The sequence below is a fragment of the Aquibacillus halophilus genome (assembly GCF_009649745.1).
GTDB lineage: Bacteria > Bacillota > Bacilli > Bacillales > Amphibacillaceae > Aquibacillus > Aquibacillus halophilus.
On record NZ_WJNG01000007.1, the window covers coordinates 173,015 to 288,357 of the forward strand.

At 35.6% G+C, this 115,343-nt stretch carries 121 protein-coding genes, 1 other RNA gene, 1 riboswitch and 3 other annotated features (2 of these 126 running past the window's edge); of the genes, 101 read left to right on the forward strand and 21 right to left on the reverse strand.

The features are described from left to right. From GH741_RS09730 to pheA, 26 genes are all read left to right on the forward strand, one after another. A protein-coding gene (locus GH741_RS09730) for a GspE/PulE family protein (RefSeq protein ID WP_153736608.1) crosses the window boundary here: on the forward strand, positions 1-577 show its 3' portion. Its footprint begins 1,058 nt before the window's first position; only the last 577 of its 1,635 coding nucleotides appear in the window; its start codon lies beyond the left edge, outside the window; its stop codon occupies positions 575-577. 12 nt (positions 578-589) lie between these two features. After that, entirely contained in the window at positions 590-1,624 is a 1,035-nt protein-coding gene (locus GH741_RS09735; protein WP_153736609.1) for a type IV pilus twitching motility protein PilT, read from the forward strand. 4 nt (positions 1,625-1,628) lie between these two features. Further along, the gene (locus GH741_RS09740) at positions 1,629-2,831 is read left to right on the forward strand and encodes a type II secretion system F family protein (RefSeq protein WP_153736610.1); all 1,203 of its coding nucleotides are present in this window, start codon (positions 1,629-1,631) and stop codon (positions 2,829-2,831) included. 113 nt (positions 2,832-2,944) lie between these two features. Next, positions 2,945-3,028: riboswitch (cyclic di-GMP riboswitch) on the forward strand. Positions 3,029-3,093: 65 nt separating this feature from the next. Beyond that, positions 3,094-3,441 carry a competence type IV pilus major pilin ComGC gene (locus GH741_RS09745; protein ID WP_153736611.1) on the forward strand — a complete coding sequence of 116 codons (348 nt, stop codon included), beginning with the start codon at positions 3,094-3,096 and terminating at the stop codon, positions 3,439-3,441. Between the two features lie 93 nt (positions 3,442-3,534). After that, a complete protein-coding gene (locus GH741_RS09750; protein ID WP_153736612.1) occupies positions 3,535-4,290 on the forward strand; it encodes a prepilin peptidase in 756 nt (251 codons plus the stop codon). Between the two features lie 15 nt (positions 4,291-4,305). Continuing rightward, positions 4,306-5,271 carry a type IV pilus biogenesis protein PilM gene (gene pilM / locus GH741_RS09755; RefSeq protein WP_153736613.1) on the forward strand — a complete coding sequence of 322 codons (966 nt, stop codon included), beginning with the start codon at positions 4,306-4,308 and terminating at the stop codon, positions 5,269-5,271. An 18-nt stretch (positions 5,272-5,289) separates the two neighbouring features. Next, positions 5,290-5,823, forward strand: a complete 534-nt coding sequence (locus tag GH741_RS09760) for a PilN domain-containing protein (protein ID WP_153736614.1) — start codon at positions 5,290-5,292, stop codon at positions 5,821-5,823. Next, a complete protein-coding gene (locus GH741_RS09765) occupies positions 5,820-6,458 on the forward strand; it encodes a hypothetical protein (RefSeq protein WP_153736615.1) in 639 nt (212 codons plus the stop codon). The genes GH741_RS09760 and GH741_RS09765 overlap by 4 nt, the downstream gene beginning before the upstream one ends. Before the next feature lie 174 nt (positions 6,459-6,632). Beyond that, positions 6,633-7,601, forward strand: a complete 969-nt coding sequence (locus tag GH741_RS09770; RefSeq protein WP_153736616.1) for a hypothetical protein — start codon at positions 6,633-6,635, stop codon at positions 7,599-7,601. A 184-nt stretch (positions 7,602-7,785) separates the two neighbouring features. Next, a complete protein-coding gene (locus GH741_RS09775; protein ID WP_338079336.1) occupies positions 7,786-8,385 on the forward strand; it encodes a Maf family protein in 600 nt (199 codons plus the stop codon). 3 nt (positions 8,386-8,388) lie between these two features. Further along, positions 8,389-9,078 carry a RadC family protein gene (radC, locus tag GH741_RS09780; protein WP_153736618.1) on the forward strand — a complete coding sequence of 230 codons (690 nt, stop codon included), beginning with the start codon at positions 8,389-8,391 and terminating at the stop codon, positions 9,076-9,078. Between the two features lie 231 nt (positions 9,079-9,309). Then, complete coding sequence (locus tag GH741_RS09785; protein WP_153736619.1) at positions 9,310-10,350, forward strand: rod shape-determining protein; 1,041 nt, start codon at positions 9,310-9,312, stop codon at positions 10,348-10,350. Positions 10,351-10,363: 13 nt separating this feature from the next. Continuing rightward, on the forward strand, positions 10,364-11,239 hold the full coding sequence (gene mreC, locus GH741_RS09790; protein WP_153736620.1) for a rod shape-determining protein MreC: 876 nt from the start codon (positions 10,364-10,366) through the stop codon (positions 11,237-11,239). Next, positions 11,239-11,772, forward strand: coding sequence for a rod shape-determining protein MreD (mreD, locus tag GH741_RS09795; RefSeq protein ID WP_153736621.1), 534 nt, complete (start codon positions 11,239-11,241; stop codon positions 11,770-11,772). The genes mreC and mreD overlap by 1 nt, the downstream gene beginning before the upstream one ends. 100 nt (positions 11,773-11,872) lie before the next feature. Continuing rightward, a complete protein-coding gene (minC, locus tag GH741_RS09800; RefSeq protein WP_338079338.1) occupies positions 11,873-12,559 on the forward strand; it encodes a septum site-determining protein MinC in 687 nt (228 codons plus the stop codon). After that, positions 12,552-13,349, forward strand: a complete 798-nt coding sequence (gene minD / locus GH741_RS09805; protein ID WP_153736622.1) for a septum site-determining protein MinD — start codon at positions 12,552-12,554, stop codon at positions 13,347-13,349. Before minC ends, minD begins: the two co-directional genes overlap by 8 nt. A 188-nt stretch (positions 13,350-13,537) precedes the next feature. Then, the gene (locus GH741_RS09810; protein WP_153736623.1) at positions 13,538-14,305 is read left to right on the forward strand and encodes a M23 family metallopeptidase; all 768 of its coding nucleotides are present in this window, start codon (positions 13,538-13,540) and stop codon (positions 14,303-14,305) included. Beyond that, positions 14,289-15,161, forward strand: a complete 873-nt coding sequence (locus GH741_RS09815) for a M50 family metallopeptidase (RefSeq protein ID WP_240795456.1) — start codon at positions 14,289-14,291, stop codon at positions 15,159-15,161. The genes GH741_RS09810 and GH741_RS09815 overlap by 17 nt, the downstream gene beginning before the upstream one ends. A 21-nt stretch (positions 15,162-15,182) precedes the next feature. Continuing rightward, on the forward strand, positions 15,183-16,646 hold the full coding sequence (locus GH741_RS09820) for an Rne/Rng family ribonuclease (protein ID WP_153736624.1): 1,464 nt from the start codon (positions 15,183-15,185) through the stop codon (positions 16,644-16,646). Between the two features lie 36 nt (positions 16,647-16,682). Further along, positions 16,683-16,757: a sequence feature (ribosomal protein L21 leader region), on the forward strand. A gap of 14 nt (positions 16,758-16,771) precedes the next feature. Beyond that, positions 16,772-17,080: a 50S ribosomal protein L21 gene (rplU, locus tag GH741_RS09825; RefSeq protein ID WP_153736625.1), complete on the forward strand. Its 309-nt coding sequence runs from the start codon at positions 16,772-16,774 to the stop codon at positions 17,078-17,080. A gap of 13 nt (positions 17,081-17,093) precedes the next feature. Next, positions 17,094-17,423: a ribosomal-processing cysteine protease Prp gene (locus GH741_RS09830; protein WP_153736626.1), complete on the forward strand. Its 330-nt coding sequence runs from the start codon at positions 17,094-17,096 to the stop codon at positions 17,421-17,423. Positions 17,424-17,437: 14 nt separating this feature from the next. Then, positions 17,438-17,728, forward strand: a complete 291-nt coding sequence (rpmA, locus tag GH741_RS09835) for a 50S ribosomal protein L27 (protein ID WP_153736627.1) — start codon at positions 17,438-17,440, stop codon at positions 17,726-17,728. 174 nt (positions 17,729-17,902) lie between these two features. Further along, the gene (locus GH741_RS09840; protein WP_170287600.1) at positions 17,903-18,442 is read left to right on the forward strand and encodes a Spo0B domain-containing protein; all 540 of its coding nucleotides are present in this window, start codon (positions 17,903-17,905) and stop codon (positions 18,440-18,442) included. A 14-nt stretch (positions 18,443-18,456) separates the two neighbouring features. Beyond that, complete coding sequence (gene obgE, locus GH741_RS09845; RefSeq protein WP_338079339.1) at positions 18,457-19,737, forward strand: GTPase ObgE; 1,281 nt, start codon at positions 18,457-18,459, stop codon at positions 19,735-19,737. A 39-nt stretch (positions 19,738-19,776) separates the two neighbouring features. Further along, complete coding sequence (locus GH741_RS09850) at positions 19,777-20,226, forward strand: ACT domain-containing protein (RefSeq protein WP_153736629.1); 450 nt, start codon at positions 19,777-19,779, stop codon at positions 20,224-20,226. Between the two features lie 15 nt (positions 20,227-20,241). Beyond that, positions 20,242-21,120 (forward strand): prephenate dehydratase, encoded by an 879-nt coding sequence (gene pheA, locus GH741_RS09855; RefSeq protein ID WP_338079340.1) that lies wholly within the window; start codon positions 20,242-20,244, stop codon positions 21,118-21,120. A 40-nt stretch (positions 21,121-21,160) separates the two neighbouring features. Here pheA and GH741_RS09860 read toward each other — a convergent pair whose 3' ends face one another. Then, entirely contained in the window at positions 21,161-21,700 is a 540-nt protein-coding gene (locus GH741_RS09860; protein WP_153736630.1) for a transcription repressor NadR, read from the reverse strand. Positions 21,701-21,718: 18 nt separating this feature from the next. Further along, positions 21,719-22,831: an IscS subfamily cysteine desulfurase gene (locus tag GH741_RS09865; RefSeq protein ID WP_153736631.1), complete on the reverse strand. Its 1,113-nt coding sequence runs from the start codon at positions 22,829-22,831 to the stop codon at positions 21,719-21,721. Between the two features lie 130 nt (positions 22,832-22,961). On the opposite strand from GH741_RS09865, the gene nadB reads away from it, so the two are divergent. The 14 genes from nadB (at position 22,962) to yajC (ending at position 35,747) form a co-directional block, all read left to right on the forward strand. Further along, complete coding sequence (nadB, locus tag GH741_RS09870; RefSeq protein ID WP_420809395.1) at positions 22,962-24,551, forward strand: L-aspartate oxidase; 1,590 nt, start codon at positions 22,962-22,964, stop codon at positions 24,549-24,551. Next, positions 24,548-25,408, forward strand: a complete 861-nt coding sequence (gene nadC / locus GH741_RS09875) for a carboxylating nicotinate-nucleotide diphosphorylase (RefSeq protein ID WP_153736633.1) — start codon at positions 24,548-24,550, stop codon at positions 25,406-25,408. Before nadB ends, nadC begins: the two co-directional genes overlap by 4 nt. Continuing rightward, entirely contained in the window at positions 25,405-26,511 is a 1,107-nt protein-coding gene (nadA, locus tag GH741_RS09880) for a quinolinate synthase NadA (protein WP_153736634.1), read from the forward strand. The genes nadC and nadA overlap by 4 nt, the downstream gene beginning before the upstream one ends. Positions 26,512-26,798: 287 nt before the next feature. Further along, positions 26,799-28,082, forward strand: coding sequence for a SafA/ExsA family spore coat assembly protein (gene safA / locus GH741_RS09885; RefSeq protein ID WP_153736635.1), 1,284 nt, complete (start codon positions 26,799-26,801; stop codon positions 28,080-28,082). Beyond that, positions 28,075-29,037 carry a phosphotransferase gene (locus tag GH741_RS22295; RefSeq protein ID WP_170287601.1) on the forward strand — a complete coding sequence of 321 codons (963 nt, stop codon included), beginning with the start codon at positions 28,075-28,077 and terminating at the stop codon, positions 29,035-29,037. Before safA ends, GH741_RS22295 begins: the two co-directional genes overlap by 8 nt. Before the next feature lie 32 nt (positions 29,038-29,069). Then, positions 29,070-29,819 (forward strand): NAD(+) synthase, encoded by a 750-nt coding sequence (gene nadE, locus GH741_RS09895; RefSeq protein WP_153736637.1) that lies wholly within the window; start codon positions 29,070-29,072, stop codon positions 29,817-29,819. Positions 29,820-29,914: 95 nt separating this feature from the next. Beyond that, a complete protein-coding gene (locus GH741_RS09900) occupies positions 29,915-30,508 on the forward strand; it encodes a YhcN/YlaJ family sporulation lipoprotein (protein ID WP_153736638.1) in 594 nt (197 codons plus the stop codon). A 211-nt stretch (positions 30,509-30,719) separates the two neighbouring features. Further along, positions 30,720-31,265, forward strand: a complete 546-nt coding sequence (locus GH741_RS09905) for a BofC C-terminal domain-containing protein (protein WP_170287602.1) — start codon at positions 30,720-30,722, stop codon at positions 31,263-31,265. A gap of 142 nt (positions 31,266-31,407) precedes the next feature. Continuing rightward, on the forward strand, positions 31,408-32,022 hold the full coding sequence (gene ruvA, locus GH741_RS09910; RefSeq protein ID WP_153736640.1) for a Holliday junction branch migration protein RuvA: 615 nt from the start codon (positions 31,408-31,410) through the stop codon (positions 32,020-32,022). Positions 32,023-32,042: 20 nt separating this feature from the next. Further along, a complete protein-coding gene (gene ruvB / locus GH741_RS09915; RefSeq protein ID WP_338079341.1) occupies positions 32,043-33,044 on the forward strand; it encodes a Holliday junction branch migration DNA helicase RuvB in 1,002 nt (333 codons plus the stop codon). 5 nt (positions 33,045-33,049) lie between these two features. After that, positions 33,050-33,241: a DUF2905 domain-containing protein gene (locus tag GH741_RS09920; protein ID WP_170287603.1), complete on the forward strand. Its 192-nt coding sequence runs from the start codon at positions 33,050-33,052 to the stop codon at positions 33,239-33,241. A gap of 20 nt (positions 33,242-33,261) precedes the next feature. Further along, positions 33,262-34,290, forward strand: coding sequence for a tRNA preQ1(34) S-adenosylmethionine ribosyltransferase-isomerase QueA (queA, locus tag GH741_RS09925; RefSeq protein WP_153736642.1), 1,029 nt, complete (start codon positions 33,262-33,264; stop codon positions 34,288-34,290). Positions 34,291-34,328: 38 nt separating this feature from the next. Then, entirely contained in the window at positions 34,329-35,468 is a 1,140-nt protein-coding gene (gene tgt, locus GH741_RS09930; RefSeq protein ID WP_153736643.1) for a tRNA guanosine(34) transglycosylase Tgt, read from the forward strand. Between the two features lie 15 nt (positions 35,469-35,483). Then, a complete protein-coding gene (gene yajC / locus GH741_RS09935) occupies positions 35,484-35,747 on the forward strand; it encodes a preprotein translocase subunit YajC (RefSeq protein WP_153736644.1) in 264 nt (87 codons plus the stop codon). A gap of 91 nt (positions 35,748-35,838) precedes the next feature. Here yajC and GH741_RS09940 read toward each other — a convergent pair whose 3' ends face one another. Then, entirely contained in the window at positions 35,839-36,219 is a 381-nt protein-coding gene (locus tag GH741_RS09940; protein ID WP_153736645.1) for a TIGR04086 family membrane protein, read from the reverse strand. Positions 36,220-36,560: 341 nt separating this feature from the next. Between GH741_RS09940 and GH741_RS09945 the strand changes: the two genes are divergently transcribed. Both GH741_RS09945 and GH741_RS09950 read left to right on the forward strand, forming a co-directional pair. Continuing rightward, complete coding sequence (locus GH741_RS09945; protein ID WP_153736646.1) at positions 36,561-37,859, forward strand: ArsB/NhaD family transporter; 1,299 nt, start codon at positions 36,561-36,563, stop codon at positions 37,857-37,859. A 73-nt stretch (positions 37,860-37,932) separates the two neighbouring features. Further along, positions 37,933-38,601: a DUF421 domain-containing protein gene (locus GH741_RS09950; RefSeq protein WP_240795458.1), complete on the forward strand. Its 669-nt coding sequence runs from the start codon at positions 37,933-37,935 to the stop codon at positions 38,599-38,601. A 187-nt stretch (positions 38,602-38,788) separates the two neighbouring features. Here GH741_RS09950 and spoVB read toward each other — a convergent pair whose 3' ends face one another. Next, positions 38,789-40,339, reverse strand: coding sequence for a stage V sporulation protein B (gene spoVB / locus GH741_RS09955; RefSeq protein WP_153736647.1), 1,551 nt, complete (start codon positions 40,337-40,339; stop codon positions 38,789-38,791). A gap of 125 nt (positions 40,340-40,464) precedes the next feature. Here spoVB and GH741_RS09960 point away from each other — a divergent pair, with 125 nt between their 5' ends. From GH741_RS09960 to dtd, 7 genes are all read left to right on the forward strand, one after another. Beyond that, positions 40,465-40,755 (forward strand): post-transcriptional regulator, encoded by a 291-nt coding sequence (locus GH741_RS09960; RefSeq protein ID WP_153736648.1) that lies wholly within the window; start codon positions 40,465-40,467, stop codon positions 40,753-40,755. Positions 40,756-40,985: 230 nt separating this feature from the next. After that, on the forward strand, positions 40,986-43,244 hold the full coding sequence (gene secDF / locus GH741_RS09965; protein ID WP_153736649.1) for a protein translocase subunit SecDF: 2,259 nt from the start codon (positions 40,986-40,988) through the stop codon (positions 43,242-43,244). A 445-nt stretch (positions 43,245-43,689) separates the two neighbouring features. Further along, positions 43,690-44,025, forward strand: a complete 336-nt coding sequence (locus GH741_RS09970) for a LapA family protein (RefSeq protein ID WP_153736650.1) — start codon at positions 43,690-43,692, stop codon at positions 44,023-44,025. 66 nt (positions 44,026-44,091) lie between these two features. Further along, positions 44,092-46,443 carry a single-stranded-DNA-specific exonuclease RecJ gene (gene recJ / locus GH741_RS09975; protein ID WP_153736651.1) on the forward strand — a complete coding sequence of 784 codons (2,352 nt, stop codon included), beginning with the start codon at positions 44,092-44,094 and terminating at the stop codon, positions 46,441-46,443. Continuing rightward, on the forward strand, positions 46,433-46,945 hold the full coding sequence (locus GH741_RS09980; protein WP_153736652.1) for an adenine phosphoribosyltransferase: 513 nt from the start codon (positions 46,433-46,435) through the stop codon (positions 46,943-46,945). The genes recJ and GH741_RS09980 overlap by 11 nt, the downstream gene beginning before the upstream one ends. A 250-nt stretch (positions 46,946-47,195) precedes the next feature. Beyond that, positions 47,196-49,403: a RelA/SpoT family protein gene (locus GH741_RS09985; protein WP_153736653.1), complete on the forward strand. Its 2,208-nt coding sequence runs from the start codon at positions 47,196-47,198 to the stop codon at positions 49,401-49,403. Positions 49,404-49,416: 13 nt separating this feature from the next. Then, positions 49,417-49,863, forward strand: coding sequence for a D-aminoacyl-tRNA deacylase (gene dtd, locus GH741_RS09990; protein ID WP_153736654.1), 447 nt, complete (start codon positions 49,417-49,419; stop codon positions 49,861-49,863). 65 nt (positions 49,864-49,928) lie between these two features. Here dtd and GH741_RS09995 read toward each other — a convergent pair whose 3' ends face one another. Further along, the gene (locus tag GH741_RS09995; RefSeq protein ID WP_170287604.1) at positions 49,929-50,990 is read right to left on the reverse strand and encodes an N-acetylmuramoyl-L-alanine amidase family protein; all 1,062 of its coding nucleotides are present in this window, start codon (positions 50,988-50,990) and stop codon (positions 49,929-49,931) included. Positions 50,991-51,197: 207 nt separating this feature from the next. On the opposite strand from GH741_RS09995, the gene GH741_RS21605 reads away from it, so the two are divergent. From GH741_RS21605 to ssrS, 4 genes are all read left to right on the forward strand, one after another. Beyond that, positions 51,198-51,371 (forward strand): hypothetical protein, encoded by a 174-nt coding sequence (locus GH741_RS21605; protein ID WP_170287605.1) that lies wholly within the window; start codon positions 51,198-51,200, stop codon positions 51,369-51,371. A gap of 79 nt (positions 51,372-51,450) precedes the next feature. Next, positions 51,451-51,667 (forward strand) — a binding site (T-box leader). A gap of 179 nt (positions 51,668-51,846) precedes the next feature. Next, positions 51,847-53,127: a histidine--tRNA ligase gene (hisS, locus tag GH741_RS10000; RefSeq protein ID WP_153736656.1), complete on the forward strand. Its 1,281-nt coding sequence runs from the start codon at positions 51,847-51,849 to the stop codon at positions 53,125-53,127. A 1-nt stretch (position 53,128) separates the two neighbouring features. Beyond that, positions 53,129-54,898 carry an aspartate--tRNA ligase gene (gene aspS, locus GH741_RS10005; RefSeq protein WP_153736657.1) on the forward strand — a complete coding sequence of 590 codons (1,770 nt, stop codon included), beginning with the start codon at positions 53,129-53,131 and terminating at the stop codon, positions 54,896-54,898. Positions 54,899-55,031: 133 nt separating this feature from the next. After that, positions 55,032-55,220: non-coding RNA, 6S RNA (gene ssrS, locus GH741_RS10010), on the forward strand. A gap of 80 nt (positions 55,221-55,300) precedes the next feature. On the opposite strand, the gene GH741_RS10015 is transcribed toward ssrS, so the two are convergent. Then, positions 55,301-55,981, reverse strand: a complete 681-nt coding sequence (locus GH741_RS10015) for an RsfA family transcriptional regulator (RefSeq protein ID WP_153736658.1) — start codon at positions 55,979-55,981, stop codon at positions 55,301-55,303. 404 nt (positions 55,982-56,385) lie between these two features. After that, positions 56,386-57,675 (reverse strand): replication-associated recombination protein A, encoded by a 1,290-nt coding sequence (locus GH741_RS10020; protein WP_153736659.1) that lies wholly within the window; start codon positions 57,673-57,675, stop codon positions 56,386-56,388. A 284-nt stretch (positions 57,676-57,959) separates the two neighbouring features. Here GH741_RS10020 and GH741_RS10025 point away from each other — a divergent pair, with 284 nt between their 5' ends. From GH741_RS10025 to GH741_RS10110, 18 genes are all read left to right on the forward strand, one after another. Next, complete coding sequence (locus tag GH741_RS10025; protein ID WP_240795459.1) at positions 57,960-58,622, forward strand: YczE/YyaS/YitT family protein; 663 nt, start codon at positions 57,960-57,962, stop codon at positions 58,620-58,622. Further along, entirely contained in the window at positions 58,606-59,025 is a 420-nt protein-coding gene (gene cymR, locus GH741_RS10030; RefSeq protein ID WP_153736660.1) for a cysteine metabolism transcriptional regulator CymR, read from the forward strand. Before GH741_RS10025 ends, cymR begins: the two co-directional genes overlap by 17 nt. A 14-nt stretch (positions 59,026-59,039) precedes the next feature. Continuing rightward, a complete protein-coding gene (locus GH741_RS10035) occupies positions 59,040-60,185 on the forward strand; it encodes a cysteine desulfurase family protein (protein WP_153736661.1) in 1,146 nt (381 codons plus the stop codon). A 35-nt stretch (positions 60,186-60,220) separates the two neighbouring features. Continuing rightward, complete coding sequence (gene mnmA / locus GH741_RS10040; RefSeq protein WP_153736662.1) at positions 60,221-61,333, forward strand: tRNA 2-thiouridine(34) synthase MnmA; 1,113 nt, start codon at positions 60,221-60,223, stop codon at positions 61,331-61,333. A gap of 132 nt (positions 61,334-61,465) precedes the next feature. Further along, a complete protein-coding gene (locus GH741_RS10045) occupies positions 61,466-62,128 on the forward strand; it encodes a tetratricopeptide repeat protein (RefSeq protein ID WP_153736663.1) in 663 nt (220 codons plus the stop codon). A gap of 15 nt (positions 62,129-62,143) precedes the next feature. Continuing rightward, positions 62,144-64,456 (forward strand): SF1B family DNA helicase RecD2, encoded by a 2,313-nt coding sequence (recD2, locus tag GH741_RS10050; protein WP_153736664.1) that lies wholly within the window; start codon positions 62,144-62,146, stop codon positions 64,454-64,456. A 110-nt stretch (positions 64,457-64,566) separates the two neighbouring features. Further along, complete coding sequence (locus GH741_RS10055) at positions 64,567-64,755, forward strand: hypothetical protein (RefSeq protein WP_153736665.1); 189 nt, start codon at positions 64,567-64,569, stop codon at positions 64,753-64,755. A 22-nt stretch (positions 64,756-64,777) separates the two neighbouring features. Next, positions 64,778-64,927 carry a YrzQ family protein gene (locus GH741_RS10060; protein ID WP_153736666.1) on the forward strand — a complete coding sequence of 50 codons (150 nt, stop codon included), beginning with the start codon at positions 64,778-64,780 and terminating at the stop codon, positions 64,925-64,927. Positions 64,928-65,103: 176 nt separating this feature from the next. After that, the gene (locus GH741_RS10065; RefSeq protein WP_153736667.1) at positions 65,104-66,171 is read left to right on the forward strand and encodes an AI-2E family transporter; all 1,068 of its coding nucleotides are present in this window, start codon (positions 65,104-65,106) and stop codon (positions 66,169-66,171) included. A 39-nt stretch (positions 66,172-66,210) separates the two neighbouring features. After that, positions 66,211-66,418: a binding site (T-box leader), on the forward strand. A gap of 98 nt (positions 66,419-66,516) precedes the next feature. Next, complete coding sequence (gene alaS / locus GH741_RS10070) at positions 66,517-69,153, forward strand: alanine--tRNA ligase (protein WP_153736668.1); 2,637 nt, start codon at positions 66,517-66,519, stop codon at positions 69,151-69,153. Positions 69,154-69,247: 94 nt separating this feature from the next. Next, positions 69,248-69,514, forward strand: coding sequence for an IreB family regulatory phosphoprotein (locus GH741_RS10075; protein WP_153736669.1), 267 nt, complete (start codon positions 69,248-69,250; stop codon positions 69,512-69,514). Between the two features lie 2 nt (positions 69,515-69,516). Further along, positions 69,517-69,933, forward strand: coding sequence for a Holliday junction resolvase RuvX (ruvX, locus tag GH741_RS10080; protein ID WP_153736670.1), 417 nt, complete (start codon positions 69,517-69,519; stop codon positions 69,931-69,933). A 14-nt stretch (positions 69,934-69,947) separates the two neighbouring features. Further along, a complete protein-coding gene (locus GH741_RS10085; protein ID WP_153736671.1) occupies positions 69,948-70,229 on the forward strand; it encodes a DUF1292 domain-containing protein in 282 nt (93 codons plus the stop codon). Positions 70,230-70,461: 232 nt separating this feature from the next. After that, positions 70,462-71,607 carry an endolytic transglycosylase MltG gene (mltG, locus tag GH741_RS10090; protein WP_153736672.1) on the forward strand — a complete coding sequence of 382 codons (1,146 nt, stop codon included), beginning with the start codon at positions 70,462-70,464 and terminating at the stop codon, positions 71,605-71,607. Between the two features lie 119 nt (positions 71,608-71,726). Beyond that, complete coding sequence (locus tag GH741_RS10095; RefSeq protein WP_170287606.1) at positions 71,727-72,362, forward strand: O-methyltransferase; 636 nt, start codon at positions 71,727-71,729, stop codon at positions 72,360-72,362. 255 nt (positions 72,363-72,617) lie between these two features. Further along, positions 72,618-73,250 (forward strand): uridine kinase, encoded by a 633-nt coding sequence (gene udk / locus GH741_RS10100; RefSeq protein WP_153736673.1) that lies wholly within the window; start codon positions 72,618-72,620, stop codon positions 73,248-73,250. 161 nt (positions 73,251-73,411) lie between these two features. Further along, positions 73,412-73,888, forward strand: coding sequence for a transcription elongation factor GreA (gene greA / locus GH741_RS10105; RefSeq protein ID WP_153736674.1), 477 nt, complete (start codon positions 73,412-73,414; stop codon positions 73,886-73,888). A gap of 717 nt (positions 73,889-74,605) precedes the next feature. Then, positions 74,606-76,366 (forward strand): penicillin-binding transpeptidase domain-containing protein, encoded by a 1,761-nt coding sequence (locus tag GH741_RS10110; RefSeq protein WP_153736675.1) that lies wholly within the window; start codon positions 74,606-74,608, stop codon positions 76,364-76,366. 78 nt (positions 76,367-76,444) lie between these two features. Here GH741_RS10110 and GH741_RS10115 read toward each other — a convergent pair whose 3' ends face one another. After that, entirely contained in the window at positions 76,445-76,693 is a 249-nt protein-coding gene (locus GH741_RS10115; RefSeq protein WP_153736676.1) for a KTSC domain-containing protein, read from the reverse strand. Positions 76,694-76,898: 205 nt separating this feature from the next. On the opposite strand from GH741_RS10115, the gene GH741_RS10120 reads away from it, so the two are divergent. The 3 genes from GH741_RS10120 (at position 76,899) to GH741_RS10130 (ending at position 78,687) form a co-directional block, all read left to right on the forward strand. Further along, positions 76,899-77,618: a YrrS family protein gene (locus GH741_RS10120; RefSeq protein WP_153736677.1), complete on the forward strand. Its 720-nt coding sequence runs from the start codon at positions 76,899-76,901 to the stop codon at positions 77,616-77,618. Positions 77,619-77,665: 47 nt separating this feature from the next. After that, positions 77,666-78,358: a 5'-methylthioadenosine/S-adenosylhomocysteine nucleosidase gene (mtnN, locus tag GH741_RS10125; protein WP_153736678.1), complete on the forward strand. Its 693-nt coding sequence runs from the start codon at positions 77,666-77,668 to the stop codon at positions 78,356-78,358. 89 nt (positions 78,359-78,447) lie between these two features. Continuing rightward, positions 78,448-78,687 carry a YrhC family protein gene (locus GH741_RS10130; protein ID WP_153736679.1) on the forward strand — a complete coding sequence of 80 codons (240 nt, stop codon included), beginning with the start codon at positions 78,448-78,450 and terminating at the stop codon, positions 78,685-78,687. A gap of 101 nt (positions 78,688-78,788) precedes the next feature. On the opposite strand, the gene GH741_RS10135 is transcribed toward GH741_RS10130, so the two are convergent. The 9 genes from GH741_RS10135 to sda all read right to left on the reverse strand — a co-directional run bounded on the left by GH741_RS10135 (position 78,789) and on the right by sda (position 86,024). After that, positions 78,789-79,034, reverse strand: a complete 246-nt coding sequence (locus tag GH741_RS10135) for a hypothetical protein (protein WP_240795460.1) — start codon at positions 79,032-79,034, stop codon at positions 78,789-78,791. A gap of 81 nt (positions 79,035-79,115) precedes the next feature. Beyond that, complete coding sequence (sigK, locus tag GH741_RS10140; protein ID WP_205677323.1) at positions 79,116-79,823, reverse strand: RNA polymerase sporulation sigma factor SigK; 708 nt, start codon at positions 79,821-79,823, stop codon at positions 79,116-79,118. 446 nt (positions 79,824-80,269) lie between these two features. Beyond that, on the reverse strand, positions 80,270-80,647 hold the full coding sequence (mnhG, locus tag GH741_RS10145) for a monovalent cation/H(+) antiporter subunit G (RefSeq protein WP_420809394.1): 378 nt from the start codon (positions 80,645-80,647) through the stop codon (positions 80,270-80,272). Beyond that, complete coding sequence (locus tag GH741_RS10150) at positions 80,628-80,939, reverse strand: Na(+)/H(+) antiporter subunit F1 (protein ID WP_153736681.1); 312 nt, start codon at positions 80,937-80,939, stop codon at positions 80,628-80,630. The genes mnhG and GH741_RS10150 overlap by 20 nt, the downstream gene beginning before the upstream one ends. Next, on the reverse strand, positions 80,936-81,412 hold the full coding sequence (locus GH741_RS10155; RefSeq protein WP_153736682.1) for a Na+/H+ antiporter subunit E: 477 nt from the start codon (positions 81,410-81,412) through the stop codon (positions 80,936-80,938). The genes GH741_RS10150 and GH741_RS10155 overlap by 4 nt, the downstream gene beginning before the upstream one ends. Before the next feature lie 4 nt (positions 81,413-81,416). Then, entirely contained in the window at positions 81,417-82,898 is a 1,482-nt protein-coding gene (locus GH741_RS10160; protein ID WP_153736683.1) for a Na+/H+ antiporter subunit D, read from the reverse strand. Then, positions 82,891-83,229 (reverse strand): Na(+)/H(+) antiporter subunit C, encoded by a 339-nt coding sequence (locus tag GH741_RS10165; protein ID WP_153736684.1) that lies wholly within the window; start codon positions 83,227-83,229, stop codon positions 82,891-82,893. Before GH741_RS10165 ends, GH741_RS10160 begins: the two co-directional genes overlap by 8 nt. Beyond that, positions 83,230-85,563 (reverse strand): Na+/H+ antiporter subunit A, encoded by a 2,334-nt coding sequence (locus GH741_RS10170; RefSeq protein ID WP_153736685.1) that lies wholly within the window; start codon positions 85,561-85,563, stop codon positions 83,230-83,232. 326 nt (positions 85,564-85,889) lie between these two features. Then, positions 85,890-86,024, reverse strand: a complete 135-nt coding sequence (sda, locus tag GH741_RS10175; RefSeq protein WP_153736686.1) for a sporulation histidine kinase inhibitor Sda — start codon at positions 86,022-86,024, stop codon at positions 85,890-85,892. A 381-nt stretch (positions 86,025-86,405) separates the two neighbouring features. Here sda and GH741_RS10180 point away from each other — a divergent pair, with 381 nt between their 5' ends. Genes GH741_RS10180 through GH741_RS10215 form a run of 8 tightly spaced genes read left to right on the forward strand, consistent with a single transcriptional unit; the run spans position 86,406 to position 91,474 of the window. Beyond that, positions 86,406-86,921: a YqeG family HAD IIIA-type phosphatase gene (locus tag GH741_RS10180; RefSeq protein ID WP_153736687.1), complete on the forward strand. Its 516-nt coding sequence runs from the start codon at positions 86,406-86,408 to the stop codon at positions 86,919-86,921. A 2-nt stretch (positions 86,922-86,923) separates the two neighbouring features. Continuing rightward, entirely contained in the window at positions 86,924-88,027 is a 1,104-nt protein-coding gene (gene yqeH, locus GH741_RS10185; protein WP_153736688.1) for a ribosome biogenesis GTPase YqeH, read from the forward strand. Between the two features lie 13 nt (positions 88,028-88,040). After that, positions 88,041-88,883, forward strand: a complete 843-nt coding sequence (aroE, locus tag GH741_RS10190) for a shikimate dehydrogenase (protein WP_153736689.1) — start codon at positions 88,041-88,043, stop codon at positions 88,881-88,883. A 1-nt stretch (position 88,884) separates the two neighbouring features. Then, positions 88,885-89,175, forward strand: coding sequence for a ribosome assembly RNA-binding protein YhbY (gene yhbY, locus GH741_RS10195; protein WP_153736842.1), 291 nt, complete (start codon positions 88,885-88,887; stop codon positions 89,173-89,175). A gap of 46 nt (positions 89,176-89,221) precedes the next feature. After that, positions 89,222-89,791: a nicotinate-nucleotide adenylyltransferase gene (locus tag GH741_RS10200; RefSeq protein ID WP_153736690.1), complete on the forward strand. Its 570-nt coding sequence runs from the start codon at positions 89,222-89,224 to the stop codon at positions 89,789-89,791. Next, positions 89,778-90,347, forward strand: a complete 570-nt coding sequence (yqeK, locus tag GH741_RS10205; protein WP_153736691.1) for a bis(5'-nucleosyl)-tetraphosphatase (symmetrical) YqeK — start codon at positions 89,778-89,780, stop codon at positions 90,345-90,347. Before GH741_RS10200 ends, yqeK begins: the two co-directional genes overlap by 14 nt. Positions 90,348-90,364: 17 nt before the next feature. Next, entirely contained in the window at positions 90,365-90,724 is a 360-nt protein-coding gene (gene rsfS, locus GH741_RS10210; protein WP_153736692.1) for a ribosome silencing factor, read from the forward strand. A 3-nt stretch (positions 90,725-90,727) separates the two neighbouring features. After that, on the forward strand, positions 90,728-91,474 hold the full coding sequence (locus GH741_RS10215; RefSeq protein ID WP_153736693.1) for a class I SAM-dependent DNA methyltransferase: 747 nt from the start codon (positions 90,728-90,730) through the stop codon (positions 91,472-91,474). A 163-nt stretch (positions 91,475-91,637) separates the two neighbouring features. Here GH741_RS10215 and comER read toward each other — a convergent pair whose 3' ends face one another. Continuing rightward, positions 91,638-92,462 carry a late competence protein ComER gene (gene comER, locus GH741_RS10220; RefSeq protein ID WP_153736694.1) on the reverse strand — a complete coding sequence of 275 codons (825 nt, stop codon included), beginning with the start codon at positions 92,460-92,462 and terminating at the stop codon, positions 91,638-91,640. A gap of 83 nt (positions 92,463-92,545) precedes the next feature. Between comER and GH741_RS10225 the strand changes: the two genes are divergently transcribed. From GH741_RS10225 to GH741_RS10235, 3 genes are all read left to right on the forward strand, one after another. Continuing rightward, positions 92,546-93,160 (forward strand): helix-hairpin-helix domain-containing protein, encoded by a 615-nt coding sequence (locus GH741_RS10225; protein WP_153736695.1) that lies wholly within the window; start codon positions 92,546-92,548, stop codon positions 93,158-93,160. A 79-nt stretch (positions 93,161-93,239) separates the two neighbouring features. Then, positions 93,240-93,800 carry a ComE operon protein 2 gene (locus tag GH741_RS10230; RefSeq protein WP_153736696.1) on the forward strand — a complete coding sequence of 187 codons (561 nt, stop codon included), beginning with the start codon at positions 93,240-93,242 and terminating at the stop codon, positions 93,798-93,800. A 34-nt stretch (positions 93,801-93,834) separates the two neighbouring features. After that, a complete protein-coding gene (locus GH741_RS10235; RefSeq protein ID WP_170287607.1) occupies positions 93,835-96,126 on the forward strand; it encodes a DNA internalization-related competence protein ComEC/Rec2 in 2,292 nt (763 codons plus the stop codon). Between the two features lie 84 nt (positions 96,127-96,210). Here GH741_RS10235 and GH741_RS10240 read toward each other — a convergent pair whose 3' ends face one another. After that, the gene (locus GH741_RS10240; RefSeq protein WP_153736698.1) at positions 96,211-96,345 is read right to left on the reverse strand and encodes a YqzM family protein; all 135 of its coding nucleotides are present in this window, start codon (positions 96,343-96,345) and stop codon (positions 96,211-96,213) included. A 349-nt stretch (positions 96,346-96,694) separates the two neighbouring features. Here GH741_RS10240 and holA point away from each other — a divergent pair, with 349 nt between their 5' ends. After that, positions 96,695-97,756, forward strand: coding sequence for a DNA polymerase III subunit delta (gene holA, locus GH741_RS10245; RefSeq protein ID WP_153736699.1), 1,062 nt, complete (start codon positions 96,695-96,697; stop codon positions 97,754-97,756). A 149-nt stretch (positions 97,757-97,905) separates the two neighbouring features. Here holA and rpsT read toward each other — a convergent pair whose 3' ends face one another. Next, positions 97,906-98,172 carry a 30S ribosomal protein S20 gene (gene rpsT / locus GH741_RS10250; RefSeq protein ID WP_153736700.1) on the reverse strand — a complete coding sequence of 89 codons (267 nt, stop codon included), beginning with the start codon at positions 98,170-98,172 and terminating at the stop codon, positions 97,906-97,908. Positions 98,173-98,439: 267 nt separating this feature from the next. Between rpsT and gpr the strand changes: the two genes are divergently transcribed. From gpr to deoC, 13 genes are all read left to right on the forward strand, one after another. After that, entirely contained in the window at positions 98,440-99,537 is a 1,098-nt protein-coding gene (gene gpr, locus GH741_RS10255; protein WP_153736701.1) for a GPR endopeptidase, read from the forward strand. A 683-nt stretch (positions 99,538-100,220) separates the two neighbouring features. Then, entirely contained in the window at positions 100,221-101,402 is a 1,182-nt protein-coding gene (gene spoIIP / locus GH741_RS10260) for a stage II sporulation protein P (protein ID WP_153736702.1), read from the forward strand. Positions 101,403-101,415: 13 nt separating this feature from the next. After that, the gene (locus GH741_RS10265) at positions 101,416-101,754 is read left to right on the forward strand and encodes a DUF3679 domain-containing protein (RefSeq protein ID WP_170287608.1); all 339 of its coding nucleotides are present in this window, start codon (positions 101,416-101,418) and stop codon (positions 101,752-101,754) included. Positions 101,755-101,963: 209 nt separating this feature from the next. Next, positions 101,964-103,781 (forward strand): translation elongation factor 4, encoded by a 1,818-nt coding sequence (gene lepA, locus GH741_RS10270; RefSeq protein WP_338079346.1) that lies wholly within the window; start codon positions 101,964-101,966, stop codon positions 103,779-103,781. A gap of 80 nt (positions 103,782-103,861) precedes the next feature. Next, positions 103,862-105,019 carry a radical SAM family heme chaperone HemW gene (gene hemW, locus GH741_RS10275; protein ID WP_153736704.1) on the forward strand — a complete coding sequence of 386 codons (1,158 nt, stop codon included), beginning with the start codon at positions 103,862-103,864 and terminating at the stop codon, positions 105,017-105,019. 77 nt (positions 105,020-105,096) lie between these two features. After that, the gene (hrcA, locus tag GH741_RS10280) at positions 105,097-106,119 is read left to right on the forward strand and encodes a heat-inducible transcriptional repressor HrcA (protein WP_153736705.1); all 1,023 of its coding nucleotides are present in this window, start codon (positions 105,097-105,099) and stop codon (positions 106,117-106,119) included. A gap of 193 nt (positions 106,120-106,312) precedes the next feature. Beyond that, positions 106,313-106,864 carry a nucleotide exchange factor GrpE gene (grpE, locus tag GH741_RS10285; RefSeq protein WP_338079347.1) on the forward strand — a complete coding sequence of 184 codons (552 nt, stop codon included), beginning with the start codon at positions 106,313-106,315 and terminating at the stop codon, positions 106,862-106,864. Positions 106,865-106,895: 31 nt separating this feature from the next. Then, the gene (gene dnaK / locus GH741_RS10290; RefSeq protein ID WP_153736706.1) at positions 106,896-108,734 is read left to right on the forward strand and encodes a molecular chaperone DnaK; all 1,839 of its coding nucleotides are present in this window, start codon (positions 106,896-106,898) and stop codon (positions 108,732-108,734) included. Positions 108,735-108,916: 182 nt separating this feature from the next. Then, on the forward strand, positions 108,917-110,035 hold the full coding sequence (gene dnaJ / locus GH741_RS10295) for a molecular chaperone DnaJ (protein WP_338079348.1): 1,119 nt from the start codon (positions 108,917-108,919) through the stop codon (positions 110,033-110,035). A gap of 82 nt (positions 110,036-110,117) precedes the next feature. Continuing rightward, entirely contained in the window at positions 110,118-111,056 is a 939-nt protein-coding gene (gene prmA / locus GH741_RS10300; RefSeq protein ID WP_153736707.1) for a 50S ribosomal protein L11 methyltransferase, read from the forward strand. Positions 111,057-111,074: 18 nt separating this feature from the next. Continuing rightward, complete coding sequence (locus GH741_RS10305; protein ID WP_338079349.1) at positions 111,075-111,830, forward strand: 16S rRNA (uracil(1498)-N(3))-methyltransferase; 756 nt, start codon at positions 111,075-111,077, stop codon at positions 111,828-111,830. Between the two features lie 5 nt (positions 111,831-111,835). Continuing rightward, positions 111,836-113,188 carry a tRNA (N(6)-L-threonylcarbamoyladenosine(37)-C(2))-methylthiotransferase MtaB gene (gene mtaB, locus GH741_RS10310; protein ID WP_153736708.1) on the forward strand — a complete coding sequence of 451 codons (1,353 nt, stop codon included), beginning with the start codon at positions 111,836-111,838 and terminating at the stop codon, positions 113,186-113,188. Between the two features lie 110 nt (positions 113,189-113,298). Beyond that, positions 113,299-113,970 carry a deoxyribose-phosphate aldolase gene (gene deoC, locus GH741_RS10315; RefSeq protein ID WP_153736709.1) on the forward strand — a complete coding sequence of 224 codons (672 nt, stop codon included), beginning with the start codon at positions 113,299-113,301 and terminating at the stop codon, positions 113,968-113,970. A 41-nt stretch (positions 113,971-114,011) separates the two neighbouring features. Here the strand turns inward: deoC and GH741_RS10320 are convergent, their stop codons facing one another. Continuing rightward, on the reverse strand, positions 114,012-114,935 hold the full coding sequence (locus tag GH741_RS10320; protein ID WP_170287609.1) for a Na/Pi symporter: 924 nt from the start codon (positions 114,933-114,935) through the stop codon (positions 114,012-114,014). 206 nt (positions 114,936-115,141) lie between these two features. Here GH741_RS10320 and rpsU point away from each other — a divergent pair, with 206 nt between their 5' ends. Both rpsU and GH741_RS10330 read left to right on the forward strand, forming a co-directional pair. Then, the gene (gene rpsU, locus GH741_RS10325) at positions 115,142-115,315 is read left to right on the forward strand and encodes a 30S ribosomal protein S21 (RefSeq protein ID WP_153736711.1); all 174 of its coding nucleotides are present in this window, start codon (positions 115,142-115,144) and stop codon (positions 115,313-115,315) included. A gap of 21 nt (positions 115,316-115,336) precedes the next feature. Continuing rightward, positions 115,337-115,343: the start of a GatB/YqeY domain-containing protein gene (locus GH741_RS10330; RefSeq protein WP_153736712.1), read on the forward strand. 440 nt of this gene lie beyond the right edge of the window; the window shows 7 of its 447 coding nt (coding positions 1-7); its start codon is at positions 115,337-115,339; its stop codon lies off the right edge, out of view.

Below are 115,343 nucleotides of genomic sequence, written 5' to 3' on the forward strand. Positions count from 1 at the left end.
TAATTTTGCTACAGGGTTACGTTCAATCTTGAGACAAGATCCGAATATTATCATGGTGGGGGAAATACGTGATAGAGAGACCGCTGAAATTGCTATTCGTTCTGCATTAACTGGACACATGGTCTTTAGTACTCTCCACACGAATAGTGCAGTAGCTGCAATTCCAAGATTATTTGACATGGATATTGAACCTTATTTAGTAGTTTCCTCATTGTCGGCGATTATGGCCCAACGATTAGTTAAAAAAGTATGTAAGGATTGTAAAATGACTCGTCAGGCCAGTGAAATGGAAAAGGTTCTGTTCAGAAAACGTGGGATTGAAATTAACGAGGTAACTGAAGGACAAGGGTGTAATAGCTGTAAAGGCACTGGCTATAAAGGGCGAATGGCTATTCATGAATTGCTAATTATTAATGATTCGATCCGTCATATGATGATGAATAATAGTACTATTACTGACATTAAGAAATACATTCAGGAAAATGGCATGAAATTTTTAGTTGATGACGGACTAATTAAGGTAAAAAAAGGTTATACAACGATAGAAGAAGTACTACGAGTAGCAACGGAAGACTAGGAGGGGAATGATATGAATCGATTGGAGTCATTATTACGAGTAGCATTTGAACGAAATGCATCTGACATCCATCTAACTGTAGGCGCTCCTCCAGTTTTTCGTATCCATGGAGACTTAGTGAAATATGGAGAGGAAAAATTAGAACCGTCTGATACAGAAGAAATGGCAAAAGGTTTATTGACGGAGAAGATGTGGAATCAGTTTAATGAAAAACGAGAATTAGATTTGTCCCATGGCGTAACTGGTGTTTCACGGTTTAGGATGAACATTTTTTATCAACGTAACTGTATCTCTCTTGCCATTAGGGTAGTTCCAACTAGTATTCCAAGTCTAGATGAATTGAATTTACCTGAAGTATTAAAAGAAATTGCTGCAAAAACGCAAGGGTTGGTATTAGTAACTGGACCAACTGGTAGTGGTAAAAGTACTACGCTTGCGGCAATGATTGACTTTATGAATAAGACAATGAACAAGCATATTATTACGTTGGAGGACCCAATTGAGTATTTACATTCCCATCGTAAATGTATTATTGATCAACGTGAAGTAGGTTTTGATACCGGCAATTTCCAAAATGGATTACGTGCTTGTTTACGACAAGATCCGGATGTTATTTTAGTCGGTGAGATGAGAGACTTGGAAACTATTTCAACAGCAATCACAGCCGCAGAAACTGGACATCTCGTACTAGGCACTTTGCATACAACCAGTGCATCAGCAACAATGGACCGAATCATTGATGTCTTTCCTTCTGATCAAAAAGGACAAATTAGGGTACAATTAGCCAACGTATTAGAAGCAATCGTTTCTCAACGTTTATTTCAAACGTCTAACAAACAAGGAAGAATTGCGGCCACAGAGATTTTAATTAACACACCGGCTGTTAAGAACCTAATTCGAAGTGAGAAAATGCATCAAATTCCAAATACAATGCAAACATCTCGTGATCAGGGGATGCACATGATGATAATGGAAATTAAAAAGCTGGTAAGCCAAGGCAAAATTTCCGAAGAACAAGCTCTCCCTTATCTAAAGGAAAGAGGGTGAGTAGATGGGGTACTTTCGTTATAAAGGAAGAACTAGCCTAGGTAAAGCAAAAAAAGGGAAGGTTAGTGCTGAAACTAAAAATGAAGCAGTAATACTACTTAAACAAGATGGGGTTACTGTCTTTGATATTCAAGAGCTTAATCCGATATTGTATAAGGATATTCATATTGGTAAAGCGATTTCAAATCGTGATTTTGTCATTTTTTTGAGACAGTTTGCAACCTTGATAAATGCTGGAATTACACTAGTTGAAGCAACTAGTATATTGGAGGACCAAACGTCTAATAAATTATTAAAGCAAGCATTAGCCAAAGTGCAGGATTCTTTAGAAGAAGGGATAGCTTTATCAGAAGCACTAGCTGAGTTTCCTAAGCTTTTCCCAGAATTACTTATTAGTATGATTCATGCTGGCGAGGTTAGTGGTAACCTAGATGGAATCTTGGAAAACATGGCTGGTTATTATGAAAAACAATATCAATTAAAACAAAAGATTATTACAGCGCTAACTTATCCTATCGTTGTTGGCATCATAGCTATTTTTATCACAATCTTTTTGCTAGCTTTCATCGTTCCAATATTTACTGATATGTTTATTTCATTCGACCAAGAAATTCCTGCATACACGGCATTTGTTGTACAAATTAGTGAAATAGTCCAAGCTTTCTGGTGGGGTATCTTTCTAGTTGTCGTTCTACTAGGAGTTCTTTATAAGTACTTGCAACAGAAACCTGGATTCGCTTATACGTTTGATATGGCCAAGCTTAGAATTCCTGTATTTGGTAGCTTTATTCAAAAATCATTATTAGCAAGGTTAACTCAGACATTAAGCTCACTCCTTAATAGTTCTGTACCAATACTCCAGGCTGTTGAAATTACTGAACGAGTAATCCAAAATCGTGTAATAAAAGATGTATTGAGAAAAAGTCACTCAGCCTTAGAAGAAGGGGAATCCATGGCCAGTCCGATGAAGCAGCATTGGGTATTCCCTAAACTGGTTACACAAATGATTGCAGTTGGTGAAAAAACAGGTTCACTGGATGCGATGCTGAAGAAAGTAGCGGATTTTTATGAACAAGAGCTAGATGAAGCATCTGATAAACTGAAGTCTTTAATAGAACCAATTATGATTGTTTTTCTAGCATCAATAGTAGGTGCGATTGTGATGGCAATTGTCATTCCGATGTTCTCTTTATTCGAAAACATTTAACAAAAAGTTACAATCGATATTAGTAGAAAGGTTATAGACATCGTACTCAGTTATAGTATAATGGACATAGTTATAACTGAATGAGAGAACATTGAGAGAACAAAATCAGACATAGATAATCAGGATGCTATGATTGACCATCTATATATGGGCACTTGGATGGTCAGGAGCTATTAGTGCAACCGACTGGCATCATGAAGAACCGCGGTCATGTTGGTAGTCATTTTTTGTTTTATTATTTTAAAAAAGGGGAGAAATTTTAATGATGAAAAAGATGTTTAAGAAGTTAAATAATGCTAAAGGTTTCACACTTGTTGAATTACTAGCAGTTATTGTTATATTGGGGATTATTGTTGCGATTGCTGTTCCTGCTATTGGGAACATTATTGATAATTCTAGAGAAGATGCAACTTTGGCTGAGCGGGATATGATAATTCAAGCTGGAAAATTAGCTTATGCTGCTGGTGAGTTTGAGGCTTCTATAACTGTTAAAGAGTTGGTCGATGATGGATATCTTGAAGATGACGATTCTATTACAAAGCTTTATGATAAAAAAGTAACATATAGTTCTGGTACTTTCACAACTGATGTTCCAATTCCAGGATCATGATGATATTCTAAATCCTGCTCAACACCAGAATAATTTTAAATTAAAGAGATCCCTCACCGAGGGGTCTCTATACATATATAGGAGAAAATGCCAATGCAATTATTTTACCTCTCATATTTCTTTATCATAGGATTAGTCTTTGGTTCTTTTTTTAATGTGGTAGGGTTGCGTGTTCCAGAAAAAAAGTTATTCCAGTCACAACGCTCGTACTGCCCTCATTGTAATCATACGTTATCATGGTATGAACTCATCCCAGTTTTCTCCTTCATAATTCAACAAGGTAGTTGCCGGCAGTGTAAGCGAAAAATATCAATCATTTATCCTTTAGTAGAACTATTTACTGCAATCATGTTTGCTTATAGCTTCTATATATTTGGTTTTCAGTTAGAACTTATCACTTCATTACTACTTGTTTCCTTGCTAGCAATTATCATAGTTACCGATCTTAAGTACATGCTAATACCTGACCGCATTTTGTTGTTTTTCTTTCCTTTCTTTGTGATTATGCGTCTATTCGTACCACTGGAACATTGGTGGTCTCCTTTCCTAGGAGCGCTTGTTGGCTACGGAGTGTTAGCAGTTATCATCATTGTTAGTCGGGGCGGTATGGGTGGAGGAGATATGAAACTGTTCGCGTTATTGGGTATCGTTTTAGGTTACAAAGAAATCCTATTAGCCTTTTTCTTATCAACTCTGTATGGTTCTATTATTAGTATTGCTTTATTAGCCTTGAAGGTAGTGGAACGAAAGAAACCAATTCCATTTGGTCCTTTCATTGTTTTGGGAAGTCTCACTAGTTATTTTTATGGAGATTTTCTAATTAGATGGTACTTAACAACTTTCTTATAAAAAGTAGGTGACAGCATGGTATTTAAATTTAAAAAACAGGTAAATCTCATTATAAAAGATCGACTTCTTCGCTATATTGTCTCTACTAACTCAACGATAGAGAGTATTGTGGACTCTGGAGAGATTATATTGGAGCCAGGTTTATTAGAGGATGGCAAGCTGATTAACGATAAATCGCTTCAGGTCGTGTTAGAACAGTTAGTTAAGAACAAAAAATGGAATAACCTTCCATTGTCTTTTTGTGTTCCAGATTCTTCAGTTACAATTCGAGAACAGTTAGTTCCAAAAGGATTAACAAAGGAAGAGATAAAAAGCTACATTAATATGGAGCTCGAAGAAAGTATTCGATTGCCTTTTATAGATCCAATCATTGATTTTGTAATTATTGGCGAAGAAAAAGACCAAGCGAAAATTCTTTTATTTGCGTATCCAAAGCAAAGAGTAAATGAATTTTTACAGATATTCCAAAAAAGTGGATTAAAGCCAAAAGTCGCCGATTTATCATCTTTGTCCATTTACCGTCTCTATTATCAGTTAGATTTACCAGAGGACAATGAACATCTTCTTCTTGTTCAATGGGGTAAGGACGCATCTGTTCTTACAGCCTTTAATCAAAACAAGCCGGTTTTCACTAGGTACATTAAATCAACACTAGATCGAAATTCATGGTCCTGGAGTACGGCTGACAATGATCTATTATGGACCGGTGATGATGAAGAAATAAGTCAATTGATTGAAGATCAATTAGTTACAATTGATCGTTTTATGGAGTTCTATCAGTATTCAGTGATGGACGGAAATGAGGAAATTTCAAAAATACTGCTTACGGGAGACTTTCCAAACCTTGAGCAGATTGAACTTTTACTCAAGGACCGTTTTATCGTCACGATAGATTCAATGAAAAAAATGGAAGACAAATTAAAACATCCAGCTAAATATGCTGATGCGATTGGATTGGCTGTTAAATCAAAAAACAAGTAAGCAAAGGGGGACATTTGGATGGTAGAAATAAATTTTATTGAGAAAAAGAAAATTAATATTGTTCCTTTTATCATTGCAGCTGTGTTTACCCTTTTGCTTGCTGCATCTGTCTATCTCTTATCTTGGCAACATACAACCCAGCAACAACAGTTGCAATCAATCCAACAACAATTAGACAATAATTTAGCCAAACAAGAGGAATTGACTAGTTTACTAAATTTGCATGAACAAAGGACTACGCTAGAGCAACAAATAACTAGTGTAGAAGCAGAAATATTTCCGACACTCCCCTTATTAGACAGCCTTGTAGGTTTGTTACCTGAAAACACCTATTTTAGCAACTACTCCTTTTCGATTGATAGCGGTTTAATGATAGACATCCGTACCGACGATATAGATCAGGTAGCAGCTTACAGTAATCTCCTTGAACAGCAAAGTTTTATCGAAAATATAATCTTATCAACTGTTTCTAGGAATGAACCTGATAATTATATTGCTTCCTTTCAATTGCAGATCAATCAAGATGCATGGAAAGAGGAGGTAAACCGATGATCGCAAAATGGAGTCGTATTCATATTATCATTCTTATCCTTTCTATTCTCGCGGCTATTTCCGTTTACTTTGCAGGTTATTATCATTACGTCATACCGGTAACAAATCAAATTGAGGACTCAAGTGAACTACTGACTATTCAGGAGAACACATTAGCAAATACATCTCCTCAAGAGGAAGCTGGTGATTCTAGTCTTTCAACAGAATCACAACGAAAGTTACCAGTTGCCAAAGACAATGATCGACTATTAATTACGTTAAACGATATAGCTTCTAATTCTAATAGTGTCATTACAGAGATATCGATAACCGAAGCAGCAGTGGGAAATGTCGAAAATACAGAAAATACGGATCAACTGTTAACTAGTCTAGCAGGACTTACTACCATTAATTATCAATTGCAGGTTTCAGTTGCAAATTATCAAGAAATGTACAGTTTTTTACAACAATTAACAGATACGGATCGTTTGCTTAACATTGATCAGCTAATATTTGGAGCGGCAGGAGAAGGGAATTTGGATTTTTCTGTTACATTGTCTACCTTTTACAGTCCTTCCCTTTTGAATTTACAAGTTGAAGCACCAACCTATGATTTTCAACCATCAGCAGAAAAAACAACACCTTTCCCAGAGTGAAAGAGTGTTGTTTTTTTGTGCGATTTTTGTAATAGTATCCCCTATTAAACAAATATTCTTGTTCGTCCGTTTTTTTTGTAGAAATGTTGTTTATTGCTTATGACAAAACTCGTCTTACTTTTCAATACTAGTGTGATAGAGTGTAACAAACTCTACTAGAAGCGAGGGAATCATGTGGACAAGCGTAAACCAATTTCAGTCCGAATGAACGGAAAAGAGACATCGATAAAAACAAATAGTAATGATGATAATCCATGGTCGTCTTCCCACCGAGAACAAGCAGCTGCAGCAGCAGACAAAGATTTCAACCCAGACGATTTAATAGAATTTGAAAAAGCAAGTCGAACCAATGATGATCCAGAAGATGATTGGTACCAATTAAAAAAAACCAATAAACGGTCAGTTCCACCAATGTTTAAAATGTTTTTGTTGGCTGCTATTTCAGCCATTCTAGTCGGAGTAACGTTAGGGTTCATCATGCTACGGATGTTTGCAGGCATTGACAGTAATGGTGTGGATCAAGCGAATACTATTCAGACTATGCCTCCTGGAAATACCAATACTAATGAAAATGGAACCGTAGTTTCTCCGCCAAGTTCTGCGGGAAATGAATCGCTAACAATTGAAAGTTTAAACGCCTTTGTCATTCAAGCTGGTGTTTTCTCAACACAAGAAAAGGCGGAAGAATGGCAACAAAATTATCAGGCTGTTGGGTACCCAACGATGACATGGGAACGTGATGGACAATTCCATGTATTTGCAGGGCTTAGTGGAACGAAGGATGGTACAGATGAGTCAGAATCATTGATGATTGATCAAGGGTTAGAACCCTATTCAGGTAAGCCATGGTCCACAGAAGAGATGACGGTAGAAGTTGCTAGCGATGAAAAAGAGTGGATCCAGGGGTTTGCAGAATTATGGAAAGATGCTTTAACAGCACCAAGTAGCGATAGCTTAGGTGGTAGCAGACAAGACTGGGAACAATGGTTATCTAATTACCCTGAACAAAGTTCCGAGCAAGTTGCAGCCCTTTATCAATCAGGTCAGCAATTTGTAGAAAGCCTTAGCCAGGAAAAAGAAAGTCTTCAATTACAAGTTGATTTATTAACTTTATGGAAACATTACTTTAATATAGGGAAATAATAAAGTAGGATATTATCCTGCTTTTTATTTTTGATTGCTATACCCATTTCTAATTTACAAAAAGTACTAATAGTAAATACAAAAGTCGATAGCCATTAGCATAGAGTTTTAGTTTTTTGTATGTTTGTTAAAACTTACAAAGGTAGATACAATAAGGACAAGATCTAGGGAAGGATTGATTATTGTGAATGAGTTAGTGCTAGCATCTGGATCACCACGACGACAAGAGTTATTAAAACAGATGGGGATTTCTTATTCAGTAAGGATTACTGGGTTAGATGAATCCAAAATAACAAATTCTGATCCAAAGAAATTAGTTGAGGAGCTAGCTCGTTTGAAAGGAGAAAATATTTCTCTTCAAGAAGGGCAAGTGGTTCTAAGTGCGGATACAGTTGTAAGTTATAAAGACCAGATTCTAACTAAACCAACTAATGCTAAAGAAGCACTTACTATGTTAAGCAATCTAAATGGGAATACACATGTTGTTTATACTGGTGTGATGATTCGTTCGAAGAGCCAAGCAAGTCTATTCTCAGTTGCAACAGAAGTTGAATTCTGGGACATGTCTAATGTGGATTTAAAAGACTATGTTGATTCAGGTGAATGGAAAGATAAAGCAGGTGGATATGGTATCCAATCAATTGGTGCTTTCTTGGTTAGGGAAATACGTGGTGATTATTATAATGTTGTGGGACTACCATTATCACTTGTACTCAGACAACTTAAAGAGTTTTCAATTTACCCCTCCTTCCCTAAGGAAAAGGTATCTGAGGAGGAAAAATGACAAATGGCAAAAGATAGTATGACAATGAAAGATATACCCAGACAAGACCGTCCCCGGGAACGGCTTTTGGAACATGGGGCTAGTAATTTGTCTAATCAGGAACTCTTATCCATTATACTTGGTACGGGGTCTAAAGAAGAATCAGTTAGCCTTTTGTCTCAGAGAATATTAATGCATTTTGAAGGGTTAAATTTACTTCGTGATTCAACTATTGAAGAATTAACTGCCATCAAGGGAATAGGAACAGTTAAAGGTGTATTAATTTTAGCTGCAATTGAATTAGGTAAACGAATGCATAAATACAAACCTCAAGAAAGGTATGTGATAAGGAGTCCCGAAGATGGGGCAGATTATGTAATGGAAGAGATGAGAAATTTAAAACAAGAACACTTTGTATGTTTGTTCCTTAATACAAAGAATCAAATCGTTCACAGACAAACTATATTTATTGGTAGTTTGAACGCCTCGATTGTTCACCCTAGAGAAGTATTTCGAGAAGCAGTTAAACGGTCTGCAGCCTCCATTATTTGTGCACACAATCACCCTTCAGGAGATCCCTCTCCCTCTCAAGAAGATATCCACGTCACGAAACGCTTATCTGAGTGCGGTAAAATAATAGGAATTGAACTTTTAGATCATTTAGTTATAGGTGATCATAAATTCGTTTCACTAAAAGAAAAAGGATACTTATAATACTATCTATTTTTTTGTTTTTCTCGTATAATTAAATCAGAATGTTTCAGCGCCATTACAGGAATGCTCTTGTAATTGGCGCTTCTTGACATTATGATAATAATCGTAATTCCAATCATTCAAGGAAGTAGTAATCCTGTGGGATTTATTGCTTGTTATGAATGGCTTCGATATAGTAAAACGTACATATAATCTAAAACACAGGATGGTTTTTTGGAAAGGGAGATTTCGTTGGGTAGATTTAGTTTATCGCAAGATTTAGGAATAGATTTAGGTACCGCAAATACCCTCGTGTTTGTTAAGGGGAAGGGCATTGTCGTTCGCGAACCATCAGTTGTGGCAAAAAACTTGAATACAGGGGAAATCCAAGCAGTAGGTAGGGACGCTAGAAATATGATTGGGCGTACACCTGGAAATATTTCTGTAATTCGACCAATGAAAGATGGCGTGATTGCTGATTATGATACAACTGCAGTAATGATGAAATATTATATAAAACAAGCTCAGAAGAATCGGTCTTCTTTTGCCAGAAAACCAAACGTAATGGTATGTGTTCCTTCAGGCATTACAATGGTAGAAGAGCGTGCAGTCATCGATGCGACCAAGCAAGCTGGAGCTAAAGATGCCTTTCCAATTGCTGAGCCGTTTGCAGCGGCCATAGGAGCCGGGTTACCTGTTTGGGAACCAACAGGTAGTATGATTGTTGATATCGGTGGTGGAACTACAGAAGTAGCCATTATATCTCTAGGTGGAATTGTTTCGAGTCGATCAATTCGTATAGCTGGGGATAATATGGATGAATCAATTATTCAATATGTCCGTAAGAATTATAATCTTATGATTGGCGAAAGAACAGCTGAATCAATTAAAATGGACATTGGCTCAGCTGGGAACCTAATAGACAACGAAGAGTTGGACATACGTGGTAGGGATCTCTTAACAGGTTTACCAAAGACAATTACTATTACCGCAGAAGAGGTTGCTCTATCTTTAAAGGATACGGTTTCTGCTATTATTGAAGCAGTTAAAAATACTTTAGAAAAAACACCTCCAGAACTCGCTGCTGATATAATGGACAGAGGGATTGTATTGTCTGGTGGTGGAGCTTTACTAAAAAATCTAGATCAAGTAATCAGTGATGAAACTAAAATGCCTGTATTTGTGGCTGATGAACCGCTTGATAGTGTCGCGATTGGTACTGGAAAGTCTTTAGAGTATATTCACCATTTTAGATCTCATCCAAATGTGTCCTCGCGTTCCAGATTGGAATAAGTAGGTGTGATTAATGTCTTTTTTTCATAAAAAACGTCTTTTTGTCATTTTAGTAGGTTTTATAATACTTGTTGGTTTAATCGGATTTTCTATACGCGATCGCGAGGAGCTTTCGCTAGTAGAAGAGTTCTTACATGATACAGTAGGATGGTTTCAAAGTATTGTCCATAAACCTGTTGATTTTACAACAAGTCTTATTACTAATATAGAGGGTATGAAAAACGTATATGATGAGAACCAAGTGTTAAAGTCTAGATTAAGTCAATCTAAGAACTTATTGTATGAAGTACAAGAGTTAAAACAGGAAAATCAAGAGCTGAGAAGTGTCTTAGGTAAAACTGAGTCAATTACTGATTATCAACCAATACAAGCATCAGTTATTGCCAGAAGTCCAGAGGCATCATCTCACCAGGTTAAACTAAATAAGGGTAAACAAAACGGTGTCCGAACCAATATGGCTGTTATTACTGGTGAAGGAATGATTGGAAAGGTGCAGTCTGCCTCTCAATTTACCTCAACGGTATTACTTTTAAGTGGATTTGATAGGTCCAATCGGATATCTGTCAATATAGCTGCTGATAACGAAGAGGAAGTTACCGGGTTTATTGTTGGATTTGATCCCGAATCTGAATTTTTATTATTAGAGCTAAACGCGTATGAGGTAGAGCTTAATGGGGAAGAATTAGTCGTTTCCTCAGGAATGGGTGGGGTATTCCCAGGAGACTTAGAAATAGGTACAATAGAAGAAGTTACACCTGACAAATATGGTTTAACTCAAATTGCATATGTTAAGCCTGCAGCAGACTTGTCTAACATGGACCATGTGATTGTTGTTAATCGTTTAGCAGCGCAGCCAGAAGAAGACACTTCTGAAGAGGAGGAGGAGTAATGCAGAAGTTCTACCTTCCTCTTTTCCTTTTAGCTTTAGTCGTGCTAGAGGGGGTTGCGCTAGATTTTATACCCAATATTTCGGTGTTGGACGACTTGCTTGTTATTCCACACTGGCTATTAGTATTTCTAGTTATGGTTGCTGTTTTTTATGACCAAGAAAATACTTATTTTTCAATAGTTAATGCTATCCTCTTTGGTTTACTAATAGATGTTGTTTATACATCAGTTATTGGCGTATACATGTTTGTATATGCTTTAACAATATATTTAATCCATGGGTTATCAAAGTTATTACATACAAACTATTTTGTAGTCTTATTAATGACCATTATAGCTGTCGGTATTGCAGATATAGGTATATATTTTATTTATTTCTTTATAGGGACAATGGATATATTCTGGGAGGAATATATGATGACCCGACTGATTCCTACTATCCTAGCTAATATATTATTTTTCTTAATATGCTATCCTATAGTAAAAAGAAAACTTGTAAAATGGTCAATAGTACAATTTGATCGTAAAAAATAGTATAAAGTGAGTGTTTGAAAAGTGATGGTGTTAATCTACACCCACCATTTTTGGAAATATCTCCAACATATTTAAAATAAATTTTTGGGGTGAATTTATCGTGATAGGCAACAAGCAACTGATAACGATAAAAGGTACTAGGGATGGTCTTACATTATTTATTGATGATTCTTGTTCGTTTGCTGATGTAATGCAAGAGTTAGAACAGGTCCTCTCAACAAATTATGTGGACAAGGATGAGCCGATGATTACTGTCACTATACACCTTGGTAATCGTTATTTACATAAACAGCAGGAAGAAAAACTTCGAGAAGTAATTAGAAGTAAAAATAAATTGGTAGTTCACTCGATAGAATCAAATGTTATTTTAAAAAAGCAAGCGTTAGAATGGAAAGAAGATAGTGAGATTAAGTCTATCACTAAAATCGTCCGATCTGGTCAAGTACTAGAGGTTAAAGGGGATCTATTATTAATTGGTGATGTGAACCCTGGTGGAAAAATAGTTGCAAGTGGTAATATTTTTGTATTAGGAAGTCTTCGTGGCATAGCGCACGCAGGTGCATATGGAAATAGAGATGCTGTCATTACTGCATCTTATATGAAGCCTAGTCAGCTGAGGATTGCAGATTACATTAGTCGCTCTCCAGATTATGAATCTGATGGTGTATATATGGAGTGTGGATTAATTGACGAGAGCAAAGAAAAAATAGTTATCGACCGACTTCAAGTTCTTTCGCAAAAACGGCCGGATTTAAACGGGTTTGAAAGGAGAATTTTAAATGGGTGAAGCAATAGTTATTACGTCTGGAAAGGGTGGAGTTGGTAAAACAACTACAACCGCAAATTTAGGTACAGCATTAGCATTGATGGAAAAGAAAGTTTGCCTAATCGATACAGATATTGGTTTGAGGAACCTGGATGTGGTGATGGGCCTAGAGAACCGGATTATATATGATATCGTAGACGTTATGAAAAAACGCTGTAAATTAAACCAAGCATTGATCAAAGATAAACGATTTGATTGTTTATTCTTATTACCAGCTGCACAAACAAGCGATAAGTCCGAGATAACACCACAGGGAATGGAAGAAATTGTCGCAGAGTTAAAGCAAGACTATGACTATATCTTAATTGATTGTCCTGCCGGGATCGAACAAGGATATAAAAATGCAGTGGCTGGTGCAGACAAGGCTATAGTTGTTGTTACCCCTGAGAAATCTAGTGTTCGTGATGCTGATAGAATTATAGGATTACTAGAGAAAGAGGATATTGAACCTCCTCATTTAGTAGTAAATCGAATTCGTAATCATATGGTAAAAAACGGAGATATGCTGGATGTGGATGAAATCGTACAAATTCTATCGATTGAACTATTGGGTATTGTTGCGGACGATGATGATGTAATTAAGGCATCAAATCACGGAGAGCCTGTTGCTTTCCATCCAAATACAAGGGCGTCAATTGCTTATCGTAACATTGCTAGAAGAATTTTAGGAGAGTCTGTTCCTCTTATGTCTCTAGAGGATCAAAATGGAGTTTTTACCAAGGTGAAAAAGTTCTTTGGTATGAGATCGTAGTGAGAATAAATTATTCAAATCCCTTAACACAACGTTAAGGGATTTTTATTTTTGCCGGTTTAACTCAATAGAACAATTATTTTAAGTGTTCGTTTTAAGTTCATGAGCTATTTCTGTTTGATAATCGCATATATGCTTGTCGTTCTTCATAGACTTGTACAAATATGACATGAAGGAAAGTGAGTGCTATGAATAAAGATATTAAGCAGGTTCGAAAAAGTATTTCTAAACGAAAAAGGGATAAAACTGGTATAAGTAATTCTAAAATCAATAGAAATTTTTCAACGGCTACTTTTCCTCATGATGAAGAAAAACATGGTTATGCACCATTCTCACCGATAACTGATTCTAGTAAAAGCGTGAAGGATACATTTGTTGCGTCATTAATGATGAAAAGTATCCTGGCTGCGGTGATGTTCTTTGGTGTTGCACTTTTTGTAGGCAATGACATCGATTGGCTTCAGCAACCTAAAGAGTGGACAAGTATGGCTTTGACTGAGGAGTTTCCTTTTGCTTCTGTTAACCATTGGTACCAAGAAAAATTCGGATATCCTTTAGCTTTAACTCCAAGTCAAGAGGACCAAGTAAATCAACAAGGACAAGCCCTACCAGTGAATGGGACAGTAAGTCAATCGTTTAAAACAAACGGGCGGGGAATTTTGATTCAAACAAAAGAGACATCCAAAGTAGTTGCCATAGATAAAGGAACAGTAATTTTTGCAGGGAATGATACAAAAACGAATAAAACTGTAATTGTACAGCATCGAGACGGAAGCAATACGATATACGGAAATCTATCATCTATAGATGTTTATCAGTATCAGTTTATAGCAAGTAATGAAGTGATAGGTGAATTTATACCAACAGAAACAAATTCAAATGTATATTTTGCCATTGAAAAAAATAATCAATTTTTGGATCCAGTTAAGGTGATAGAAGTTGACGAACGTCCTTAAATTTTTACCTCCCATCCACATCCATCCAATTCTATGGTTCTTTATCGGTGTTTCTCTACTGACGGGAACCTTTATGGAAATAAGTGTGATCTTCGCGATAGTAATTATTCACGAATTTGGTCATTACACAATGGCAAAAATTTTTCAATGGCGCATTAGAAGGATAAGTCTGTGGGTGTTTGGAGGGGTTATGGAAACCGATGAGCATGGAAGTAAGCCGATACGTGAAGAGTTGCTGATTGCCTTAGCAGGCCCTATTCAGCATGTTTTAATTTATTTAGTCTTAATAGGCTGCTCAAATTTTTCATTATTACCTGCGTCAGTAATCCTATTGGCATTTCAATACAATACAACTATTCTATCATTTAACATGTTACCAATTTGGCCTTTAGATGGTGGGAAAATTTTATTCCTGATGTATTCATCAATATTCCCATACAAAAAGGCACATGAATGGATGATTATAAGCTCAATCGGTTGTTCAGTTATTGCTGCTTTAGTATTCTTACTTTTCTATCCCTTTACGTTGAGTACAATTCTACTGGTTACTTTTATATTATGGGAAAATCGTCTAGAATGGAAACAAAGATATTTTGTATTTCTACGTTTTTTACTAACAAGGCATACAGACAATGTTAAGAAAACTAAAGTTCGCCCGATTTTTGTTGGGGCTGATGCCCCACTAATGAATGTATTCTCTTATTTTAGACGAAATTATCGACATGATATCTATATTTTCGATAGTAAGGAAAGTGAAGCTGCTACTATTGATGAACAGGAGTGCCTGAACGCTTATTTTAAGTTTAAGCAATATCAAGCAACTTCAGGAGAAATCGTAGCAATACGGGATTCGTGATTGAGAAATGAGGACAAATAAATGGTATCAATTTACATACAATCAGCAACTACAGAACAAATAGGAATCGTTAAAGAAAAAAATAGAGTGACAGAGCTAATTGTTAACCGACCTACACAGACTAATCAGGTCGGAAATATCTATATCGGTCGGGTCATCACTATTGAAAAAGGATTGCAAGCAGCATTTATCGATATTGGAGATGATAAGCATGGATTCTTGCAACGAAAAGAATTGCCAGAGGCTAGAAAAGATAATAAAAAGGGTATTGAATCAGTTATAACAGAAGGGCAAAGCATACTTGTCCAAGTTCAAAAAGAAGCTTACGGTAACAAAGGTGCTCGTTTAACAACCAATCTTACTGTACCTGGCATTAATATTGTTTATTTACCTCATGGAAACTATATTGCCGTTTCTAAAAAACTGTCCGATAAATTGCGAGTGGATTTAAGAAAGGAAATTGATTCTATAAGACAAGGGGAAGAAGGAGCAATAATCCGTACGTCCGCAAAGGATTGTTCGATTGATATTACCCTTAACGAATATACCCAATTGAGGGATAAGTGGCGCTTACTTGAGATACAAAGTCGTAAGTGTACTGTTCCATCGTGTGTATATACTGATAAAACTGTCCCAGATCGATTAATTCGACAGTTTTCCCCAAGTGAAATTAAAGAAATCTATCTAGATAGTTCAGATGAAGCTAGGCGGATTAGAAGTGAATATCCCAGTTTACAGGAATCTATTCACTGGGAAAAGAATATAGAAGACAGTCTACCGTTCAGTGTCAAGCAATTAATGGAACAGGCAGTCAATCCATTAGTACAAACAAATACAGGCGTAGAATTAATTATTGAACAAACGGAAGCAATGACTGTAATAGATGTTAATACCGCCGGTTTTACTGGGAAGACAAGCAAAAGTCAAACGATAGTCCAAGCGAATATTGACGCTGCGATTGAGGTTGCCAAGCAAATCCGTTTTAGAAATCTATCAGGTATTATCATCATTGACTTTATTGATATGAATAACAATTCTAGCGAAGAAAAAGTAGTACAAGCCTTTAAAAAGGAACTCGCAAAGGATTCTGTTCGAACGGAAATTTATGGGTTTACTAAATTAGGTTTGCTAGAAATGACAAGAAAACGTGAATCACAGACGCTTCCTTATCTATTATTAGATAACAACCAGATGAAGAGAAGAGATTTTTCATCGATTACTTATGCTTATATGCTTGAACGAGAGTTATTTCAATATCAAACGAGCCAATATGAGGCACTTTATATTGAAATATCCCCTGCTGTATATAAATCTTTCCAAAATGAAATTAATCTAGCAAAATTGAAAGAGAGTATTCTTAAAGAAGTTTTTATAAAAATAACGAGATCTGTAGCCTCATATGTGATAAAATTAACTGGTTCGCAAGAATTAGTTACTAGTCATTTTTCTCGAAATAACAATGATAGTATTGACAAACTTTTTTAAAGTATGGTAACATTATTCTGTTATTCATCGTAGCACCCGATGCTACAACCGCGCAGAACAGGTTATTAAAAGCTAGTGATTAGCACCTGTATGGCGAGTCTTAGTCCTAGAGGAGGTGCAAGAGTATGTACGCTATTATTGAAACTGGTGGGAAACAAGTGAAAGTAGAAGAGGGTCAAGCTCTCTATGTTGAGAAACTAGAAGGTGAAACTGGTTCTGCTGTAACTTTTGACAAGGTTCTTATGCTTGGTGGCGACAATGTAAAAGTTGGAGCTCCATATGTTGATGGTGCTACTGTAACGGCTAAAGTTGAAAAACAAGGTCGTAAGAAGAAAATCGCTGTCATCAAATTCAAAGCAAAGAAAAACTATCATCGTAAACAAGGTCACCGTCAGCCATATACGAAAGTTATCATTGAGAAAATCAATGCATAAGGTTTTGTTGTAAATGATTAAGGTGATTATAATTCGCAATAATGACAGTATTAATGCTTTTGAGCTGAGTGGCCATGCAGAGAGTGGTCCGGTCGGACAAGATTTAGTTTGTGCTGGCGTATCAGCAGTTTCCTTTGGAGCTGTGAATGCAGTGATTAAGCTTTGTGAGATTGAACCTATCATTGATCAAGGAGGCGAAGGTGGTTACTTGCGTGTAGAGCTCCCAGCTAAGCTGGATGAGGATACGCGTTCTAAAGCCGAATGGCTGTTAGAAGGGATGCTAGTATCTCTTGAAACCATCGAGCTAGACTATGGTCAATATATATCCATCTCTGAAAAATAAGGGGGTGCAAACCAATGTTACGTCTAAATTTACAGTTTTTCGCTACTAAGAAAGGTCAAGGTAGTACTAGAAACGGTCGTGATTCAGAATCGAAACGCCTTGGCGCAAAACGCGCTGATGGACAATTTGTAACTGGTGGATCTATTCTTTACCGTCAACGCGGTACAAAAATTTACCCAGGTGCAAACGTAGGCCGTGGAGGAGATGACACACTATTTGCTAAAATGGATGGTGTTGTTAAATTTGAGCGTTACGGACGCGATCGCAAAAAAGTGAGCGTGTATCCAGTAGCTCAAGAAGCTTAATAGTAAATAAGGGGGATTCTAGCCTTTTGGTTAGAGTCCTTTTTTATTAGTAATGATAAAAAAGGACCAATATTTTGTGATTCTGGTAAAATAATAGGTTAAGTGAGCATCCTTTGTTTTTCTAATCGTCATTTTTTTGCTATAATTTTCATAATGCTTAGGGGGCGAGAACAAATGATGAAAGAAGAGGAGACAGTTAACCTTTTACGTTATTATCGTCATGATTGGATGAATACCGTTCAACTATTGATGGGATACACATCATTGGGCAAAATGGACAAGGTTCAAGAAAAATTAAAAGAAAGCGTCGATATTGCTGAACAAGAACGTAAATTAGTTAATTTGGATATTCCAAAGACGGCAATATGGGTGATAAGTTTTAATTGGAGGTTTGACAATTTTCGTATAGACTATAAGGTTGAGATTGATAATAAGAACCTAAGTAATTTTGATGAAAAGCTTCATCAACAATTAGAAGAAATAACTGAATTACTTACAACTTATGCAACCAAAATGGAGATGTATTCTGGAACGCTTTTGTTTCACTACGGAAGTGATGCGAAAATAGAACTAGAACTATCAATAACTGGAGCTTTCAAAGATATCGAAAAGCTAAACGAACAATTGGTAAAAAAACAAGATTTACATAAAGTAGTTATTGAGTCACTAACTAATAATCAATATAAATGTACATTAAAAATGGAGTGCAACTAGAGAGGTGATCTACTGTGTTTGTTGATCAGGTTAAAGTATATGTAAAAGCAGGCGATGGCGGTAATGGACTTGTTGCCTATCGCAGAGAAAAGTATGTACCAAATGGTGGTCCTGCTGGTGGTGATGGAGGTCATGGTGGTGACGTTATCTTTGAGGTTGATGAAGGCTTAAACACACTTATGGATTTCCGTTATCAGAAACATTTCAAAGCCCCACGCGGAGAGAATGGTATGAGTAAAGGTCAGCATGGAAAAAACTCTGAACCTTTAATTTTACCTGTACCTCCCGGTACTACTGTTAGAGATGATGATACCGGTGAAGTAATTGCTGATTTAATTGAGCATGGACAACGGTCAACCATTGTTAATGGTGGTAGAGGTGGTAGAGGAAATATCCGTTTTGCAACACCACGGAATCCAGCTCCGGATATTGCGGAAAAAGGTGAACCTGGAAGAGAAAGATACATTCAGATTGAATTAAAACTGATTGCCGATGCTGGCTTAGTTGGTTTTCCGAGTGTTGGGAAATCCACCCTACTTTCAGTTGTAAGTGCTGCTAAACCTAAAATTGCTGATTATCATTTTACAACACTTGCACCTAATTTAGGTGTTGTTGAAACGGAAGACCAACGCAGTTTTGTTTTGGCTGATTTACCGGGTTTGATTGAGGGAGCACATGAAGGTGTTGGGCTGGGACACCAATTTCTACGACATGTAGAGCGTACGCGTATTATTGTTCATGTAATAGACATGGCTGCAACAGAGGGTCGTGATCCGTACGATGATTATCTTACGATTAATAACGAATTAAAAGAATACGATTTACAGCTCGAGCATAGGCCTCAAATAATTGTCGCAAATAAGATGGATATGCCTGAAGCGGAGGAACTGCTTGAGCAGTTTAGAAATAAACTAAAAGATAAGTATCCAGTCTATCCGATATCAACAATTAAGCGTGAGGGTATAAGAGAACTTTTGTTTGCAGTAGCTAATATGTTAGAAGAAATTCCTAAAGATACAAAACCGTTAGAGGAAAAAGATGAACGGGTAATGTATCGACACCAAGAAGCTGAAAAGCCATTTACAATTACAAGAGATCCAGACGGTGCCTATGTACTATCCGGACAGGCGGTTGAAAAGCTATTCAAAATGACAGACTTTAATACAGATGAATCTGTACAACGTTTTGCAAGGCAATTACGAGGTATGGGTGTTGATGAGGCACTAAGAGCAAAGGGTGCTAAACATCAAGATACAGTAAGGCTGTTGGAATATGAATTTGAATTTTTTGAATAATTCCGAGATACGTAGGGTGATGTAAAAGGGGAATGTAAGATGGTCGAAAAAGATGAAAAGTTTTACTTAGTAAGAAGTGACATACTACCTGAATCTATGCAGAAAACAATTGAGGCGAAAGAGTTAATTGAAAGAGGGAAGGTTGACTCCGTTTTTGAAGCTGTAAAGAAGGTAGATTTATCACGGAGTGCTTTTTATAAGTATAAAGATGCGGTATTTCCATTCCAAGCGATGGTAAAGGAACGGATGATTACATTATTTTTCCATTTGGAAGATAGGACTGGAACGCTATCTAATTTGTTATCAACGGTTGCACAAGCTGGTGGAAATATCTTAACAATTCATCAAACAATACCATTACAGGGCAAGGCTAATGTGACAATTTCATTAAACACCTCTGGTATGTTCATCAACATTGAGGAATTAATATATCAATTAAAACGTTTGGACTTTGTAGATAAAGTAGAAATATTAAGTTCAGGTGCATAGACAGGGGGAAGCATTGTGACTAATAAGATTGGATATTTGGGACCAAGGGGTACTTTTACAAAAGTTGCTGTAGATGCAATTTTTAATGGTGAAAACAAACAAAGTTATACAACGATTCCAGAATGTATAGATGCCGTAGAACAGGGAGAGGTAAAGTTTAGCGTTGTACCTCTAGAAAATGCAATTGAAGGCTCAGTTAATTTAACAATTGATTATTTAATTCAAAAGAAACTTTTAAAAATTATTAGTGAGATAGTAGTTCCAATACGACAGCACTTAATGGTTCATCCTCTCAATCAGTCTAATTGGAAAGAAATTAACTTTGTTTATTCTCACTCACATGCTATTGCCCAGTGTCACCACTTTTTACATTCGGAAATGCAAGAAGTGAGAGCTGAATACATGACCTCTACTGGAGCTGCTGCAAAGTTTGTTAGTGATAATCCTGAGCTTAAAATAGGTGCGATTGCTAACCAACTTGCTGCTGAAGAATATGGCCTTTCTATCGTACAAAAAGACATTCACGATTTTACAAATAACCACACGCGATTTGTTGTTTTACATAAAGACAACTATGAGCTAGAATCAAAAAAGATGGAGATAAAAGGACATAAAACAACGTTAATTGTTTCATTAGGTTCTGATCAGGCTGGTGCACTTCACCAAGTACTATCGGTATTTGCATGGAGACGGCTAAATCTTTCCAAAATAGAATCCAGACCTATGAAAACAGGATTAGGTAACTATTTTTTCCTCATTGACGTAGAAGAAAAGATGGATGATGTTCATATTCCGAATGCGATTGCAGAATTGGAGTCGTTAGGCTGTAAGGTAAATGTATTAGGGAGTTATCCTTACTACACCTACAATGGTTTGTCAGTAAATCACAACTAACAAGAAATCACCAACTATATTATAGCTGGTGATTTTTTCGTTATGATTGGATAATAAATCCTGCTCTATCTAAAGAATGGTAAGCTAGCTGTAGTTTTTCTTCTGAATCTGCTTCGAGTGTATGAAGATGAATCCCATCAGTTAATTGAAGTAAATATGGTGCATTTGTTTCTTCTACTTTCTTAAGGAATTGGTCGACTTCATTTCGGTTGCTAACCATAATAGATGCAACTAGATCACCGTAAACAGGATGCTCAATAAAAACATCTTTTACAGTAACACCATGGTCAACAATTAACCGAAGTTCTTCCCGTGTTTGTTCAGGTGTATGTTTACATGCGACAATCTGACTGAATCTTTGTTTTTGGTGGTTTTGCTGCAAATACATATACCCTTGACTAGTAGCTATGATTGGTACTTTCTTTGCCTTCAATAAAGAGATATCCTGAACAATTACTTGCCGGCTGACACTTGCTTCATCTGCTAGCTCTCCACCAGTTATCGGCTCGTTTCTTTCTTTTAATAATTGCAGGATTAATTCTCTTCTGTTTTCACCTAGTATTTTTTTTTTATCAGTCATTTCTTTATCCTCCAATTATTAATAATTGTTTATTATTTTCTCACACAATGTAACTACTTCTTCTATATCCACATTGCTTGTATATTTACCTAAAGATAAACGGATGAATTGTTTTGCTTCTGCCTCGCTTTTACCTATTGCAAGAACTGCTTTTGTTGGTTGCTGATGGCCTACACTACAAGCACTACCAGTAGATACAGCAATACCGGCACGATTGAATTCTAGCATCGCATAGTCCCCTTGTACGTTATCCAAGAGTATCCCAATAATATGCGGGAGATTTAGATGATCATTAGTTATAATTTCCATTCTTAATTTTCTTTTTTTGACTGATGTAAGAAACTGCTGTCTTAATTTTAATAAACGGAACGACTCTTTGTCTATATCTTTATATGCATCTTGTGCAGCGGTAACAAAGGCTGCAATTCCTGGCACATTTGCTGTTCCAGGTTGACCACTTGATTTTGCTGAATTTCCTTTTAGAGAAGGGTTAACATAGATTGCACCCACTCCTTTAGGACCATAAATTTTATGACTTGAAATTGAAAGGCTATCTAACTGAGCTTGTTGGACGTTAATCGGTAATTTCCCAAATGTTTGCACGCAATCACTATGAAATAATATACCGTGTTGATTTAATAGTTTACCGATTTTCTCGATTGGTTGGACGACACCAATTTCTGAGTTTGCATGCTGAATGGAGGCCAATATCGTTGTGCTGCTGATTGCTTTAATCAAATCATCTACATTAATTTCACCTTGTTTGTTAGGGGATAGGTAGGTGATGTGGTACCCTTTATTTTCTTCTAGATATTTAAAATAGTTTAAGAGTGAAGAATGCTCCATTTCCGTTGTAATAATATGGTTTCCTATTCCTTTGTATGAATTAATTAGTGTTTCGATTGCTAGAACATTAGATTCTGTTCCCCCACCTGTAAAAAGAAGTCCCTTTTCATTAGCATGGATTAGATCAGCAAGTTCGGAGCGACAATGTGCTAAAAGGTTTTTGGCAGAAGTACCAATATCATGTAAACTACTGGAATTGCCAAAAAAATTTTTGGAAACTTCATTATATACATTAAGAGCGTTATCGCTTATAGGCGTTGTAGCGGCATAGTCTAAATAGATCATAAATATTATGTTCCTTTCTTTATAACTAGATGATTGCTTACTAAATTTTATGTATCTATCATACCATTTTTAAAAAAGTCTTGTCATCTAAATATATATGTGTAAATATAGGTGTAAAGACACATTGGATGTGATTAAAATAAATTCTGTAGATATTATCATCATAGGCAGTGGTTTAGCTGCTTTGTCTCTTGCTGATCGACTAAGTGAGCATAAGAATGTGATTGTTTTAACAAAAACCAAAAAGAACAATAGCAATTCTGTCCGGGCCCAAGGAGGTGTGGCTGCCTCCATATCTGAATCAGACAATTGGAAAAGTCATTATCTCGATACAATGATTGCTGGCTGTAACTATAATAATCCTGCCGCAGTAGAGTTATTAGTGAAACAGGGACCTGAGTATCTAACGAAATGGATAGAACAAGGTTTATCTTTTGATAGAGATCACTTAGGTAAGTTAACGCTAGGAAAAGAAGGAGCCCATATGCACCGCCGTATTATACATGCTGGTGGGGACGCAACAGGTAAAGTTATAATGGATTTCTTAATAAATAGATTGCGAGATAAAGTCAAGATTGTTGAAGATGAAACAGTGCTGGATTTAATAGTTGAGGCTAACTGTTGCCAAGGAGTGGTAACTAGCAATATTTATAACGATTTGTCTATCTATTATGCTAATCATGTAGTTTTGGCAACAGGTGGCTGTGGTGGATTATATAATGTTACCTCAAATGATGAAACGGTAACAGGAGATGGGATTGCATTGGCCTATCGTGCTGGTGCTCAGTTGACTGATCTTGAATTTATTCAGTTTCACCCAACGATGCTATATACACACGGGAAAAGTCATGGATTAGTTTCAGAAGCTGTCCGAGGTGAAGGTGCCATCTTAGTTACTGAGAAAGGCAGACCAGTAATGAAAGGTGTTCATCCACTAGAAGATTTGGCTCCCAGAGACATAGTAGCTCGGACAATTCAGGCCCAAATAAATAAAGGAAATAGGGTCTATCTAGATATATCAATGATTAATAATTTCAAAGAAAAATTTCCTACAATTACTTCCATATGTGAACAAGCTAACGTGTCAATTAATAATAAATTATTACCAGTAGCACCAGGAGCGCATTTTTCAATGGGAGGAGTAGTGACTGATTTAACAGGTATAACAACTGTAATAGGACTTTATGCAATTGGTGAAGTTGCTTGTACTGGAGTTCATGGTGCAAATAGATTAGCTAGCAACTCATTATTAGAGGGAATTGTATATTCTAATCAGTTGGCTGACCATTTATTAGCTATTAAGGAAAACCAAATAACTAGTATAGAATACAAAAACCCAGTAAATCAATTCGAGCAATTAAACGAAACCAACTTGCCTACAAAGCAGGAAATCACCCAGATGATGACAGCTCATGCTGGAATCGAACGAACACAACACGGCTTAACATACGCCCGAAAATGGATTGAGCAGTTCGGTGTACATCATAATCATTCACAATTTGATTTAAGGATAGTTAGTAAAGAAGATTTTGGTAAAATTAACATGCTCACTACTTGTTGGTTAATCATTATGTCGGCTTTGGAACGCACTGAAAGTAGAGGTGCCCATTATCGAAAGGATTATCCGTTAGTCGTCAAGAAGTGGGACAATAAGCGAATTATTCGTCAAAAATTAGAATTCATAAATAACCAAAAGATTATGTTTGGAGTGGGGAAATGAATCAGCTAAAGATGAGAAAGATGATTGAACAATTTCTCTTAGAAGATATTGGGGAAAGAGATATAACTAGTCAAGCAATCTTCCCTCAAAATCAAGAGGGGATTGGGGTTTTTATTGCTAAAGACGAGGGAGTTCTTTCTGGTGTTCAAGTAATAATTGAAACATACCATCTACTCAATCCTCGGATAAAAGTACAATTGTTAAAGCAAGACGGAGACCGTTTGACAAAAGGCGTTGAAATAGCAATGGTAAGTGGGCAGGTTCGAGATCTATTAACAGGAGAGCGTGTCATTTTAAACTTGATACAACGAATGAGTGGGATTACTACTTTAACTGAACGTGCTATTAGGACCTTAAACAGCGACTATACAAAAGTTTGTGATACCAGAAAAACAACACCAGGGCTCAGAATGTTCGAAAAATATGCAGTAACTTGCGGTGGAGGTTTTAATCACAGGTTTGGTTTGTATGATGGAGTTATGATAAAGGATAACCATATTGCTTTTTGTGGATCAATTTCTAAAGCTGTTGAAAAAGTGCGAAATAGTCTAGGTCATATGGTTAAGGTTGAAGTTGAAACAGAGAATCAAGAACAGGTACTAGAAGCAGTTCAAGCAAATGCTGATGTTATTATGCTAGATAATTGTAGTCCGGAAGAAGTTAAAAAATTAGTTGCTTTGATACCAAAATCGATCATTACAGAAGCATCTGGAAACATTAATTTAGAAAATATAAAGGATTACGGTGAAAGCGGAGTAGAATATATATCACTTGGTTTGTTAACTCATTCAGTTAAATCCTTAGATATAAGTTTTGATGTTCAACATGTTGAGTTATCACAAGGAGGGGAAAAATGAGTATTTTAGAAACCTTAAAAACTAACCACAACCAAATGCCCGAAAAATATAAAAAAATTCCAACCGAAGAGATGGAAAATCGGGTTAGACAAATTAAAGAAAAGTTTGGTAGCAGACTGTTTATACCAGGGCACCATTATCAAAAGGATGAAGTAATTCAATTTGCTGACGCGGCTGGAGACTCTTTACAACTAGCACAGATTTCCGCGGAGAATACAGAATGTGAGTATATCGTGTTTTGTGGGGTCCATTTTATGGCAGAAACTGCTGATATTCTAACCACAGATAAGCAGAAAGTTATTTTGCCAGATATGCGGGCTGGTTGCTCGATGGCAGATATGGCAGATATCGATCAAACAGAACGAAGCTGGCAAGTGTTTCAAGAAACGTTTGGTGACACGGTCATTCCACTAACATATGTTAATTCTACTGCAGCTATTAAAGCGTTTGTTGGAAAAAATGGGGGAGCAACAGTAACATCTTCTAACGCAAAGGAAATGTTAGAATGGGCCTTTACTCAAAAAGAAAGAATACTATTTTTGCCTGATCAACACCTTGGTCGAAATACTGCATTTGATTTAGGAGTACCCCTTGAACAAATGGCAGTATGGAATCCACATACCGACAGTTTTGAATTCGAAGGAAAAATAGATGACATAAGAGTAATCCTTTGGAAAGGTCACTGTTCGGTGCATGAGAACTTCACTGTTGCTAATGTTGAACAAATAAGATTAGACGAACCAGATATGAATATACTTGTTCATCCTGAATGTAGCAGAGAAGTTGTGGCACTATCTGATTTTGCAGGCTCCACAAAATATATTATTGATATGATCGAAAGTGCATCAATAGGAAGTAAATGGGCAATAGGAACAGAAATGAATTTAGTGAAACGATTAATTGATAATCATCCAGACAAACATATTGTATCCTTAAATCCTTACATGTGTCCTTGCTTAACAATGAATCGCATAAATTTGCCACATCTATTGTGGACTTTAGAAGAATTGGATAGTAATCATGTGATTAATCAAATAACTGTGGATAGAACAATCACAAGGCTAGCAACTTTAGCGCTTGAAAGAATGCTTCAGAAATCTTAAAAATAACCCCTTAATACTAAATGGCACCGATGTTGTTAGACAGAATCTAACGATATCAGTGCCATTGATGCTATAAGGGTTTCTTTTTGTTGAGTTTAAACGATCTAAAAATTAAAATAACTAACCTTTTCCTTAAACTTAACCATTGTTTTATTTGAGAAATTAGTCTAAAAAAACAGCTTATCCTACAAATATTTAATCAACTTTTTGGGTTATTCGCATATGTTGATAGTGAATTGTTATGTTATTGGCCTAAATGCAATTAAATATAGAAGGGAGTTTCAGTGGTGAAAATTCATGTTGTACAACGAGGCGAGACTTTATGGGAAATTTCTCAAAAATACGGTGTAGATTTTGAGGAATTAAAGGCAATGAACACTCACTTATCTAATCCAGACATGATTATGCCTGGTATGAAAATTAAAGTACCAACAACTTCTAAACAAGTTAAAAAAGAAAAACCATTAAACAATGAAATGAAAAAGTACCCAGGTAAAGAGAAAGAGGAGAAAAAAAACGTACCATTAAAAGACTCAGCGGAAAAGAAAAAACTACCATTAAATGAAAAAGAAGAAAAGAAGAAAGTACCGATGATGGGTAAGGAGGAAAGCAAGAAACAGCCTACAAAGCAAACATACAAGGATACATCAAAAAAATCGCTACCAGTTATAAAAGAAGATGACCATAAAAAATCAAAGAAAGAGGAGTTTGCAATGAAGCAAGCAGGTATTCCAAATCTGCCTAAAATGGAAAAAGACATGTGGAAAGCAAAAGCCAATACTGATCTACCCCATGTTCCAAAATATGATAAACCTAAAAATAATGATCAACAACCAATGCATCAACCGCAAGCACCAACAAATTATCCTAATCAACAGATTCATCATCAGCCAATGCAACAACCAATGTATCAGCCAATGTCACAACCACCAGTAATGCCGATGAATTACTACCAACCAATGCCGCATTGTTTACCGATGAATCCTGTTCCTTATCCTGCTCAGCAAATGCCTCTAGGCGCGCCAAGTCATCCTATGGTTGAAAACTTCGTGGGCGATAATAATATGCATAGTTATCCAAATGTAGAGGCACCTTACCATAATCATAATCATAACTTGCCCTATAATGAGGAACCAATGGAATCCTCATCAAGCAGTATGGAAATGCCACAAATGCCTCAGCACCTACCTGGTGTTTATCAAAATGATATAAGTAATCAACACCCTGCTTATGGGCAAGGGTTTTTACCAAATCAACAGATGTATCCAAGTGTTCAGCCAGAGATGAGTCAATTTCCTAATCATAATCAACCAATACAGCCCGTTCCATACAATCAACCATATTCCAATTACCCTCAACAACCAATGGGTTATCAATCTCCATATGGGGATACTGGTTATAATCAGCAACCATATTATCCTCAAGCGCATGGTTCAATGCTGCCAAATGGCCCAGGGTATCCTAATCCACATTCGGGTGGGTATGGTTACCCACAACCCAATACTGGAGCACCGCAGTTTGATTTGCCATATAATCCAGGGTATCGCCAAGATGAGGATGAAAGTGAATAGAAAACAGTTCAGAGACGATTCCAATAAGAATCGTCTCTGCTCCTTTTTGTATAACCAAGGAGGGCTAACCGTAAATAAACTTAGTCCAATTAAGGACAATGTGTTTTACCTTAAAAGTGATAATGATGAATATATTTTAAAAAATAATAAGTTTAGCAGTTCGATTGAACAACAGTGGAATTTCTTTGAAAAGCTTACGTTTAATCAAAGTAATAAATTCACTTGTTTTCCAAATGGCTCACAAATAATTGAAGGATTTGGGGTTTTTTGGACACTATCTCCATATATTAGCGGCCAGTCACTTCAATATAGACTTCATAGTGATCGTGAGGATGCCCTAATTACATTAAGAAAATTCCATAAGGAAGCTACTGATATTAAGATTGAAAATCCTAAAATTAAGACCCCAATCTACGTCAAATGGTACAATCGATTAGAAAAGCTACATCAAACAAGACATATTATGGAGCAGTTTGGCTTTTTGTATTTATATGAGGATATTTTGCGAACAACAAAAAGCAGATTGAAAGTTCTAGCTAATTTAGATTGGCACAGTATAGAAAAAAAGTCTGTAGTTAATTGGACATGGACTCATGGTGATGTAGCTTCCCACAATTTTTTAAGAGATAATAGTAATATTGTTCATTTAATTGATTTTGATTTGTTATCAATGTCTCCTCAGATATATGACCATATTCAACTAGGGCAACGTTTTCTTCCATATGTCAATTGGAGTCTTGATCGATTGTTGTCATACTCTGTTTATGATGAACAGTTAGACTTTAGTCTATGGTTGTATGGAATTACTGTTCCCTCAGATATTATTAGAGAGTGGTGGCACTTTACGTCTAGAAATCATTCAAATAATAAGTTTATTTGGTATTTAAACCGATTGTCTGAGGATTGGAAACATCGTGTGCAATTTGTAGAAGAGGTAGACATTATGCTAAGATAAATTATTATTGTTGGAAAGGGGTTAATTTGCTAATGCAGGAAAAAGTTGACAATCTTGTAGCATGGTTACAGCAACAAATTGAAGAAACAGGAGTAAAGGGGTTATTAGTTGGTGTAAGTGGAGGGATAGATTCTGCTGTAGTTGCGAACTTAATTCAACGTGCAGCACCTGAAAATTCATTAGGAGTAATTATGCCTTGTAAGAGTAACCCACAGGACATGGAGCATGCAAAAAAAGTAATTGACCGCTGTGGTATTAACTCAATAACAGTTGATTTAACCGAAACACATGATGTAATGTTCTCTACTATTCAAAAGCAATTAACGGATCAAAAACACATAAATCCAGATCAACAACAATTAGCTGATGCGAATTTACGCGCTCGACTTCGAATGAGTACACTATATGCTCTCGCAGCTAACTATCAATACTTGGTTGTTGGTACGGACAATGCTGCTGAGTGGTACACTGGATATTTCACTAAATTTGGTGATGGTGGTGTGGATTTAGTTCCTCTTGTCCATCAATCAAAGGGTGATGTGAAAGAGATGGCAAAATATCTGGATGTACCTGGGGAAATTGTCAATAAGCAGCCAAGTGCTGGTCTCTGGGAAGGACAAACAGACGAAACTGAAATGGGAACAAGCTATGCAATTATTGATCAATTTTTAAAAGGGGAAGAAATTCCTCAGAAAGATAAAGAAATTATCGAAAGAATGCATAAAAGAACTGCTCACAAACGTGAGATGGCCAAAGGACCTGAAAATTTTAAGATTTTATAACTAGGGCCATTATAAATTTTAATTTTCATTCGCATTTCCGATGGTATAAAAAAACCTTCCTTACTCATTCTAAGTAGTAAGGGAGGTTTTTTTAAATGAAAAATATCTTTAAGTATCCTTTTCCTTTGATGTTGCTGTTTGGTTTACTTGTTGGCTGTGCTGAAAATGATGAAGCCTCTGAGTCTGGTCAAAATGTAAATAATAATCATCACCCAATGACATACATTACTGAATCTGAGCATGAAGAACAAATCACCAATAATCTAACTAATAATCGTAATAATAACAAAGAAGATGTTGAAGAACGATATCTAGACGGCTTTCAATCCGATTTAGAACAGACGGATGGCCAAAATGGTTCCTACACCCAAAGTTTCTTCAATCAGGATTCAGAAACAATTTCAAAGGTGGTAAATGAACTTGAAGAGGTTCGCATGTCACAAACTATTGTAACGGATAAACAAATTATCATCTCAGCCATGTTAATGCAAGAACATTATGATGAAGATACAGAACACATAGTTAATAAAATAAGTAATCGTGCGAGCCAAACCATTCCAAATAAAGAAGTGATTGTATATACTGATGCAATCTATTGGAATAAAATGAGAGATTTAAACTCAAAAATTAAGTTCGATGACAATCCAGATCAAACACAGTATCATTTAGACAACTTTTTTAATAAATAATAACTAATTTAGGTCCTTTGTGTTAATAAACCAAGGGACCTATTTTAATTTTGTAAATTTTTATAAAACTAAAACAAACCATAGTAGAAACTATGGATAGAACTTCTATATTTGGACATACTTTAAGTAGAAGTTTTTCTAAAGAAACTTAAATCTTATCATTATATTGAGAATTTAAGTTTATCTAATATAAATCATGAGGTGAATGTTAATGAAACGACACTTGATTCTTCTGATTATGTCTTTAGCTATCGTATTTGGTGGATTGGGAATATCCAGTTTAGTTCTAGCAGATAACAAGGATGAAGGTCAAAGTGATCAGGAAGAAAATGTTCTACGTGAACCATTAGAAATGGAAGTTACATTACAGAGGCATTATATTGATGGTAAGTTTGAAGAGAATACACATACAGAAACCATTGGAGCAATGGAAGACTTTTGGTCTTATTATCATGGTTGGCAAGTAATTGACCAAAAAGAGGGAAAGATTGTGTTTAGAAAAGAAATACCTGATATTTCTCCATATCTGAAGGAAAAAGGGTATTTTGGCCTAAAAAATGATATATTAACCATTTTCAATGGAAGACCAACTCACGAACAAGTGATTCAATCCTTTTACCAGATTGACACAAGTGAATTAGAAAGTTATCAAGCAAAACAGTTACAGGACGGCATTAAAATTGAAACGAAAGAAGTCTATCAATATGTGTTAGAAGCCTTTAGGGATATGACACCATCTCGTTCTGTTAGCAACTAGTAATAATAATCAGAGCCTTAACCAGTTATGGTAGGCTCTTTTTATGTTTTTAAAAGAAAAATTAAGCTTTAAAAAGTTATACGAACATACGCTTGTATGGTAAAATAGAGTAGGTTTATATTGTTTATGAGGAGAATAGAAAATGATTGCATACATAAAAGGTAATTTAGCTGTAATAAACGAGCATGCTGTTATTGTAGAAGCAAATGGGGTTGGCTATGAGATCTTCTGTGCTAATCCATTTGTGTTTCAAGATCAAATAGGTGAACAAGTTCAAATCTATACCTACCATTATGTTCGTGAAGATACTCAGGTATTATATGGTTTTAAAAAAACTGAAAATAAGCTTTTGTTCTCAAAATTGTTGAATGTTTCAGGAATAGGTCCAAAAGGAGCTTTAGCTATTCTTGCCACGACAGGAGTTAATGATTTTGTCGTTGCAATTGAAGAAGAAGATGAGAAATTTCTTACTAGCTTTCCAGGTGTAGGTAAGAAAACGGCTCGTCAGATGATCCTTGACTTAAAGGGTAAACTGCCGTTCGAATTTGATATTGCTAGTGGGGATCGAACAAGTACTAATGGAACAACACATTCCCCTGAAAAAATAAAAGCAATTGATGATGCAATTGAAGCAATGAAATCCCTTGGTTATTCAGACAGGGAAATTAGAGATATAACTCCAATGCTGAAAAAAGAAGAACATGACAATACGGATGAGTTGATACGAAAAGGGTTAGCGTTAATGATGCAAAAATGAAAAGTGGGAGGTGATCCGCAGTGGAGGATCGAATGATATCAAGTGAAATCCAAGAGGTAGATACATCTATCGAACTCAGTTTACGCCCAACTACTCTGAAGCAATACATTGGGCAACACAAGGCGAAAAACAATCTTAGTATATTTATCGAAGCAGCAAAATTAAGAGATGAACCACTAGACCATGTGCTGCTTTATGGTCCTCCTGGTCTTGGGAAAACTACCTTAGCATCAATAATTGCAAATGAAATGGGGGTACAATTCCGAACTACATCAGGGCCAGCGATTGAACGAGCAGGAGATTTAGCGGCTATATTGTCTTCCTTAGAAGCAGGTGATGTGTTGTTTATTGATGAGATACATCGGTTGCCTCGTGCTGTAGAGGAAATATTGTATCCTGCGATGGAAGATTTTTGCTTAGACATTGTCATTGGATCTGGATCAAGTGCAAGGTCAGTTCGTTTGGAATTACCTCCATTTACTCTAGTTGGAGCTACAACTAGAGCAGGACTATTATCGGCTCCCCTCCGGGATCGGTTTGGAGTGTTAAGTAGACTAGAATTTTATGAAACAAAAGACTTATGCTCAATTGTTGAAAGAACATCTGAAATATTTGATGTCATTATAAAAAAAGATGCTGCAACGGAGATTGCAAGGAGATCCAGAGGAACGCCTAGAATCGCTAATCGCCTTCTCAAACGTGTTCGGGATATATCTCAAGTAAAAGGAGAACCAGAAGTTAATCTGGAGACAACACAACATGCTTTAGAGATGCTACAAGTAGATCCAGCAGGGTTAGACCATATTGACCATAAACTATTATTAGGTATCATGGACGGGTTCAATGGTGGTCCTGTAGGCCTTGATACGATTGCTGCGACGATTGGTGAGGAATCACAAACTATTGAAGATGTATATGAGCCTTTTCTTTTGCAAAAGGGTTTTATTCAGCGTACTCCAAGAGGTAGGCTGGTAACACATAAAGCATATGAACACTTCAACCGGGAGGTGCCTGAGGCTTGACCGGAATGGGTAAAGTATTTATTGTTATAGGAGTCATTTTTATTATTATTGGCCTTATTTGGGGAATATTTGGTAAGCTACCAGGTGATATTAGTTTTAGAAAGGGAAACGTATCGTTCCATTTCCCTATTATGACTTCGATTATTGTTAGTATTATTTTAACCGTCATTTTTTATGTAATTGGCAAGTTTCGCTAATTATAAGTTAGGAGAAAGATATGAATATAAACGATTTTGATTTTGAACTTCCTGAAGAATTAATAGCTCAAACACCCTTGGCAGATCGAACTTCCTCACGCCTGTTGGTAATGGATCGTAAAAGTAAAACAATTGAGCATAGAATATTTTCTGATATTACTAGTTATCTGCATCCCGGAGACTGTCTAGTGTTGAATGATACAAGAGTCCTACCTGCTAGGCTATATGGAAGTAAACAGGATACTGGTGCAAAGATAGAAGTGTTACTCTTACATCAGCAAGAGGCGGATCAATGGGAAGTACTAGTCAAGCCAGCTAAAAAGATAAAAGAAGGAAGCGTAATTTCTTTTGGGGAAAATAAACTAGTTGCAACCTGTATAGACGTGAAAGAACACGGTGGTCGAATTTTAAAATTTGATTACCAAGGCATTTTCTTAGAAGTGTTAAATGATCTTGGTGAAATGCCGTTACCGCCTTACATTAAAGAACAATTACCTGATAAAGAACGCTATCAGACAGTTTATGCCAAGGAAGAAGGATCTGCAGCAGCTCCCACTGCTGGCTTACATTTTACAAAAGAATTACTAGAATCCATTAGAAACATGGGGGTTGAAATAGCTTTCATTACTCTACATGTCGGACTAGGTACGTTTAGACCAGTAAGTGTTGATTCTATTGATGACCATGACATGCACTCAGAGTTTTATCATATGTCACAAGAAACAGCTGAACAATTAGACCGAATAAGAAAAAATAAAGGTCGAATTATTTCTGTTGGCACAACCTCAACACGAACATTAGAGACCATTGCTCGAGATAATGATGGCAACTTCACAGAAGCAAGTGGATGGACAGATATTTTCATTTATCCACCATACACATTTAAGGCTATCGATGGGTTAATAACGAACTTTCATCTACCAAAATCCACGCTCATCATGTTAGTTAGTGCATTAGCTGGACAATCATTCGTACTAGATGCATATCATGAAGCAATTAATCAAAGGTATCGTTTTTTTAGTTTTGGCGATGCTATGTTAATTATTTAAAAAAATTCGATTATCGAAACAGAAAGGGTATTTTATATATGTCAGCAATCACCTATGAGTTGATTAAAACATGTAAACAAACAGGCGCTCGTCTTGGAAAAGTTACTACACCACATGGTACATTTGAGACGCCAATATTTATGCCTGTTGGTACACTTGCTACAGTAAAGACAATGAGCCCTGAGGACCTTAAAGAAATGGGTGCGGATATTATTCTCTCAAATACTTATCACTTATGGCTGAGGCCAGGAGAAGATATTGTTGAAGAAGCTGGTGGTCTGCACAAATTTATGAATTGGGATGGGTCAATTCTAACTGATTCAGGAGGCTTTCAGGTTTTTAGTTTAAGTGATTTGAGAGAGATAGAGGAATCAGGCGTTCATTTTAGAAATCATATTAGTGGAGAAAAATTATTTCTGTCGCCTGAAAAAGCAATGCGTATTCAGAACTCACTTGGTTCTGACATTATGATGGCATTTGACGAGTGTCCCCCATATCCAGCTGAACATAAATATATGAAAGATTCAGTAGAAAGGACTAGTAGATGGGCTGAGCGCTGTTTAGAGGCTCATGGCAGACCAGATGCACAAGGGTTATTTGGTATTGTTCAAGGAGGCGAATATGAGGATTTACGTCGACTAAGTGCTCAAGATCTAACATCGATGGATTTCGCCGGATATGCTATCGGGGGCCTTTCTGTTGGGGAGCCAAAAGACGTGATGAATAAAGTTCTAGATTTTACAACCCCATTACTTCCTAACGACAAAGCTAGATACTTGATGGGTGTAGGCTCGCCGGATTCACTAATTGATGGTGCAATTAGAGGGATTGATATGTTTGACTGCGTACTACCAACGAGGATTGCTCGCAATGGAACATGTATGACTTCCAACGGTCGACTAGTAGTTAGAAACGCAAAATATGCTCGTGATTTTACTCCAATAGATCCTAATTGTGATTGTCATGTGTGCCGAAATTATACTAGAGCGTATATAAGACACTTAATTAAATGTAGTGAAACATTTGGTTTTAGACTTACTACTTATCATAATCTCTATTTTCTGTTAAAATTAATGAGGCAAGTCCGCAAAGCGATAAAAGAAGATCGTCTTGGCGATTTCAGAGAAGAATTCTTTGAACAATATGGTTTTAATAAACCAGATGCTAAAAACTTTTAGAGGGAGGGATATGACTTGGAAACATTAGTTAGTTTAGCACCCATTATTTTGATGTTCGTAATTTTCTATTTCCTATTAATTCGTCCGCAACAAAAGAAGCAAAAAGCTGTAAGACAAATGCAAGCGGATTTAAAAAAGGGAGATAAGATTGTAACTATCGGTGGTATGCATGCAACGATTCATGCTATTGATGAGGATACTGTTGTTGTTATAGTTGAAGGCAGCACAAAACTTACATTTGATCGTTCAGCTGTAAGAGAAGTAACAAATCAAGACTAATCTATATAAATCAACAAAAAAGACTGACTTTTAGTAAAGTTAGTCTTTTTTGTTGATTTATTATTTTTCTGTAACGTCCCAACATTTCTTTTTAGGATTCTGGATTTGAACTTAGGTTGACACCAAGAATTCCTCCTAGCAATGCTGCAATTAGAAATCCACCATGGTGAATAAACTGACTTGCAGTAAATCCTGAACTATAACCTAAATATTGGTAAAGTACAATAAATAATGTAAAACCAAGACCTGTCAATGCCCCCAAAACCAAGCCGTTTTCTCGACCTTTCAAACCAGCTATTAAGCCCCCAGAAAATAAAGCAATCAAACTAATTATTAATGTAGCCCAAGTTAATGTTGAAGATCCTAGTGTGGTGAATTTCAAGAGTAAAGATAAAATCAGACTTGCAAAAAACATAATACTTAAAACAGCTATCCATCCATACAGAAGTGCAGTAAATTTTGATTTTGTCATAAAAACCCCTCCTGTGTTTGTCCATTTGTATCCATTTTATTCTGATCTTTTTGAAATAGAATAAAATATTTTAAATTGAATTGAATACATTTATAGAAATGGAAATTTTTTTTGCAAATGTAACGAGCAAATATAAGGTTGAGATTACTATAACTATCATCAAACTTTTCTTTGATTCACTGACAGCACTCAACTGGAAAAAGTTGGGGTATCTTTTTAAATAAGATAGAGGTAGTTCGGGTGAGTAAAATCTCGATATCCATTTAACAAGAGTCAGTGGGGATGCACTAGTTTTTTTCGACTGAAAGTTCACTTTATATTGCTAGAAAAGGGGACAAGGTATGTCTGCTACAATTGCCATTGCTATATTTATAATCAGCTACATATTTATTATATCTGAAAGAGTGAATCAGGCTTTAGTTGCCCTTTCCGGTGGCGTTCTTTTATTATTAACTGGTGTGTATAAGTGGAACGATGCATTTACAAATTATATAGATTGGAATACCGTAGCATTGTTGTTTGCTATGATGGTACTAGTTTCAATTACTAAGAAAACGGGGCTATTTGAATATATAGCTATTACCTTTGCACAAAAGGTTAAAGGTAAGCCGGTACCACTTTTAATTGGTACTGCAATATTAACTGCAATCGGATCCGCACTACTAGATAACGTAACAACTGTTCTATTATTCGTTCCTATTATTTTGACGTTAACGAAATTGTTACAGCTACCTTCTTTTCCGTATTTATTAACGATTATATTTAGCTCTAACATTGGTGGAACAGCTACTCTTATTGGTGATCCACCTAACATCATGATTGGCCAAGCAGTAGAACACTTAACTTTTTTATCATTCATTACTAATCTAGGACCAATAGTATTAATTATTTTTATAGTTATGTTGACTATAGTCGTTTGGCTATTTAGGGGTAAATTAACAAATAACCAACAATTCTCCGATCAGTTGATGAAGATGGAGGGATCAATTTATTTAAAGAAGACACCAATGTTATATCAATCTGTAACGGTACTATCTCTAACAATAACCGGATTTCTATTACACCCTATTGTTCATATTGAATTAACAACTGTTGCAGTGTGTGGGGCAATATTGCTGTTACTGCTAACTGAAAAGGAAATCAGTACGGAAAAAATTTTTCAAGAAGTAGAATGGGTTACTCTATTCTTTTTTATTGGTCTGTTTATGCTCGTTGGAGGATTACAAGAAGTTGGTGCTATTGATGAATTAGCCAAAGGGATTATGTGGTTAACCCAAGGCGATCTACCATATACTGCTTTACTAATTTTGTGGACGTCTGGTATCTTCTCACAAATTATTAATAATATTCCATTTGTGGCGGCAATGATTCCAGTAATTAATGAATTTCAATCTTACGGAATGGCTAACCTTGATCCATTGTGGTGGTCATTAGCCTTAGGAGCCTGTTTAGGAGGAAATGGTACATTGATAGGTGCATCCGCCAATGTCGTTGTAGCTGGTCTAGCTGAGGCCGAAGATGAACGAATATCGTTTTCACTATTTTTAATTTATGGAATACCACTAGTGCTAATTTCTCTATTGATCTCGTCTATCTACGTCTATTTACGTTACTTACTTCCATTCCAACAAATGCTTTGAAAACCCAAGCATATCTCCGATTCCTTTGGAGACAATAAAAATAATTATTGGGCTTTAAGGGAAGTGACTTATATTGGGAGAAGAGTGGGGAATAATTATCCTCAGAACATTTCTTACTTATTTCTTTATTGTATTTTTATTTCGATTGATGGGAAAAAGAGAAGTAGGAGAACTTAGTATTTTAGATGTTGTAGTTTTTCTAATGCTAGCAGAAATGGCAGTTACATCCATTGAAGATCCTGATACGAATCTATTTAAAACGTTAGTGCCAATGACTGTATTATTAATAATACAAAAAGTAATTGCTCGAATTTCATTAAAAAGCTCAAGGTTCAGACATTGGTTTGAAGGGAAACCATCAGTAATTATATCTCGTGGGAAGTTAGACGAACATGAGATGAAAAAGCAAGGGTACAATTTTGATGACTTAATGCAGCAACTTAGAGGAAATGGAACCAAAAGTGTTCAAGATGTAGAGTTTGCTATTTTAGAGACATCCGGTAAATTGTCTGTTTTTGAAAAATCATCTGAAGAAAATCCTATTTCTCCAGATGGATATGTATTACCACTTATTGTAGATGGCACTGTCCAAAAAAAAGCTTTAGAAAAAATAAATAAAAATGAAAAGTGGTTAAAAGAACAGCTGGAAAATAAAGGATACAATTCTATGGAAGCTATTTCCTTTTGTACACTGGATGGTAAAGATAAGTGGTTTATAGATATGAAAAACGAAAAGAGTTAGTATATTGTCATATTTTATGTTAATGCCATTTAGAGTTCTATAACAAGTGCAGCCCTATATTGTAAAGAGGAATAGCCCTGTGTATAGGGACTATTCCTCTTTGGCATAGACTAAATGTTTTCTTCCGTGTATCTTATCTAATAATCAGGATCAAAGTTTTTTATCAAATGTTGATTTTTTCTTTCACTTATAAAAACCGGTTGAATCCTGGTAACTGTTGAAGTTCATCTCTTGTGATGAATCTAAACAAAAACAGAAGGATAATATAGATAACACTCAAGCATAGTAAGAGTAGGGCGAATAATGAAAGTTGTGTTTCATAACCAGGGAAAAATAATTTTAATTCATTCCCAGTCCACCAAGTGGCAACAAGTAATGAAACCATTTTTACTAAGTCCATCCATGGAATACGGAAAGATATTACTTTAATTAGGGTTGCTAAATGGAGAACTGTTCCAAGGACAACGCCTATTGACATTGCAATGGCAGCTCCCATTATTCCAAATTGGTCATTGGTAGCTAGTACCATTAATATCACGAACTTTACTCCTGTACTAATGATACTATTCCACATGGCAGCTTTAGCGTAATCCATTGCTTGAAGGGCAGCGCTTAATGGATACTGAACATATAAAAGCAAGAAAAACGGTGCCATTAACACTAAAAAGCGGCTAGCGTTGCTACTGCCATACATGTAGTGAAGGATAGGTTCTGAATATAAGGATAAAACAATTGTTGCAATAGCCCCGGAGGCAAAGGAGATTCTTATAGCTTGATGGATTCGGTAGTGAATCAATCGTTTATTATTTCTGGCATCTGCTTCACTAATATTAGGTACAAGCGCAACAGCAAGAGAGTGTGTAATAAACGTTGGTAAAAATAATAGTGGAAATACATAGCCTGCTAACTCTCCATATTGTTTTGTCGCTTCAGCGGTTTGCACACCAGCAATCGCAAGACTTTGAGCTACTAAGATCGGTTCAAGAAAGTTAGAAAATGAACCTACTAGTCTACTACCGGTATTTGGTAGAGCAATGGACATTAATTCTTTTAATGTTTGTTTCCCTGAGAGAAGGTAATTGAAAAATTTGCTTCTCATTTTTATTCGTTTCTTAAGCTTAAACATATGTAGCATAAAGAATAGGGAGCAGAGTTCACCAATAATAACTGAAATCATAGCCCCTGCTGCTGCAAACTCAATACCATATGGAAGAAACAGTTTAACTAAAAGAGCCACACATGAAATTCTGACAACCTGTTCAATAACTTGAGCATAGCTTTGTGGTTTCATATTTTGTCTACCTTGGAAGTAACCTCTTATTACTGATGATATTGCACTAATTATGACCATTGGGGTAATTGCTATTAATGGATAAAGAGTCCGTTCATCGGTTAAGAAGTTATTAGCAACAATAGGTGCAATGGCTATTAAGCCTATAGTAAAGAAAATACTTAGGGTACCAGTTATTGTTAATGATATGATCAAGATTCTTTTAATCTTACGAATATCTCCGTGAGCCTCTGCCTCAGCAACTCGTTTTGAAATCGCTATAGGTAGTCCAAATTGTGATAATGTGTAAACTAGAAATAGGGTAGGTAAGGCCATCATGTATAATCCGATACCTTCTTCTCCCATCAACCTGGCAACAACGATTCTATTAATAAATCCAAGAAATCGTGTAATCATACTTGCTACAATTAGTATTAGTGCCCCTTTTATAAAAGTTTGCTTGGTCATATTGAACGACCTGCCTTCTCAAAAATTTAAAAATCATATACAATGATGTATATGCAGAAGGATTGGCCAAGCATGACAGGCATTCGAAAAATCTTAAATATGATTGTTTAATAGGGGGCATTTTAATGGAGAAAATATTACATGTAAGTCAATGGAAAGAAATGCTTAAGCCTGTTCTAGAAACTAAGGTTACTGATCTTAAATTAATGGGTTATTCACGAACTACATCAGAGGATGTCTGGAATTGCTTAACAAAAAAAGTATGGAAAGGTGATCCTGAAAAACGACTCTATGAAGTAGTAGAAGATATTTTTCATTTAAGTTCCAATATTTATATGAGTTATTTAACTGTCCAATCGTATCAAAACAACGATTTATTTGCTTCTATTGCAGCTTTAACTAGTTCAGAGGAGTAATTGTTTCCAAGAAAGTTTGATTGACAACAGTAGTTTTTAATCTCTATACTATTTGTGTTCAGACTTGTTAAATTTACTTAATATTACTCGATCTACATAGGACCTATGCTTTGGCTTTTACTAATAGAGAGGTTTTTGAATTAATCCTTTACTATTTAATAATATGCTATTTGTTTTATGCTATTACATATCGTTGTATGAATAGATAGAGTAGAGGAGGCCACAACAATATGGTTAAAAGAGGCAGAATCGTTGCCTTTTTTCTAATCGTACTAGTGTTTGCAGCTACGATTGGGACAACGATTACAGGTATAACAAAAGATATGAAGCTTGGGCTTGATCTTCAAGGCGGGTTTGAGATTCTATATGAGGTCACAACGATTGATGAAGACCAGGAAGTAACAATGAGAGTTCTAGAAGCTACTACTGAAGCACTAAGAGAACGTGTCGATGTGTTAGGTGTTAGTGAACCTAACTTTAGTATCGAGGGAGAAGATCGGATTCGAGTCCAGCTTGCTGGCATTGACGATCAGACAGAAGCACGTGAACTAATGGCTACTTCAGCACGGATATCTTTTCGTGATGTTAATGATGTAGAATACTTGGACGGTACAGACATTGAAGAAGGTTCTGCTAGACAGGACTTTGATCCCAATAATAATCAACCGATTGTTACATTGCAATTAAATGATCCTTCTAAATTTGGAGAAGTAACGGAAGAAATATCTCAAATGGAGCCACCAAATAATAGACTAGTCATTTGGATGGATTATGAAGAAGGTGATTCTTATCAGGAAGAAAGGTTAAAAGAAGATCCTAAATTCATTTCAGATCCAGCTGTTTGGGAAAGGTTAACACAACCTAGTGTAATGATTTCGGGAAACTTTACCGTTGATTCAGCTAAGAGGTTAGCTGACATCTTGAATGCTGGTTCGTTAGAGGTTAATCTTGAAGAACTTTATTCCACATCTGTTGGGGCTCAATTTGGCCTACAAGCCATGGATAAAACAATCTTTGCAGGTGCTCTAGGTGTAGCACTAATTTTCATTTTTATGATAGCTTATTATCGTTTTCCAGGTCTAATCGCAACGATAACGTTAAGTATTTACATCTACTTAATATTGCTCGTATTTGAATTAATGAATGGTGTTCTGACCTTACCTGGTATTGCAGCATTAATATTAGGCGTTGGTATGGCAGTTGACGCTAATATTATAACCTATGAGCGGATTAAAGAAGAATTGAAAGAAGGCAAGACAATCACAGCTGCCTTTAAATCAGGGAATAGTAATTCTCTTTCAACTATTTTTGATGCAAATATTACAACCTTAATCGCAGCAACAGTCTTGTTTATCTTTGGTACAAGTTCAGTAAAAGGTTTTGCGACACTGTTAATTGTGAGTATTATACTAAGCTTTGTCACAGCAGTATTTGGTTCAAGATTATTTCTTGGCCTATGGGTGAAGAGTAAGTTTTTAAATAAACGCCCAGGCTGGTTTGGTGTTAAGCAAAAGGATATTAAGGATATCTCTGATGAATCCGAAATTGAACCAAAAGTATTTGGACGCCAGTTTGATTTCGTTAGTAATCGCAAAAAGTTTTTTGCAATTTCAATCCTTTTAGTGTCTATTGGTATTATCTGCTTAAGTGTATTCCGCTTGAATTTAGGGATTGATTTTGAAAGTGGTTCCCGAGTGGAAATAAATACAGAAGTAGCTAATGTAACAAAGGAAGAAATTAATGAAGGGTTTGAGGATTTACAATTAACTCCAGAGAATACCGTAATTTCTGGAGATGATAGTGAAATAGGTGTAGTGCGTTTTGATGAGGATTTAGGTCCTGACACAATTGGTGAAATTAAAGAATATTTTACTGCCAAATATGGTAGTGAACCAAACGTAAGCACAGTTTCACCAGTGGTTGGGCAAGAGCTAGCTAAGAATGCCGTACTTGCCGTCCTTTACGCTTCGATAGGTATAATTATCTATGTCACATTACGATTTGAATTCTATTTTGCATTAACTGCAATTATTGCCTTGTTGCATGATGCATTCTTTATTCTGGCGCTATTTAGCATAACAAGATTAGAGTTTGATATAACAATCATTGCAGCAATTTTAACGATTGTCGGTTATTCAATAAATGATACAATTGTTACTTTTGACCGGGTTAGAGAAAATTTAAAACGGAAGAAGCGAGTTAAGTCCTTTGCTGAACTGGCAGTTATTATAAATAAAAGCTTAATGCAAACCTTGGCTAGAAGTATTAATACAGTCATAACAGTTGTATTTGCTGCAACCATGTTGCTTTTATTTGGTGCTACTTCAATCACCAATTTCGCTTTTGCTTTGGTAGTAGGACTTATAGCAGGAACGTATTCGTCTCTATTTATTGCCTCACAAATTTGGTTAATATGGCGTGGAAAGAATTTGAAGGAAAAGCCGATTGTTTATTTAGAAAAGCAACGTAACGATGGTCCACAAGTATAAAAAGAAAGAGACTCCTTGCATTGCAAGGAGTCTCTTTTTGATTGCTTTCTAAAGATTGTGGTTGACTAAAATCTATAAACTGCGAATCGCAGTCCCAACAAAGGTCTTCATGCGACGAGTAATCGCAGGAGCAGCTGAAAATCCCACAGGACTTGAATTATCTTCCTGAATCAACACCGCACGCAGAAAAAGTGGTTTCCTTTTTCAAGGAAGTGGGTTTCTTCCGAGGAAGTTGAAGCGTTGCCCGCGGAAAGCGACTGCCCGAAGCGCAAATCAACTAGTAGCTACGCTAAGACGCTTTTTTCATCAAATGTGAAGATTGAAAGAATTAGTTTGTTTGTTAGGAATGAGATAAGGGAATGGTATTATAGAACTCATAAATCGACAGGATACAATCAATAAATTATAATTAAAAATAATGTAAACGATAAAGGAGGATTTATTAATGAAAGGTCAAACGTATATAATTTTAGCATTAGTTTTTGCAGTAATAGTAGCTATCTTTGCTGTAATTAATGTTGATCCAGTTGAAGTGAACTATTTATTTGGAACCGGCGAAGCTCCTTTAATATTGGTTATTTTAGTATCCGTCCTAATGGGTGGAATTATAACAGCTGCAGTCGGGGTTGTCCGTTTGCTTAAGCTACAAAAAGAAATTAGAGTACTTAATCAAGAGAAAAAGGAATTGGAAGAAAAAATTGGAAGTGCTGATCAACAAAAGGAGACAGATGATGAAAAGCCTTTAACAGCAAGTCAACTAGGACAAAATTCAAGTGAATGACAAAATTAATAACTGTTTGCTACCCCTGATACACTCTTGTATAATAAGTGAGTCAGGGGTGAATTTATGATACCAAGTAAAGCGAAATGGAAATTTACATATTCGAATGATGATCTTCCGCATTTTGATCATCAACTTTCCATATCATCACTAACGGAACGACTTTTAGTACAACGTGGTATTAGTACAAATGAAGAAGCACAAAGATTTCTAACACCTGAGCTAACCCACCTCCTTAATCCTATGTTATTGAAAGATATGGATAAGGCAGTTGCTAGAGTGAAACAAGCAATTGTAAAAGGTGAAAGTATTTTAGTTTTTGGTGATTATGATGCTGATGGTGTGAGTTCAACTACTTTAATGGTAGAGGCATTACAAGAACTTGGTGCCATTTGTGATTATTATATTCCAAATCGTTTTACTGAGGGATACGGTCCTAATGAGGATGCATTTAAAGCAGCACATAAACAGGGGTACACCGTAATTATTACTGTTGACACAGGTATAGCTGCAGTTCATGAAGCAGAAGTAGCAAAGCAATTAGGTATTGATCTAATTATTACTGATCATCATGAAGAACAGGAAGTACTTCCAAATGCATTTGCAATAATTCATCCAAAGTGTTCACCCGAATACAGCTTTAAGGAACTTGCAGGAGTTGGGGTAGCTTTTAAATTTGCACAAGCATTGTTAGGCTACTTTCCAAATCAGTTTCTAGACTTAGTTGTGATTGGCACAATAGCTGATTTGGTTCCGTTGGTTAATGAAAATAGAGTGCTGGCACATTTCGGGTTAAAAGCTATAACTAGTACAAAGCGACCTGGTTTAGTAGCATTGAAAAATAATTGTAATATAGAAGGAGCAGTTACAGAGGAAAATATTGGTTTTTTAATTGGACCTAGAATAAATGCTGTAGGACGACTACAAGATGCTAATGCTGCAGTTGATTTGCTACTAACTAAAGATATGGTACAAGCAGATGAATTGGCTCAGTTTATTGACCAACTAAATCAAGAGCGTCAAAAAATAGTTACTGAGATTTCGAAAGAAGCTGAGGAACTAGTAGAAGCAGATTCAACGGGTATGAATGAGAAAGTTATTATTGTTGCTAAAGAAGGATGGAACGAAGGCGTGTTAGGGATTGTAGCGTCTAAGTTAGTTCGAATATATGATCGCCCAGCAATTGTGCTGTCGATTAATAAAGAAAAAAAGACAGCTAAGGGTTCCGCTAGAAGTATTGCAGCTTTTGATTTGTTTTCAAATTGTATGCAAATTAGGAAAGACTTCATAAATTTTGGTGGACATGCTCAGGCAGCCGGGATGACACTTGCTGAGGAAAACATTTCCGTTATACGTAAAAAGCTAAACCAACTGGCATCAGAACAGTTGTCTGCAGATGATTTTAAACAATTACTGACAATAGATCATACAGTCGAAATAAAGGATTTAGATGTTTCATTAATCGTTGAGCTAAATAAGCTTGCACCTTTTGGAATGGGCAATCCTAAACCGTTATTTCATGTTCGTGCGGTTCCAACTGAGCTTCGTCAAATAGGAAATCAAAAAAACCATTTAAAAATGTCTATAGAACAAGCAGAAGCCAAATTAGACAGTATTGGCTTCGGAATGGGTGATATGTATTCAAAAATATCACCAAATGCCGAAATGGATTTAATTGGTGAACTTGAAATTAATGAATGGAATGGCAAGCGAAAAGTCCAACTTTTACTAAAAGATTTGGCTATTACAGAGTGGCAATTATTTGATTATAGGGGTTCAAAACACTGGAGAAAGCAGTTAATCCCGCTATTAGGCGAGCAAAGTGCAGCAGTAACCTTTCAAACTATTGATGGTACCGGTTCACTTCCTCCGGAAATAAATCATGTACAGATAGACGAAAACTGGGAAGTTGACTATGAATTAACTATGGTTGAGGATTTAATTTTACTAGATTTACCTAATTCACTGGAACAGCTAGCTCAGGTTATAAAGGCAATTAATCCTAGTAGAATCTATGCCTGTTATCTTGTTCACGAAGGTCATTATTTTAATTCTATACCAAATCGAGAAGACTTTAAATGGTTTTATGCTATGTTACTAAAGCATAAAGAATTTAACATCTCAGTCGATACACCAAAGCTGTCAAAACATAAAAGCTGGAAGCCAGAAAAGATTAGGTTTATAACTCAAGTGTTTTTTGAACTTGAATTTGTTAAAATAGAAAATGGTATACTAAAGCCTCATTCACAACCGTCAAAAAAAGATTTGACGGAGGCACCTATATATCAACAAAAATTAAATCAATTAGAAATAGAAACTACTCTTTATTACTCAAACTATAAGGAATTAAAGAAATGGTTTACAAGTGAAATGAATGAGGTTGTTTCGCCTAAGGAGGAAGTTACTCATGGATTATAAGAAATATATAACTGTTGTTGAAGATTGGCCTAAGAAAGGTGTTAGGTTTAAAGACATTACGACATTAATGGACAATGGTACGGCATATAAGGCAGCTGTAGATGAAATAGTGAAATACTCTGAAGATCTTAATATTGATATTGTAGTTGGCCCTGAAGCAAGAGGTTTTATCGTGGGTTGTCCAGTAGCTTATGCATTAGCAATTGGATTTGCTCCGGTAAGAAAAGAAGGCAAACTTCCCCGAGAAGTAATAAAGGTTAACTACGGTTTGGAATATGGTGAAAATGTATTAACTCTCCATAAAGATGCAATTAAACCTGGACAACGTGTTCTTATTACTGATGATTTATTAGCAACAGGCGGAACAATTGAAGCGACTATTAAGCTTGTAGAAGAGCTAGGTGGGGTTGTTGCGGGTTGTGCTTTCTTGATTGAATTAACATATTTAAATGGACGAGACAAATTAGAAGGTTATGATGTATTAACTTTAATGAAATACTAATTTAAAGGAGTGCTCCTTGAGAGTACTCCTTGTTTTCCTAATATATTCACAAGTTTTTTCTATAAGGTCAATTTATATTTGATATTAAATTTCCTTTTAAAAAGTATAGAGAATGCATTTGTATCTAATGTACTAAAAGGAATCCAAGAAAAAGGAATAGTTTTTACTATTCAAACTAGTTAATTACTCTTATAATGATAAAAACTGACCATTTCTAAATGAGCAGAGTAAAAAGGACAAAGGTGATAAAATGTCGAAGGATAATATTTTGTCAGCTGAAGACGTTATTAAGCAGGCTGCTCAATATCTTTCTGAAAAAGATACTGACTTTATTAGTCGTGCTTATAAATTTGCTGAAGAAGCACATCAAGGTCAATTCCGTAAATCTGGAGAGCCTTATATTATACACCCTATCCAAGTTGCAGGGATATTAGTTCATTTAGAATTAGACCCAGAAACTATAGCTGGTGGTTTTTTGCATGATGTGGTGGAAGATACTGATGTCACCGTCAAACAGTTGGAAGAGGAGTTCAATAGCGAGGTTGCTTTGTTAGTTGATGGTGTATCTAAGCTTGGTAAGATAAAGTATAAATCGAAAGAAGCACAGCAAGCTGAGAATCATCGGAAAATGTTTGTTGCAATGGCGAAGGATATTCGTGTTATTTTGATAAAATTAGCGGACAGGCTACACAATATGCGGACACTTAAGCACTTACCACCAGAGAAGCAACGAAGAATTTCTAATGAAACATTAGAAATTTTCTCACCACTCGCACATAGATTGGGAATTTCGACAATTAAATGGGAGTTAGAGGATACGGCTCTAAGGTATTTAAATCCACAGCAGTACTATCGGATAGTCCATTTAATGAAACAAAAGAGAGAAGAAAGAGAACACTATATTGAAGAAGTAATGCAGGAAGTACAAAATCAATTAGAAGATGTGAACATAAAAGCTGAATTTTCCGGCAGACCAAAACATCTATATAGTATATATCGAAAAATGGTTCTTCAAAACAAACAGTTTAATGAAATTTACGACTTATTGGCAGTTAGAATCATAGTGAAAAGTATTAAAGACTGTTATGCAGTTCTAGGAATTATCCATACGTGCTGGAAGCCAATGCCAGGTAGGTTTAAAGACTATATCGCTATGCCTAAACCCAATCTCTATCAATCCTTGCATACGACTGTTATTGGACCAAAAGGGGCACCCTTAGAGGTTCAAATACGAACGACTGATATGCATGAAATTGCTGAATTTGGAATCGCTGCACATTGGGCATATAAAGAAGGTAAGAGAATTGATCAACAAAAAACCAATTCAGATGAAAAATTAACTTGGTTCAGGGAAATTCTCGAATGGCAGCAAGAAACTCATGATGCTGAGGAATTTATGGAATCCTTAAAAGTGGATTTATTCTCGGATATGGTTTATGTCTTTACACCTAAAGGTGATGTGATTGAATTACCTGCTGGTTCTGTACCACTCGATTTCGCGTATAAAATCCATACAGAAATAGGGAATCAAACAATCGGTGCGAGAATTAATGGGAAAATGGAGTCATTAGATTATAACTTGAAAAATGGTGACATTATTGAAGTTATGACCTCAAAGCATTCGTATGGCCCGTCACAAGATTGGCTGAAGATAACACAAACATCACAAGCCAAAAATAAGATTAAACAGTTTTTCAAAAAACAACGACGAGATGAAAATGTTGCAAAAGGTAAGGAATTAGTTGAAAAAGAAATTAAGATATCTGGATATGATCCAAAAGAAGTTCTTACTTCTTCAAATATTAAGCTGGTTGCGGAAAAGTTTAATTTTTCTAATGAAGAGGACATGTATGCAGCTGTTGGGTATCAAGGAATTACTGCAGCTCAGATTGTAACAAGATTGACAGAAAAACTTCGGAAGTTAAATAAACAAGACCAAGATCTCGAACAGACTTTAGAAGGCGTAAAGAGCACTAATCTTAAAGCCCCTTCATCACATAGGAAGGATTCTGGTGTAAGAGTAGAAGGAATTGACAATTTACTCGTGAGATTATCAAAATGTTGTAATCCTGTTCCTGGTGATGAAATTGTTGGTTATATTACTAAGGGCAGGGGAGTCTCCGTTCACCGGGAAGACTGTTCAAATATCAATACTGAAGAAGCACAAGACAGAATTCTACATGTCGAATGGGAAAACTCAGATACTCAAACAAAACAATATCACGTTGACCTAGAAATTTCAGGTTTTGATCGCCGTGGTCTATTAAATGATGTCTTGCAGGCTGTTAACGAAACAAAAACTAACATCATTGCTGTAAACGGTAAGTCAGACCGCAATAAAATGGCCTTAATCCATCTTACTATTCTTATTCACAACACTAGTAATTTACGTAAAATTGTTGATCGTTTAAAACAAATTAAAGATGTATACACAGTAAAAAGAATGTTGAATAGTTAGGAGTATTTTAGCTATGAAAGTAGTAATCCAAAGAGCCGAAAACGCTAATGTTACAGTGAATAAAGAAATAATTGGTCAAATTGATTATGGACTAGTAGTACTTGTCGGTATTACCCATGGTGATACGGAAGAAGATGCTAAATATTTAGTAAATAAAATTATTAATTTAAGAATATTTGAGGACGATGCAAATAAAATGAACTTATCTCTTAAAGAGATCGGTGGCAGTATTTTATCAATTTCACAATTTACTCTTTATGGTGATACACGTAAAGGAAGAAGACCGAATTTTATGTCTGCTGCTAGACCTGAACAGGCAAACAGATTGTACGAACAGTTTAATTCATATATATCTGCAGAGGGTATTCCATTAGAAACTGGAATATTTGGAGGAATGATGAATGTACAATTGACAAATGTTGGACCTGTTACATTAATAATAGATAGTGCAGAAAAATAACGAAACAAACAAAGCCCCCTTGTAAGTGACGAGGAGGCTTTGTTTGTTTATCTAACCATCTTGGTTTAATAGGAAAAAAATTCATTTAATCCATTGATAATACCTTTTGAAATCTTCTCTTGAAATACACTAGATTGAATGTTCTGTTCTTCAGAAATATTTGATATAAATCCTAACTCTAGTAAAACAGAAGGCCGATGACTTTCTCTTGTTACTTGAAAACTTTCTTGATGAATCCCACGATCATCCATTGTCGTTGCTTTAAGTAATTCTTCTTGGATGGTCGTTGCGAGAATACTATCTCTCTCAGAATAATAATAAGTGCTTGCCCCTTTAGCAGATGGGAATTGAGGTGTGCTATTATAATGGATACTCAAAAATACATCCGCATTCATGGCGTTGGCCAAACTAGCTCGTCCACTTAAAGATAAGTAATTATCATGGGATCTAGTAAGAATCACATTTGCACCTAATATTTCTAAGTAATACTTAAGTTTCTGTGCTGTTATTATTGTATATTCTTTTTCGAAGTTTCCACTTGCACCAATAGCTCCAACATCTCTTCCGCCGTGTCCAGCGTCAATTACAATAGTTTTATCTTTCACAGAAGGTGCCCCATTAGTTAATGAACCATCAGTACCTACTGACCAATCGGGGATATAGGCCCTTTCTTCGTTCCATTGAACCTCATACCAACCTCCAACGTGGTCAAACACCTCCAATGTAGTACCCTGATTTACGTTCCCAATTATTTCGTAGTCAGTTGAAGGGCCTTCTCGTAAGGTCGTTTTATCGTGAATAATTGTCACGGATTGGTTACTGATAATATTTTTATCTTCACCTTGCTCCACGGTCTCAGTACCTTGGATAGAAATAAATTCTTTTGTTATCCATCCAGTTCCCTGCTCCAATTGTATCTCAATCCAGCCATTTTGTTCTCGGATGATTTCATAAGTTTCTTCCTCGTGTACTTGCATAATAGTGTCAAAATCAGTCCCTGGACCATTTCTAACATTTAAATTATTAACATTAATCAACGCTTCACTCGCATAAACAATCGATGAAATGGACAAGATTATCAATATACTAGTTATTAGAGTAAGTACGTACTTTTTACTTGTCAACATTATATTCCCCCACAAAATTTTAACCAAGTATCGTCTCATAACCAAAAGGCAGGAGATAAACACTTTGATGATTATTTTCAATCTATAGTTTGGCTATTTCTTATTAAATTAAAGATGTAGTAATTGTTCGAAAATTAAAATGGACTTAACCCTTCTTATATTAATAAAAAATATGTACAAAAGTCAAAGAGAAAAGGAGAATGTTTTTTGCGATTAAATAATAAGCAAGCGAGTACTCATACAATGAAAGATATATACGGGGTGAATTTACACAAGTTCATGGAAATCGAAGGTAACTCTAATAGTATCGAGATTGCTGAAGAATTTGGTGTGTCTTTAAGGGAAGTGAAAAAATTAAAAGAAAAGCTGAATCGTTCTTGACAAGTTCTGCAGCAAACATTATGATTATAAACAATTCTAAAAAAAGAATTATTGGTTCTAAACATATATCAATTATAAATAAAAGCTAATGATGGAAAAAGTAATTAAGGTTCATATGGAAAAGAGAGAGAATACCTTGGGCTGTGAGTATTCTTGCATAAAGACTTAATGAAAGACATTCCGTAGGTTCTGTATTGAAATTAGTAAGTACAGACGTTTTGCAGGCGTTAACTGTCCAAGGTGGAAGCTTATGGCTTTAACTAGGGTGGCAACGCGGGTAAACTCTCGTCCCTTATTCAAGGGACGAGAGTTTATTTTTTTTTGTATTTAAATAACCACTGTAATTTTTTTGTAGCATCGGTTTTAGAAAAACTAGATTTCGATTTGTTAAATTTCCCGACCAAAACAGTGGTTATCTATACATATATAGAAATTGTAAACCATTTTATATTCAACTTAAATAGGAGGGGTAGCTATGAATATGCAAGCACCAAGGGGTACGCAAGATTTATTACCTGGAACTACCGAAAGTTGGCAATATGTTGAGAGAAAATTAAATGATATCTGTCATCGTTTTAATTATAAAGAAATCAGAACACCAATATTTGAACATACCGAACTTTTTCAAAGAGGTGTTGGTGATACAACAGATATCGTTCAAAGAGAAATGTACACGTTTAAAGATCGTGGCGATAGAAATCTAACACTTAGACCTGAAGGAACAGCTTCAGTTGTACGTGCTTTTGTTCAAAACAAACTTTTCGGGCTACCTAACCAACCAACAAAGGTTTTCTATTTTGGTCCTATGTTTCGCTATGAAAGACCACAACAAGGCAGAATGCGACAGTTTGTCCAATTTGGAGTTGAAGCCCTTGGAAGTGCAGATCCTGCGATTGATGCTGAGGTTATCTCACTAGCAATGAGTTGCTATCAAGAATTAGGTCTACGCTCTTTAAAATTAGTAATTAATAGTCTAGGTGATACAGAAAGTCGCGAAAATCATCGAAAGGCCTTGATTAACCATTTTGAGCCACATAAAGATGAGCTTTGTTCAGATTGTCAGGTCCGACTTGATAAGAACCCACTCAGGATTCTTGATTGTAAAAAGGATCGTGATCATCCTGCAATGCAATCAGCTCCATCGATTTTAGATTATTTGAATGAGGACTCAGGTCAGTATTTTAACAAGGTGAGACACTACTTAGATGAAATGGGAATTAACTATATTGTTGATAAAAACCTTGTTCGTGGTCTAGATTACTATAACCATACTGCTTTTGAAATCATGAGTGATGCAGAAGGCTTTGGGGCTATCACAACTCTTTCTGGAGGTGGTCGTTACAACGGTCTTGTGGAAGACTTAGGAGGCCCTGAGACACCTGGAATTGGATTTGCCCTTAGTGTTGAACGTTTACTAATGGCACTAGAAGCAGAAGGAATTAATCTGCCAACAGAAGATGTTGTGGATTGCTATATTATCGCCTTAGGAGAGGAATCAGTCACTGAAGCTGTCCGTCTTACTTATAAACTTAGAAAAGCTGGGTTACAGGTTGATAAAGATTACCAAGATAAAAAGTTCAAAGCTCAATTTAAGACTGCTGATCGGCTAAATACTAAATATGTGATTGTACTTGGAGAAAATGAGTTAGAAAAAAATGTTGTTAATGTTAAGGACATGCACTCAGGGGAGCAACAAGAAGTTGGGATAAATGAATTAGAGAATTATTTGTTAAATGAACTACAGGGAGGGAAATAGTATGCCAAACGAAAGATATCTGGCTGGAACACTAAGGGAGCAACACGTGAAACAAACAGTTAATCTTAAAGGGTGGGTTCAAAAGAGACGTGACTTGGGTGGTTTAATTTTTGTTGACTTAAGAGACCGTTCTGGACTTGTGCAAATTGTTTTTAATCCTACTATTTCTGAAACAGCATTAGCAACGGCTGAAAAAATAAGAAGTGAATTTGTTATTGAGGTTACTGGAGAAGTTGTAAATAGAGACAAGTCTACAATGAATCCTAAGATGGAAACTGGAAACATTGAAGTAGTTGTTGAAGAAATTACAATTATAAATCAAGCTAAGAATCCTCCTTTTCAAATTCAGGATGATTCAGATGTTGCTGAAGATTTACGACTAAAATACCGTTATTTAGATTTGCGTCGTGAGCCTATGCAAGAGACATTTAAATTAAGACATAAAGCGACCCAATCAATTAGAAGCTTTTTGAATGCTGAAGAGTACTTGGAAATGGAAACACCAATGTTAACGAAAAGCACACCAGAAGGGGCTCGAGATTACTTAGTACCAAGCCGAGTTCATCCTGGACACTTCTATGCATTACCACAGTCACCTCAGTTGTTTAAGCAACTATTAATGGTAAGTGGTTTTGAAAGGTATTTTCAATTCGCGCGTTGTTTCCGTGATGAAGATTTACGAGCTGACCGTCAACCGGAGTTTACTCAGATTGATATTGAAACATCATTTATGACGAGTGATGATATTATGGCTATGACTGAACGAATGATGAAAAAAGTAATGAAAGATGTTAAGGGACTGGATATAGAAACACCGTTTAAGCGGATGGGATATGATGAGGCATTGGAGCGGTACGGTTCTGACAAACCTGATACTAGATTTGGAATGGAACTTGTTAGTGTATCTGAAATAGTCGAAAATTCAGGATTTAAAGTGTTCAGTGGTGCTGTGTCGAATGGTGGTAAAGTAAGTGCTATTAATGTTAAAGGTGAAGCAACTAACTTCTCTAGAAAAGATATTGATCACCTGACAGACTTTGTTAAGATATATGGAGCGAAGGGTTTAGCTTGGCTTAAAATGGAGCAGAACGAGTTGAAAGGACCCATTTCAAAATTCTTATCTGATCAAGAAGTAGAAGCATTGAAGTCAACACTACAGGTTGAAGAAGGAGATCTCTTACTATTTGTAGCTGATAAGACAAGTGTGGTGTACGACAGCTTAGGTGCATTGAGAACTAATCTAGGTAAAAAGTTACAATTGATTGATGAATCAATCTTTAATTTTCTTTGGGTAACAGATTGGCCTTTATTGGAATATGATGAGGAACTTGGTCGATATTTTGCAGCCCACCATCCATTTACGATGCCAGCTACAGAAGATATAGATAAATTAACATCAAATCCGGGTGAAGTGAAGGCACAAGCTTACGACCTCGTCTTAAACGGCTATGAATTGGGTGGAGGTTCACTCCGTATATACCAAAGAGAGATGCAAAATAAAATGTTTGAAGTTCTAGGATTTACAGAAGAGGACGCACAAGAGCAGTTTGGTTTCCTTCTTGAAGCATTAGAATATGGTGCACCACCCCATGGGGGAATTGCACTTGGTTTTGATCGTTTTATTATGCTACTAGCAGGTAAAACAAATTTACGTGACACCATTCTTTTTCCTAAAACAGCCTCAGCATCATGTTTACTTACAGAGGCACCTGGTGGTGTGAGTACAAACCAATTAGATGAATTACATCTTGCTCATAAAGAGAAAAAGTAAAACACCTGTCGTGTAATTGTAAAAAATGTTACAGAATAGACATATGGATAGCTCTTGAAAAGCAAAAAAAAATGTGCTATTCTTTTTATACAAACAATAGAAATTGCTTACAATTTATTAATAATTTTTAGTATCAATCCTGATGTGTACGTCCCATTATTGACGTTTTGACCGAACATCAATAAATATGGGAGCCTCCGTTTTCAATTGGCGTGCAAGCCTCATTATTATAATTGAGGAAGCATAATACTTGAAACAAGGCACCCACCTGCTAAGAGCGGGATCAAAACTCATTCGAAATGACGGCACAATTGGGATTGATACAATACATAGTTTTAAAGCCTTAAGAGCTATTCTCTTAAGGCTTTTGTTTGTTCAATAGGAATAGTAATCTGTGTAAGTTTACTTTGCGACTTGTTCTAAGTTACCGTTTTTCTCCATCCTAAAAGCTGGAGTTGATGTGCTATTATCATCGTCAAAAACAACCATTTTTCTTGCACGATCCATAATTTGTATTAGGACTTGATAGTCTTCTTGAATCGTATTAAGTTGTTCATGTAATTGAACCATTTTCTTTTCTGTTGCGTTCTTTTCTTGAAGAAGCATTTCATTTTCCTTTTGTAACTTTTGAATACTATTCTTCGATCGATTAGATTCGTAGTAATCTCTCTTTAATGTTTCTAAATAGTCTATGACATTATCTAAATTTAATGTGCTAGGTGTATTTGTCATGGTAGGGATATTTGTTTCCACTGAAAAATCTTCCATTTCAACCTGTTCTTCCATGTTTTCCATATTCATATTGGAAATAACGTTATTACGTGGAATGGTACTTTGCTGCCTAGCTAATGCTCTCTTCTTTTCTTTGCGTTGTCTTTTCGCAATAGAAACCGCCTGATCATACCTTTGTCTTACTTCTGCATTCCAGCGAAAACCACATGCTGCTGAGGTTCTGTTTAATTTATCTCCTACTTCTTCAAATGCATTTAGTTGCGTACTTCCTTCTCTTATGTGACGTAAAACTGTTTCCGCCAATAATAGGTCATCTTCATGGGACCATGCGTCCTGTCTAACTTTTACCAAGAAACTCCACTCCTTTATTTTGTTTACTTTTACATCTAAATTCTTTTGTTGATACTATTAAAATTTATGAGTTTTGAATTGTGATAGTATCAAAATAAACTAGTGCCTTTATCATTAGGAATTTCAGCGATTTACTTTAGATAAGGACTCTAGAAAGTAATTTCCTTAACGATATCCTAGTTTTTCTATTGTTTCATAGAGCTAGTTTGATATAGTTGTCTTTAGTTTGACCGAAATAAAAGATATTTATACGCAACTTATAAATCTTCTCTATTTTTATAATAACCAATGAACTAGTTAGGTATTCTAGTTATTTAAACAAATGAATAAACGTTTTGATGGTGGAACAAATAACGTAAAAAAAATAGGTAGTCAATATTACCTTGACTACCTATTGGTATCCCCTATTTTGTTTTCTTTTTAAATTCTTCAAGTTTCTTATAGATATCAGACATTCGTTTTTCCTCACCTGATTCAACTGGTTTATAATATTTTCGTCCAACTAGGTTTTCTGGTAGATAGTTTTGATTTACCCATCCGCCAAAAGTACCGATTGGGTAGTCATGAGGGTATTTATATCCTTTATGGCCTAGTTCCGTTGCTCCAAAATAATGCGTATCTCTTAGGTGGAGTGGAATGTCTCCTACCTTTCCTTTTCTAATATCACTGATTGCTAAATCTAAGCCTTTATAAGCTGAGTTTGATTTCGATGATAAGCACATTTCAACTACAACAACGGATAATGGTATCCTAGCCTCAGGCATTCCTAATCTTTCACTAGCTTCAACAGCAGCCAGTACATGTCCACCTATAGCTTTATTTGATAATCCAATATCTTCGTAGGCTATTACTAATAACCTTCTATTTACGGCAGTTAGGTCCCCACTCTCTAGTAAATGTGCTAAATAGTATAAAGCAGCATCAACGTCACTTCCACGTATACTTTTTTGCAGACTAGATAATAGATTATAAAAATTAGAACCTTTTTTATCTCCAAATACGCCGACCTTATCAATGAATTCTTCAACAGTTTTTTCTTCCAAAATTATTTCATTGTCAGTTTTAACTGAAGCATATACAACAGATTCTAGAACATTTAATGCTTTTCTAGCATCACCATTTGTTCCAGTAGAAATCATATCAATTATCTCTTCAGTGTATTTAACAGACAAAGAGCCTAATCCTCTTTCCTTATCAGAAAGCGCTCTATACAGTAAATTCTTTATGTGATCAGGTTCGAGCCTATGTAATTGTTTTATTTGCCCACATCTACTCCTAATAGCCGGATTGACATCATGATATGGATTTTCTGTTGTTGCACCAATTAATATAATTAGTCCTCTTTCAACATGTGGTAATAAATAATCTTGCTGTGCTTTATTAAATCGATGGATTTCATCTAGAAACAAGATTGTATTACCTTCCATCTTTGCTTTTTCAATTACAATTTCGACATCTTTTTTACCAGCAGTTGTTGCATTTAAAGAAGAGAATGGGAATTTAACAGTCCCAGCTATCGCATTTGCTATAGCCGTTTTGCCTATTCCGGGTTCCCCGTATAATAGCATGGAAGGAACATAACCATTTTTAATCATTTGGTAGAGTTTGGTTTCTTTTCCAATTATATCTTCTTGTCCCACAATGTCCTCAATTGTTTTTGGTCGCATTCTGTATGCCAACGGTTCTTTATTCAAGATTTACCCCTCCAAACTATATAAAAATTTATATTATTTTCCTTTTGACCTATAAATAGAAGTTTTACTAGTTATAATTGTACCCAACAAACAAAGTTTATCATTAAAAAGCATTCAACGGCACTGATAGTGTTTCCTAATGGTAACTCATAACGAACAACAGAGTTTCGAAAATGCATGGAACAGGTTATTCATGCTATAATAGCCTTTGTCAAAGACTAGGGAATCATAGCTAATTATGATAGATTGTTTGTTTTTACTTATTATAAATGAGGGAACGGAAATTGAAAATTAGATATAGAACAAAAAGGGAACTTTTCATACGTTGGTCATTTTTCATGCTTGGGCTGATTGTTTTAGCTTTAGGCATTTCGTTGACTATTAAAGCAAAAGATTTAGGAATCAGTCCTTGGGACGTTTTGCACTACCGATTATTTGTCCAGTTTGGACTTACGATTGGTACATGGTCAATAATTGCCGGGTTCACAATAGTATTAATCACTGCTTGTGTAACAAAGTCCTATCCGAAAATGGGGACATATATCAATATGTTATTAGTTGGACTTTTTATAGATTTTTTTAATTGGCTTATTCCAGATGTTCATCTAATGTGGTTGGAAATAATAATATTAGCTTTTGGAATTGTTATTACAGCTATCGGCATAGGCTTGTACGTTGCTCCTGATTTTGGAGCAGGACCAAGAGATAGTGTCATGCTAAGTCTTAGTAAAAAAATGGGTTGGAAAGTTTCACGGGTTCGTAATGGAATTGAACTTATTGTCCTTGCGTTAGGATGGTTACTTGGAGGGCCTGTCGGGATAGGGACGATTATCATCGTTTTATTTATAGGCACTGTGATAGGGTACTCCATACCAATTTCAAAAAGTTTATTAGATTTTACTTTAGAGAGAATAAGGAGAGGTGAAAGTTATGAAAATCTCAACTAAAGGGAGATACGGGTTAACGATCATGATTGAATTGGCTAAAAATGATGGTAATGGACCAGTTTCTTTAAAAACAATTGCACAAGATAATGATCTATCGGAACACTACTTGGAACAATTAGTTGGTCCGTTGAGAAATGCATCCCTAGTGAAAAGTGTTCGAGGAGCTTATGGTGGATACAACCTAGCTAGGCCCGCTAGTGAAATTACAGCAGGTGATATCATTAGAGTGTTAGAGGGACCAATTACACCAGTTGAAGGAATTGAGAATGAAGAGCCAGCAAAACAGGCATTATGGATGAGAGTAAGGGATGCTGTCAAAAATGTCTTAGACACTACTACGCTAGAGGATCTAAAAAATCATGGAGATGACGATAGTCAAGAACCATATATGTTTTACATTTAGGAGGAAAGATAAAGATGAACCCTATTTACTTAGATCACGCAGCCACTACACCGATACACCCAGAGGTTATCCAAGCGATGGTCCCAGTATTTGAAGAAGTTTACGGAAATCCTTCCAGTGTTCATCACTTCGGTCGAAAAGCGCGACAGATTATTGATGAGGCTCGTCGAGTAATAGCACTTAGTATCAATGCTAATGATAAAGAAATTACCTTTACAAGTGGCGGGACGGAAGCTGACAACATTGCCCTTATAGGTACAGCACTTGCAAATAAGAGCAAAGGCAATCACATTATAACAACAAAGATGGAGCATCATGCTACACTACATGCTGCTGAATATTTGGAAAAGCATGGATTTAGTGTCTCTTATTTAGATGTTATGGAAAACGGACAAGTAGATATTTCACAATTAGTAACAGTACTGACTGATGAGACGATACTTGTGTCGATTATGACTGTAAATAATGAGACAGGTGTTATTCAGCCAATTAGAGAAATTGGGGAGATTCTTAAGGACCATCAAGCTTATTTTCACACGGATGCAGTTCAAGCATATGGGATGTTGGAATTAGATGTGGAAGCACTTGGTGTAGATTTATTAACAGCATCTTCTCATAAAATAAATGGTCCCAAAGGAGTAGGTTTTTTATTTATAAAGAACTCTGTGAAAGTTGAATCACTTCAGTACGGGGGACAGCAGGAAAGAAAACGGCGCCCAGGAACAGAAAATGTTGCAGGAATAAGAGGTTTTCAGGCTGCTGTTGAGTTAGTTGCTAATGATAGGGAACAAAGGTTAACCTTATACCAAGAATATAAAACTTTTTTTCTGCAGATTTTAGAGAAAGAAGATGTTGAATTCAGTATAAATGGTGATATAAAAAATACAGTGGCTTCAATTATCAATATTAGCTTTCCAGGAACAAACGTTGAAGCTTTGTTGACTAACTTTGACCTTTCAGGAATTGCAGCCTCTAGTGGAAGTGCTTGCACTGCTGGTTCAGTTGAACCTTCCCATGTATTATCAGCCATGTATGGATCTTCCAATCAAACAACAGTGAATTCGATTCGGTTTAGCTTTGGACTTGCAAATACAAAAGAAAATATTGAAGAGGCTGCTAAAAAGGTGGCTACTATTGTTAAACGTCTGGCAATTAATTAAATAGATTTAGGTATATATAAAAGGTGGTGAGCATCATGGAAGACAAAAAAAATACGCGAGTTGTAGTTGGAATGAGTGGTGGGGTTGACTCATCGGTTACAGCATTACTATTGAAACAACAAGGGTATGATGTGGTAGGAATATTTATGAAAAATTGGGATGACACTGATGAAAATGGCATATGCACAGCAACAGAAGATTTTGATGATGTTGTTCGTGTATGCAACCAAATAGATATTCCTTACTATGCTGTTAATTTTGAAAAGCAATATTGGGATAAAGTTTTTACTTACTTCCTAGATGAATATAAAGCCGGAAGAACTCCTAATCCTGATGTAATGTGTAACAAAGAAATAAAGTTCAAAGCCTTTTTGGACCACGCCATCTCATTAGGTGCAGACTATCTGGCAACAGGACACTACGCGCAGGTTCAAAAAACAGGAGACACATACCAAATGATTCGCGGGGTAGATGATAATAAAGACCAAACCTATTTCTTAAATCAATTATCTCAATCCGTATTATCTAAGGTAATGTTTCCATTGGGTCACTTACCTAAAAAAGAAGTTAGAAGGATAGCTGCTGAAAATAATCTAGCTACTGCACACAAGAAGGATAGCACGGGTATTTGTTTTATTGGTGAAAGAAATTTTAAAGAGTTTCTTAGTGAATACTTACCTGCACAACCAGGGAAAATGACGACCTTAAGTGGCGTTGAACAAGGAAAACATGAAGGTTTGATGTATTATACTATTGGCCAACGCCAAGGACTTGGTATTGGTGGTGCAGGTGATCCATGGTTTGTAGTTGGTAAGAATCTAAAAGAAAATGTGTTATATGTCGAACAAGGGTTCCACAATGATCTTTTATATTCTGATGGTTTACTCGCAACGGAGCTTAACTGGATAAACAATGAGCCTCCCAAAGAAAAATTTAAATGTACTGCAAAATTCCGATACCGGCAGAAAGATAGCTCGGTAACTGTCATCCCTATGGAAGATGGAAAGGTACATGTAGAGTTTGATGAAGCAGAACGTGCAATTACTCCTGGTCAAGCAGTTGTTTTTTATCTGGATGAGGTTTGTTTAGGTGGAGGAACAATTGACGAGATTATTAAGAATGAAGAGTATATTGATTATGTTGGCTAGGTAAGAGAGGAATAAGTTTGCATATATAGGACTAGGGACAGACTAAAGGAGATAAATCCCAGTAAGTCTGTCTCATTCTTTTTATTCAAATCTAGTTGGTATTACGACAATTAATTGCAATGGGGTGTAGAGATGGATAAAATTAACAAAGGTATAGAATTAATGAAACAGCAAAATTTTGAGGAAGCAGCAAAAGTATTTAATGAATCAATTGAAGAGAATCCCAATGATAGCTTAGGATATATCAACTTTGGTAATTTGTTATTACATATGAACGATTTAGAAAGAGCAGAACGATTTTACAAAAAGGGTATTGAACTTGATCCTAAAGCGGCTACTGCACATTATGGACTAGGAAACGTATTTTTTGAACAAGCGCAATTTAACAAAGCACAGAAAAGCTTTCAGCAGGCAATTGACTTAGGCTTAGAGGAGGGTGACGTCTTTTTTATGCTAGGACTAACCTTTCAGAATCAGGACCATCAGAAGCTTGCCTTACCATACTTCCAGCGTGCTGAAGAGCTAAGTCTTGGCGATGAGGTCGTCTTATTTCAGTATGGGTTATCATTAGCTCAAACAAATCAAATAGATCTAGCTCAGGAAAAATTTTCTCGAGTATTAGAAATTAATTCAAATCATAGTGACGCGTATTATAATATTGGTGTAACTTATCTTTATCAGGAAGACATAACAAGAGCACTAGAAAGCTTTAGTAAAGCACTAGATATTCAACCAGATCATTTACTTGCAGCAAACGGTAAGGAAAAAGTTGAGGAAATGTTAAATCAACAATAAAGGGAGATTATGGTAATGGAGAATGACACTAGTACCAAAACAAAAAGCTATATTCAAGGTGAGCTCATTCACACTATTTTTGAAAATACGGATGAGCATTTTTCCATTGCCAAAATATCTATTTCCGAAACTAATGAACCTATAGAAGAAAAAGAAATTGTTATCAAAGGCTATTTTTCAAAGTTAGAACATGGAGAGACATACTTATTCCAAGGGATATTTGAACAACACAAAAAGTTTGGAAAACAGTACCAAGTCGAACACTATCAGAGGTTTGTTCCAAATACAAAAGATGGATTAGTAGCGTATCTTTCTAGTGATTTATTTTATGGTATTGGTAAGAAAACAGCTGAAAAAATTGTTTCGCGATTTGGTGAAAGTGCTGTATCGATAATATTGAATAACCCTAGTGTATTAAGTGATATCCCTGGGTTAACCAAGGATAGAGCAAAGCAACTCCAAAATGATCTCAAGCAACATCAAGGTTTTGAACATATTGTTGTCAATTTAACTAGTTATGGTTTTGGACTGAAAATGGCACAAAAGGTTTACCAAGCATATAAGGATAAGGCTTTGGAAATTCTGCAAACTAATCCTTATCAATATGTTTTTGATATTGAAGGGTTTGGCTTCCAAAGGGCTGATGAAGTTGCAAAATTGAATAATATTTCTCTCAATCACCCTAGTCGTATTCAAGCTGCTTGTGTCTACACACTTCATAGGAGTCTCCAGGATGGGCATGTCTATATACCATTAGAAAAACACATACAATCAATTGACGATCTGTTAAACGGACAATTTTCAGGTATATCCTATGAAGATATTTCCCGAGAAATAATTGAACTTGGTGAGCAGAAAAAGGTTGTAATTGAAGGTTCAAACGTATATCTTCCGTATTTATATTACGCGGAAAGTGGATTTTGCTCCCAACTAAAAAGAATTCATGATAAAGAGCAGGAAGACTCCTCAACTACGGCAGAATTGATGAAAATAGTTGGCGATATAGAAGAGGAAGAGTCGTTAAGCTATGGAAAAGAACAATTCGATGCAATTGAGAAGGCACTCTCTTCAAAAGTGGTGATTCTTACGGGTGGTCCAGGAACAGGAAAGACAACCGTTATTAAGGGAATTATAAAAGCATATGCACAGATTCATGATCTTTCACTTGATCCCGATGATTATGGAAATGGAACTCCATATCCATTCGTTTTGACTGCTCCTACAGGAAGGGCTGCCAAAAGGATTAATGAATCGACAGGACTTCCAGCTGTCACCATTCATAGGTTACTTGGTTGGAATGGTCACGAATCATTTGAAAAAGATCATGAGAATCCACTTTCAGGGAAACTATTGGTTGTAGATGAATTCTCGATGGTTGATATTTGGCTAGCTAACCAACTATTTAAAGCGATCCCTGATGATATGCAAGTATTAATCGTAGGGGATGAAGACCAACTACCTTCTGTAGGACCTGGACAAGTATTGGCAGATTTGTTAGCAAGTGATATTATCCCATCAGTGAAATTAGATGAGGTCTATCGACAAAAAGAAGGATCAAAGATTATTCAGTTAGCACACGAGATAAAAAACAACCAATGTACCCTTGAGTCGCTTGAAAAGGAAGCAGATTTTAATTTTATTCCTTGTAAGGAGCAACAGGTAGTTGATGTGATCATCCAAATCGTTACTAAAGCTTATGAAAAAGGAGTCGATCTACGGAACTTACAAGTTCTTGCTCCAATGTATCGAAGCCAAGCTGGAATTCACCGGATAAATGAAGAAATCCAAAAGCTAGTTAATCCGAAGAGTAATCAACGACGTGAAATAAAAACGAAGGATGCTATTTTTCGTACTGGAGATAAGGTAATTCAGTTAGTTAACCAACCTGAGGATGGAGTCTTTAATGGTGATATTGGAGAAATTACAGCTATATTCGAAGAGGACGAAGCTAGTGATCAAGGGGAACAAATAGTCGTTCTCTTTGATGAAAAAGAGGTTTCTTACGAGCCGAAAGATTTAAACAACCTGATGCATGCATACTGTACTTCTATCCATAAATCACAAGGGAGTGAATTCCCAATAGTTGTAATACCAGTTGTCTCCGGGTATCGGAGAATGTTAAGAAAAAATCTACTGTACACAGCTATAACAAGGTGTAAAAAGTCATTAATTATTTGTGGAGATAAACGAGCATTCTTATATGGTGTCCAAGAAGAAGATAAAAATCAAAGATATACTTCGCTCGCTCAACGTGTTTCAGAGAAGATTATTAATAATAAAGAAAGACAAGAAGAAGAGGAAGAACTTACACCTTATGATTTTCTATAAAAAGTGAAAGCTACAACTACCTTGGAGCTTTCTTTCCGAATGTATAAATTTATAAGTCCTGGGCATACTTGGTAGTAAATTTAAGATAACGTCAAGGAGTTGCTGCAAGTATGCACTGCCCTAATTGCAAGGGAAAGGATATTGGAAAAATAGGAAATCAGCAATTTTATTGTTGGAATTGTTTTATTGAGCTGTCAGTGCTTAATGGTGTATTTGATGTACACCAAGTGGAGCCAGATGGTTCATTAAGTTCATTAAACGACCTATTCTCTGAAGAGGAAAGAAAGCCCCAATGGTGAATCTTATTGGGTGGTGAATCGCTTGAATAGAACGTTAACGTCTCTGGTAGCATTAGGTGTAGGAGCAGTTATTTATCGTGGTGCAAAAAACGGTAATATGGACATTGGAGATTTAGTTAATAAGCGATCAATTAAAAAAATGCGAAAAAAGATAGGAAAGGCGATGCGCTAATTTAAAAGTTGGCTCATTAAATAATGTTAAAAAACCTTTGTTAGTACTTTTAACAAAGGTTTTTTAATGCATCATTTACCAAAACTATCATGTACACATGGGTTAATAACTTATGTTTAGACATTCGTTTCTCAACAAATACTAGTCCAGATATCTATTGTGAGGAGCTTTTTTCTATGTTTAACCAAAATAAACCAATGCGGCTATTATACTGGATTTTAATAGGTATTCTAGCATGTCTTTTCTTATATTTACTCACTATTCTCTTTCCATTTTATCGTACCTTTTTTTCGACATTTTTTAAAATTTTCACTCCCTTTATCATAGCTGGAATAATCGCGTTTTTGTTGCACCCAGTTGTTGAAAAGTTACATCAATATAATTTTCCTCGATGGTTAGCGATTATAGTCATCTATCTTCTGTTTTTTGGGGTGTTAGGCTATGTGGGCTATAAGGCTTTTCCTGCAGTTATTCATCAGCTGAGGGATCTGAATGAAAATCTTCCGCAATTTATCGATACTTACCGAAAAACAATTTATAACATGTATGAAAAAACATCTTTTTTACCCGAGACTGTTCATGATCGCATGGATGAATTTTTACATGATCTAGAAGCATTTATTGGTGACCTGTTGACAGATGCTGTTAGACAGCTCACAAAAATTCTGGATGTAGTGATCGTGATAGCAGTTATTCCGGTGTTAGTTTTTTATATGCTTAAAGATTTTGATCTAATTAAACAGACTCTTTGGAAGCTTACACCTAAAAAATACAGATTAGAAGGTAAAGAATTAGTTATTGAAATAGACAAGAGCTTAGGAAATTATATTAGAGGTCAATTATTAGTTTGTTTTTTTGTCAGTTTAACTACCTATGGTATCCTTTTGTTTATTGATATGAAATACCCGTTACTATTAGCTATTATCATGGGAATTACAAATATCATACCTTACTTTGGACCAATTATAGGGGCCATACCTGCTGTTGTAATTGCTTTTACAATTTCAATAAATATGGCTATTTACGTGATTATTGCCGTTTTCGTTGTTCAAATAATTGAAGGTAATTTACTATCGCCTTTTATCGTAGGAAAAAGCATTAAAATTCATCCTATTCTTATAATTCTTGCTCTCTTGATAGGTGGTGAAATGGGAGGGATTATAGGAATGATTGTAGCTGTACCCTTATTAACAGTTACAAAGGTATTTTTAAGTCACACAAGAGCTTTTAAGTCTGTTAATTGACAGGACCAAAAATGTTCTTTATAATATCGCATAGAATAATGTAAAATGATGAAGAACATTAGTACATGACAGACCATCTAAAGAGAAGGATTTCCTTGGCTGAAAGAGATTCTAGATGAAGGGTCATCGAAGCTAGTTCTGAGTGCGTTTAAATTCGTCGGTTTCGCACCGTTAAAGCGTTCAAGGTGATGAACATCTTTTTGTTCATAATCAGGGTGGTACCGCGGAATAAACTCTCGTCCCTGCTTTTTTAAGCAGGTATGGGAGTTTTTTTGTTACTTTTACTATCTTTAATGCCCTGACCCACACAAATTAGAATTCGAAAATCAAATGGAGGTTGAAGAAATGAAACGGTTATCTTCGGCAGAAGTACGACAAATGTATTTAGATTTTTTTAGAGAAAAAGGACATAGAGTAGAGCCTAGCGCATCACTAGTGCCACACGAAGACCCAACCCTTTTATGGATTAATAGTGGAGTTGCAACAATGAAAAAATACTTTGATGGACGAGTGATACCAGATAATCCACGTTTAGTAAATGCGCAAAAATCAATCCGAACAAATGATATCGAAAATGTTGGATACACTGCACGACATCATACATTTTTTGAAATGCTCGGTAATTTCTCGATTGGTGATTATTTTAAGGAAGAGGCAATTGAATGGGCATGGGAGTTTTTAACGAGTGACAAATGGATTGGTTTTGATAAAGAAAGACTAACTGTAACCGTTCACCCAGAGGATGATGAAGCCTTTAATCTATGGAAAAATAAGATAAAATTACCTGAAGAAAGAATTATTCGATTAGAAGAAAATTTTTGGGATATTGGCGAGGGACCAAGTGGACCAAATACAGAAATTTTCTATGACCGAGGTGAACAGTACGGGAACGACCCGACCGACTCAGAGCTATATCCTGGTGGAGAAAATGAACGTTATTTAGAAATATGGAATGTCGTATTTTCTCAATTTAATCATAATCCCGATGATACGTACACCCCATTACCGAAGCAAAACATTGATACAGGTATGGGGTTAGAGCGGATGGTATGTGCTATTCAAGATACTCCAACAAACTTTGAAACAGATTTATTTTTACCACTTATTAAAAAGGTGGAAGAAATGAGTTCTGTGAAATATGGCGAAAACAACAATTTGGATGTAGCATTTAAGGTAATTGCTGATCATATCAGGACAGTGACTTTCGCTGTTAGTGATGGTGCTCTCCCTTCCAATGAGGGCCGTGGATATGTGTTAAGAAGATTACTTAGACGTGCTGTAAGATTTGCTAAGCAAATCGGTATTGATAAACCATTTATGTACCAGCTAGTGTCAACTGTGGGAAATACTATGGAAAACTTTTATCCTGAGGTTAAAAGTAAACAAGCTTTTATTGAAAATGTGATAAAAACAGAAGAAGAAAGGTTCCATGAAACCCTTAGTGACGGGTTAACGATTCTTTCTGAAATAATGGAAGAGGAAAAACAAAAAGGAAGTAATGTGTTTCCTGGTACAGAGGTATTCCGATTATATGACACATATGGATTTCCTAAGGAGTTAACCGAGGAATATGTGGAGGAAGCTGGTTTTACCATTGATGAACAGGGTTTCCAACAAGAGATGGACAAGCAACGAAACCGTGCACGTCAAGCACGACAAAAATTTGATTCTATGCAAATACAAGATGGGGTTCTAAGTCAGGTTGATGTAAAGAGTGAGTTTGTTGGATATGATAAAATAGAAGTTCATTCAATAATTACCGAAATGATTAAAGATAAATCTTATGTCGATTCTGTAAGTGTGGATGATGAAGCATACATCATTTTGGAGGAGACACCTTTTTATGCTGAAAGCGGTGGACAAATCGCTGATGAAGGATGGATTTTCACAGAGAATGCAACGGCTCATGTTGAAGGTGTTCAAAAAGCACCAAAGGGACAAAACTTGCATCGAATAATTGTAAGAGAAGGTAGTTTGAAAAAAGGAGATGCTATTAAGGCATTAGTAGACAAAAACTCTAGAGCCTCTATTGTTAAAAACCATACAGCTACTCACTTATTGCATCAAGCACTAAAAGATGTATTGGGTGAACATGTAAATCAAGCCGGTTCATTAGTTGCAACAGACCGTTTACGCTTTGATTTTTCTCATTTTGGAAGTATTAGTAATGATGAATTAAATAAAGTGGAAGCAATTGTAAATGAAAAAATTTGGGAGACAGTAGAAATAGACATCAATTATCATAACATTGAAGATGCTAAGAAAATGGGAGCAATGGCATTATTTGGTGAGAAGTATGGTGATGTAGTAAGAGTTGTAAAGGCCGGAGACTATAGTATCGAGCTTTGTGGAGGCTGTCATGTTAATAATACAGCAGAAATAGGTCTATTTAAGATTATTTCAGAATCAGGGATTGGGGCCGGTACAAGAAGAATTGAGGCAACTACAGGTAGAGGTGCTTACCAGTATATGACTACTAAACAAGCAGTCTTACAAGAAGCTGCAAAACTTCTTAAAACAAATGAAGAAAAGGTGCCGACGCGAATCGAATCTTTATATCAAGAGTTAAAAGATGTTCAACGAGAGAAGGAATCATTGAGTACGAAGATATCAAATTTAGAGGCAAGATCAATTCTTGATCAAGTTCAAACTATAAATGATGTAAAATTACTTGCTCAACAAGTAGATGTTCAGGATATGAATCAACTTAGAAACATGGTTGATGAACTCAAGCAAAAAATAGATTCAGGTATAATTCTGTTGGGGTCTGTAAACAATGGCAAAGTGCAACTAGCTGCTGGCGTATCGAAGGATTTAATTGAAAAAGGTTTCCATGCTGGAAAGCTAATTAAAGAGACTGCAACGATATGTGGAGGTGGCGGTGGAGGCCGACCAGACATGGCCCAAGCAGGTGGAAAATTACCAGATCAATTGTCTAATGCATTAAGCTATGCAGAAAACTATGTCAAATCTAATTCATAGTTTGCCATTTCATTCCAAAAAGCTGTATATTATAATAGATGTAGTCAAATAGAATCAATAGAAAAAACGGTAAATTGAAAAGTGGGGTGTTTTCATGGGATCAATGGATAAAACGATGAAGTTTAGTTTTTCAGAGGAACCCTTTGACGACAATGTAAAAGAAATATTGCTTACTGTTCATGAAGCGTTAAGGGAAAAAGGATACAATCCAATTAATCAAATAGTAGGTTATTTGTTATCTGGTGATCCTGCTTATATTCCGAGACATAAGGATGCTAGGAATTTAATGCGAAGAATTGAACGTGACGAACTGATTGAGGAATTGGTCAAATTCTATCTCGACCAGAATAAAGAGGGCTAAATATGAAAATAGTAGGATTAGACGTTGGGCAAAAGACCATTGGTGTTGCTATTAGTGATGACTTTGGCTGGACTGCTCAAGGTTTGAAAACTATACGTTGGGATGAAAATAATTACCAATCTGCCAAACAAGAGCTAAAATCTATTATTGACGAACATAATATTGGGGAAGCTATTGTTGGTTTACCAAAGAATATGAATGGAACCATTGGTGAACGGGGAGAAGCTTCACAGCGCTTCGCAAGGTATTTAGAGAAGCATTTTAAGATACCAACTGTTCTTTGGGATGAACGATTAACAACAATGGCTGCTGAAAGAGTCCTAATTGAAGCTGATGTAAGTAGAAAAAAAAGAAAAAAAGTGATTGATAAGATGGCAGCTGTCATGATTTTGCAAGGTTATTTAGATTCAAAGCAATAAATGGAGGTGATAGAATGCCACTTGAAGAAAAAGAAAGAATTATCATACCAGACGAAAATGGTGAAGAACATCTTTTTGAGGTGCTATTTAGTTTTGATGTTGATCAAACAGGTCAATCATACATTGCCGTAGTTCCAGTTGACCAAAAAGAAGAAGAAGAGGTTGAAGTTTTCGCTTTTCGTTATGAGGATCAAAATAATGAAGACGATCTTTCCCTTTTTCAAATAGAATCAGATGACGAATGGGAAATGGTAGAAGAGATGCTCAATACATTAACTGATGAAGAAACAAATTAATAGTAAAATAATCAACCCTTCTAATAATTCGGAAGGGTTGATTTTATTTTATCCTCAAGATCGTGACAACTATCCTACAAATTAAGCAAATAGCTGTTATTTCAATGTTGCAGGATATCCTTTCTACTGCTAGTAATAGACTTTTAGGCTAAAAATTGAGAAAGTCTTTATATTATTAGAAATTATGACATTATTTGTAGTATAATATATCGGGATGAAAGGGGGAGACTCTATGACAAGTTCTGATGAAAATAATGGTAAAAAGAATAAAAAACGACTTAGTTTAAAAGACCGACTTTACCAAAGAAGTGATGAAGCTCGTATAGTAAGAAGAATTGTTGCTGTCGCTTTAATTGTTATAACGATTTTAATAGCTATAGGAGCTAATTATGGTTATTCATATATTAAGACTGCTTTGGAACCTGTAAATAAAGAAGATGACTCTACTATAAGTGTCGAAATACCAATGGGATCATCATCCTCACAGATTGCATCTATTTTAGAGGAAAATGGAATCATCAATAATAGTATAGTGTACCGTTTTTATATTAAGTTTAAAAATGCAACTGAATTTCAAGCTGGTGAATACCAGCTATCTCCATCTATGACTTTACAAGAGGTTACCGATTCTCTTCAAACGGGAAAAATTCTAAAGGAACCTGTATTTTCTGTCACGATTCCAGAAGGAAAAACAATTGAAGAAATAGCTGGAATTTATGCGGAGAAAGCCAACGTAGATAAAGACGAATTCATAGAGACTGTAGAAAACAAGGAATATATTGAAGAGTTAATTGCTGCATACCCAACGATTTTATCGGAAGAAGTTCTTGATCCAGAAATTAAAACACCACTTGAGGGGTATCTTTTCGCAGCAACTTATCAGTTTTACGAAGAAAATCCTAGCATTAAATCAATCGTAAATTCTATGCTACAAAAAACTGAAGATGTGGTAACACAATATCTTGGCTCAGTTAAGGAAGACTGGACAATTCATGAGGTCATCACGATGGCTTCATTAGTAGAAAAAGAAGCAAGAACAGAAGAGGAACGTAAAGTGATAGCCGGGGTCTTTTACAACCGTTTGGCGGAGGACATGATGTTACAGACAGATCCAACTGTCGCATACGCTCAAGGCGAGCACTTAGAGCGAACTTTATATGAACACTTAGAAATAGATTCACCGTATAACACGTACCAAATTGTCGGACTACCTATTGGTCCAATATCAAATTTTGGGGAAAATTCCCTTGTGGCTGTTTTAGAACCAGAGGAAACAGAATATATGTACTTTGTAGCAGCTCCTGATGGTGAAATATACTATTCCAGTACTTATGATGAGCATCAACGTCTTATAGATGAGCACTTGGATAGAGACTAATTGTTAAGCAGGGAATGAACAGACTCAGCTATTCCCTGCTTTTAAGTTTTTATTAATCTATAATATTGCTTAAGATGGATATAATGAGTTAAAGTATTTGTCCGAAGGGAGTTGGAAGCTTGGACAAACAAATAGAGGAATATTTAATGCACACTATTGATAAGAAAGCTGACTGGGTAAGTAGATTAGAGGAATATGCTGCTGAAAATCGTGTGCCTATAATGGAACCATTGGGCATGGACTTCCTGATGCAAATTGTTCGTTTAAAAAAACCTAAGAAAATTCTTGAAATAGGTAGTGCTATTGGTTATTCAGCCTTACGCATGTTAGAAGCGAGTCCAGAAACACAAATTGTGACGATAGAGAGAGACGAAATTCGATATCAGGAGGCTGTCTCAAATATCAATAAGTTAGCACCAGAAAATAAAATTACTGTAATATTTGGTGATGCGTTAGAAGAAACTAATGAGATTAAGAAGTTAGCACCTTATGACTTATTGTTCATTGATGCTGCAAAAGGCCAGTATCAGCGTTTTTTTGAAACATATAGTGAATACTTGACTGAAGATGCAATAATTATCTCTGACAATGTGCTATTTAAAGGATTGGTAGCAAATAGTTCTTCCGATAAAGATCGGTTAACTAACCTTGCCATTAAAATTCGAACTTACAATGAATGGTTGATTAAACATCCTTCATATAAGACATCAATTGTTCCTATAGGTGATGGAGTCGCTATTAGTGTAAGAAGATAAAGAAACACCAAATCAGTGGAGTAACTTCATTGATACACCCTGATATGTTTAAGGGTTTTTTTTCCGGTTATAAAGATAGTCTATTTTCTGAAAAATGTTGTTTTGAAACGTAAACTGACAAATGAACTTACCAAAATGAGAAACTCAATACAAAAGTTTCGTTTTTGTTTATATTAATAGCAACAAACTATCTAAAAAAGATCCTAAAGGTAAGAGAGATAGAGAAAAGCTAGAAATAAAGGGGCGCTAAAAAGAATGTCGAAAAAAAAACCGATAGTTATTGGAGTTGCTGGAGGTAGTGGATCAGGAAAAACTTCGGTAACTAGATCCATATGCCAGCGATTTACAGATAAAACAATTCTCGTAATTGAACAGGACTACTATTATAAAGATCAAGCACATTTACCCTTCGAGGAACGTTTGCAAACGAACTATGATCATCCCCTTGCTTTTGATAATGACTTATTAATCCAGCATGTACATGATTTGTTAAATGATAAAACAATTGAAAAACCAGTATATGATTATAAAGTACATACACGCTCAAACGAAGTAATTGACGTAGAACCAAAAGAGGTTATTATTCTTGAAGGAATTTTGATTTTAGAAGATCCCAGGCTTTTGGACTTAATGGATATCAAGGTGTTTGTTGATACAGATGCTGATTTAAGAATCATCAGACGTATGTTAAGGGATATCAAAGAGCGAGGACGTACGATTGATTCTGTTATTGATCAATATATTAATGAGGTTAGACCTATGCATCTCCAGTTTGTTGAGCCTACAAAAAGGTATGCAGATATTATTATTCCTGAAGGTGGACAGAATCACGTTGCAATTGATTTGATGGCAACAAAAATCCAAACAATATTAAATAGTAAGATTTAATGGTAATAATTAGAAAAGTATTGAAAATTTACTAAAAATCTGCCATAGTATTTGTTAGTAGTTTCAAAAATAATTTTTAAGTGACAATAGTTTAATGAGTAAGGCATAATGGACTAAATATTGGTGTTAGAAATTTTGTTGGGATCAAAGGAGTGTTTGGAATGGCTGTAGAGAAAAACTACTACATGACCCAAGAGGGAAAAGAGAAATTAGAAAATGAATTACACTACCTTAAGGTAGAAAAACGACAAGAAGTTGTTGAAAGAATTAAGATTGCACGAGGGTTTGGTGACTTATCCGAGAACTCTGAGTATGATGCGGCAAAGGATGAACAAGCCTTTGTTGAATCGAGAATTGCTCAAGTAGAAAACATGATTCGAAATGCAGTTATTATAGAAAATGATAACCAAAATCCTAATGTAGTTTCATTAGGGAAATCAGTAACTTTTACAGAATTACCTGATGGTGATGAGGAAACATACACTATTGTTGGTAGTGCAGAGGCAGATCCTTTTGAAGGCAAGATATCAAATGATTCACCAATTGCCAGGAGTTTACTTGGAAAAGAAATTGGTGAAAAAGTAACTGTTTCTACACCATCTGGCGATATGGAAGTCAAAATAGTAAGTGTAAAATAACTTTAAAAAGATGTATCTTGGATTATCCAAGATACATCTTTTTTGCTTTTGGCTGTTTTCTGAAAAATTGTTGTTTATGACTGAATTTCAATAGACTACGAAGTAGTCTTCTATCTCTGACAGAAATTAAAGTTGAATGCTTATTTGCCGTTCCGGCAGAATACTTCGCTTTCCATGGGCACGGCCTCAGCCTCCTCAGAATCAAAAAGCGATTCTTCCGGGGTCTTCGGACACGCGCTGTTCCCATAGGAGTCTACGTACTCTGCCTACACTGGTAGTGGTGTTCTGATTTTCGAGAGAACTGTCCGTGATTGTACGTTGAGAGAATTTTCCACTCTTGAAATCACAGCTATTTAAAATTTGCTGAACTAAACTACGCTAGTTTTGATCTTATCTATCTCCCTTTCATTACTGCTACATATAAGAGGGTGATTGGAGCGGAGGGCAGTCGACTCCTGCGGGAAAAGCGACGGCTGAAAATCCCACAGGAAGCGGTTTTCTTCCGAGGAAGTTGAAGCGTTGCCCGCGGAAAGCGACTGCCCGAAGCGCAAATCAACTAGTAGCTACGCTACGACGCAATTTATATCAAATACGAATTCTGAGGCAACAATGTTTGCGAGAAGGGTCTTATTTTTTGAAAATGGATTTTCATAAAACAAGTCTGTATGTTTATTTCACTTCCTCTAAGTCGATAATGGGAGTTAGGGGGTGGTTTCTTTGAAAAAATCACGTATATTTACTTGTGCTCTAATTCTATTTTTATTTTTTGGGTTTCTGATTTACAAGTTAGCCGACATTCAATTACTATCAGCCGAAAATTATGGTAAAGAAAGTGTAAATTTATTGAAACGGAGTGTGGAACAACGCTCTAGTGAGATTTCTTTATCAAGTGGGAGAGGAATATTTGTAGATAACGAAAAAAAGCCATTTAACAATGTCTTGAAAAATGATATTGTATTGTTTCCATTTATACAGTTATTGGATTTACCTGACTCTATACAGTTAGAAATTAATTCTTTAGATACTCATTGGCAGTCTAAACTAGAACAAGAAAAAGAGCCAATTTACTTATCTGAGCTAGTAGGACATGAAATAAGTAATAAGCTATACGAAATGGTTAAAGAAAAAAGTATTCCAGGAATTATTGCAGTGGAGCGAACCATATCATCCGATCCATTAGTTGCAAGTCATGCCATTGGAATTGTGCGTGAAAATGAAGAAGAATATTATGCAAGGTATGAGAAATCAGTTGATCAGTCAAAGTCAATGCCTATTGGTATTTCAGGTTTAGAGAAGGCTTTTGATTCTTTCTTAGTTTCAACTAATGATGAAACATTAAAATATCACGTAGATGCTATGGGAAATCCTTTACTAGGATTGAATTTAAGATATCAAGGAAAAGGTGATTACTTTTATCCAGTTAAAGTTCAAACAACAATAGATTCAACGATTCAACAGATGACGGAACAAGTTATTGATAATTATCAAATGACAATGGGAGGACTGGTTTTATTAGATATTGAAACTAGAAAAGTTTTAGCAATGACATCTAGACCTAAAATAGACGAATTTGATCCATTTAAAGATGATACTCTTGAAAATCAAATGCTTACTTCTCATTTTCCGGGTTCTGTTTTTAAAACGGTTGTAGCTGCAGCAGCGATAGAAAAATCTCCACTGAGTATAGGAAAGCAGTATGACTGTAATAACAATCTTTATGGAGATGGGACTGGTGACAGAACATTAGGGATATTAAGTTTTGAAGAAAGCTTTTCATTAAGCTGCAACTATACATTTGGGGAAATCGGAAAGGAATTACTTAACAATGATAAGGAAATGTTAGAAAAATACTCTGAAAAATTGGGTTTAATAGGCCCAGTAGGTTGGAGTGGTGATGTGTACCATTTTGAAAATTTCAGTCAATTTCCCGAGGAAGAACAAGGGAGAATTTGGGGGAATGAACAAGATCCTTATGTGGATAGAGCTATAGTGCAAACAGCAATTGGTCAAAAAGAGGTGAAAGTTACTCCATTGGCTATGGCAAACATGATGGTAACAATTGCAACTAATGGTGTAAATGGTCAAGTGCGTATAGCTGATAAGATTTTATATAACAATGATTCAACAATGCTTAAATTTGAACCCAAACTACTTAATCAAGAAACAATGATTAAGAAAGAAACAGCTCTTTACCTGAAGAAGTTATTAGTAGATGTAGTGGAAAACGGTACTGGCCAGCAATTAAAAGGATTAGAAGTTGCTGGTAAATCAGGAACAGCTGAAACGGGTAGAGATGGAAAAAGTCATTATTGGTTTGCAGGTTTTTTCCCAAAGGATAAGCCTAAGTATGCTTTAGTCGTTGTCGACCTTAATCAAACTAATGGGAACTCAAAGCACTATCAAATTTATCGTGAAGTTGTAGTTAACTTGAAAAATGGAGTTACTAACATAAACGATACTAAAAATGCATTACATTAAACTAAAGCAAACCATCAGTGTTGCTTCAACACTGATGGTTTGCTTATAAGTCACTGTCTTAAATGTTGACACCCATTTTTATGAGGATTTATAAGTGCTTTTAGGTAATTGAATGTACGGATAATTTGAGAGTAACACATTTTTAATGTAATCCTCTTTATTTGTAGATATGATAAACTCAAAAACAATTAATTCATCTACCTCAGCAAATTCAATTTGAAAACCATCTAAGAAAAATATTGTTAAGATACTATCTTTTTTATCATATCCTACTCTTTCAAATGATGTTATGTTCCACAGGTTACGATCAAATCTTGCAACGTTCAATTCAAGTCACACCCTTTAATAGATATACATTGCTATTAATTAAATATTTATGATAAAAAGTGTTCTTGTATGCTAAAACTAGAAAAAAACAAAATAATAACTGTGAATAACGAATTAAAAAAATGAATTAAAGTTTTATTATCTATCATTGGTTCAATAGGAAGAACATAGTATAATATTAATAGAAGATAGAGGAGGTACATAGATGTCCAACGATTTTGATAATTCAAGAGTTGATCGCTTTGAGAAGAGAAGAAATAATACAAAAGCTATATCATGGTTGGTTATTACAGGTAGTGTCCTTGTCGTTGTATTACTAGGTATATTTATTTTTGGAGGTAATGATAACGATGAGAATCAGGCATCTATCGCGGATGAAGTAGAGAATAATACGGAGAATGCGGGTGAAATAGAAAATACCACAGAAGAAAATGATACCACTAACGAAGCTGAAAATGATGATGTTGACATAGCTGCTCCTGAAGAAGAATCTAGTTCAGAAACAGACGATGAATCTTCCAACCAAGACGAGGAAACATCGACACAACCAGACCAAATTGAAACAGAAACTGTTCCATCAGATGATGAAAATGTAATCCAAGCATACACGGGTAATTGGAGTCCAATTGGTACAATCCAAGAGGAACCTCATTTTATAACTTTTGAAAAAGATAGTCAAGACTGGAAGGAAATGATGGAAGCAGTTCGTCTAGCAGTTGGTTTAAATGAGGGTGATATGATTCAATGGTGGGTATCTGGAGCAGGAGCTCAATCTGTCATTGCAACAGTAACAAATAATGCTCAAACTGAAAATTATCGAGCTTATGTAAGTTGGGTTACCAATGAAGGTTGGCAGGTTACAAAAGTAGAAGTATTAAAAGAAAACGATAAAAATGGTAGTTCAGACAATGATGAGGAAGTATAAAATCAAGCAACACAAGAAGCTAGCTCATAGTAGGAGGATTTTTTCTAATGACAATAGGTATAATCGGAGCAATGGATGAAGAAGTAGAATTACTGAAAAATAATATGGAAATTAACTCACATGAAGAAATTGCTGGTTGTTTGTTTACTAAAGGTAATTTACATGGAAATGAAGTAGTGTTGTTAAAGTCAGGCATTGGTAAAGTAAATGCTGCCTTAGCAACAACTATTCTCCATGAAAGGTACAAGCCTTCTAAAATTATTAATACAGGATCAGCAGGAGGTTTTGCAGACAATTTAGAGGTCGGTGACCTTGTTATATCAACAAAGGTTACCTACCACGACGTTGACGTCACGGCCTTTAATTATGATTATGGTCAAGTCCCTGGTATGCCAGCCATGTTTGAAGCAGATTCTTTTTTGATTGAGAAAGCGATGCAATCTGTCAGTGTATTAGACTCAATTAAAGCAGAAAAAGGAATTATTGCCACAGGCGACTCTTTCATGTCGGATGAGAATCGAGTAAACTTCGTTCGTAGTAAATTCCCTACAATGTTAGCTGCAGAGATGGAAGCAGCCGCAATATCACAAGTCTGTTACCAATATGGAACACCCTTTGTTGTAATACGTGCACTTTCAGATATTGCAGGAAAGGAATCTTCCATTTCTTTTGACAAGTTTCTTACACAAGCTGCTACGAACGCAGCTAAACTTATTATGAACATAGTAAAGAATGTATAATAGTTTAATTGTTTTACCATGATTTACATTCCTCTTTACCCCATTTTCTATGATATGATGCCAATAGGGAAACGGAAGGGGAGAATACTATGGATATAGAAACAAATAATATAAAGAATAAAATTGCGGATTATAGCCGTTTTTTAATTACTCTACTAATTTTGAGTATATACTTTTATTTAGGTATGATCATTAATATTTTCCTTGCACCAACAGGAAAAGAAAATATTTTAATAGGTTTACTTCTTGCTAGTTTAATGACAGCTGGTTGGTTTACTATATTACTAAAAAAATGGCAAAGTCAACTCAATGAACTATTAGAAAGTTAACAACCTCTGATTCAGAAAGAATCAGAGGTTGTTTTTAGTTATATTTTAAAGTTTAGTTATTGGTAATGGTAGTGCTTTGTTTATACTAGGCTAAACTTCTTCTATAGGTAATTGTAGTAATAATAAGCGCCGCCAAGAATTAGAAGTAAGACAATTCCTACAATAAATAATCCGAATCCTATTCCAGTACCGCCAGTCCCATACCCATATCCATATCCAACTTCTGGAGCAGCCCCATATCCAACTCCGGCTTCTGGTCCATATCCATAAGCTGCACCAGCTCCTGTTTCATAGTAGTTGTAAGGTGCGTTGGGATAATAATATGGCTCATAACCCCAATATGGCATAAAATCACCGCCTTTTAGGTTTTCTACACTATATGTGTGATTCTCATATTGTGTATAGGTGAATGCCGTATATCCTAAGGATTAGCTTTTTTCTTTCCGATAATATTCATGAAATACCTTCATAAGTGCCCGTTTTTCAATGCGAGAAACATAGCTGCGAGAGATATTAAGTTTTTTAGCTATTTCTCTTTGTGTCATATCTTTTTCATTTGTTAATCCGTACCTGCATATTATTACTTCTTTCTCTCGGTCATCTAATATGTCTAAATACTCCCTAATTTTTGCTACTTCCATGTTTAATTGAATGTACTCGATTACATCTTCGTTTTCTGATTGCAAAATGTCAATTAGACTGATTTCATTTCCCTCTTTGTCTTGCCCTATAGGATCATGAAGGGATACATCTTTTTTTGTTTTCTTTAAAGCCCTTAAATGCATAAGTATTTCGTTTTCTATACAACGTGCTGCATAAGTAGCAAGTTTTGTACCTTTCCCACTGGAAAAACTCTCAATTCCCTTAATTAACCCTATTGTACCGATTGATATTAAGTCTTCAGTGTCCTCTCCTGTATTCTCAAATTTCTTGACGATGTGAGCAACCAAACGTAAATTATGCTCAATTAACATATTTCTTGCATGTTCATCACCATCTTGCATTTTCTGAATGTACTTCGCCTCTTCTTGTGATGACAAAGGTTGAGGGAAGGCATGATTTCTCACGTAGGATACAAAAAATAGCGCTTCTTTAATAAGTAAAGCAAGTGCGCTCAAAATAGTAGACAAACACATGCACCTCCTACATATTGGGCTATTGCCTATATACTCACCTTATGAGGAGGTGTAAGAAAATGTGCCTGTCTTTAATGAAATAAATTAGGTATAAATATATATTTGGAACCAAAAGCGCAAGGGCCTTCGAAATAAGAAAGCCACTTATTTCTGTGAAGCTATTCCTAGTAAACTTTCTCCTGAGCTCTCCTCGACAAGCTTAAGACAAGGACCGAAGTGGAATTGTTTGTCGCATAAAGGATAGACTAAGACCTCGAAGGGGGAGCTATGCCTGATGTTTACTTGATACAAAGGCTTCAAACTAATTTAGGATAGGTACTTTTACTGAAGCTGGACGTGGCAATTGTTAACAGTCAAGTATCCACAGGATACTAAAACTCTAATTTCCTTAAGCAAAAAACACTTACCTTTAAAGGTAAGTGTTTAGTGGTAGTGGAGTCTCTCGGTTATTGTTGTTTTTCACTTGCATTTATAGCTTCCTGATAGGCATCTTTTACTTGATTATTTGACCAAGGTTTTATACCACTTCGATGGGCAGCACGAGAAATCACATGTCCTGACACCGGAGCAGTAAGTAAAACAAATACTATACCCAAAATCAACTTTCCACTAACTATCCCATGTTCGACATATAAAAAAATGAATGCACCAATCATTATCCCTGCCACCCCAAGAGTTGCTGCTTTTGTTGCAGCATGAAGCCTTGTGTAAATATCAGGGAAACGTAAAATGCCAACTGAACTAGAAAAGATAAAAAAAGTGCCAATTAATAAACAAAGGATAACTAAAACATCAAACATTGCATTAATCAAGTTCTCTGTCAATGATAACACCCTTTTCTAAGAATTTAGCAATTGCTATCGTTCCGATAAATAATAGAATTCCAGTTAAAAGGATTACATCATTGAGTTGAGTAGTAACTAAAAGTACTGCTACTAACCCCACTAATGCCATCAGATTGATGCCTATTGCATCCAAAGCAACCGCTCGGTCTGGGTTTGTTGGTCCTTTAATAACTCTATACAAAAGCATGATAATGGAAATGGAAATTACTGCGATACATATGTCTGTAGTTATTATCAGTAGTTGATGAGTTATTTCAGATATATTATTCATCGTGTTACCTCCATAATAGCTTTTTCAAATGTATCCTTGATAGATTGAATTGACTCTTCAGCATCTGTTAAATGCATCGCATGAACAAAAATTTTCGAATTATCTTCAGAAACAGCAACTGACAATGTTCCAGGTGTTAATGTAATTAAATTAGCTAACATAGTAATTTCCCAATTGCTTTTTAATTCTGTTGGAAATGCGAAGATCCCAGGTTCAATCGTTAGTTTAGGTGAGTAAGCAAGCTTAACGACAGCGATATTAGATAGGATCAGCTCTTTAAAAAATAATACAATTAAACTGAAAGCTTTTAGTACACGCCTCATGTAAAAAGCATCTGGTATAAAACGTTGTAGTACTAATAATAGTAGGATACCCACCAAGTATCCTGAAATGAACGCTGAAATGGTATAGCTTTCACTCAAAAACGTCCACATCACAGCAATAATAATATTTAGTACAATTTGAAGTGCCATATTTTTACTCCTTCAGAACAGATTCGATATATAGTTCAGGGTTCAATAAGTAGGCAGCGATATTTTCAATCATAGGATAGAAAAGTTCTGCTCCTACACCAAGCAGTACAGAGAAAAATAATAAGAACACGATAGGCATTGTAAATGCTCGAGCTGCTTTCTTATCTACTCGTATGCTTTCATCCTTCTCTCCCCAAAACCCTCTTACAAATATTCTTATCATGGATAACAAGATCAATAAACTAGATAGCAGTGCAATGATAACAATAACTACCTCGTCATTTTGTAAGCCACCTTGTAGCAACAGTAATTTTCCAATAAAACCACTAAAAGGAGGAATCCCTGCTAAAACGAAGGCTGATAAAAAGAAAAGCCAACCTAGTAATGGATAATGGTGGATTAACCCTTTAATTTTTCTTAAATCTGAGGTTCCTGCTAGATATGCCACAGACCCAACAAGTAGAAATAGTGCGGCTTTAATAATCATGTCATGTACTAGATAGTAAATTGTTCCGCTGAGTGCTGCTTCATTATAAAGTCCGATACCCATAATCATAAAACCTACAGCTGGAATAATATTGTAGGATATAACCAACTTAATGTTATTGGTGGACAATGCCCCAATTGCTCCGAAAATGAGGGTGAATCCAGCAATCCAAATGAAGAAGTTATGTGTGAAATCTGTATCATGGACAAAAATTAGTGTAAACACTCTAAGAATAGCGTAAATACCTACTTTAGTTAGTAATGCACCAAATAGCGCCGATATAACAGGATTCGGTACAATGTATGGTTTTGGTAGCCAATAATAGAGTGGAAACAGTGCAGCTTTTGTTCCAAAGACAAAAAACAGCAAAATAGCGATTGTTGTTAAGATTCCTTTTTGATCGACTTCTTGCACCCTTTGAGCAATTTGTGCCATATTAACTGTTCCAACCACAGAGTATAAAAACGCAATGGTTGTAACAAATAGCATGGATGAAAATAGATTAATTAACACATATTTAATTGATTCGCGTAATTGAACTTTTCCACCGCCGAGCACAATTAAAGCGTAGGAAGCCATTAATAGTACCTCGAAGAAAACAAATAAGTTAAATAAATCCCCTGTTAAAAATGCTCCTGATACACCAGAAATAAGCATAAAGAAAAATGTGTAAAAGTAAAATTCTTCTTGTTGTTTGCTCAATGATTTTGGTGCGTAAAAAACACAAGCTAAAGCAACAATATTAGTCGTAACAACTAAAAGAATGGATAGTAGATCAGCAACTAATACAATACTATACGGTGCATCCCAACCACCACTTTCAAGGATGATTGAGCCATTCTTTTGCACAACGTACATAATGTAAATAGCTACAACTAAATTAATTCCAGTAAATAACTGTGCTAATACTCTAACCAACTGTATCTTTTTGTGTAGTAGTGCTAGTAAAATTCCAGAGATAAGTGGTATTACAATAGGCAAAACTGCTAAATTACTCATTTTCGGTACCTCTCATTTGATCCATATTATCTGTATTATTCTCCTTAGATGCCCTATATGCTAGGACTAAGAGAAAGCTTGTTACACCAAAACTTATAACGATTGAAGTTAGTATTAACGCTTGAGGTAGAGGGTCAGTGTACTCGCTTACCCCGTATTCTAAAATTGGAGGAGCACCTCTTTTTAGTTTCCCCATTGTTAGGATGAAAAGGTGAGCACCGTGTGAAATTAATGCTGTGCCAATAACAATCCTAAGTAGCTGTTTTTGTAACAAGTTGTAAACTCCCGTTGTAAATAAAATCCCTGCTAGGATAGACATAATAATTTCCATCTATTCTACCCCCTTATCGCTTCGTAACTTAATCATTGCATATATACCAAATGCTGCAATACCTAGAACTACTATTTCGAACAAAGTATCTATTCCACGAAAATCAACAAGAATCACATTAACCATGTTAGCTCCACCGCCAAGTTCATATGAGTTTTCGATAAAGTACTCAGAAATTGCTCCAAACCATTTACTACTATGAGCAGAAATTGCAACCATAGTCATTAGTGCTCCAAATGATATGGCGATGATAGCATTAACTGACTTTGTTTTAAAGGATTCGGTTCTAGGTCTTAAATTTGGTAAGTGATAAAAACATAATAGGAACAATGCTACTGTGATTGTCTCAACCACTAGTTGAGTCAGGGCAAGATCTGGTGCACGATAAAGTACAAATAAAACAGATAAACCAAAACCAACTACTCCTAAGATGAGAATTGCAGCGACATTATTGCGTGCAAAGATAGTCCCAAGTGCAGCCGCTACCATAACAGATGCAATTAGTATTTCAGAAACTGTAACCTTTGCCAAATCATCAGTTTTAATAGTAAAGCCATCTGTTGTTAACATTGTTGTAAAGGTAACTAACACAGTAGCTATCATAATTAGTGCAATATATTTTCTTAAAGAACCATCCATATAACTATTGGTAATCTTTCGTGAATACTTTTCAGAACCATCTAAAATCCTATCATACACTTTGTTTAGACTAAGTGTACCCGGTATCAGAAGGTAGATATCTGTCCACTTTTTTCTAAAAATATAAAGTATGGAACCAAATATAACTACAATTAAAGACATATATAATGGTGCTTCAAACCCATGCCAAAAGGCTATGTGTTTATGAACTTCTTCGCCACTTATTGCCTTTGCAGCGTGAGCTAATAATGGTTCATTAACAAGGTTTGGAATAAGTCCAATTATAATCACACCAACAATTAATAATGCAGGTGAGATTAACATCCCAATCGGTGCTTCATGAGGTTTGCTAGGGAGCTCATCAAGATGCTTTTCCCCAGTAAACGTTCCGAAAAATAAATACATCGAATAAACAAATGTAAAAATGCTACCTAAAACTGCAAGGTATGGGATTGAAGTTTTCATGATTTCAGCTATGAACAGTGATGTACTACTTAAATCTAGTGATACATCAAAGAACATTTCCTTACTATAAAACCCATTTAGAAATGGTAAAGGAACACCTGCCATAGAAAATGTTCCAAATAGTGCTAATGTCGCTGAAATAGGCATTAGTGTCATTAGTCCACCTAATTTACGTATATCTCGTGAACCAGTTTCATGATCGATAATACCTGCAACCATAAACAAACTACCTTTGAACGTTGCGTGGTTCAAAATATGAAATACTGCTGCAAAGGCAGCAGCCTTTGTTCCAAAACCAAGCATAGTCATAATCATTCCTAGCTGACTAATGGTGGAGAAGGCTAATATTCCTTTTAAATCTGTTTGTCTGACGGCCATATAGGAACCCCAACATAAAGTTATAATCCCAATTCCACTTACAATAATAAAAAACCATTCATACGCAGAGAAAACGGGTGAAAATCTTGCGATAAGATAAATACCAGCTTTAACCATTGTTGCAGAGTGGAGATAGGCACTTACTGGTGTAGGTGCTTCCATTGCATCTGGAAGCCAGATATGAAATGGGAATTGTGCAGATTTAGTAAATGCTCCTAAAAATATAAATGTCATTACTAAGGGCAAATAAGGACTATTTAATATAACATCAGTTTGGGATATCATTTCTTGAATACTTGTTGAACCAGTTATTATTGTCAACAGAATGAAGCCACCAAGCATGCTTAATCCACCAAAGACGGTAATAAGCATTGACTTTAGTGCCCCGTATCTTGACCTTTCTCGGTAATGCCAGTATCCAATTAGTAAAAATGATGATATAGAAGTTAATTCCCAAAAAGTGTACAAAACGAAAACATTGTCTGACAAGACAACACCAAGCATTGCAGTCATAAACATCAGTAGGTACACATAAAAATGACCTAATCGCTCTGACTTATGTAAATAAAAAATTGAATAAAGTGTAACTAGTGTCCCTATTCCACTAATAAGTAAAACAAATAATAAACTTAGCCCATCTAAATAAAAATCTAATGAAATATTTAAAGAGGGAATCCACGAATAGCCTTGAGCAACAGGAACAAAATTCGTGTCAATAAATTGCAAAAAATAAATAAATATACTTAATGGAACAAACAATACAAATATGCCCGTATGAATTTTATCTTTAAATTTACTCAGATATGGAATAAAACAAGCAATTAGTAGTGGGATTAGTACGGCGTATAACATCTAGAGGTCCTCCTTTAAGATAATGAACTAGTAAGCAATTTATAAGAACGTTAAGTTGCTTGTTAAGATTTGTTGGGCGTCATTTGGTTTTGTTTGAAATAAATTTTTGTTCTATTATTGGGACTCTTCTGTTAGGGTTAAGCAAGGTTATACTTCTTAATACATTGTAAGCAGAAAGTCAGTCATTATTCAATGAATATACAAATACCAAAAGACATCCATTATCTATCATACCTAAAATAAAAAACTCTTGTCACTAAAAAAGTGACAAGAGTTCGACAATTTTTGTTTTTCATTATGATTTCTTAGTTTTTAAGCACTTTCTGTTAGCAACTAATTTCGTGTAACAAAGATCTTCTTTGAAGCTCTTTCTCGATAAGAAGGATAAACTCACGACTTAACTCTAATTCAGTTGCTTTGTAATAAGATTCAATCAATAAATCATCTGATAAATGTTCCATTTTATTAGCCCCTCCTGTATAGGAAGTCAACGTCCTACGCGTTTTTATAGGGATTGAAGTATGTCCTAGAAGTTAATAATACTTTATCACGAAAGGGTTACCGGTACAAGGTGAAAGTTATCTACAACTGCCTGTATATAACTTGTTAATAACATAGATTTAATATAAAAATAAGTTGTTAAATCAGTAAGTTATTTGTGAATAAAGTTATCCACAAAAAATAAACTGTAACAAATTGTCGAAGGGTTTTTTGAAAAAAACAAACAATATCTGCATATAAATGGTAAGTTTGCCATTAATTTTTGAAAGAGAGAGCTAAATTGTATATTATGTATAAGTAGTAATAATTAGAAGTATTTAGTAAATTGAGGTGAGGATTCATTGTTGAAAAGATTTTTACCAAACGAACATGTGAAAAATATTTTTGAGATACATCCAGAAAAATTAAAGGATAAAGGAATTAAAGGCATTATTACAGATTTAGATAACACGTTAGTCGCATGGGATATAAAAGATGCAACACCTGAGATTATTCAATGGTTTAAATTAATGGAAGAAAATAATATTAAATTAACGATAATTTCTAATAATAATGAAGAACGTGTGAAACTTTTTTCTGAGCCGCTAAATACGCCCTTTGTTTATAGTGCTAGGAAACCCCTAGGTAAGGCTTTTAAAAAGGCTGCTAAGGATATGCATCTACAAAAAGAGGAAGTGGTTGTCATTGGCGATCAACTAATGACTGACGTTCTTGGAGGAAATAGTGCTGGTTTCTATACTATTTTGGTCGTCCCCATCGTGAAAACAGATGGTAAAATTACGAAAATAAACCGTCAAATTGAGCGTAGAATATTAAGCTGGATGAGGAAAAAAGGTATGATTACTTGGGAGGAATAAATATGAAAGATGAAATTGTATGTCAAGGCTGTGGCGTCCAGATACAATCAGAAGATCAAGAAAAGCCTGGATATGTCCCTAACTCCGCTACGACAAACGAAAATATTGTTTGTAAAAGATGTTTCCGATTAAAACATTACAATGAAGTTCAGGACGTATCTTTTACTGATGATGATTTTTTAACAATGATAGGCCAAATTAGAAATACAGATGCACTTATTGTAAATATAGTTGATATCTTTGATTTTAATGGCAGTTTTATAAACAGTTTACAGCGACTTACAGGGAAAAACCCAATAATACTAGTAGGAAATAAAGTTGACTTATTACCTAAGTCAACAAATAAAAGTAAATTAAAACAATGGATGAAAAAGTCTGCAAAAGATTTGGGATTGACTGTTCAAGAAGTATATTTGATTTCAGCTGTAAAGGGACAAGGTATGGATGAACTAGAATCAGCTATAGAGGACTACCGCAATGGAAAAGATGTATACGTGGTGGGTAGTACAAATGTAGGTAAATCAACATTCATCAACCGCTTAATAGATAAATCTACAGGTATTAATGATGCCATCACAACATCCTATTTTCCCGGTACAACTTTAGGTTTCATAGATATTCCGTTAGACGATACAAGCTCTTTATATGATACACCAGGAGTAATTAATCGTCATCAAATGGTTCATTATATGTCTGATCAAGATTTGAAAATTATTACTCCTAATAAGGAGATAAAGCCTAGAGTTTATCAGCTAAATGAAAAACAAACCTTGTACTTTGGCGGGCTTGCTCGATTAGATTTCGAAAGAGGATCAAGACAATCTTTTGTTTGCTATTTTTCAAATCAACTATCTATTCACCGTACGAAGCTTGAAAACGCAGAAAACCTTTATAAAGACCATTTAGGTGAATTACTATCACCTCCAAATAGTGAAACAATGGAAAAATTGCCAGCTTTAAAGAGTCAATCTTTCCGGTTAAAAGAGAATAAAACAGATATTGTGTTTCCTGGGTTGGGTTGGGTTACTATTCCAGAGGGAAATACAACAGTAACTGCACACAGTCCAGAGGGAGTGTCAATCTCTATAAGGCCATCTCTGATTTAAAAGGGGGAAGAACATGCCATTAAAATTAGGATTAATTGGTTATCCTATAAACCATTCCCTTTCCCCATGGATCCATAATGAGTTTATGCAAAGGCTTGGGATTGAAGGGGAATATTTATTGTATGAAGTACCAGAAGCTAATTTAGGAACCATGATTAATCATATAAAAGAAATGAAATTGAATGGATTCAATGTTACAGTCCCATATAAGCAGGCGATTATTCCTTATTTGGATTTCTTGGATTCAGATGCTGAAAAAATAGGTGCGGTAAATACGGTTGTGAACGAAAATGGAAAGTGGAAAGGTTACAATACTGATGGTCAAGGTTATATCCGTTCAGTTAAGATGTCATTCCCGGATTTGTTTGGAGCTAGTAAAAAGGTATTATTGCTCGGTGCAGGTGGTGCAGCACGAGGAATTTATCGAGCATTGACTCACGAACCATTTGAAAGAATTGATATTGCAAACCGGACAGGTGAAAGAGCTAGAAGCCTTCTTGATGTGAAAGAAGATAGGGTTGAGACGAGTATTTTATCTTTCCAAGAAGCTGAACAACAACTGTTTAATTATGATTTTATAGTACAAACAACATCGGTTGGTATGAAGCCAAATGTAGCTGATCAAGTGATATCATTAGAAAACTTGAAAGAAAATACCGTTGTCAGTGATATTATATACCAACCAATTTTAACCTCATTTTTAAAAAATGCTCAAAGGCAAAACGGGAGAACTCATTTAGGGCATGCAATGTTATTGTACCAAGCTCAATTAGCATTCCAAATCTGGACAGGTAAAACCGTTCCATTAGATAGGACTCTTTCAAAACTTGAACAAAGATTGCGAGGAAATGAATAATATGTTATCAGGTAAACAAAAAAGGTTATTAAGATCCAAGGCTCATCACTTGAACCCAATTTTCCAAGTTGGGAAGACGGGAATAAATGATAATATGGTGACTCAAATCAATGAAGCTTTAGAAAAAAGAGAACTAATAAAGATTTCTATTCTTCAAAATTGTATGGAAGATAAAGATGAGATTGCTGAACAATTGGCAGTGGGTACTCAAGCGGAAATTGTTCAAATAATCGGTAACATAATTGTCTTATATAAAGAATCCGTGAATAACAAGCAAATAATACTGCCATAGTTTTTAGACAGTTGATTCAGGATCCTGCTGATAAAGGGAGATTGTTATGAAAAAGGTTGGCTTATTAGGAGGGACGTTCGATCCTCCTCACTACGGACATTTGATGATCGCTGAGGAAGTATTTCAGGCTTTAAAACTTGATGAGGTATGGTTTATTCCTTCATATGAACCACCTCACAAGGAAAAGTCTAATACTAGTGCCGAAGACAGAGTAAGTATGTTAAGTGAAGCTATTGCAGATAACGACCATTTCTTTTTGAACAAAATAGAGGTTGAAAGATTAGGTAAATCTTATACTGTTGATACAATTAAAATACTTCAGGAAACGTCTCCAGACACTATTTTTTATTTTATAATAGGTGCAGATATGGTTGAATATTTACCAAATTGGTATAAAATAAATGAACTTATTGAAATTATACAATTTGTTGGAGTAAAACGTAGTAATTATAAATTAAATACGAGTTATCCCATCATAGAAGTTGATATTCCAGAGTTTGAAGTATCCTCAACTATGATAAGAAACCGATTACGTGAAGGGAAATCAATTAGATACTTGGTACCAGAACAAGTGTATAAAGTAATAAGGGAGAGGCATCTATATGGATCGAAGTGAAGCTTTAACTCTTGTAGAGCCACATCTTACAAAAGCACGTTTTGAACATACTAAACGAGTAGCAGAGACTGCTACGAAATTAGCAAAGATGTACGGGCATGATACGATTCAAGCGGATCTTGCAGCCATCTTCCATGATTATGCTAAAAACCGGAACAAGGATGAACTAAGACAATGGATTGTAAAAGAGTCCTTACCACAACACCTGCTGTCGTACCATCACGAATTGTGGCATGGACCTGTTGGGGCAATTCTTGTGAAAAAAGAACTAGGTATTGATAATGAAGCAGTACTTAGCGCAATCCGTTGGCATACAACGGGCAAAGCTGGTATGTCTTTGTTAGATAAAATAGTATTTTTGGCTGATTATATTGAACCAGGAAGACAGTTTCCTGGTGTTGAAGAAGTAAGAACAGTGGCAGATAATGATTTGAATTTAGGATGTTGGTTGGCATCTAGAAATACGATTAGTTTTTTAATGAGTAAAAATCAGCCGATTTATCCTGATACATTTCATGCGTATAATGATTTATTACTACAAATAAACAAAGATTAATTGGAGGGAAAGATTCAATGGATAGTAAAATACTTGCTGAATTAGCAGCTAATGCTTGTGATGATAAACGAGCGGAGGATATAGTGCTTTTAGATATGAAAAATGTTTCGCTGATAGCCGATTATTTTTTAATTTGTGAGGGTAGTAACGAACGTCAAGTGCAGGCTATTGCTCGGGCAGTTAAAGAGAAGGCAGAGGAACAAGAAATTGATGTGAAACGATTAGAAGGGTTTGACCAGGCCAGGTGGATTTTAGTTGACCTTGGAGATGTAGTATGCCATGTTTTTCATAAAGAGGAAAGAAACTATTATAACTTAGAAAGGCTATGGGGAGATGCTCCAATAGTCGAATTAAGCATGCATCAACAAGAGGGTTAATTTATGTCTTATGCCAAAATGGCTCAAGTATACGATATTTTAATGGAAGATGCACCATACGACCAGTGGTTAGAATTTACTAAAATAATGTTCGCAAAATATGGAAGAGAAATCATTGATATTGCCGATTTGGGCTGTGGAACAGGGCAAATTACAAGGCGATTGGCTGACAGTGGCTTCAACGTTATTGGAGTGGACAACTCAACGGATATGTTAACCTATGCGGAGCAAGCTGCCGACAGGGAAAAGCTTTCTATTCAGTGGGTGCATCAAGATTTACGTAAACTAGATGGTTTTAATGAATTAGATGCTGTGGTGAGCTTCTGTGATGTAATTAATTATATCGTGGATATTGAGGAAGTAGAAGTAGTATTTAAAAACGTCAATCAGATGTTAAAGACAAATGGTTTATTTATTTTTGATGTCCATTCAATTAATCATGTAGAGCATGATCTTAAAGGCAAGACATTTGCCGAAATATATGATGACATTTCATATGTTTGGATGTGTGAAGAAGGTGAGAATGAAGGAGAGGTTTTTCACGACTTAACCTTCTTTGTCTTAGATGGCGATCACTATCAGCGCTTTGATGAAAGGCATCATCAACGAACTTATTATGAAGATTTTTATAAAGATTTGTTGAAACGACAAGGATTTTTCATCCATGGATTATATGCAGATTTCTCTTCTGTAAAGAACAAATCTACCAGAGATAGTGAGAGATTATTTTTTGTGTGCGAAAAAATGTGAGGCAGTTTTAACACTGCCTCACATTTATTTTGTATTGTACGTTAAGTAAAGTGAATTGAATCCATTTAAGTTATCCGGTTTTTTAAGGATAGATTAGAATTCCGTTAAACTATTTTTTTTCGACTAATAGAAGGATTTACAAATAGATTGTCGAATCCTAAAGCTAACCTTCTAACATTTGTTTACTGATTTTATCGATATCCTCTTGGTATTTTGCATGCGTCGCTTGTATTAAATGATGAAATAGATTACCGATATCCTTTTCCATTGCTTTAATTCCTTCTCCAGTAACACCACCTTTAACACAAACCTTTTCAATCAACTCAGGTAATGTAAAATGTCCATCCTCAAGTAACTTTCCGAATCCTATAAACATTTGTTCTGTTAACTCTGATGCAAGCTCCCTATTAATGTCAGTTTCATACGTAGCGGCTTCAATATATTGTTCTGCAAGATATCCAAAAAATGCAGGTCCACAAGAAACGATATCCGAAGCCATTCTGGTGATATTATTGTTGATAATTTTTGGTGTGGAGTAGATACGACTACTCTGTAGTAAATAAGCTTTCATTTCCTTGGTAATTTGATCACCGAAGGAAGCTAAGGTTATCCCTGACAGAGCACGGTTTGTTATGCTAGGAATCATTCGAGCAATCTGGCAAGGCACAAGTGATTCCAATATTTCAACTGAATATGGACTCGTTATGGATACTATACAATGGTCCTTTCTGAGAGAACTATATAAATCAACTAGAAGAGGGTGAATTTGTAGGGGCTTTACGCAAATGTAAATAATATCTACTTCTTCTACAAGTTGTTTAACATCTTCAATAACATGAATTCTAGGATACCTTTCTTTGATAGAGAACGCCTTATTAATTGTTCGATTGGTAATGTACAAGTGATTTTGATCAATTACATTTGAAGACATCCACGAATCGATGAGAATTTCACCCATATTTCCCGTTCCGATTACTCCCCATTTCATTTAGTAATCCCCTCCTTTTTTACACATTTACATCACCATTCTATGTTTGTATGTAAGAATTTATGAAGGGAAGTGTCACTTATATGCAATTTGCCAAAAAAAACTGGTGGCTTTTGTTAATTTTTGCTTTGATTAGCATTTTCATACTTTATGACTTTTTTAATCAGGATTCACTATCTAAAGTCACTAATGATGAGTATCAACAAGGAACAAACTTGGTTAGTGGCGAAGATGTACCAGTACCAAAAAAGTCTATAGAAAAAGAAGAAAGTGAATTACTATTTATCGATGTTAAAGGTGAAGTGGAATTTCCCGGTGTTTACGAGGTTGCCCCTAATAATAGGGTGAATGATGTCATCATTTTGGCGGGTGGATTTACAGAGAATGCAAATATGGAACACGTAAATCTTGCTCAAAAAGTATTTGATGAGATGGTGATTTTAGTAACGAAAAAAGGGGAAGAGGGCGGAAGTAGCCAAGATAGTGCTGAACAGTTTTCAGATGGGAGGATTCGAATCAATCGGGCAACAAAAGATGAATTATTAACATTGACAGGAATTGGAAGTGTTAAAGCTGAAGCGATTATTCAATACCGAACAGAATATGGTGACTTCCAATCTGAAGACGACTTACTTCAAGTCTCTGGTATTGGTGAGAAAACACTAGATAGGATAAGAGAAGAAATTTTAGTACCCTAGCATATTGACTCGAAATAAGTCGAAGGTTAAACTTATATAAAATAAAAACTATAATTCCAACAAAGGTGGTAAAAATAGTATGGATCGGATTTCATGGGACCAGTATTATATGGCTCAAAGCCATCTCCTAGCACTAAGAAGTACATGTGAGCGTCTTATGGTTGGTGCTACAATAGTACGAGATAAAAGGATAATAGCAGGTGGATATAATGGTAGTGTATCAGGTAGTATCCACTGTATTGATGAAGGCTGTTATGTCATAGAAGGTCATTGTGTCCGGACTATTCATGCTGAAATTAATGCATTACTTCAATGTGCAAAGTTTGGAGTTGCTACTGATGGAGCGGAAATGTATGTGACTCATTTTCCATGTTTACAGTGCTGCAAATCCATTATTCAAAGTGGAATTCAAACGGTATATTATGCTAATGATTACAAAAATCATCCATATGCTATTGATTTGTTTAGAGATGCAGGAATTAATGTTCAAAAAGTCATCCTTGAGCAAGTTTCAGTAGATTTAAATATGCAGGAAAAGAAGGACTATGTAAGTCACCTTATAGGGAAGTTAGGGAATTCTCCCTTAAATAATAAAGAAGTAAATGAAATTAAAACAGAAGCAGAACGTTTATTCAAATGAAGAATGCATCCATAGGCAAGGGGGTAGTAAGGTAGTGAAAGGTAATTGGCACCTCCTTGCCGTTTCCTATTTAGTTGCAAGTTTCACAACCATTTCAATAAACCTCCTTTATTGTGCAATGATTATCTTACTGTACCGACATCAAAGGATAACGAGAATTCAATGCATTATTATAATATCTAGTTTATTAATTTTCTTATCCGCACTAATCCTTGAACAAAAAGAGAGCCCAATAAATTCTCCACTTCCTACCCCTCATTCATCAAACTTGTCTGGTACTATTGTTTCTTCGGTCACAGAGACAGATAATAAAATTGAATTCCAATTTAAAGAAGATAAAAGCGATCAAAAAACGTTAGTCACGATTTTCAAGGATACAAACAGTGATCAGGACTACTCCTCTATTAACATAAACTTTGGTGCAAAATGTACAATTATTGGTAAACAAGAAATACCTCAACCTAGTAAAAACCCCGGTCAATTTAACTTTCAAAACTATTTAAAACAAAAAGGTGTTAGCTTTCAGGTTACTATTAACGATAAAAAAAATGTATCATGCTATGGATCTTCAAAAATAACCATTCTTCACAAATTGAGAAGCGGATTTTTGACTAGCACTGATAAAAAACTCAGCGGATATACTTCTAGTTGGTTGAATGCTTTAGTACTTGGTGATGACGAAGGAATAAGTGAAGAAACTGTAGAGGCTTTTCAAAGGTGGAGCTTGTCCCATCTATTAGCAATATCCGGACTCCATGTGGGTTTAATTGTGGGGATTTTCTATTTTTTATTAGTCAAACTTCAATTATTAACTAAGGAAAAAGCTCAAAATCTTTTAATTCTCTTGCTTCCCATTTATGCTGTTATAGCTGGTGGAGCACCTTCTGTTTGGAGATCGTCGTTGATGACAGTTTCATTTTTATTGTTAGTGAAACTTAGATTAAGATTGAGTGTTACTGATGTTATTAGTATTATTTTTCTTGCTTTAGTTCTATATGACCCAAATTTGTTACATCAGCTTGGATTTCAGTTTTCATTCATGGTCACCTTTGCATTGTTGCTTTCAAAAAAAATAATATCTCGTCCATACTCCAAATGGTATATTATCTTCTCAATAAGTGTAATATGTCAGTTATCTATACTTCCATTACAAATTAATCAGTTTTACTTCATAAATCCTTTATCCATATTTGTTAATCTTCTATATGTCCCGTACTTTTCCTTCTTTGTAATTCCATCCATGTTTTTTACGTTTCTGTTTACCTATCTTGCACCACCTCTATCTAGAGTAATCGATGATTTATTCAAAATGATTCATCAACCAATCCTAAAACTGTTAATGGAAATAGATGAGTTTTTGTATTTTCCTTTAATTTTGGGGAAAGTTGAGGGGTTTTATTGGTTTATTTATTGTCTGTTTTTTTATTTATTTATGAAAAACTTGGAAAAAAATAAATCTAACTTAGTTTTAAAATATGGTTGTCTTTTAACTTTCGTACTTATATTTTTAGCTGTGAAGCCTTATTTAGACCCACATGGATCCGTAACAATGTTAGATGTTGGACAAGGAGATAGCTTTGTAATTGAGTTGCCATATAGGAAGGGTATATTCATTATTGATGCTGCTGGAACAATGTCAGCCGATTTTGTAACACCATCGAACAAAGTGTATAAGCAGGTCATCAAGCCATATTTATATTCAAGGGGTATAGCGAAAGTTGATTCACTAATTCTTTCTCACAATGACCATGATCATGTTGGAAGTGTTCCATTCATAGTAAATGAACTAAATGTTAAACAAATAGTGGTAAGCAAATACTTCAGCTTTTCGGAGGAAACATTAGAAATACTGAATCAGAACAAGATCCCTGTCTTAGCGGTGGATGCAGGTGATGAAATTATTTATGGTGACCAATCCATCCGAATTTTATATCCAGATATGGATAAAGGTACAACTAATGAAAACTCACTAGTATTTTATACTGAATTAGGTGGTCTGCGCTGGCTTTTTACAGGTGATATTGATGAAGGTATTGAAAATGAAATCATTCTTGCCTATCCCAAAATAGAAGTTGATGTCTTGAAAATTGCTCATCACGGTAGTAACACTTCTACATCAGAAAAATTTCTTACTCACACTAATCCAAAATTTGCCTTGATCTCGGTGGGAGACAATAACCGCTATGGGCATCCTAGTCTAGAAATTATTGAACGGTTGGATAAATTCAATATTGGTATCATGAGGACAGACATCCAAGGAGCAATACGGTATAAATTTAAAGGGAAGATAGGAACATTTTTTTCCCATTTACCATACGATAACTAGTAAGTAATGGAGTTAGAGGAGAATTTATTTAAAAATAAAAGAGACTGTCTATATACAGTCTCTTTCATACGTAAGTATTCATACTTATGAACCAATTACTTCTACAACAACACCGATGAAAAAAATAGCCATGAAGAATAAGAAAGAAAATACAAATCCTTTGCCAGAATCAATGACATCATGATTTTTTGATTGAACATCTTTTTCGAACTCGTTCATAATACCCCTCCTAATACAGTTTTAGTATAAGTTATTAGCATTAAAAAATCCACTTTTCCATTTGAGAATTATACAGTAAATATGTAGTTACCTTTGTTAGCAAGAGTTAACACCCATATATTTTATCGAATTGGTCAATCTATAAGTGAAGCAAATATCGCATAGCAAGCAGTTACCTGGGGCTGTTTACTAGGCGTTGATATAGATTGCAGGGGAAGTAGTGACGGCTACTTCCCTCTTTAATTACAATAAATTAAATTCTTTTTCAAATCAACTTTTTTTAAAAAGAAAGTTGCGAGAAACTCATTTTAGTTTTACGATTGATTTATACTAAAATGGAGTGAGCCTAATGACATATATTGATTCTTTAAAAAAGATAAAGAAAAAACAATTTTCACCTGTGTATTTACTTTATGGAACAGAGTCGTTTTTGATTCAAGACCTAAAGAAGCAGTTAATTACATATGGATTAATGGAACAAGATAAGGATACAAATATATCTAGCTACGATCTTGAAGAAACCCCGATTCAAGATGTAATTGCAGATGCTGAAACGTACCCGTTTTTTGGGGAGAGAAAGGTAATTTTTGCTCATAACCCATTGTTTTTAAAAGCTAAACCCGATAAGGTATCATTTGAACATGACTTGGATTTGCTTCAATCATATCTCAATCAACCAGTTGATTACTCAATCATTGTTTTTATCGCTCCTTATGAAAAATTAGATGAGAGAAAAAAAGTAACGAAGTTGTTAAAAAAACAATCTGAATTAATACCATGTCAGCCAATTAAAGAGTGGGAACTAGGACAATGGATCAAAGATATGGCGAAAAGTTCTAATGTTTCTATTGATGAGCAAGCAAACGATGCTTTAATCCAAGAGATGGGTAGTAACCTTTTGATGATTCAAAGTGAGGTTGAGAAAATGGCATTGTATGTTGGGGACGGTGGAAAGATAACAAAGGCTGTTGCCGATGAATTAATTTCATCCAACCCAAACTCCTCTGGTTTGAAGCTGGTAGATGCTGTAATAGCGGCAGATTTAGGTAAAGCTATTCTGATTTATAAGGATTTAGAGAAGGCAAAGGAAGAGCCAATAGTACTTGTTGCTTTGTTAGCTTCGCAATTTAGAACAATTTTGCACGCGAAACTTTTAAAACAAAAAGGATATAGTCAAAACCAAATGGTTCAACAACTTAAAGCGCACCCGTACGTAATAAAAATGTCGTTAACACGAGAAAAAAACTTTAGTGCAACTCAACTTCAAACAATGCTTGTTCTCTGTACGGATACGGACGCACAAATCAAACAAGGTAGAATGGATAAAAATTTAGCATTTGAATTATTACTGAACCAAATGATTGCTATTAGAAAAGGTAAAAACGAAAAACAAGGGATAGGCGCATTTTAATTGCGTCTACCCCTTGTTTTTTACTGAGATACCTAGTACGTGTCTGCTAAATTAACCGCAGAAAGAAAATCTTAGTTCACCTAATCTGTTTTTTAAAAATAAAAAACGACCCTACTAGGATCGTTTGTCGTTGGTCATAATTCAGATGATTATGCGCTAAGATTTTTAATTTTTTTAGCCAGACGAGACTTTTGGCGATTACCTTTGTTTTTATGGATAATGCCTTTTTGAACAGCCTTATCAATTTTGTGGGTTGCTGATTCAAAAGCAGATGTTGCTTTCTCTACATCATTGCTATTAATCAAACTTTCAACACGTCTGATTTGGTTACGCATGTCAGTTTTAACTGATAGGTTTTGTGCACGGTGATCACTGTTGATTCTTACACGTTTAATTGCAGATTTCATATTAGCCATTTTTTTCACCTCCATAGTTAAGATCGAACAATCCTAGTTAAGCTATCTAACAAACTGAAGGTTAACTTAGTTGATTATAAGCTGATTAGGTAGAGTCCTTAAATTTCACTATACTATCATTGATTTAAATTATAAATTTTAGATAGTCGAACAAAAGTCATTGTACCAAAGAGCGAGGAAGTTTTCAATAGTTATCTGAAGTAACTAGTATAATTGTATGATTTAAGTTAAGAAGGCAACCCTATTAGAAAAAAGGGAGGCTTTTACATGGAAGAAGAAAAAAAACAGTTTCAAGTGCGCACTGACTTAGCTGTTGAAGCAAAAGATATGTATGTGGAAAAAGAACAAACAGATGAAAGAAAAATTTCAGGTGTAACAATTAAAGAAAGACAAGACGGAGACGTCAATGTAACATATGTTCAAATAGATGAAACTGGTGCAAAATCACTTGATAAAAAGGCAGGTTCTTATGTAACAATTCATTCAGAGGCAGTTAAAAAACAAGATACAAAGCTACAAGAACAAACGGCAAAAGTATTAGCTAAAGAACTTTTGGAGCTATTAAAAAATACCAAAATACCCGCGGATGCAACTTGTTTAGTTGTAGGTTTAGGCAATTCAAATGTTACCCCAGATGCACTTGGACCAATGACTGTCGAAAAGGTGTTAGTAACTAGTCATTTATTTGTTCATCAGCCAGAGCATGTAGCTAATGGATATCGCCCGGTTCAAGCAATTACACCAGGTGTAATGGGAATTACTGGCATTGAAACAAGTGATATTATTTTTGGGATTATTGAAAAAGCAAAACCGGATTTTGTGATTGCAGTAGATGCTTTAGCCTCTCGTTCTGTTGAACGTGTTAATGCGACAATTCAGCTATCAGATTCAGGAATCCATCCTGGCTCAGGGGTTGGAAACAAGAGAAAAGAAATAAGTAAAGAGACATTAGGTATTCCAGTTATTGCCTTAGGTGTACCAACAGTAGTGGATGCAGTTACAATTACAAGTGACACAATTGATTATGTATTAAAACATTTTGGTAGAGAATGGAATGAAAAAGATAAACCATCAAAAGCGCTTACACCTGGTGGCATGACTTTTGGTAATAGAAAGCTAACGGAGGAAGACTTACCAGATCCAGAAAAAAGAAAGATGGTCCTTGGAATGGTAGGGGAAATGGATGAAGAAGAAAAAAGAGGTTTGATAAAAGAAGTTTTAACACCATTGGGGCATAATTTGATGGTAACCCCTAAGGAAGTAGATGGATATATGGTCGACATGGCTCACCTTATTGCTTCAGGACTTAACGCAGCATTACATGAGACTGTTAGCGTGGAAAATTTCGGGTCCTACACAAGGTAATAAATTAAAGCTCTTTCTTAGTTTTTGTTGTTCTTAATATTCGCAGTTGATCTAAAATGCGTCTTAACTACTTGTTGATTTGCGCTCCGGGCAGTCGCTTTCCGCGGGCAACGCTTCAACTTCCTCGGAAGAAAACCACTTCCTGCGGGATTTTCAGCCGTCGCTTTTCCCGCTGGAGTCGACTGCCCTACGCTCCAATCACCATCTTATATGTAACAGTAATGAAAGGAAGATGGATAAAAACCAAAATCTAGTGTAGTTTAGTTCAACAAATTTTAAATAGCTGTGATTTCAAGAGTGGAAAATTCTTTCAACATACAATCGCGGACTTTACCATGATAATCAGAACGCCCCTACAAGTGCAGGCAGAATACGTAGACTCCTATGGGAACAGCGCGTGTCCGAAGACCCCGGAAGAATCGCTTTTTGATTCTGAGGAGGCTGAGACCGTGCCCATGGAAAGCGAAGTATTCTGCCGGAACGACATGTAAGCATTCAACTTTAATTATTGTCAGAGATAAAAGATACTACTTCGTAGTTTATAGATATTGTGTCAGAGATCAACAATCTTTTAGAAAACAGCCTAAAATAAAAATTATATCTAGCAACTAATCGTTCTACTTTCTGAATCACTATCATAGATTCTATTAGACATGATAGAAAGGTTCAGAAAGGGTGGAACGATGAATTTTAAATCAAACTTTTCTTCAATTAGTGAAATGATAAATAAAATAAAACCATGGTCAAAGAAAATTACAGTACTCTTCGCAAGTGTTTGTATATTATTTATATGTATTGGTCTATTAACGACCATTCAACCAGCATATCGACTATCTTCTTCAACAATTAATGAATGGACAAGACAAATTGATGGGGCTTCATTTTTATATTTAATTCAAATGGAAAATAAATCCTTCCAAATGGCGTATCCGGAAGAAAATGAATCAATTGTATTATCTGATCTTGCTTTTCAAATGGCCACTAGTATAAAACCAAATGATCCTAGAAGTTTGCTAGGTCGGGAGTTACCGGGCTTTGAAACTTATGATAGTAAAATTATTGTTGCTGGTGAAGGTACAGACTATACAAATCTCCCAATTGAATCATCAGCACCCTTAGAATCAGTACTAAAAGAAAGAGAAGCAACAGGTCTACCTGAAGAAGAAACTAATCCACCAGGAGACCAACAAATAGAGGGCCAACCAACCACGGGTGATAAGAATGTAGTATTCATTTACAATACTCACAATCGGGAATCCTTTTTACCTCATTTACCAGAGGATACAACTATAAATCAGGTATGGCACTCAGAAGTTAACATTACCAAGGTTAGTGATCGATTAAAGAAAAGCTTAGAAGTGAACGGTATCGGTGCAAGTGTTGATCACACAGATTTTGGTAATGTTTTGAACGAAAACGGATGGGAGTATTGGCAATCATATAATGCTTCTCGACCAATTGTTGAAACAGCACTAGCGAACAATAAAGATTTTAACTATGTTTTTGATTTGCATCGTGATAGCCAACGGAGAGATGTAACAACCCTTAATATAGATGGTCAGGATTATGCTAGACTCGCATTCGTAGTGGGTTCTGATTATAATAACGATAAAAACTTGAAGCTTGCTACTGAATTACACAACAAAATCAATGAGAAGTACCCTAAATTAAGTAGGACGGTTATAACTCAGGGAGGTTCTGGAAATAATGGTGTGTATAATCAGGATTTGTCGCCGAATTCGATTGTTATTGAATTCGGAGGTATAGATAACACGATGGAAGAATTGTATCGAACTGCAGACGCGTTTGCAGAGGTGTTTGGTGACTATTACTGGGATGCAGAAAAAGTTCAAGGGAATCCATAGAGGTGGTAATGTGATGAAGATGATTGTTACAATGCTGTTAATGATGGTTCTATTTCTCGGTGGGGTATTAATTGGTATAGATAAGGCGAGTGAAGGCGTTGTACAAACAAGAGGGTATTCTACAACAAGTGAAGCAGTGAATGCAACTGCAGATGATGAAGGTGTACTAGAAATAAACGTAATGGGTGAGAATTTCCAACAAATAGATTTAGAGAAGAAACAAGAACAATATGAAGCGGTTCAATCTTCACACTTAACACAAAAAGTAGCTGGTAATTTAGAAAGTGGAGTCAAATGGTTTTATAACCAAATGATTCATTCAGCATACCAGCTTGTTCAAGTATTATTTTAGCATTCAGGCGGTATGAATAATATTAACAATCAGTGAGCTAGCTAGACTATTTATAACTTATAGTCAGCTAGCTTTTTCATGTGTACTTTATTTTATTGGTAAATTTACTGTGTCTATTTATGACAGTAAATTTTTTCTGTGTTGAATCTACTGACATTGACTGCTATAATCAATCCTAGTATTGTTGCTCAAAATAGGAGTGATCACCAGTGAGTAAAGGAAGAAATCAGAGTAGAGTACGTAATTTTTCAATAATAGCACACATTGACCATGGTAAATCTACCCTTGCAGACCGTATTTTAGAAAAGACGAAAGCATTGACATCAAGGGAAATGAAAGAACAGTTTTTGGATGCAATGGACTTAGAGCGTGAACGCGGAATTACTATAAAATTAAATGCAGTGCAGTTGAAATATCAACAAGAGGGCGGAGATGAATATCTGTTCCACCTTATTGATACCCCTGGACACGTTGATTTTACATATGAAGTTTCCAGAAGTCTTGCCGCGTGTGAAGGTGCTATTTTAGTAGTAGATGCTGCACAAGGGATTGAAGCTCAAACATTAGCGAATGTGTACTTAGCGTTAGATAATGACCTTGAGATTATACCGGTTATAAATAAAATAGACTTACCTAGTGCAGATCCAGAAAGAGTTAGACAGGAAATAACAGACGTTATCGGGATTGACGGTGACGAAGCGATTTTGGCTAGTGCTAAATCTGGAATCGGAATTGATGAAATTTTAGAAAGAATTGTAGAAAAAATACCTGCACCTGCAGGTAATCCAGATGAACCACTAAAAGCATTAATATTTGATTCTTTATACGATTCATATCGAGGCGTTGTTGCTTATGTATGTATTAAAGAAGGGTCAGTAAAAATTGGCGATAAGATTAAGATGATGGCAACAGGAAAAGAATTTGAGGTAAATGAAATTGGAGTATTTACTCCGAAACCAGTTCCTCAAAATGAATTATCTGTTGGTGATGTTGGGTACTTAACTGCATCGATTAAAAACGTAGGGGATACTCAGGTTGGAGATACAGTAACCTTATCCAACAACCCTGCACAAGAAGCACTTCCAGGATATCGACGTCTAAACCCAATGGTATTTTGTGGACTTTATCCAGTTGATGCAAACAATTACAATGATTTAAGAGAAGCACTTGAAAGACTTGAATTAAACGATTCCTCTTTACAATATGAGGCAGAGACATCTCAAGCACTTGGATTTGGTTTCAGGTGTGGTTTCTTAGGACTTCTTCATATGGAAATTATTCAAGAAAGAGTTGAGAGAGAATTCAATATTGATTTAATAACAACGGCACCAAGTGTTATTTATCAGGTTATTCATACAAATGATACGGAAATAACAATTGATAATCCATCCTACATGCCTGATCCACAAAAAATCAAAGAAATTCGTGAACCATATGTGAAAGCAACTCTTATGGTTCCAAATGACTATGTTGGATCTGTAATGGAGTTATGTCAAAGGAAACGTGGAGATTTCATCGACATGCAATATTTGGATGATAATAGGGTAAATGTTGTCTATGAAATTCCTTTGTCTGAAATAGTTTATGATTTCTTTGATCAGTTAAAATCGCAAACTAAAGGATATGCTTCTTTTGATTACGAACTGATTGGCTATAAACCATCTAGTCTCGTTAAGATGGATATTTGGTTGAACGGGGAAACGATTGATGCACTATCCTTTATTGTCCACAAGGACTTCTCTTTCGAAAGAGGAAAGCAAATTGTAGAGAAGCTCAAGAAGTTAATACCTAGACAGCAATTTGAAGTACCGATTCAGGCTGCAACTGGGAATAAGATTATTGCTCGCTCTACCATAAAAGCTATGCGAAAAAATGTGTTATCTAAATGTTATGGTGGAGATATTTCTAGAAAAAGAAAATTACTTGAAAAACAAAAAGAAGGAAAGAAGCGGATGAAAATGGTAGGTTCCGTGGAAGTTCCACAAGAAGCCTTTATGGCAGTCCTTCGAATGGACGATGATAAGTAATAAAAAAGAAACCCTTGTCAATTATAACTGACAAGGGTTTCACTAGTAGTTATTAAAGCAACAAATAAGGAGAATTCGTTATGGTTTCATCTGTTTATATCCATATACCATTTTGTGAAAAGATTTGTCATTATTGTGACTTTACTAAATTCTTTTATGAAGAAAAAATGGCTGATGAGTATATTGAGGCATTAAAAAAAGAGATATCCACATCAATAACTAACCCGAAACTTAAAATGAAAACAATTTTTGTTGGTGGCGGGACACCAACAGCTCTAAATTATCGCCAGTTGGAAAGTTTACTTAAAATTATTGCTGATCATTTTGAAGTCGATCAGTGTGAGGAATACTCCTTTGAAGCTAATCCTGGAGATTTAGATGAAGAGAAAATAAAATTGCTTAAGGCATATGGAGTAAAGCGAATTTCAATGGGTGTACAAGTTTTTGACGATGAGATGTTAGAACAACTGGGTAGGCTACATCGTATTAAGGATGTATATCAAAACATCGATTCTTTAACTCAGCATGGGATTACTAATATTAGTATTGATTTGATATATAGTCTTCCAAATCAATCAATTGCTCATTTTCAACAAACAATCGAAGAAGCGTTGTCGTTCGATCTTCCTCATTATTCTGCATACTCTTTACAAATTGAACCGAAAACAGTCTTCTACCAACGTTATATGAAAGGTAAATTGCACAAGCCTAAAGAAGAAACTGAAGCAGACATGTATGATTTACTTCGTAATGAGATGAACAAGCATGGTAAATTTCAGTATGAAATCAGCAATTTCGCCGAAGAAGGTTTTGAAAGCTTGCATAATCTAACGTACTGGAACAACGATTACTATTTTGGCTTTGGTGCGGGTGCTCATGGATACTTACCTGGAAAAAGAATCATTAATTTACGTCCCTTTCCCGCATATTTAAAAAAGGCAAATGAGGATGGTCGGCCAGTGTTGCACATAGAAGAAATTGGGAAAAAAGAACAAATAGAAGAAGAAATGTTTCTAGGTCTAAGAAAAACAAAAGGTGTTTCGAAAAGTAATTTCATAAAAAAATTCCAACTAGAAATGAATCAGGTTTATCCTGAAGCAATAACTAATTTGAAACAAAAGGGTTGGGTTAGGGAAACAACTGACTACCTGTATTTGACTGAGGATGGAATGTTGTTTGGTAATGAAGTATTTCAGGAATTTTTAATAGACGAAAAAACTTTTAAGCTTTCCGATTGACAAGAACAGTTGCTTTTGATAATTTAATAATAGATTTAGCACTCGTTAGATAAGAGTGCTAACAGAGGTGATCATCGATGTTATCAAATAGACAAATACTCGTTTTACAAGTTATTATTGATGAATTTATTCAAACTGCTCAGCCAATTGGTTCGCGCGCAATCTCGAAAAAAGACGGAATGTCTTTCAGTCCGGCAACCATTCGAAATGAGATGGCTGATTTGGAAGAGTTGGGTTTTATTGAAAAAACACACTCGTCATCAGGTAGAGTTCCGTCTGAAAAGGGATATCGGTTTTATGTTGATCATTTATTATCTCCTTTCCGCCTTTCAAACGCAGATAAAAGTATTATTACACATACGTTTGACAAGGGAATGGTAGAATTTGAACAGGTAGTCCAAAAGTCGGTAAAAGTACTTTCGGACTTGACCAACTACACCTCAATCATCTTGGGTCCGGAAGTGTTCGAAACTAAGTTAAAGCAGCTACAAATAATTAGTTTATCTTCGCAGACTGCAGTTGCGATTCTGGTAACAAATACCGGTCACGTTGAGCATCGATCATTTAATGTTCCTGTTGAAATACAGTCTAGTGATCTGGAAAAGTTAGTTAATATTTTAAATGAGCGGCTTGCAGGAGTACCGATCATTCAGTTGCATGAGAAGTTATACACAGAAATCTCATATTTATTAAAAACCTATACGAGTGATTTTGAAACAGCTTATCATTACCTAAAGGCTGCGTTATTTGATGAACAGCCAGTAAAGCTATATGTTGGTGGAAAAACTAATATTTTAATGCAACCAGAATTTAAGGACGTAAATAAAATAAGGTCACTTTTTTCAATGATTGAGAGAGAAGAGGAAATGGCTGAAATGTTACGTTCTGATAAAGATGGTATAAAAGTATCTATTGGTCAAGAAAATAAGATAGATGCAATGCAGGATTGTAGCATAATTACAGCAACTTACTCTTTAGGCGATCGCCAAATGGGTACAATTGCCTTATTAGGTCCTACTAGAATGGAATATTCTAAAGTAATTACTTTGTTAAATATTCTTTCTAAAAGGCTAACGAACACATTTCACTCCTGGTATTAATAAAAGAGTTTAGGGTGTAGATGGATAGCGTGGGAAATTTTTACTTAACTCTTCCTTTGTTGAGTTGGATATACTACTCACTGTCAAGTTTTATTAATTATCCAAGGGGATAAATTGAATTAATTTCTTTTAAATAGTAATCATGATATATTCAACAATGGTTTGAAAAAGAAATTCTGAGGAGGTGACCATCGTGGAAGAGAAAAAACAAGTCAATGAAGATGAAATTGTTGAGGATGCTGAACAAGAGCTAGTTGATGAGACAACTGAAGAAATTGCAGAGAATGAAACAGTGGATTCAGAACTAGAGAATTTAAAACAAGAAAAAGAAGAAATGCGTGAACGTTTATTAAGGCTACAAGCTGAGTACGACAATTTCCGTAAACGTACACAGAAAGAAAAAGAAGCCGATAGAAAATATAAATCGCAAGCGCTAGTAACTGAACTTCTTCCAGTAGTAGATAGCTTCGAGAGAGCTTTGAGTATAGAAGTAAACGATGAATCTACTTCCAGTTTCGTTGAAGGAGTTAAGATGGTATATCGTCAATTAACAGATGCCTTAGGAAAAGAAGGTGTCGAGGAAATTAAAACAACTGGTGAGGAATTTGACCCTCATTTGCATCAAGCAGTTATGCAGGTTGAGGATGATCAATATGAGTCTAATATTGTTTTAGAGGAACTACAGAAGGGTTTCAAGTTAAAGGACCGAGTAATCCGTCCGGCAATGGTAAAAGTAAATCAATAAATTACATAAGTAGTAAAGGAGGAAAAAAGTCATGGGAAAAATTATTGGTATTGACTTAGGTACAACAAATTCATGTGTTGCTGTAATGGAAGGTGGAGAATCAAAGGTTATTCCAAATCCAGAGGGGAACCGCACCACGCCTTCTGTTGTAGCTTTTAAAAATGGTGAACGTCAAGTAGGTGAGGTTGCAAAGCGTCAAGCAATTACTAACCCAAATACTATTCAGTCAATTAAACGTCATATGGGTACAGACTATAAGGTGGAAATTGAAGGAAAAGAACATACACCTCAGGAAATTTCTGCAATTATTTTGCAATACATTAAATCGTATGCAGAAGATTATTTAGGAGAAACAGTTGATAAAGCAGTTATTACTGTACCTGCTTATTTTAATGATGCGGAACGTCAAGCTACTAAAGATGCTGGTAAAATAGCTGGTCTTGAAGTGGAACGTATTATTAACGAGCCGACTGCTGCAGCACTTGCTTACGGTATAGATAAAGGTGATCAGGATCAAACAATTTTAGTTTATGATCTTGGTGGTGGTACGTTTGACGTATCTATCCTTGATATCGGTGATGGCGCATTTGAAGTTGTGTCTACTGCAGGTGATAATCGCCTTGGTGGGGATGACTTTGATGAAGTAATCATTGACCATTTGGTAGCAGTATTTAAGAAAGAAAATGGAATAGATTTATCAAAAGACAAAATGGCTCTTCAGCGTTTAAAAGATGCAGCTGAAAAAGCTAAGAAAGACTTATCAGGTGTCGCTCAAACACAAATTTCATTACCATTTATTACTGCAGGCGAAGCTGGACCGCTTCACTTAGAAATAAGCCTGACTAGAGCGAAATTTGATGAACTTTCTGCTGGATTGGTTGAGCGTACAATGGGTCCTACTCGTCAAGCGATAAAAGATGCTAAAATTGCAGCTAAAGATATAGATAAGGTGCTTTTAGTTGGTGGTTCTACTCGAATCCCAGCTGTTGTAGAAGCAATTAAGAAGGAAATTGGTAAAGACCCATCTAAAGGGGTTAACCCTGACGAGGTAGTTGCACTAGGTGCTGCTATTCAAGCAGGTGTTTTACAAGGGGATGTAAAAGATGTTGTCCTTCTTGATGTGACACCTCTTTCTCTAGGAATCGAAACAATGGGAAGCGTAACTACAAAGTTGATTGAGCGTAATACGACGATTCCTACTAGTCACTCACAAGTGTTCTCAACGGCTGCAGACAATCAAACTGCTGTTGATATTCATGTATTACAAGGGGAACGTGAAATGGCTGCGGATAACAAGACGCTTGGACGTTTCCAGTTGACTGATATTCCACCGGCACCACGTGGTGTACCTCAAATTGAAGTTTCTTTTGACATTGACTCTAACGGTATTGTTAATGTAAGAGCTAAGGATTTGGGAACGAATAAAGAACAGTCTATTACAATTAAATCTTCTTCTGGTCTTTCAGATGAAGAGGTAGAACAAATGGTAAAGGACGCCGAAGAAAATGCAGAATCTGATAAAAAGCGTCGTGAAGAAATTGAATTACGTAACGAAGCAGACCAAATGATCTTTTCAACAGATAAAACTCTAAAAGACCTTGGTGACAAAGTTTCCGATGAAGAAAAACAAACTGCAGAAACAGCTAAAGAAGAACTTCAAAAAGCGCTTGAAGGTGAAGACTTTGATGACATTAAGCAAAAGAAAGAGGCTCTTGAAGAACAAGTCCAAGCCCTTTCTGTAAAGCTATATGAGCAAGCCCAAGCAGATGCACAAGCAGAAGCAGGTGCTGAAGCTGGAGAGCAAGAAGGCGAAGATGTAGTTGATGCAGATTACGAAGAAGTAAACGAAGATGATGAAAAGAAGAAATAATTTATAGCCGATGAACTTGTAAGAAGTCAAAGTCAGGAATTTCTTGGCTTTGGCTTTTTTACACGTTTTAAAATACTTATGAATTAATACATGAAGATTGATTCATTTGCTCATCAAATAGATTCAGTGTTATTATAAACTCTATGCCTATGCAATAAGAGAGTCGGGAGAGTGATTGTCAAGTGAGTAAACGAGACTATTATGAAATACTTGGTGTCTCTAAGGATGCATCAAAAGAAGAAATAAAAAAATCATATCGGAAATTAGCAAGAAAATATCATCCAGATGTTAATAAAGAAGATGATGCAGCGGACAATTTTAAGGAAGCTAAGGAAGCTTACGAAGTGCTAAGTGATGAGCAGAAACGAGCTCAATATGATCAATTTGGCCATACAGGTCCACAAAGTCAAGGTTTCGGTGGAGGAGCAGAAGACTTTGGTGGATTTGGAGATATTTTCGACATGTTCTTTGGCGGAGGAGGCCGACGTCGCGATCCAAATGCTCCAAGACAAGGAGCTGATCTTCAATACACAATGACATTAAAGTTTGAAGAAGCAATTTTCGGTAAAGATACTGACATAGAAATACCGAAAGAGGAGACATGTGAGACATGTGATGGGTCTGGTGCAAAACCAGGTACTAAACCTAAAACGTGTACACATTGTAATGGATCTGGTCAATTAAATATGGAACAGAACACACCGTTCGGTCGAGTTGTAAATAAGCGAGTATGTCATTATTGTCAAGGTTCTGGGAAAATCATTCCTGATAAATGTAATACTTGTGGTGGAGCTGGTAAAGTTAAAAAACGCAAGAAAATCCATATTGATATTCCAGCTGGTATTGATGAGGGTCAACAGATAAGAGTATCAGGTCAAGGTGAGCCGGGAGTGAATGGTGGTCCAGCAGGTGATTTATACGTTGTTGTACAAATCAGACCTCATGAGTTTTATAAACGTGAAGGTGACCATATTTTCTGTGAAATGCCAATTACAATTACCCAAGCTGGACTAGGTGATGAAGTTGAAATTCCAACTGTACATGGAAGAGTAAAGTTAAAGATTCCAGCTGGAACGCAGACAGGTAAGACATTCCGATTAAAAGGAAAAGGTGCACCGAATGTTCGTGGTTACGCCCAAGGAGACCAGCATGTCAAGATAAGAGTAGTAACCCCGACTAATTTATCTGATCGTCAAAAAGAATTGTTACGTGAATTCCATGATATTAGTGGGAAGCAACCAGCAGACGAACAAGAGGATACTTTTTTTCAACGTGTGAAGAGAGCTTTTAAAGGAGAATAAGCTATCTATCAGCTATGAATATCAAATAAAGTTTTAGGTTTGTTTTTTTGATAGGAAAATACAGATGAAATGAGTTGATCTTTTGAAATGGTCTGAGTTGTGTATTCATACAACCAATGAGGCAATTGAACCGATTTCAAATATCTTACACGAAGCAGGAGCAAGTGGGGTTGTAATTGAAGATCCGAATGATTTAATCAAAGAACGTGAATCAGTTTTTGGTGAAATCTATGAACTAGATCCAAATGATTATCCAGAAGACGGAGTTTATATTAAAGCATATTTAGCGATGAATAGTTTTTTAGGTGAAACCGTTAATGAGATAAAACAGGCTGTAAATAACCTACTTATATATGATATCGACATAGGAAGCAATGAAATAACTTTAAGTGAAATTAATGAAGAAGAATGGGCCACGGCTTGGAAAAAGTATTATAAGCCGGTCAAAATATCAGAAAGAGTAACAATAACCCCAACGTGGGAGGACTACAAGCCTGTTTCTAGCGATGAACTAATTATTGAACTTGATCCAGGGATGGCATTTGGAACTGGGACACACCCAACTACTGTGTTAAGTATTCAAGCTTTAGAGCGGTACCTAACTAAAGATCAAACCATTATAGATGTTGGTTCAGGATCTGGAGTTTTAAGTATAGCTTCTATCTTATTGGGCGCTAAAGAAGTATTTGCTTATGATTTAGATGAAATCGCCGTTAAAAGTACAATCTTGAATGCAAAATTAAATAAAGTAGAAGATAAAATATATGCTAAGCAAAATAACTTATTAACTAATGTAAATCAACAAGTTGACGTAATCGTTTCTAATATTTTAGCTGAAATCATTATGCGATTTGAAAAAGATGCATATAATTGCTTGAAACCCGGCGGACTTTTTATAACTTCTGGAATTATCCAGGCGAAAAAACAACAAGTTAAAGATGCACTTGCTGCAGCTGGTTTTGAGATTATTGAGTTAACCCAAATGGAAGATTGGATAGCAATTATTGCTAAGAAAATGTAAGGAAAGCAGGTGCTCCTAGTGCAACGCTATTTTGTTTCTAAATCAAATTGGTCAAATGATGAAAAAGTCACGATCACTGGTAACGATGTTCATCACATCACTAGAGTGATGCGAATGGATGTAGGGGATAAACTTATTTGTAATCATCCAGACGGTCGAGCTGCTACATGCATCATTGACCAACTGGTTAACGACAGTATTATTGTTTCTCCTATCGAATGGCGAAATGAGGTAGTAGAGTTACCTATAAATGTGACCATTGCCCAAGGACTACCCAAAGGTGATAAAATGGATCTTATTTTACAAAAAGGAACTGAACTAGGAGCATTTGCATTTATCCCTTTTCAAGCGGAACGATCTGTAGTTAAATGGGATCAGAAAAAAATAGCTAAAAAACTTGAACGATTTAATAAAATAACAAAGGAAGCTAGCGAGCAATCCCACCGTACTCACATTCCACCTGTTGAATCAATCTACAGTTTTAAACAGTTGCTAGATTGTAGTGAAAAGTACGATGTAAAACTCTTTGCTTACGAAGAAGAGGCACGCTCAGACAGTTTCAGACGATTAAGTGATGTACTAAACGAAATAGAACCAACTCAAAGAATCTTGGCTTGTATTGGACCTGAGGGTGGATATACAATAGATGAAGTTGATGCATTGAAGCTAGCAGGTTTTCATTCTGTGAGACTAGGTCCTAGAATCCTTCGAACAGAAACAGCGCCTTTGTATTTGTTATCAAGTATTTCTTATCATTTTGAAGAATTGAGGTGATGAAAATGCCAACAGTGGCATTTCATACGTTAGGCTGTAAAGTGAATCATTATGAGACAGAAGGAATATGGCAAAAGTTTAAGGCTGAAGGCTATGAACGAGTTGAGTTTGACCGTCAATCTGATGTCTATGTAATTAATACGTGTACAGTTACTAATACTGGGGACAAAAAAAGCAGACAAGTCATTCGTCGAGCAATTCGGAAAAATCCTGAGGCAGTAGTTTGTGTTACGGGCTGCTATGCACAAACATCACCCGGGGAAGTTATGGAAATTCCAGGTGTTGATGTGGTGGTAGGAACACAGAATCGCGGAAAGATGATTGAATATATAGAAGAACACAAAAAGTTCCGACTTCCAATTAACGGTGTATCCAATATCATGAAAAATCGTGTGTTTGAAGAGATGGATGTTCCAGCTTTTACCGATAGGACGCGTGCATCTCTAAAAATTCAAGAGGGATGTAATAACTTCTGTACATTTTGTATTATTCCGTGGTCACGTGGATTATTAAGGTCTAGAGAACCTGAAAATGTTCTTAAACAGGCACAGCAGTTAGTTGATGCCGGCTATAAAGAAATAGTGTTAACAGGCATTCATACTGCGGGATATGGCGAGGATATGAAAGATTTTAATTTTGCACAACTACTTAGAGAATTGGAAACAAAAGTGGAAGGATTAAAGCGAATTCGAATCTCCTCGATTGAGGCTAGTCAAATAACTGATGAAGTGATTGATGTATTAGACCAGTCACAAAAGATAGTTCGTCATTTACATATTCCATTACAGTCTGGATCTAAGTCTGTTTTGGAGCGAATGAGGCGTAAATATTCTCCGGATTTCTACAAACAAAGGATAGATAGAATTAAACAAGCATTACCAGGTTTAGCTATTACATCAGATGTAATTGTTGGATTTCCTGGTGAGACGGATGAGGAGTTCATGGAAACATATAACTTCATAAAGGAAATAGGTTATTCTGAACTTCATGTTTTTCCATTTTCTAAACGTACGGGCACACCAGCAGCTCGAATGTTGGATCAAGTGGACAATGACCTGAAAAATGATCGAGTTCACAGTTTGATCGAATTATCTAATCAGCTAGCCAAGGAATATGCATCTCAATACGAAGGAGAAGTTCTTGATGTTATACCAGAGGAGCAATCTGAGGAGAACAACAGTATTTTGGTCGGTTATACAGATAATTATTTAAAGGTAAAATTCGAAGGTGAAGACGAATTAATTGGGAAAATAGTCAGAGTGAAAATTACTCAAGCAGGATATCCATATAACAAGGGGCAATTTGTTCGTATAATGGAAGAAGAAAATATAAATAATAAAATAGGAGTTTCATCGTAAACCCAGCATATGCTGGGTTTTTTCTTAACTGATGTTGATAAACTCGTTTAACCAACCGCGATCTAGCTATCATCGGTAGGCGTATACTTGAGAGGAAGAGGTTAATAATTATGAATAAAGAATTAGCAAAAATGATCGATCATACTCAACTTAAACCTGATACTGACAATAATAAAATTGATGAAATAATTAGAGAAGCTATAGAAAGTGGATTTGCTTCTGTTTGTGTGAATCCGTATTGGGTATCATATTGTTACGAGCGTTTAAAAGATACAGATGTTAAAGTTTGTACGGTAATAGGATTCCCATTAGGTGCAACAACTACGGAAACGAAAGTATTTGAAACAGAAAATGCAATTAAAAACGGAGCAACAGAAATAGATATGGTTGTAAATGTCGGAGCTCTGAAATCCAACGACTACGGAACAGTAGAAAAGGATATTAGGGCTGTAGTTCATGCTGCAAAAGATAATGCACTAACCAAAGTCATAATAGAAACTGCACTTCTAACTGATGAAGAAAAGGTCAGGGCTTGTGAGATCGCCAAGGAATCTGGAGCAGATTATGTAAAAACGTCTACAGGTTTCTCCGGGGGCGGTGCATCTGTTGAGGATATAGCATTAATGAGAAGAACTGTGGGACCTGAGATGGGTGTGAAAGCCTCAGGAGGGGTTAGAGATCGTCAATCAACTGAAGCAATGATTGAGGCTGGAGCAACGCGAATCGGCGCAAGTGCCGGGGTGCAAATCATTGCAGGTGAAACAGGTACATCAGATTATTAAAAGACTAAGGAGCAGATTTAAGTTGGATCTGTTCCTTAGCTTTATTTTGTGCTATGTAGCAGTCTAATAAATGCTTCAAATAATTGAATAAAAGGCAAAAATATTAGAACAGTCAGGATATTAAATAGGACAGAAATATGAGCTAATTGTTGCTTAGGATCCACAGCAAGAATTTCAGCAATGTCAGTTAACCAACTAAGGAAAGGTAAGAAGAGTAAAACCCCAATGATGTTGAACCATATGTGGGCCATCCCAACCAATTTAGCTTCCCTTTTTGAACCAATCATTGCTAAAACAGAGGTAAAGCATGTACCAATATTTGCTCCAAGAACAATTGCAATGGAGGGGGTTAATTGTAATATCTCTTCGTTTAAAAAACTCATAGTTATACCAATTGTTGCGCTAGAGGATTGTATGATTGCACTAACTACTGCTCCTACTAAAACTCCAATTTTGGGTTCTGAACTTGTAAAGCTAATAGTCTGTGAAAGGGCAGGCATTTGAGTAATGTAATAAGATAACGATTCAAATCCTTCTAATGAAACAAAGATTGTACCAAGTCCGAATACAATCGCACCGACTCCAAATATAATTCTATTATTTATTAGAAGCATAATGGCACCAACAATCACGAAGGAGATTTCTGGGATAAAGGTAAAAGTCAGTAATTCACCAGTCATCGTTGTGCCAATATTAGCGCCAAACATAATACCAATGGATTGTTTGAATGTTAAAAATCCTATACTAACAAACCCTATTGTTAACACCATTATTAAGGAACTGCTTTGCAAAATAGCAGTGGTTACTATCCCGGTAATTATTCCTAGATAAATATTTTGAGTAAATTTTGTAAGTAAAAATTGCATTTTTTCAAATGAAAGTTGATACAAACCCACTTTTAAGATACTCATCCCAAGAAAAAATAACATGATGAATACTGCTGTTAAAGATAGTAAATCTGTCACATTGTTCACCTCTATATCATTGTATGGACAAGGATGATAAACATGATTATTTTCGTGTGATTTGTAACGAGATTTCTTAAAAAATAAATAGCATTTGAAAAAAAGTTGACCAAAAAAATACATTATATTATAATTGTCGTTAGACATGTGTACTATTACATATGTCGTTACAATCTTGTTGATGCTTCGGAGGGAGGGAAATTAGCATGTCAAACACAACTCGCGTTCGTAAAAACGAGTCTCTTGAGGATGCTCTTCGTCGCTTTAAACGCAGTGTATCTAAATCTGGTACATTGGCTGACTATCGTAAGAAAGAATTTTATGAAAAACCAAGTGTGCGCCGTAAGAAGAAGTCTGAGGCAGCTCGAAAGCGTAAGTAATTGAAGAGGGTGTAAGGAATTATGTCAT

Excerpts from the sequence above, each read along its gene's own strand:
- GH741_RS09735 (WP_153736609.1), top strand. The coding sequence starts at position 590 with ATGAATCGATTGGAGTCATTATTACGAGTAGCATTTGAACGAAATGCA.
- GH741_RS09740 (WP_153736610.1), top strand. The coding sequence starts at position 1,629 with ATGGGGTACTTTCGTTATAAAGGAAGAACTAGCCTAGGTAAAGCAAAA.
- GH741_RS09745 (WP_153736611.1), top strand. The coding sequence starts at position 3,094 with ATGATGAAAAAGATGTTTAAGAAGTTAAATAATGCTAAAGGTTTCACA.
- GH741_RS09750 (WP_153736612.1), top strand. The coding sequence starts at position 3,535 with ATGCAATTATTTTACCTCTCATATTTCTTTATCATAGGATTAGTCTTT.
- pilM (WP_153736613.1), top strand. The coding sequence starts at position 4,306 with ATGGTATTTAAATTTAAAAAACAGGTAAATCTCATTATAAAAGATCGA.
- GH741_RS09760 (WP_153736614.1), top strand. The coding sequence starts at position 5,290 with ATGGTAGAAATAAATTTTATTGAGAAAAAGAAAATTAATATTGTTCCT.
- GH741_RS09765 (WP_153736615.1), top strand. The coding sequence starts at position 5,820 with ATGATCGCAAAATGGAGTCGTATTCATATTATCATTCTTATCCTTTCT.
- radC (WP_153736618.1), top strand. The coding sequence starts at position 8,389 with ATGGCAAAAGATAGTATGACAATGAAAGATATACCCAGACAAGACCGT.
- mreC (WP_153736620.1), top strand. The coding sequence starts at position 10,364 with ATGTCTTTTTTTCATAAAAAACGTCTTTTTGTCATTTTAGTAGGTTTT.
- mreD (WP_153736621.1), top strand. The coding sequence starts at position 11,239 with ATGCAGAAGTTCTACCTTCCTCTTTTCCTTTTAGCTTTAGTCGTGCTA.
- minD (WP_153736622.1), top strand. The coding sequence starts at position 12,552 with ATGGGTGAAGCAATAGTTATTACGTCTGGAAAGGGTGGAGTTGGTAAA.
- GH741_RS09810 (WP_153736623.1), top strand. The coding sequence starts at position 13,538 with ATGAATAAAGATATTAAGCAGGTTCGAAAAAGTATTTCTAAACGAAAA.
- GH741_RS09820 (WP_153736624.1), top strand. The coding sequence starts at position 15,183 with ATGGTATCAATTTACATACAATCAGCAACTACAGAACAAATAGGAATC.
- rplU (WP_153736625.1), top strand. The coding sequence starts at position 16,772 with ATGTACGCTATTATTGAAACTGGTGGGAAACAAGTGAAAGTAGAAGAG.
- GH741_RS09830 (WP_153736626.1), top strand. The coding sequence starts at position 17,094 with ATGATTAAGGTGATTATAATTCGCAATAATGACAGTATTAATGCTTTT.
- rpmA (WP_153736627.1), top strand. The coding sequence starts at position 17,438 with ATGTTACGTCTAAATTTACAGTTTTTCGCTACTAAGAAAGGTCAAGGT.
- GH741_RS09840 (WP_170287600.1), top strand. The coding sequence starts at position 17,903 with ATGATGAAAGAAGAGGAGACAGTTAACCTTTTACGTTATTATCGTCAT.
- GH741_RS09850 (WP_153736629.1), top strand. The coding sequence starts at position 19,777 with ATGGTCGAAAAAGATGAAAAGTTTTACTTAGTAAGAAGTGACATACTA.
- GH741_RS09860 (WP_153736630.1), bottom strand. The coding sequence starts at position 21,700 with ATGACTGATAAAAAAAAAATACTAGGTGAAAACAGAAGAGAATTAATC.
- GH741_RS09865 (WP_153736631.1), bottom strand. The coding sequence starts at position 22,831 with ATGATCTATTTAGACTATGCCGCTACAACGCCTATAAGCGATAACGCT.
- nadC (WP_153736633.1), top strand. The coding sequence starts at position 24,548 with ATGAATCAGCTAAAGATGAGAAAGATGATTGAACAATTTCTCTTAGAA.
- nadA (WP_153736634.1), top strand. The coding sequence starts at position 25,405 with ATGAGTATTTTAGAAACCTTAAAAACTAACCACAACCAAATGCCCGAA.
- nadE (WP_153736637.1), top strand. The coding sequence starts at position 29,070 with ATGCAGGAAAAAGTTGACAATCTTGTAGCATGGTTACAGCAACAAATT.
- GH741_RS09900 (WP_153736638.1), top strand. The coding sequence starts at position 29,915 with ATGAAAAATATCTTTAAGTATCCTTTTCCTTTGATGTTGCTGTTTGGT.
- GH741_RS09905 (WP_170287602.1), top strand. The coding sequence starts at position 30,720 with ATGAAACGACACTTGATTCTTCTGATTATGTCTTTAGCTATCGTATTT.
- ruvA (WP_153736640.1), top strand. The coding sequence starts at position 31,408 with ATGATTGCATACATAAAAGGTAATTTAGCTGTAATAAACGAGCATGCT.
- GH741_RS09920 (WP_170287603.1), top strand. The coding sequence starts at position 33,050 with ATGGGTAAAGTATTTATTGTTATAGGAGTCATTTTTATTATTATTGGC.
- queA (WP_153736642.1), top strand. The coding sequence starts at position 33,262 with ATGAATATAAACGATTTTGATTTTGAACTTCCTGAAGAATTAATAGCT.
- tgt (WP_153736643.1), top strand. The coding sequence starts at position 34,329 with ATGTCAGCAATCACCTATGAGTTGATTAAAACATGTAAACAAACAGGC.
- GH741_RS09940 (WP_153736645.1), bottom strand. The coding sequence starts at position 36,219 with ATGACAAAATCAAAATTTACTGCACTTCTGTATGGATGGATAGCTGTT.
- GH741_RS09945 (WP_153736646.1), top strand. The coding sequence starts at position 36,561 with ATGTCTGCTACAATTGCCATTGCTATATTTATAATCAGCTACATATTT.
- spoVB (WP_153736647.1), bottom strand. The coding sequence starts at position 40,339 with ATGACCAAGCAAACTTTTATAAAAGGGGCACTAATACTAATTGTAGCA.
- GH741_RS09960 (WP_153736648.1), top strand. The coding sequence starts at position 40,465 with ATGGAGAAAATATTACATGTAAGTCAATGGAAAGAAATGCTTAAGCCT.
- secDF (WP_153736649.1), top strand. The coding sequence starts at position 40,986 with ATGGTTAAAAGAGGCAGAATCGTTGCCTTTTTTCTAATCGTACTAGTG.
- GH741_RS09970 (WP_153736650.1), top strand. The coding sequence starts at position 43,690 with ATGAAAGGTCAAACGTATATAATTTTAGCATTAGTTTTTGCAGTAATA.
- recJ (WP_153736651.1), top strand. The coding sequence starts at position 44,092 with ATGATACCAAGTAAAGCGAAATGGAAATTTACATATTCGAATGATGAT.
- GH741_RS09980 (WP_153736652.1), top strand. The coding sequence starts at position 46,433 with ATGGATTATAAGAAATATATAACTGTTGTTGAAGATTGGCCTAAGAAA.
- GH741_RS09985 (WP_153736653.1), top strand. The coding sequence starts at position 47,196 with ATGTCGAAGGATAATATTTTGTCAGCTGAAGACGTTATTAAGCAGGCT.
- dtd (WP_153736654.1), top strand. The coding sequence starts at position 49,417 with ATGAAAGTAGTAATCCAAAGAGCCGAAAACGCTAATGTTACAGTGAAT.
- GH741_RS09995 (WP_170287604.1), bottom strand. The coding sequence starts at position 50,990 with ATGTTGACAAGTAAAAAGTACGTACTTACTCTAATAACTAGTATATTG.
- hisS (WP_153736656.1), top strand. The coding sequence starts at position 51,847 with ATGAATATGCAAGCACCAAGGGGTACGCAAGATTTATTACCTGGAACT.
- aspS (WP_153736657.1), top strand. The coding sequence starts at position 53,129 with ATGCCAAACGAAAGATATCTGGCTGGAACACTAAGGGAGCAACACGTG.
- cymR (WP_153736660.1), top strand. The coding sequence starts at position 58,606 with ATGAAAATCTCAACTAAAGGGAGATACGGGTTAACGATCATGATTGAA.
- GH741_RS10035 (WP_153736661.1), top strand. The coding sequence starts at position 59,040 with ATGAACCCTATTTACTTAGATCACGCAGCCACTACACCGATACACCCA.
- mnmA (WP_153736662.1), top strand. The coding sequence starts at position 60,221 with ATGGAAGACAAAAAAAATACGCGAGTTGTAGTTGGAATGAGTGGTGGG.
- GH741_RS10045 (WP_153736663.1), top strand. The coding sequence starts at position 61,466 with ATGGATAAAATTAACAAAGGTATAGAATTAATGAAACAGCAAAATTTT.
- recD2 (WP_153736664.1), top strand. The coding sequence starts at position 62,144 with ATGGAGAATGACACTAGTACCAAAACAAAAAGCTATATTCAAGGTGAG.
- GH741_RS10055 (WP_153736665.1), top strand. The coding sequence starts at position 64,567 with ATGCACTGCCCTAATTGCAAGGGAAAGGATATTGGAAAAATAGGAAAT.
- GH741_RS10065 (WP_153736667.1), top strand. The coding sequence starts at position 65,104 with ATGTTTAACCAAAATAAACCAATGCGGCTATTATACTGGATTTTAATA.
- alaS (WP_153736668.1), top strand. The coding sequence starts at position 66,517 with ATGAAACGGTTATCTTCGGCAGAAGTACGACAAATGTATTTAGATTTT.
- GH741_RS10075 (WP_153736669.1), top strand. The coding sequence starts at position 69,248 with ATGGGATCAATGGATAAAACGATGAAGTTTAGTTTTTCAGAGGAACCC.
- ruvX (WP_153736670.1), top strand. The coding sequence starts at position 69,517 with ATGAAAATAGTAGGATTAGACGTTGGGCAAAAGACCATTGGTGTTGCT.
- GH741_RS10085 (WP_153736671.1), top strand. The coding sequence starts at position 69,948 with ATGCCACTTGAAGAAAAAGAAAGAATTATCATACCAGACGAAAATGGT.
- mltG (WP_153736672.1), top strand. The coding sequence starts at position 70,462 with ATGACAAGTTCTGATGAAAATAATGGTAAAAAGAATAAAAAACGACTT.
- udk (WP_153736673.1), top strand. The coding sequence starts at position 72,618 with ATGTCGAAAAAAAAACCGATAGTTATTGGAGTTGCTGGAGGTAGTGGA.
- greA (WP_153736674.1), top strand. The coding sequence starts at position 73,412 with ATGGCTGTAGAGAAAAACTACTACATGACCCAAGAGGGAAAAGAGAAA.
- GH741_RS10120 (WP_153736677.1), top strand. The coding sequence starts at position 76,899 with ATGTCCAACGATTTTGATAATTCAAGAGTTGATCGCTTTGAGAAGAGA.
- mtnN (WP_153736678.1), top strand. The coding sequence starts at position 77,666 with ATGACAATAGGTATAATCGGAGCAATGGATGAAGAAGTAGAATTACTG.
- GH741_RS10130 (WP_153736679.1), top strand. The coding sequence starts at position 78,448 with ATGGATATAGAAACAAATAATATAAAGAATAAAATTGCGGATTATAGC.
- GH741_RS10135 (WP_240795460.1), bottom strand. The coding sequence starts at position 79,034 with ATGCCATATTGGGGTTATGAGCCATATTATTATCCCAACGCACCTTAC.
- sigK (WP_205677323.1), bottom strand. The coding sequence starts at position 79,823 with ATGTGTTTGTCTACTATTTTGAGCGCACTTGCTTTACTTATTAAAGAA.
- GH741_RS10150 (WP_153736681.1), bottom strand. The coding sequence starts at position 80,939 with ATGAATAATATATCTGAAATAACTCATCAACTACTGATAATAACTACA.
- GH741_RS10155 (WP_153736682.1), bottom strand. The coding sequence starts at position 81,412 with ATGGCACTTCAAATTGTACTAAATATTATTATTGCTGTGATGTGGACG.
- GH741_RS10160 (WP_153736683.1), bottom strand. The coding sequence starts at position 82,898 with ATGAGTAATTTAGCAGTTTTGCCTATTGTAATACCACTTATCTCTGGA.
- GH741_RS10165 (WP_153736684.1), bottom strand. The coding sequence starts at position 83,229 with ATGGAAATTATTATGTCTATCCTAGCAGGGATTTTATTTACAACGGGA.
- GH741_RS10170 (WP_153736685.1), bottom strand. The coding sequence starts at position 85,563 with ATGTTATACGCCGTACTAATCCCACTACTAATTGCTTGTTTTATTCCA.
- sda (WP_153736686.1), bottom strand. The coding sequence starts at position 86,024 with ATGGAACATTTATCAGATGATTTATTGATTGAATCTTATTACAAAGCA.
- yqeH (WP_153736688.1), top strand. The coding sequence starts at position 86,924 with ATGAAAGATGAAATTGTATGTCAAGGCTGTGGCGTCCAGATACAATCA.
- aroE (WP_153736689.1), top strand. The coding sequence starts at position 88,041 with ATGCCATTAAAATTAGGATTAATTGGTTATCCTATAAACCATTCCCTT.
- yhbY (WP_153736842.1), top strand. The coding sequence starts at position 88,885 with ATGTTATCAGGTAAACAAAAAAGGTTATTAAGATCCAAGGCTCATCAC.
- GH741_RS10200 (WP_153736690.1), top strand. The coding sequence starts at position 89,222 with ATGAAAAAGGTTGGCTTATTAGGAGGGACGTTCGATCCTCCTCACTAC.
- yqeK (WP_153736691.1), top strand. The coding sequence starts at position 89,778 with ATGGATCGAAGTGAAGCTTTAACTCTTGTAGAGCCACATCTTACAAAA.
- rsfS (WP_153736692.1), top strand. The coding sequence starts at position 90,365 with ATGGATAGTAAAATACTTGCTGAATTAGCAGCTAATGCTTGTGATGAT.
- GH741_RS10215 (WP_153736693.1), top strand. The coding sequence starts at position 90,728 with ATGTCTTATGCCAAAATGGCTCAAGTATACGATATTTTAATGGAAGAT.
- comER (WP_153736694.1), bottom strand. The coding sequence starts at position 92,462 with ATGAAATGGGGAGTAATCGGAACGGGAAATATGGGTGAAATTCTCATC.
- GH741_RS10225 (WP_153736695.1), top strand. The coding sequence starts at position 92,546 with ATGCAATTTGCCAAAAAAAACTGGTGGCTTTTGTTAATTTTTGCTTTG.
- GH741_RS10230 (WP_153736696.1), top strand. The coding sequence starts at position 93,240 with ATGGATCGGATTTCATGGGACCAGTATTATATGGCTCAAAGCCATCTC.
- GH741_RS10240 (WP_153736698.1), bottom strand. The coding sequence starts at position 96,345 with ATGAACGAGTTCGAAAAAGATGTTCAATCAAAAAATCATGATGTCATT.
- holA (WP_153736699.1), top strand. The coding sequence starts at position 96,695 with ATGACATATATTGATTCTTTAAAAAAGATAAAGAAAAAACAATTTTCA.
- rpsT (WP_153736700.1), bottom strand. The coding sequence starts at position 98,172 with ATGGCTAATATGAAATCTGCAATTAAACGTGTAAGAATCAACAGTGAT.
- gpr (WP_153736701.1), top strand. The coding sequence starts at position 98,440 with ATGGAAGAAGAAAAAAAACAGTTTCAAGTGCGCACTGACTTAGCTGTT.
- spoIIP (WP_153736702.1), top strand. The coding sequence starts at position 100,221 with ATGAATTTTAAATCAAACTTTTCTTCAATTAGTGAAATGATAAATAAA.
- GH741_RS10265 (WP_170287608.1), top strand. The coding sequence starts at position 101,416 with ATGAAGATGATTGTTACAATGCTGTTAATGATGGTTCTATTTCTCGGT.
- hemW (WP_153736704.1), top strand. The coding sequence starts at position 103,862 with ATGGTTTCATCTGTTTATATCCATATACCATTTTGTGAAAAGATTTGT.
- hrcA (WP_153736705.1), top strand. The coding sequence starts at position 105,097 with ATGTTATCAAATAGACAAATACTCGTTTTACAAGTTATTATTGATGAA.
- dnaK (WP_153736706.1), top strand. The coding sequence starts at position 106,896 with ATGGGAAAAATTATTGGTATTGACTTAGGTACAACAAATTCATGTGTT.
- mtaB (WP_153736708.1), top strand. The coding sequence starts at position 111,836 with ATGCCAACAGTGGCATTTCATACGTTAGGCTGTAAAGTGAATCATTAT.
- deoC (WP_153736709.1), top strand. The coding sequence starts at position 113,299 with ATGAATAAAGAATTAGCAAAAATGATCGATCATACTCAACTTAAACCT.
- rpsU (WP_153736711.1), top strand. The coding sequence starts at position 115,142 with ATGTCAAACACAACTCGCGTTCGTAAAAACGAGTCTCTTGAGGATGCT.